This is a genomic window from Leclercia adecarboxylata, assembly GCF_035787115.1.
In the GTDB taxonomy this organism is placed as follows: Bacteria; Pseudomonadota; Gammaproteobacteria; order Enterobacterales; family Enterobacteriaceae; genus Enterobacter; species Enterobacter adecarboxylatus_E.
Genome location: NZ_JALKTL010000005.1, coordinates 229,615 through 316,729, shown reverse-complemented (window position 1 = coordinate 316,729; position 87,115 = coordinate 229,615). Strand labels below are relative to the sequence as shown.

Here is an 87,115-nt window from a genome sequence, read left to right as displayed (position 1 = left end):
GGTCCTGAAGGAACGTTGAAGACGACGACGTTGATAGGCCGGGTGTGTAAGCGCAGCGATGCGTTGAGCTAACCGGTACTAATGAACCGTGAGGCTTAACCTTACAACGCCGAAGCTGTTTCGGTGGGTTTGAGACGATTTTCAGCTGATACAGATAACAGAATTTGCCTGGCGACTGTAGCGCGGTGGTCCCACCTGACCCCATGCCGAACTCAGAAGTGAAACGCCGTAGCGCCGATGGTAGTGTGGGGTCTCCCCATGCGAGAGTAGGGAACTGCCAGGCATCAAATTACGTAATAAACCGGAACAATATCTGGTGATTACAACAAATACGGTGGAGCGGTAGTTCAGTCGGTTAGAATACCTGCCTGTCACGCAGGGGGTCGCGGGTTCGAGTCCCGTCCGTTCCGCCACTTTTTAGAAGCCCTGAGCTAACGCTCAGGGCTTTTTTCTTGCCTGTTATCTGATTATTGCTTTAATCGCAAAAATCCTCTGCTTAATACGATCTTTTTTCACATACAGCCAGTAGCGATAATCCTCTTTATTAACAGACATGATGAATAAAAGAGGAATTACATGGCTATCCCTGCATTCGGTCTGGGCACCTTCCGCCTGAAAGACGACGTTGTTATCGCATCCGTTAAAACCGCGCTGGAACTGGGTTATCGCACGATCGATACTGCTCAAATTTACGACAATGAAGCCGCTGTCGGGCAGGCTCTCACAGAGAGCGGCGTACCGCGTAACGAACTTTTTATCACCACTAAGATCTGGATTGATAACCTTAGCAAAGAGAAATTAATCCCAAGCCTGAAAGAGAGCCTGAAAAAACTGCGTACGGATTATGTCGATCTGACCTTGATCCACTGGCCATCGCCGAATGATGCAGTATCCGTTGAAGAATTCATGCTGGCATTGCTGGAAGCTAAAGCCCAGGGACTGACGCGTAAAATTGGTATTTCTAACTTTACTATCCCATTGATGGAAAAGGCGATTGCCGCAGTTGGCGCAGACAATATTGCCACCAACCAGATCGAACTTTCTCCTTATCTGCAAAACCGACAGGTAGTGGAGTGGGCGCAGCAGCACAGCATCCACATTACCTCGTATATGACGCTGGCTTACGGCAAGGCGCTGAAAGACGAAACCATTCTGCGCATTGCTACCAAGCATAATGCAACCGCAGCGCAGGTTATTCTGGCATGGGCGATGGAGGAGGGGTATGCAGTGATCCCATCTTCAACCAAACGTGAAAATCTGGCGAGCAACCTGTTAGCACTGAATCTGAAACTGGATCAGGATGATAAAAAGGCGATCGCGGCGCTCGATTGCAACGATCGTCTGGTTAGCCCGGAAGGTCTGGCGCCGAAGTGGGATTAATCTAACCCTCCCTCTGTACCCTGAACCCTCTTACAGCTCCTTCGGGAGCTGTTTTACATGCTCGCTCAGAAAATCTATAAATGCCCGAATCCGGGTACTTACCGCTCTGTCACTGTAATAGACCGCGCTGAAAGGCATCTCAACCGGCAGGCGTTTATCCGCCATCAGCTCGACTAATTCACCCCGCACAATCTCTTTATCAATCATGTAATCCGACAGGCAAGCAATACCATTTCCTTCAAGACATAACTGCTTAAGCGTTTCGCCGCTGTTTGATGATAAACCGCAGACCACTTCATGTAGCTGGCCATCATGACAGGCGACGGGCCAGGTATTTAGCGATACCGGCTCAGTGAAGCCGAGGCACAGATGCTGTTTAAGCTCATCGATTGTCTCTGGCATGCCGAAACGGGCAATATAGGCCGGAGAGGCGATAATTTTGCGATAACTGGTAAACAGAGGACGAGCCCGCAGGCTGGAATCAGTCAACGTGCCGGCGCGGATCGCGACATCTACCTTGCGCTCGATCAGGTTAATAAAGGTTTCTGAGGAGACCAGAGAGAGCGTCATTTCTGGATAACGCTCGCGGAAAGGTTTAATTAAAGGCATCAGGAAATGCAGCACAACGGGCGTGGCAGCATCAATACGCAGCAGTCCGCGTGGCGTGCTGCGCGTTTCCATGATTTCTGTTTCTGCGGCGGCCATCTCCTGCAGGATGGACTGCACGCGACGGAAATAGCGCTCGCCTTCTTCGGTCAGGCTTAGCTGCCGGGTTGTCCGGTTGAGCAGGCTGACACCCAGCTTCATCTCCAGCTTTTTAACCGATCGGCTTACGGCAGAGTTAGCCTGTCCCAGCTGTTCGGCAGCGCGGCTAAAACTGCCGCTCTCTACGACGGCGACAAATATCGCCAGTTCCTCAGAGGTTGCTTTCATTGTTGCTTTATCCGCAAAATTATATTGATACTTTGAGCATTTTTGTTATTTAAACACTGGCGCATACTCCGTGTCATCTTAATCCTGATGACACGGAGTTTTTTATGCCTCTGGCGCTACTTGCCCTGACGATCAGTGCCTTTGCAATTGGCACTACTGAATTTGTTATTGTAGGTCTGGTCCCTACGATTGCTGGCCAACTTGCCATCTCACTGCCTTCCGCGGGTTTACTGGTATCCATCTATGCCCTCGGCGTGGCTATCGGCGCCCCGGTACTGACTGCAATTACAGGCCACCTGCCGCGTAAACAGCTGTTGATGGCGTTAATGGTGCTTTTCACCGCGGGCAATATTCTTGCCTGGCAAGCGCCTGATTACACGACGCTGGTCATTGCCCGCCTGTTGACGGGGCTGGCTCATGGCGTCTTCTTCTCCATCGGCTCGACCATTGCGACGAGTCTGGTGCCAAAAGAGAAAGCGGCCTCAGCCATTGCCATCATGTTTGGCGGCTTAACCGTCGCGCTGGTGACGGGTGTACCGCTGGGCACCTTTATCGGACAACATTTTGGCTGGCGTGAAACCTTCCTTGCAGTCTCTTTGCTGGGGGTAATCGCCTTAATTAGCAGTCTGGTGCTGATCCCGTCAAATATACCAGGACGCGCTGCAGCGACGTTGCGCGATCAACTGAAGGTGCTGACCCATCCCCGCCTGCTGATGATCTATGCCATTACCGCGCTGGGCTACGGCGGTGTGTTTACCGCATTTACCTTCCTGGCGTCTATGATGCAGGACCTGGCGGGATTCTCACCGAGCGCGGTAAGCTGGATCCTGCTGGGCTATGGCGTCTCGGTGGCGATCGGTAATATCTGGGGTGGCAAACTGGCCGATAAGCATGGCGCTGTGCCGGCACTGAAAATTATTTTTGCCGCCCTGGTTGTGCTGTTGCTGGTCTTCCAGTTCACCGCCTCCATGCAGTATGCCGCGCTGGCGACCGTGCTGGTGATGGGGATCTTTGCCTTTGGTAACGTACCGGGTCTGCAGGTCTACGTGGTTCAGAAAGCCGAACTCTATACACCCAACGCAGTGGATGTCGCTTCCGGTCTCAATATCGCCGCGTTTAATGTCGGTATCGCACTGGGATCGGTTATTGGTGGGCAGACGGTAGAACATTTCGGGCTGGCGCAAACGCCCTGGATAGGGGCTGTTATCGTTCTCGTGGCGTTTCTGCTGATCGGCCTGAGCGGGCGTCTGGATAAGCCTGCACGCGTTGCCCTGGGATAACATAATGTAAGTACTTACTGACAAAACAAGAGAGTAGTTTCTCAGTAATTGCGTTGAAAGTGTGAGCTGAAAACCCTATAACATTAGAACCCGCTCCTGTTTCTGGACGGGTTCTGTCTTATAGAGGTCGTTTCACACCGTGCGAAAAAATACCTATGCCATGCGTTATGTTGCCGGACAGCCAGCGGAGCGAATTTTACCTCCGGGGTCGTTTGCGAGCATTGGCCAGGCATTACCTGCGGGTGCGCCTTTAAGCAGTGACGAAAAAATCCGGGTGCTTGTATGGAATATTTTCAAACAGCAGCGCGCGGAATGGTTATCGGTCCTGCAGAATTTTGGTAAAGATGCTCACCTGGTGCTGTTGCAGGAGGCGCAAACCACGCCTGAGCTGGTAAGGTTTGCCACCACCAACTATCTCGCAGCCGATCAGGTCCCGGCGTTTGTCTTGCCCCAGCATCCGTCAGGGGTGATGACGCTCTCCGCCGCGCATCCCGTCTATTGCTGCCCGCTGCGTGAACGTGAACCGCTTCTGCGTCTGGCGAAATCCGCCCTGGTTACCGTCTACCCGCTGCCTGATACTCGTCTGTTGATGGTAGTGAATATTCACGCGGTCAACTTCAGTCTCGGCGTGGACGTCTACAGCAAACAGTTATTGCCGATCGGCGATCAGATTGCGCATCACAGCGGCCCGGTGGTGATGGCTGGCGATTTCAATGCCTGGAGCCGCCCGCGAATGAATGCGCTATATCGCTTTGCGCGTGAGATGTCGCTTCGCGAAGTACGTTTTACCGATGATCAGCGGCGCAAGGCTTTTGGTCGCCCCCTCGATTTTGTCTTCTACCGTGGTCTGAACGTGAGCGAAGCCTCTGTGCTGGTGACTCGCGCATCCGATCACAATCCGCTACTTGTTGAATTTAGTCCCGGCAAACCTGAGAGATAGAGGTGCGTCAGGTCTGCCGTAGGGCAGGCCTGCACGGGTGCTGCCCTTTATTTTCCATCAACCGAAGGACAGTAAAATGACTACACAGTCCCATCATGACAACGTAGAAAAACAGTTTGGTTCTCAGGCTAAGGCCTATCTGACGAGTGCGGTACACGCATCCGGGCGCGATCTGCAGCGTCTGGCTGAACGTCTGGCCGATTTTCCGGAGGCCAGCGTCCTTGATTTAGGCTGCGGGGCGGGGCACGCAAGCTTCGTGGCGGCGCAGCAGGTGGCTCATGTTACGGCATACGACTTATCGAGCCAGATGCTGGACGTCGTTGCCGCTGCCGCCAGCGAGAAGGGGCTGGATAATATCACCACTCGTCAGGGTTACGCAGAATCATTACCCTTTAATGATCAATCGTTTGATATTGTTATCAGCCGCTATTCGGCGCACCACTGGCATGATGTCGGCCAGGCGTTGCGCGAGGTTAAACGGGTATTGAAGCCGGGCGGTACGGTTATCATCATGGATATTATGTCGCCGGGCCACCCGGTACGTGATATCTGGTTACAAACGGTAGAAGCGTTGCGGGACACCTCGCATGTCCGCAATTATTCCAGCGGTGAGTGGTTATCCATGTTCACCGATGCCGGTTTGATTTCACGGTCGCTGCAGACTGACAGGTTAACGCTGGAGTTTTCTTCATGGATTGCCCGTATGCGCACGCCAGAGGCGTTGAGCCAGGCGATTCGGTTATATCAGGACAGTGCCTCCGCAGAGGTTAAAGCGTACTTTGAACTGCAGGAAGAAGGCTCTTTTACCAGTGATACCATCCTGGCTGAGGCGCAAAAGGCAGGCTAAACAAAAAAGGCACCGAGGGGAATCGGTGCCTTTTTTACATCAGGTTGCTGTAATCAGGAGTCCGGTGTGGCGTTGTTTTTTACAAACAGCGTTATCCGGTCGCCAGGCTGCAGATTGTCAGTATCGCTGTTCCAGCGCATCACATCTTTGATGTTCACGCCGTGACGCTTAGCAATACTGGAAAGCGAATCGCCTTTACGTACGCGATAGGTAATGCTATCGCTATTATTGGCGAGACGCTGCGCGCTGGTACCCGCGCCAATCGTCAGGTTCTGACCCACTTTCAGGGTAGAGCCGCGCAGTTTGTTCCACTGCTGCAGATCTTTGGTGCTCACGCCAAGACGTGATGCAATGCCTGAAAGCGTATCGCCTGAACGTACCCGGTAGCTACGGCTGTTAAGCGGTGAATTATCCGCGAGCAGCGTAGACTGAACCTCAGCGATTTCACCCGCAGCCAGAGACACCCGTAACTGTTCAGCGTGTTTCTGCGGCACCAGAACGTACTTCGGCCCGCTGGAACCCACCTTCGACCCCTTTATGCCGGCGTTAAAGGCTTTCAGTTTGGTAACTGAAATACCTGTCATATCAGCAACCTGCTTCAACTCAACAGGGTTGCTGATACGTACTTTCGCCAGCGCGCGACTTTCGTCCGAGGTCGGCAGCTTCACGCCGTACTGTTTGCTGTTTTTGAAAATTTCACTCAAAGCCAGCATTTTTGGTACGTATAGCTTGGTTTCCCGTGGCAGTGGAAGCGACCAAAAGTCGGTAGGTTTACCCCGTGCTTTATTCGCTTTCATTGCCTTCAGTACACGACCCTCACCGCTGTTATACGCAGCGACAGTCAGCAACCAGTCACCGTCAAACATCTTGTTCAGACGTTGCATCATGTCGAGAGCGGCAGTCGTCGAGGCGACCACATCACGACGCGCATCGTAGTTGCGGGTCTGTTTTAAACCATAATTGCGCCCTGTGCTCGGTATGATCTGCCAAAGACCTGCGGCCTTGGCGCCAGACGTTGCGTGTGGGTCAAAAGCGCTCTCCACTATGGGTAGTAGTACCAGTTCCATGGGCATGTTACGTTTCTTAACTTGCCCTGCTATCCAGTACATATACGGCTCTGCCCGTAAAGTTACATCGTGGAGATAGCTCTTATTGCTTAAATACTTCTGTTTCTGTTCGCGAATCCGGCTGTTTTCCGGAATCCCCATCTTTAGCTCGTCGCCAATAGAGACCCACAAGTCTTGATCCTGTGCGAAAGACGTCCCATCGTCTGCCCATCGCGATTGACTTGTAAACTTCCCTGCTTCCCCTTGACCAGCTGCAGAAAGGCTCTGTGCGTGCTGTTGTACGTTGCCAGTGTTCTGTGACGTCTGGCAACCCACAAGCAGGACAGAGGCGAGTAATATCGCTTTTGCCTTCATGTGTGTGTCAATAGTTGCTTAAAAGACGAGCGATGATAACGACGAATAATTAAAAAGGCAACACGCAATTGTCAGAAGTCATCTTTCTTTGCCCTTAACCATGCAAAACATTCTTCAGGTTGTAACATATTTGTTTCTTCTTTAATTTTATTAACTAAATCAAGATCCTCTGTCCTTAAAAATAAATTAATTTTACGTTCATTTTTCAGAGTTACGGGAAGTGTTTTTTGGTTTTTTGCACGTAACTCATTCACTTTGCGGTAATAATCCTTAATCGCGACATCCTCCGGTAGAATGTGCATCGCAAACTTCATATTCGCTAAAGTGTATTCATGTGCGCAGCAAATCAAAGTCTCTTCAGGAAGGGCGTTAATTTTCTGGAAGGACTGATACATCTGGGCTGGCGTGCCTTCGAAGAGTCTTCCGCAGCCGCCAGAGAACATCGTGTCGCCGCAAAAAAGATAAGGGAAACTAAAGTACGAAATATGTCCGGAAGTGTGACCCGGTGTGGCAATAACCGAAAACTCCAACGCAAGAATGAGGATCTTTTCTCCATCTTTTACTATGCGTGTAGCACCCTTATCTTGTGTCTCAGCGGGGCCGTATACCACAAGATGCGGAAATTTTGCGCAGAGCGCCGCCACGCCGCCTACATGGTCATGGTGGTGGTGCGTCAGCATAATCGCTTCTGGCTGCCACTGGTTTTGCTCAATGGCTTTCAACACTGGCTCAGCCTCGCCAGGGTCGACAATCACGCAACGGCCTTCATCATTGGTTAAAACCCAGATGTAATTGTCCTGAAAAGCAGAAATACTGTTAAGATTCATACATTACCTCTCATAGCGTGGCGGGTGTTTTGATGAAACCGGCAAGGATACCTCAGATTGTTACCGCACCGAAACACTGGGCGGAGTTGCCCTGGGGTGAATACTATCGTGAAGCGCTTGAGCAGCAGCTTAAGCCCTGGTTTGCGAAAATGTATGGTTTTCACCTGCTTAAGATTGGCAATCTGAGCGCGGAAATCAACTCTGAAAGCTGCGCGATTTCGCATCAGGTCAATGTTTCGCTGAGCGGAGAGCCTGTCCAGGTCAAGGCTAATCCGCTGCAGCTGCCGTTTGCCGAGAAGTCGGTTGATGCATGCCTGCTGGCGCATTCGCTGCCCTGGTGTGATGATCCGCACCGTCTGCTGCGCGAAGCTGACCGGGTGTTAATTGACGATGGTTGGCTGGTGATAAGCGGTTTCAACCCTATGAGTCTGATGGGGCTCAGGAAGCTGGTGCCGGTGTTGCGTCGCACCCCGCCGTATAACAGTCGTATGTTCACCCTGATGCGTCAGCTGGACTGGCTTTCGCTGCTCAATTTTGAGGTGATGTACCAGAGCGGTTTTCAGGTGATCCCCTGGACGCGACAGGGGGGGAAGATGCTCAGTACGCATTTTCCGGCGCTGGGCTGTATGCAGTTAATTGTGGCGCGTAAGAGGACCATTCCCCTTACGCTCAACCCCATGAAGCCAGGCAAAGCGAAAACTCAGTTGCGGCCTGCCGTGGGTGCCACGCGTCAGTACCGTAAACCCTGATCAGGCTTCTGCTTTATATCCCACATCTTCATGCTGCGGATTGAGTGCGGCAGCACGCGCCAGTTCGTCGCAGCGTTCGTTTTCAGGGTGTCCGGCGTGGCCTTTCACCCATTCCCACTGGATTTTATGCTGGCTGAGCGCCGCATCCAGGCGTTGCCAGAGATCGACATTCTTCACCGGTTTTTTGTCCGCGGTTTTCCAGCCGCGTTTTTTCCAGTTATGGATCCACTGCGTGATTCCCTGGCGCACATACTGGCTGTCGGTGCTTAGCACAATATCGCAATGCTCTTTTAATGCCTCGAGAGCCACAATCGCGGCCATCAACTCCATGCGGTTGTTGGTGGTCAGGCGAAAGCCTTCATTAAAGGTTTTTTCGTGCTGGCGATACCGCAAAATGGCGCCGTAACCTCCGGGGCCCGGATTGCCGAGGCACGAGCCGTCGGTGTAAATCTCTACCTGTTTACGCATCCTGGCAGACATCCTGTAATCAAAACGGTAAGTCTGACATAAATGGCAGCCATCAGCACTGCAAAATAAAGTCCATGTGAATTAGCCTTTGAACGCCTGGTCAGGTTGTTTACAATGTCGTCGTTAAAAAGAACAGGCCGACATAATGAGTATTGCAGACACACATAACACCGACAGGATCATCGTTCTCGATACCGAAACCACGGGTATGAACCAGATCGGTGCCCATTATGAAGGGCACAAGATCATTGAGATCGGTGCGGTCGAGGTGGTTAACCGCCGTCTTACCGGCAATAACTTTCACGTTTACCTGAAGCCAGACCGGCTGGTGGACCCGGAAGCCTTTGGCGTTCACGGGATTGCAGATGAATTCCTGCTGGATAAACCCACCTTTGCCGATGTCGCAGATGAATTCATCGACTACATCAAAGGCGCCGAGCTTGTCATTCATAACGCCTCGTTCGATATCGGCTTTATGGACTATGAATTCAGCAAGCTCAACCGCGGCCTGCCGAAAACAGACGCCTTCTGCAAGGTTACCGATAGTCTGGCAATGGCCAGGAAAATGTTTCCCGGTAAGCGGAACAGCCTTGATGCATTGTGCTCGCGCTATGAAATAGATAACAGCAAACGAACGCTGCACGGTGCTCTGCTCGATGCCCAGATCCTGGCCGATGTCTATCTGATCATGACGGGCGGCCAGACCGCTCTGGCCTTTAACTCTGATAACGATGCGCAGCAGCAGTCCGGCGAGAGCGAAATTCAGCGTATTATTCGTAAGTCCAGCGCACTGCGTGTCATACTTGCCAGCGATGAAGAGTTAATGGCGCATGAATCCCGTCTGGATCTGGTTCAAAAGAAAGGCGGAAGCTGCCTCTGGCGCGGCTAAGAGCGGCTGAAACGCTGGTAAAATAACCGTTCGGATCGTTTTTGCAGCAAACGATTCAAAAGCAGAGAAAAAGCATTGACGGGATCGAGTGCAAACCGTAATATCTGCCTCGTTCCCAAGGGAACACAGCGGAGCGGTAGTTCAGTCGGTTAGAATACCTGCCTGTCACGCAGGGGGTCGCGGGTTCGAGTCCCGTCCGTTCCGCCACTATTCAGAAGGCCTGAGTCAGCAATGACTCAGGCCTTTCTCATTTATCGCCGGGTAAAATCTGCCGGGCAAGCCTTTACGCCGCCCGGCACCCCGTTAACCGATATTAAACGGATCCGCATCCTGCCAGGCAGGAAACTTCTCCCGATACTCTCTTAACGCGGTCAGCGACAGCTCGGCATCAATTCGGGTTGCGTGATGTGGCTCGGCGGTGGCAATAATTTCACCCTGCGGGCTAATCACCCGACTGTCGCCCCGGTAGTGATGTCCGTTACCGTCAGTACCGACCCGGTTACACCCCGCGACATAAGCCTGGTTCTCAATGGCCCGGGCCGTCAGTAGCGCCTGCCAGTGCAGCGAACGTGGGGCAGGCCAGTTGGCAACATACAGCGCCAGGTCATAATCGTTACGGTTACGCGACCACACCGGGAAGCGCAGGTCATAACAAACTAACGGCAAAATGCGCCAGCCGCGCCATTCAAAGACAATGCGCTCGTTACCCGCTTCATAATGCTGATGCTCGTCCGCCATGCGGAACAGATGGCGTTTATCGTAAAAGTGCACTTTACCTTCAGGCTCAACCAGCAGAAAACGGTTAACCGGCCCGCGTTCGGTCTGCAGCGCCGCGCTACCGGCGATTAACGCCTGAGTCTGCTGCGCTCTGGCCTGCATCCAGGCAACCAGTTCATCCTGCGGCAGAGACTGTTTTGCCGCTTCCATGGCGAACCCGGTGGTAAACATTTCAGGCAGGATAATAATATCGCGTCCGGCGATCCCTTCGAGCTGACGATCAAAATGGCGCAGGTTGGCCGGACCATCCATCCACACCAGCGGTTGTTGCAAAAGCGTAATCTTCAAACCAGGCACAGTTAAGACTCCTCGAATAACCACATTTTGACACTGTAGCACGACAATCACAGAAACGGGTGGCAATAAAAAACCCCGCACGAGGCGGGGTTTCTGCATGCTGAAACCGCTTATGCAGCTTCAGGTTTACGCACGATCTCGTTCAGCTTTACCGGCTGTGTCGCCAGCTCTTCGGCGTCAAAATCATCAACGTTAATACTGCGCAGACGGCTCTCTTCGGCTTTAATCAGCAGATCTGCTTCATCCTTATTGATCATGCCGCCGGCCAGCGCCTCTTTAGCCAGCTCATCCAGGCGGGTGAACGGCAGGTTTTTACCCAGCTGTTTGCAGATCTTCTGATGTATCGGATCGGCAGCCATCACATCCAGCAGCGCCTCTTCCAGCAGACCGACCGGGTTATGCGCGCTTGGGGTCAGATACTGACCGCGGCCGATACGAGAGCGGGTTGCGCTCGGGATCTGCAAAATCTTCGCAACTTTATGATCCAGCTTATCGGACGGTGCCAGATAGTGACGGCCGGTAGGGAAGATCACCACGCGCAGGGCGCCTGCCACAAGCCGGTTCGGGAAGTTCGCCAGCAGATCATCGATAGCCTGTTCCGCCTGATATAGCGCATCCTGCACGCCCCAGTGCACCAGCGGGAGATCCGCTTCATGACGGCCTTCATCGTCGTAGCGTTTCAGTACCGCCGAGGCGAGGAAGATCTGGCTCAGCACATCACCCAGACGGGCGGAGATACGTTCCCGGCGTTTCAGGCTGCCGCCCAGCACCGCCATCGACACGTCAGAGAGCAGCGCAAGGTTGGCGCTCAGACGGTTCAGATGCTGGTAGTAACGACGGGTCGCATCACCTGTTGGGGTGGCACTGGTCAGGCCGCGGGTCAGGCCCAGCCACAGGCTGCGCATTTTGTTGCTGCCGACGTGGCCGATGTGTTTAAACAGCAGCTTATCGAAGGCATTCACGTCGTTGTTCTGCGCGGCCGCCATCTCTTCCAGCACGTATGGATGGCAACGGATCGCGCCCTGACCGAAGATCATCATGCTGCGGGTCAGGATATTTGCCCCTTCAACCGTGATGGCAATCGGTGCACCCTGATAGCCACGCGCCAGGAAGTTACCTTCACCCAGCATAATGCCTTTGCCGCCTGCAATATCCATCGCATCGATGATGGACTGCTGCGCACGATGGGTACAATGGTACTTGACGATGGCGGAGAGCACGGCCGGTTTTTCGCCCAACATGATGCCGTAAGTAATTAAGGAGGCGGCAGCATCCATTACATAGGCGTTGCCTGCGATACGTGCCAGCGGCTCCTCAATTCCTTCCATCTTACCGATAGAGATCCTGAACTGACGGCGGATGTGAGCGTAAGCGCCAATCCCCATCGCCACTGATTTCAGGCCGCCCGTAGAGTTTGAAGGCAGGGTAATGCCGCGGCCAACCGACAGACATTCCACCAGCATGCGCCAGCCCTGACCGGCCATTTTCGGGCCACCGATGATGTAATCAATCGGCACAAAGATATCCTGACCGCGGGTCGGACCGTTCTGGAAAGGCACGTTCAGCGGGAAGTGACGACGACCGATCTCAACGCCAGGGGTAGTGGTTGGGATCAGCGCGCAGGTAATGCCCAGATCCTCTTCACCGCCTAACAGTTTGTCCGGGTCAGAGAGTTTAAACGCCAGGCCCAGTACGGTAGCAATTGGCGCCAGCGTGATATAGCGTTTGTTCCAGGTCAGACGCATACCCAGAACCTGCTCGCCCTGCCACTCGCCCATGCACACCACGCCGGTATCCGGAATAGCGCCTGCATCGGAACCCGCTTCCGGGCTGGTGAGTGCAAAGCAAGGAATTTCCAGACCACGCGCCAGACGCGGCAGGTAGTGATTTTTTTGCTCTTCAGTACCGTAATGTTGCAGCAGTTCACCCGGGCCTAATGAGTTAGGCACGCCGACGGTGATCGCCAGGATCCCGGAGACGCCAGACAGTTTTTGCAGCACGCGAGCCTGAGCGTAAGCAGAAAACTCCAGCCCGCCGTACTCTTTCTTGATGATCATCGCGAAGAAGCGATGCTCTTTTAGAAATGCCCACAGTTCCGGCGGCAGATCGGCCATCTCATGGGTGATCTGGAAGTCGTTCGCCATCCGGCAGGCTTCTTCAACCGGGCCGTCAATAAACGCCTGCTCTTCAGCCGTGAGACGGGGCTGCGGATAGTTATGCAGTTTTTTCCAGTCAGGATTGCCCTGGAACAGCTCGCCTTCCCACCAGGTGGTGCCTGCGTCGATCGCCTCTTTCTCGGTACGCGACATTGGCGGCATTACTTTACGGAAACCACGAAATACAGGTGCAGAAATCAACGACTTACGCATAGAGGTCACGTTGAAAGGCACCAGTATAATCGCCAGCGGAACCAGCACCCAGGCGTTCCAGATACCGCCCGCGCCAAGCGCAGCGGTCCAGGCCAGTAAGATGAGGCTGCTCAGCATTAAACTGACCCGGTGGTAGAACAACACCCCGAGCAGAACAACGGTTAAGAGAATACTTAAAATCATCATAAAGAATTGCTCCCTGTCTTGTAGGAGGTCTGACCACTTGTGATGATATGGTTGTAGTGGATGTTATTTCTTTTAGCAATGCATTCACAAAATAATTACAACCTGGTTCACATTGTTCAGGTTTTGCCCGGCACAAAAAAGCAAAACGCCCGATGATTCGCGCGGCTTTAGCTTCTCGCTTTTAGCGCTATCCGGTAAACTTGCTCTGTTATTTCATCAATACTGAAGGATTATCCTCATGTACCAGGATCTTATTCGTAACGAACTGAACGAAGCGGCGGAAACGCTGGCCAACTTTCTGAAAGATGAAGCCAATATCCACGCTATTCAGCGCGCTGCGGTTCTGCTGGCCGACAGCTTCAAAGAGGGCGGTAAAGTGCTCTCCTGCGGCAATGGCGGTTCACATTGTGATGCCATGCACTTTGCCGAAGAGTTGACCGGTCGTTATCGTGAAAACCGTCCGGGCTACCCGGCAATTGCGATCTCTGACGTCAGCCATATCTCCTGCGTGAGCAACGACTTTGGTTACGATTATGTTTTCTCCCGCTATGTCGAAGCGGTAGGGCGTGAAGGGGATGTCCTGCTTGGGATCTCTACCTCCGGCAACTCCGGCAACGTCATTAAAGCCATTGAAGCGGCACGCGAGAAGGGAATGAAAGTGATCACCCTGACCGGCAAAGATGGCGGCAAAATGGCAGGTACCGCGGATATCGAAATTCGTGTGCCTCACTTTGGTTACGCTGACCGCATTCAGGAGATTCACATCAAAGTGATCCATATCCTGATTCAGCTGATCGAAAAAGAGATGGTCAAGTAAGACTTCGCGGGGGACAACATGCCCCCCGCTGTTGTGGAGGTGATGTATGTGCGAACTGCTCGGGATGAGCGCCAATGTGCCGACCGATATCTGCTTTAGTTTCACCGGGCTGGTGCAGCGCGGTGGAGGAACCGGGCCGCATAAAGACGGCTGGGGTATCACCTTTTATGAAGGGAAAGGCTGTCGCACGTTCAAAGATCCACAACCCAGCTTTAATTCACCCATTGCCAAACTGGTGCAGGACTATCCGATCAAATCCTGCTCGGTGGTGGCGCATATTCGCCAGGCTAACCGCGGTGAAGTGGCGCTGGAAAATACCCATCCGTTTACCCGCGAGCTGTGGGGACGCAACTGGACTTACGCTCATAACGGCCAGTTGAGCGGCTATAAGTCGCTGGAGACGGGCAACTTCCGTCCGGTGGGTGAAACCGACAGCGAAAAGGCCTTTTGCTGGCTGCTGCACAAGCTGACCGAACGCTATCCGCGCACGCCGGGCAACATGATAGCGGTCTTTAAATACATTGCCTCGCTGGCGATGGAGCTGCGAGAGAAAGGCGTCTTTAATATGCTGCTGTCGGACGGGCGTTATGTGATGGCGTTTTGCTCGACGAACCTGTTCTGGATCACCCGGCGGGCGCCGTTTGGCGTAGCAAAACTGCTGGATCAGGATGTGGAAATTGATTTTCAGACCGAAACCACACCCAACGATGTGGTTACGGTTATCGCTACTCAGCCGCTGACGGGCAATGAGGCCTGGCAAAGAATCATGCCAGGCGAGTGGATCTTATTTTGTCTGGGGGAGCGCGTAATTTGACGCCAGCTGTGGCTGGACGACTTCGTGGCTCAGCGGCTTGCTGACCACGTAACGTCCATCCACCACCGAAACGGTCGGCGGCTTACGCGTCTGCTGGAAGTAGTCATAACCTGGCTTCAGCTGTTTCCAGAAATCAGCGTAGTATGAACTCTTATGACGCTGCATATTGGCATCGGTCATACGAAACGGATAGATGCTCACCTGCACGGCTGACTGGCCAAAGACCAACGCGCCGGTCACAAACTGGAAGATCTCATCAATACCGCTGTCGGTCATGGCGTAGCAGCCCACTGACACACAGGCACCGTGAATCATCAGGTACTTACCGTCATAGCCATGCGCACGGTCAAAGGCATTCGGGAAACCGATGTTGATGGCTTTATAGAAGCGGCTGTCAGGTTTGAGCTGGTTACGCTGAACGCTGTAGAACCCCTCCGGGCTTTTGAAGTCGCCCTGACGCTGTTTCGGGCCGAGGCCGCCGGAGTAGTTGCAGATTTTATAGCTGTCGAGCAGCTGATACGTCTCGCCCATCTTCACGAACAGGTCTAACGTGCGCTCTTCCTTATAGATCTGGATATAGACCGGAGAGCCCATCAACTGCTGTTTGTATTCTTTGCTAACCGGCGTCGTTGAGCTGTTGCTGCTGAGCAGCCCGGCAAACGAAACGCACGGAATGAGAAGCATCGCAATGAACAATGCGATTTTACGCATACTACATGTTCCTTGATAAAACTTAACCAACTTGCCAGGACGGCAAAAGAGACCCGAAATCAGATTTATCTGTATTAGGAGCGCTCACATTAGCACCACTGCATTTTTTCGCAAGCGTCAGCGCGTCGGTTTACAAAATAGTTTTACCTTATACCCTGGATCAATACCGCTGGCATTGAGAACTTTGCGTAATCGGTCGCATTTTAGCACCCGCCGCTGCGTTATCGCTGCCGCATGATGGGTGAAAATGGTACACTCCACCCGTCTTATGACCGAAGGTCAAGAAAGGGAGCGTTTTCAGGATCATCCGCGATCCTGCTGGTCCCATGAGCGACTTCTTGCCGCCTTTCTTCTCCTGTGCAACGACTTCTGACTCGTCCGGCCACGTGGCCGGAACGGTTTTTCATGGATATCAATTAACACTATGATTAGAATCAGAAAAGGACTTGATTTGCCGATTTCCGGCATCCCCGAGCAGCAAATTTCGACCTGCCCAATGCCCCGTCATGTTGCAATTCTGGGGGACGATTACGTAGGTATGCGTCCCACCATGCTGGTGCAAGAAGGCGACAGCGTTATCAAGGGGCAGGCGCTGTTCGAGGATAAAAAAAATCCTGGAGTCCTCTTTACCGCACCTGCCAGCGGGACGGTGTTCGCTATTAATCGTGGCGAACGCCGTGTGCTGCAATCGGTGGTGATCCGGATCGAAGGTGAGGGTGAGCGCGAGTTTACCCGCCACGATACTCCGGCGCTCTCCACGCTCACTCGTGAGGCGGTGCAATCTCAACTGCTGGAATCAGGTCTGTGGACGGCATTTCGTACCCGTCCCTTCAGCAAAACCCCGGTGCCCGACACCGTGCCGGCGGCTATTTTTGTCACCGCGATGGATACCAACCCGCTCAGCGCCGACCCGCAGCCGCTCATTCTGGCGCAGCGTCAGGCATTTGATGCCGGGCTGACCCTGCTCACGCGTCTGACGGAGGGCAAGGTGCATGTCTGCCAGGCAAATGGCGGTAAACTGGGTGGGCATCCACAGGGGCAAGTCACCTTCAATACCTTTGCCGGGCCGCATCCGGCAGGGCTTGTGGGCACGCACATCCATTTTCTGGAGGCGGTCAGCCTGACCAAACAGGTCTGGCATCTGAACTACCAGGACGTTATTGCTATCGGCAAGCTGTTCATGACAGGCCAGCTTTGCACCGAGCGGGTTATCGCGCTGGGTGGCCCGCAGATGCGCAATCCGCGCCTGGTACGCACCTGCATGGGCGCAGATATCAACGAACTGCTGGTGGATGAAACCCTGGAGGGCGAAAACCGTCATATTTCGGGCTCTGTGCTGAGTGGCAGGCATGCGGTTGGCGCGCAGGCGTATCTTGGGCGCTTTCATTTACAGGTCAGCGTGGTGAAAGAGGGGCGCGAGAAAGAGCTGTTTGGCTGGGTGATGCCAGGCAGAGAGAAGTTCTCCGTTACCCGCACAACGCTTGGTCATTTCCTGCGTAACAAGCTGTTTAACTTCTCCACGGATACCAACGGTGGCGAGCGGGCAATGGTGCCCATCGGCAACTACGAGCGGGTGATGCCGCTCGATATCCTGCCGACCATGCTGCTGCGCGATCTGCTGGCGGGCGATACTGACAGTGCTCAGGCGCTGGGCTGCCTGGAGCTGGATGAAGAAGATCTGGCGCTGTGCACCTACGTTTGCCCCGGAAAATACGAATACGGACCGGTATTGCGCGAGGTGTTAACCCGCATTGAGCAGGAAGGATAACTGATGGGCCTGAAACATCTCATTGAAAAACTGGAGCCGCATTTTACGCAAGGCGGCAAGCTGGAAAAATACTACCCGCTGTTTGAAGCGACCACGACGGTCTTCTATACGCCAGGCCAGGTTACCAAAGGCGCCGCACACGTGCGCGACGCCATTGACCTCAAGCGTATGATGATCCTCGTCTGGTTCGCCGTGTTCCCGGCGATGTTCTGGGGCATGTACAACGTTGGTCTGCAAACCATCCCGGCGCTGAACCATCTTTATGATGCGCAGCAGCTTCAACAGGTTATCGCAGGGGACTGGCATTACCGGGTGGCGCAGATGCTGGGCGTGAGCTTTGCCGCGGATGCCGGTTGGCTCAGCATGATGACGCTCGGGGCGGTCTACTTCCTGCCCATCTACCTGACGGTATTTCTGGTCGGCGGTTTTTGGGAAGTGCTGTTTGCTATCGTGCGTAAGCACGAGATCAACGAAGGTTTCTTTGTCACCTCTATTCTGTTTGCCCTGATTGTGCCGCCTACCTTACCTCTGTGGCAGGCGGCGCTGGGGATCACATTTGGCGTGGTGATGGCGAAGGAGATATTCGGCGGTACCGGACGCAACTTCCTTAACCCGGCCCTCGCCGGACGCGCATTCCTCTTCTTTGCTTATCCGGCGCAAATCTCCGGCGATCTGGTCTGGACAGCCGCAGACGGTTTTTCTGGCGCGACGCCGCTGTCCCAGTGGGCCGCTCGCGGCGGTGAAGCGCTGGTCAACAACGCCACTGGCCAACCGGTCAGCTGGTTTGATGCCTTTATCGGCACCATTCCGGGGTCGGTAGGCGAAGTCTCCACGCTGATGATCCTGATTGGCGGGGCCATCATTCTGTTTGGCCGCGTCGCCTCCTGGCGCATTGTGGCGGGCGTTATGCTCGGGATGATCCTCACCGCAACGCTGTTTAACCTGATCGGCTCTGCAACTAACCCGATGTTCGCTATGCCGTGGTACTGGCATCTGGTGCTGGGTGGTTTCGCCTTCGGCATGATGTTTATGGCTACCGATCCGGTTTCGGCGTCCTTTACCAATAAAGGCAAATGGTATTACGGGGCGCTTATTGGTGCGATGTGTGTCCTTATCCGCGTCGTGAACCCGGCCTATCCGGAAGGGATGATGCTGGCGATCCTGTTCGCCAACCTGTTTGCGCCGCTGTTCGATTACCTGGTGGTGCGTGCCAACATCAAACGGAGGAAGGCGCGTGGCTGAGATAAAAAATAATGACAGCATCGGCAAGACGCTGATGGTGGTGGTGGTGCTTTGCCTGGTCTGCTCCATTGTGGTTGCAGGATCTGCGGTGGGTCTTAAATCCCGTCAGCAAGAGCAACGCGCCCTGGATAAGCAACGTAACATTCTGGCTGTGGCGGGGCTGATGCACGGCGAAATGAGCGCCGATGATGTGGCGCAGACTTTTGCCTCACGTATCACGCCACGTCTGGTGGACCTCAATACCGGCGAACTGCTGGATAGCGATCCCTCCACTTATAACCAGGCCCAGGCGCTGAAAGATCCGCAGCGCAGCACTGAACTTGACGCCAGCCAGGATCCCGCGGGCATTAAACGTCGCAGCAATACGGCGGAAATTTATTTGGTGCGGGATGAGCAACAACGTGTTCAGGAGCTGGTTCTGCCGGTCTATGGCAACGGTCTGTGGTCAATGATGTACGCCTTCGTGGCGCTTAACACCGATGGCCGCACCGTCAAAGGCATCACTTACTACGACCAGGGCGAAACGCCGGGGCTGGGCGGTGAAGTAGAAAACCCAGCCTGGCGGGCGCAGTTTGTCGGCAAAAAAGTGCTGGATGATAACGGCCTGCCGGCGCTGAAAGTGGTGAAAGGGGGCGCGCGTGCGGGCGATGAGTACGCTGTCGATGGCCTGTCGGGCGCTACGTTGACCTCAAACGGCGTGCAGCACAGCTTTGATTTCTGGATGGGTGAGATGGGTTTTGGTCCTTTTCTTAAAAAGGTACGTGAAGGAGAGCTGAACAATGGCTGATGTGGGCGAACTGAAAGAAGTTAAACGGGTTCTTATCGGGCCGCTCATCGCCAATAACCCGATTACCCTACAGGTGCTGGGGGTCTGTTCGGCGCTGGCGGTCACGACAAAACTGGAAACCGCCGTAGTAATGACCCTGGCGGTGACGCTGGTGACGGCGTTTTCCAGCATGTTCATCTCAATGATCCGCCATCACATCCCGAACAGCGTGCGCATTATCGTGCAGATGGCAATCATCGCCTCGCTGGTGATCGTGGTGGATCAGCTGCTGCGGGCGTTTGCCTACGAAACCTCAAAACAGCTGTCGGTCTTTGTCGGCCTGATCATCACCAACTGCATCGTAATGGGACGTGCTGAAGCCTATGCAATGAAAATGCCGCCGCTGGCCAGCTTTATGGATGGTATCGGCAACGGTCTTGGCTATGGCGTGATACTGCTGACAGTCGGTTTCCTGCGTGAGCTTCTTGGCAGCGGCAAACTGTTTGGCATCCCTGTCCTGGAGACGGTACAAAACGGTGGCTGGTATCTGCCAAACGGCTTATTCCTGCTGGCACCCAGCGCGTTCTTCATTATCGGTTTGCTGATCTGGGCGGTGAGAACCTGGCGTCCTGAACAGCAGGAAAAGGAGTAACCGACAATGGCTCATTATATTAGTTTGTTTGTGCGCGCGGTGTTTGTCGAAAACATGGCGCTCGCGTTCTTCCTCGGGATGTGTACCTTCCTCGCGGTATCAAAAAAGGTATCGACCGCCTTCGGGCTGGGCGTTGCCGTCACGGTGGTTCTGGGGCTGGCTGTTCCGATCAACAATCTGGTATTCAACCTGGTGCTGCGCGACAGTGCGCTGGTTGAGGGCGTTGACCTGAGCTTCCTCAACTTTATTACCTTCATTGGGGTAATTGCGGCGCTGGTGCAGATCCTCGAGATGATCCTCGATAAATACTTCCCGTCACTGTATACGGCGCTGGGGATCTTCCTGCCGCTGATTGCGGTGAACTGCGCCATTTTCGGTGGCGTGTCGTTTATGGTGCAGCGTGATTACAACTTTACCGAGTCGGTGGTGTACGGCTTCGGCTCTGGTATTGGCTGGATGCTGGCTATCGTGGCGATGGCGGGTCTGCGCGAAAAAATGAAGTATGCCAACGTGCCGGCCGGATTGCGCGGCTTAGGGATCACCTTTATCACCACCGGTTTGATGGCGCTGGGCTTTATGTCCTTCTCCGGTGTGCAGCTGTAAGGGCAAAATCTATGGAAATTATTCTTGGCGTGGTGATGTTCACGCTGATCGTGCTGGTGCTCTCGGGGTTGATTCTGGTGGCGCGGTCAAAGCTGGTGAATTCCGGCGATGTGGTCATTGAGATTAACGATGAGGCAGATAAGCAGATCCTGACGCCTGCCGGCGACAAGCTGCTGAATACGCTCTCTGGCAATGGCATTTTTATCTCCTCTGCCTGCGGCGGCGGTGGCTCCTGCGGACAATGCCGGGTCACTGTTAAAGAGGGGGGCGGTGATATTCTGCCGACCGAACTGTCGCACATCAGCAAACGTGAGGCGAAAGAGGGCTGTCGTCTGGCTTGCCAGGTGGCGGTGCGCCAGAACATGAAGATCGAACTGCCGGAGGAGATCTTCGGCGTGAAGAAGTGGGAGTGCGAGGTTATCTCCAACGATAACAAAGCCACCTTCATCAAGGAGCTAAAGCTGCGGGTTCCCGAGGGTGAAGACGTACCCTTCCGTGCGGGTGGCTACATTCAGATCGAGTGCCCGGAGCATACTGTCGCGTATAAAGATTTTGATGTGCCTGAGAAGTACCGCGGCGACTGGGATAGATTCAACCTGTTCCGCTTTGTTTCAGAGGCAAAAGAGCCGGCCTTGCGCGCTTACTCTATGGCTAACTACCCGGAAGAGAAGGGCATCATCATGCTCAACGTGCGTATTGCCACGCCGCCGCCAGGCGTGCCGGACGCACCGCCGGGGATCATGTCTTCCTACATCTGGTCGCTGAAAGCGGGGGATAAGGTCACTATCTCCGGCCCGTTTGGGGAGTTCTTTGCCAAAGAGACCGACGCCGAAATGGTCTTTATCGGCGGAGGGGCCGGAATGGCACCAATGCGTTCGCATATTTTCGACCAGCTTAAGCGTCTCGGTAGCCAGCGTAAAATCAGCTTCTGGTACGGTGCCCGCTCGCTGCGCGAAATGTTCTACCAGGAAGAGTTCGAGCAGCTGGCGCGGGATAACCCTAATTTTAGCTTCCACATTGCGCTGTCCGATCCGCAGCCGGAAGATAACTGGACCGGCTATACTGGTTTTATTCATAACGTCCTTTATGAAAACTATCTCAAGCACCATGCCGCACCGGAGGACTGTGAGTTCTACATGTGTGGTCCGCCAATGATGAACGCTGCGGTCATTAAAATGCTGCAGGATCTGGGCGTGGAAGATGAGAACATCATGCTGGATGATTTTGGAGGCTAATGATGATGACCTTCGTGCTGACTTTTGCCGTCTTTGTGCTGGTGATATTTGGCATGTCGCTCGGTTGGCTGATTAAGCGCAAAAGCATTCAGGGCAGCTGCGGCGGTATCTCCTCGCTGGGGATGGAGAAAGTTTGCGATTGCCCTGAGCCGTGCGATGCGCGTAAAAAGCGTATGGAACGTGAGGCGCAGCGCCAGCAGAACAGGATACTCTGAAATAATCAGGCCGCAAAAAGCGGCCTGTTTTTTTACTTAAGCCACTCACGGGCCTGGGCGGGAGAGTCCACCATCACACCGTCTGCCCCAAGGGCTTTGGCTTTCTGGTAATCCCCGGCGGAATTAACACCCAGCATAATTATGTGCCCCTTCCCCTGAGAGCGGAAACAGTCCATCGCCTCTTTATCCCACGTCAGGGTTGCCGGAGAAATACCCTCGCCAAGCGTGAATTTTTCCACCACTTCTACCTTGCGGTTCAGCTCCAGCCCGTACCAGTACGCATCCATTTTCTTTGCTGGTGCCTGGCATACATGGTTAAGCGAGATATTTGCCAGCCGGGTACGCGTTTCACTGCGGGTGACAAAACGTGGGATTTCGGCTGGCAGCGCCTCCAGATAGCGATCTTCTGTTGAGTACACACGCACGCGCTTCAGGCTGTTGGTCTCTTTCAGCACGGTAAGCAGCTGTTTGCCCATCTCTGCCGGATCTGCATCGGGAGATTTAATATCAATGTAGAACTCTGTGTCAGGCCAACGTTCAAGTACTGCTTTCAGCGTCGGAATAGTGGCATCGGGGACGTTCTCTTTCCATTTTGCACCCGCATTAAATGTCGCCAGTTCTGCCTGGGTGTACTGGGACACTTTTCCCTTAGCCCCGGTTAACGCACTCAAATCGCTGGGACGATACAGCACGGGAACACCGTCGCGACTGAGCTGCACCGTTATCCAGATAGCCTGAGCATGGTTTTCCAGCGCCAGAGTAATGGCCGGCAGCGTATTTTCAGGTGCATCGGCGGTTCCGCCACGGTGAGCGATAATTTGTGGAGTCGCCCAGGCGTTAGTGGCGATCAGCAGTGAGGCAATAAACATCTTTTTCATGAATAATTTCCCATTTTAAATGCAATAACTAAATGAATTTTAAGGATTTATTGGCTTGATTTTGTACCACGATTTAATGACAAAAGTGAGACAGTAAAACTGCTGACGCATTTTTTGTACTTTGTTATACTGGATGGAATTACAGGTGTGGTGAATACGATGCGCAAAATCATCCATGTCGATATGGACTGTTTTTTTGCTGCGGTGGAGATGCGGGATAATCCGGCGCTGCGGGATATCCCCATAGCCATCGGTGGCAGCCGTGTACAACGCGGAGTGATCAGTACCGCGAATTACCCGGCGCGTAAGTTTGGCGTGCGCAGCGCCATGCCAACCGCGATGGCGTTAAAACTCTGCCCGCATCTCACCCTATTACCGGGGCGTTTCGATGCCTACAAAGAAGCCTCCAGCCATATTCGCGAAATTTTTTCCCGCTACACCTCCCTGATTGAGCCCCTGTCGCTGGACGAAGCCTATCTTGATGTTACCGACAGCCTGCACTGCCACGGCTCCGCCACGCTGATGGCTCAGGCGATCCGCCAGACGATTTTCAATGAACTGCAGCTCACCGCCTCGGCAGGTGTCGCGCCGGTAAAATTTCTCGCCAAAATCGCCTCGGATCTCAATAAGCCCAACGGCCAGTATGTGATCACTCCTGAGGAGGTGCCGGGGTTTATCAAAACGCTGCCGCTCGGCAAGATCCCGGGCGTAGGTAAAGTCTCTGCGGCAAAGCTGGAGAAGATGGGGCTGCGCACCTGCGAAGATGTGCAGAACAGCGATCTGGGCATGTTACTTAAGCGCTTTGGTAAGTTTGGCCGGGTGCTGTGGGAGCGAAGCCAGGGCATTGATGAGCGCAACGTCAACAGTGAGCGGCTGCGTAAATCGGTAGGCGTGGAACGAACCCTGGCCGAAGATATTCATGAGTGGGCAGACTGCGAAGCCATCATTGTTGAACAGCTTTATCCTGAACTGGAACGGCGGCTGGCGAAGGTTAAACCCGATCTGCTGATTGCCCGCCAGGGGGTAAAACTGAAGTTTAACGATTTTCAGCAAACTACCCAGGAGCACGTCTGGCCGCGGCTGAACAAAGATGACTTGATTGCCACCGCGAAGAAAACCTGGGAAGAGCGTCGGGCAGGGCGCGGGGTTCGGCTGGTGGGGTTACACGTCACGCTGCTGGATCCGCAGCTGGAGCGGCAGCTGGTGCTGGGACTGTAAAAAAGCCCGGTAGCGCTTAGGCTACCGGGCCTTTCATCGGGGGCTATCCGTAGCCCGGCAAACAGAGTGCCGCCGGGCATCAGGCCGCACCTTACTTAGCCGGAATCGCTTTCAGCAGTTCCGTCAGCAGGGTCCAGTAATGGCCCACGCTTTCGATATGAACCTGCTCATCCGGGGAGTGCGGACCGGTAATGGTTGGCCCGATGGAAACCATGTCCATATCCGGGTACGGTTTTTTGAACAGACCGCACTCCAGACCGGCGTGGATCACCTGAATGTTCGGAGTGCTGTTGAACAGACGCTGATAGGTTTCACGCACCAGCGCCATCACCGGTGAGCTCGCATCTGGCTGCCAGCCCGGGTAGCTGCCCTTGGCGACGGTTTTCGCGCCAGACAATTTGCCCAGAGATTCCAGCATGCTCACCACGTAGTCTTTACCGCTGTCGATCAGGGAGCGGATCAGGCAGATGATCTCTGCGCTGTCATCACCCATGGTAACTACGCCAACGTTCAGCGAGGTTTCTACCACGCCTTTCGCTACGTCTGAGTTGCGGATCACGCCGTTTGGCGTGGCGTTCAGCAGCTGAACAAAACTGTCGCGGGACGCTTCAGTCAGTGCTGCTTTATCGCTGGCGACCGCTTCCAGAACCAGGGTCAGATTCTTCTCTTTGGCGTCCAGTTCGTTTTTCAGGATATCCAGATAAGCGGAGGAGAGCTTTTTCAGCGCATCGGCTTTATCTGCGGCAACCGCCACGGTAGCGAAGGCTTCACGCGGGATAGCATTACGCAGCGTACCACCGTTGAAATCCACCAGACGCAGATCCAGTTCGGCAGCATGACCGGCAAGGAAACGGGCCAGGAGCTTGTTGGCATTGCCTAAGCCTAAGTGAATATCGCCGCCGGAGTGGCCACCTTTCAGCCCTTTCAGCGTCAGCTTAAAGGTCTGGAATCCGGCCGGGATCGCTTCGCGGGTCAGTGGCAGGGTGGAGATAAAGTCGATACCGCCCGCGCAACCCATATAGATTTCGCCTTCCTCTTCGGAGTCGGTATTGATCAGAATATCTGCCTGCAGCCAGTTTGGTTGCAGACCAAATGCGCCATCCATACCGGCTTCTTCGGTCATGGTCAGCAGCACTTCCAGCGGGCCATGTTCAACGCGTTCATCGGCCAGCACCGCCAGCGCAGAGGCCATGCCAATGCCGTTATCCGCGCCCAGAGTGGTGCCGCGGGCTTTAACCCACTCGCCGTCGATGTACGGCTGAATCGGATCTTTGGTGAAATCGTGAACGGTGTCGTTGTTCTTCTGCGGAACCATGTCCAGGTGCGCCTGCAGCACAACCGGTTTACGGTTTTCCATGCCCGCAGTGGCAGCTTTACGGATCAGAATGTTGCCAACCTGGTCGCGTTCGGCATGCAGCCCTTTTTCCTTCGCCCAGCCCATGATGTGTTCGGCAAGCTGTTCTTCGTGATAAGACGGGTGAGGAATGGAGCAGATTTTGGCAAACATATCCCACAGCGGTTGCGGCGATAGTTGAGACAGTTCAGACACAGTAAGTCTCCTTGTCGATATCCTGCAGACAATCTTGCAGGTCACGGGGTTAGCAGGTTTAGAGTTACCACAAGTCAGACTTGCGAGGTGGGTTTGAGAATACCACTTTCTCTGTCGGCTGGTAGGGGTTAGCAAGTAAAAACTCCCGCTGTAACCGCTTAGCACTGGTTTTTAGTGCTTCAGATCTCTATAATCTCGCGCAACCATTTTCCCCCTCGAACACTTTTTAAGCCGTATAAACACAGGCTGGGACAATTCACATGAGCGAAAAATACATCGTCACCTGGGACATGTTGCAGATTCATGCACGTAAACTGGCTGCACGCCTGATGCCATCCGAACAGTGGAAAGGCATTATCGCTGTCAGCCGCGGCGGCCTGGTACCAGGGGCTCTGCTGGCACGTGAGCTGGGTATTCGTCATGTCGATACCGTGTGCATCTCCAGCTACGACCACGACAACCAGCGTGAGCTGAAAGTGCTGAAGCGCGCTGAAGGCGATGGTGAAGGTTTCATCGTGATTGACGATCTGGTTGATACCGGCGGTACGGCGGTTGCCATCCGCGAAATGTATCCAAAAGCGCATTTCGTCACTATCTTCGCTAAACCGGCTGGTAAGCCGCTGGTTGACGATTATGTGATTGATATTCCCCAGGATACCTGGATCGAACAGCCATGGGATATGGGTGTGGTATTCGTCCCACCGATTTCTGGCCGCTAATCCTGCTTTTTTAACGCCCGGTGATGCCGGGCGTTATTTTTTTCGCCGTTGGCGCGTTACAATGGCCTCCTCTGACGTATCTATAGAGGCAGCGCGCAATGTCCCAGGCGAATCTCAGCGAAATTCTCTTCAAGCCCAAATTCAAGCACCAGGAAACTTCGACGCTGGTCCGTCGTTTTAACAGCGGCGTACAACCGTCGGTGCAATCGGCGCTGGATGGCAAAAATATCCCGCACTGGTATCGCATGGTTAACCGCCTGATGTGGATCTGGCGCGGCATCGATCCCCGCGAAATTCTCGATGTACAGGCGCGTATCGTCATGAGCCAGGCCGAGCGTACCGACAGCGACCTGTACGATACTGTGGTGGGCTACCGCGGCGGCAACTGGATTTACGAATGGGCAACACAGGCGATGATTTGGCAGCAAAAGGCCAGCCAGGAGGAGGATCCCCTGTTAAGCGGCCAGCACTGGCTGCACGCCTCTAACCTTTACAGCATTGCAGCTTACCCGCACCTGAAAGGCGATGAGCTGGCGGAGCAGGCCCAGGCACTGGCGAACCGCGCCTATCAGGAGGCGGCGCAGCACCTGCCTGGCCGGATGCGTGAAATCAACTTCACCGTCCCTGGCGGCCCGGCGGTGACCGGCTTTCTGCATATGCCTGCGGGGGAGGGGCCTTTCCCGACGGTGATGATGTGTGGCGGCCTCGACTCCCTGCAAACCGATTATTACAGCATGTATGAGCGCTACCTTGCACCAAAAGGGCTGGCGATGCTGACCCTCGACATGCCCTCTATTGGCTTCTCGTCCAAATGGAAACTGACCCAGGATTCCAGCCTGCTTCATCAGCATGCGCTGAAAGCGCTGGAGCAAAATCCGTGGGTGGATCATACCCGCGTGGCGGCGTTTGGCTTCCGTTTTGGTGCCAATGTCGCTGTCCGTCTGGCCTATCTGGAATCTTCACGCCTGAAAGCGGTAGCCTGTCTGGGGCCGGTTGTTCATGCCCTGCTAAGCGAACCTGCCCGCCAGAGCAATGTGCCGGAAATGTATCTTGATGTGCTGGCCAGCCGGCTTGGCATGCACGATGCCTCGGACGAGGCGCTGCGCATAGAACTCAATCGATACTCTTTGAAAACGCAGGGGCTGCTGGGCCGCCGTTGCCCCACGCCAATGCTCTCTGGCTTCTGGAAAAACGATCCGTTCAGCCCGGAAGAGGAGTCCCGATTAATCACCTCGTCATCTGTGGATGGCAAACTGCTGGAGGTGCCGTTCAGCCCGGTGTACCAGAATTTTGACAAAGCATTGCAGCAGATCACGCGTTGGATCCATCAGAGATTGTGTTAAGAGATTGCTAATTTTTTAGGGTTTGGTAAAACAGTGGCTTCACAAAAGGAGATCGCAATGACGTTACCGAGTGGACATCCGAAAAGTAGGATGATCAAGAAGTTTATGGCTCTTGGCCCCTACATCCGCGAAGAGCAGTGCGAAGAGAATCGCTTTTTTTTCGATTGCCTGGCCGTATGCGTTAACGTAAAGCCAGCGCCGGAAAAGCGCGAATTCTGGGGATGGTGGATGGAAATGGAAGCAGAGGAGTCACGCTTCACCTACAACTATCAGTTTGGCCTGTTCAATAAAGAGGGTCACTGGCAGGCGATGGCCATTAAGGATCCAGAAGTGATCCAGCGCCTTGAGCACACCTTGCGTGAATTCCATGAAAAGGCCCGTACGCTGCTGGCAACGTTTGAACTTAAACTCGAACCTGCGGATGATTTCACCAATGAACCGGTGAAACTGACGGCTTAACGCCCGGCGCGAAAAACAGACAATAAAAAACCCGGCTATACAGCGCCGGGTTTTTTTTGGACTGAATCAGAACTGGTAGGTCACACCCAGCGCAACGATATCATCGCTGCTCACACCCAGTTGATTGTCGTCATCAATCTGGTTGATTTTATAATCAACAAACGCGGACATATTTTTGTTGAAATAGTAGGTCGCACCAACGTCGATATATTTCACGATATCTTCATCACCGATACCTTCAATATCCTTGCCTTTCGACTGGACATAACCCAGGGATGGACGCAGACCAAAGTCAAATTGATATTGCGCAACGGCTTCGAAGTTTTGCGCTTTATTGGCAAAGCCACCGGAGATTGGTGTCATATTACGCGTTTCAGTGTACATGGCTGCCAGGTAAATATTGTTAGCGTCATATTTCAGACCGGTACCCCAGGCTTCGGCTTTTTCACCTTCGCCGCGCGCCAGCAGGTTCTGGGCATTGGTGCGGTCAGAGTTGGTGTAGGCGCCGCTGATCGCAAAGTCGCTGCCGCCGAAATCATAGGTCAGAGCGGTACCAAAGCCGTCGCCGTTCTGTTTTTTGGCTTCACGACCTTCGTTTTTACCCTGATATTGCAGGGTCAGATCCAGGCCATCAATGGCGCCGAAGAAGTCGGTATTACGGTAGGTTGCCAGGCCGCTTGAGCGTTTGGTCATGAAGTTGTCGGTCTGTCCGGAAGAGTCGCCGCCGAACTCAGGGAACATATCGGTCCAGGCTTCAACGTCATACAGCGCGCCGAGGTTACGACCGTAATCGATTGAGCCAAAATCCTTCAGCTTAATACCGGCAAAGGCCAGACGGGTTTTTTGTGTAGCATCGCTTTCAGTTTTATTACCGGAGAATTCGGCTTCCCAGCGGCCATAACCGGTCAGCTGATCGTTAATCTGGGTTTCACCCTTAAAGCCGAAACGCACATAAGTCTGGTCACCATCTTTGGCATCATCATCGCTGATATAACGCATCGCTTTGACTTTTCCGTAAACGTCCAGTTTATTGCCGTTTTTATTAAACACTTCGGCTGCCTGAACAGATGCGGAAGCAACAACGCCCATTACCACTAATGCCAGAGTACTCTTTTTCATTTTCAATCCTGGTTTTATTTATACGCGCTAATATTCGCTGAACAGTAAGCTCATGCTTTTGTTCCGTGAAAAAACAGGAAGGGTTTTAACGTGATGAAATGAACGTTTTATGACAATTCCAGAATAAGTTTAAAATACTGTATTTTTTTATTTCAGTAATAAAACCGTCAAATTCTGCCGCTACGCTTCCTGATCCCGCGCAACAAAGTGGATGCCTCTGCGTAATGGCGGTTGGCAACGGGCCCCAGTCCTGATAAAACGTCTGATTGATATCATTTCCTATTGTTGAACGGCAGAGAATCATGAGTGACAGCCAGACGCTGGTGGTAAAACTCGGTACCAGTGTGTTAACAGGCGGATCGCGCCGCCTTAATCGCGCCCACATTGTTGAGCTGGTGCGCCAGTGCGCCCAGCTGCATGCCGCAGGGCACCGTATTGTGATCGTTACCTCCGGGGCGATTGCCGCCGGACGTGAGCACCTGGGTTACCCCGAACTTCCGGCCACCATCGCCTCTAAGCAGCTGCTGGCTGCGGTAGGGCAAAGCCGTCTGATTCAGCTCTGGGAACAGTTGTTCTCTATCTATGGCATTCATGTCGGGCAGATGTTGCTTACCCGCGCCGATATGGAAGACCGGGAGCGTTTTCTCAACGCCCGCGACACCCTGCGTGCGCTGCTGGATAACAACATTGTGCCGGTCATTAACGAAAACGATGCGGTCGCCACCGCGGAAATTAAGGTCGGCGACAACGACAACCTTTCGGCGCTGGCCGCGATTCTGGCGGGGGCCGATAAACTGCTGCTGCTGACCGATCAGCAGGGGCTGTTCACCGCCGACCCGCGTACCAACCCACAGGCCGAACTGATCACCGACGTAAAAGGTATTGACGACGCGCTGCGCGCCATTGCGGGGGACAGCGTCTCTGGCCTCGGTACTGGCGGTATGGGCACCAAGCTGCAGGCTGCCGAGGTTGCCTGCCGCGCCGGGATCGACACTATCATCGCAGCGGGCAGCCGTCCGGGTGTCATCGGCGATGTGATGGAAGGTATTTCGGTAGGCACCCGTTTCCATGCCGAAGCCACCCCGCTGGAAAACCGCAAACGCTGGATCTTCGGCGCGCCCCCTGCCGGCCAGCTTACCGTGGATGAAGGCGCCACCGCCGCTATTCTGGAAAGAGGCAGCTCATTGCTTCCAAAAGGAATTAAAAGCGTGACAGGTAACTTCTCCCGTGGTGAAGTGATCCGTATCTGCAACCTGGAAGGGCGCGATATTGCCCACGGCGTCTGCCGCTATAACAGCGACGCGCTGCGCCGCATTGCAGGCCACCATTCACAGCAGATCGATGCCATTCTCGGCTATGAGTACGGCCCGGTTGCTGTCCATCGCGACGATATGATCACCCGTTAAGGAGCTGGATATGCTGGAACAAATGGGCGCTGCTGCCAAAGCCGCCTCGTACAAACTGGCGCTCCTTTCCAGCCGCGAGAAAAACCGCGTGCTGGAAAAAATCGCAGAGTATCTGGAAGCGCAATCCCATGAGATTTTGCTCGCGAACGAGCAGGATCTTTTAGAAGCCCGCCGCAACGGCCTGAGCGAGGCGTTGCTCGATCGTCTGGCATTAAACCCCACGCGCCTGAAAGGCATTGCCGACGACGTGCGCCAGGTATGCAGTCTGGCCGACCCGGTCGGGCAGGTGATTGACGGTGGGCTGCTGGACAGCGGCCTGCGCATCGAACGTCGCCGCGTGCCGCTGGGGGTAATCGGCGTGATCTACGAAGCGCGGCCGAACGTGACCGTTGATGTCGCCTCGCTGTGCCTGAAAACCGGCAACGCCGCCATCCTGCGCGGTGGGAAAGAGACCTGGCGCACCAACGCCGCCACGGTAAAAGTGATCCAGCAGGCGCTGGAAGAGTGCGGTCTGCCGGCTGGTGCGATTCAGGCGATTGAAAATCCCGATCGCGCCCTGGTCAACGAAATGCTGCGCATGGACAAATACATCGACATGCTGATCCCGCGCGGTGGCGCAGGTCTGCACAAGCTGTGCCGCGAGCAGTCGACGATCCCGGTGATCACCGGCGGTATCGGCGTATGCCACATCTTTGTGGATGACACCGCCGAGTTCGAACCGGCCCTTAAGGTTATCGTTAACGCCAAAATCCAGCGTCCGAGTGCCTGTAACTCGGTGGAGACGCTGCTGGTACATCAGAGCATCGCCGCCACCTTCCTGCCTGCCCTGAGCAAGCAGATGGCGGAAAGCGGCGTGGCCCTGCACGCCGATGCGAATGCGCTGACACAGCTGCAGGGCGGCCCGGCGAAGGTTGAGCCTGTGAAAGCAGAGCAGTATGACGACGAGTTCCTGTCGCTGGATCTGAACGTGAAGGTGGTTACCGATCTTGACGACGCCATCGCGCACATTCGTGAACATGGTACCCAGCATTCAGATGCGATCCTTACCCGTACGCTCAGCAATGCGAATCGCTTTATCAACGAAGTGGATTCCTCTGCAGTTTACGTCAACGCCTCTACCCGCTTTACCGACGGCGGTCAGTTTGGTCTGGGCGCGGAGGTGGCGGTCAGCACTCAGAAGCTGCACGCCCGTGGTCCGATGGGCCTGGAAGCGCTCACCACCTATAAGTGGATCGGTTTTGGCGACGACACCATTCGCGCGTAATCGCCCGCGCGGGCAGCCAACGCTGTTGCCCGCGCTATCCCTGACTATTCTGGCCTGCCCGTTCCTGTGCCGCCGCATCCAGGGCGGTGATTTGTTCCTGTAGCGCCGCCAGGCTGAGCGGCCTGCTGATTAAATAGCCCTGGGTTTCATCGCACTCCATCGTCATCAGCTTTTGCAGCTGTTCTTCGGTTTCCACCCCTTCAGCCGTAATACTCAGCGAGAACGCTTTACCCAGACCGATAATATTTTCGACGATGGTATTGGCGCTGTCGCTCTCCGGCATGCCGTCGATAAATGATTTATCCAGCTTGATGCCATCGAACGGGAAGTTACGCAGGTAGCTCAGGGAGGAGTAACCGGTGCCGAAGTCATCCATCAGCAGCTTCACGCCCAGTTTTTTTAGCGCCAGCATGATTTCGAGGCTGTTTTCCGGGTTCCACAGGGTGGCATTTTCGGTAACTTCGATCTCCAGCCGGGCCGGATCTAACTGCGACATCCGGAGCGCATCTTTAATACGGTCCACCACCTGCCAGGACTGGAACTCGACGGCAGAGATATTCACCGACACGGAGAGACCGTCCAGCGACTGCTGCGTGTCCCGACATGCGGTTTTCAGCACCCAGTCGCTAAGAGGGATAATCAGCCCCGTCTCTTCCGCCAGGGAGATAAACTGATCCGGCATGATCAGGCCAAATTCAGGATGATCCCAGCGGACCAGCGCCTCAACGGCAATAATGCGTGAAGCGTTATGATCGTAGCGCGGCTGATAGACCAGACGGAACTGCTCTTTTTTAATCCCGTCGCGCAGGCTCTCTTCCATCTCGCGACGCTGCACCATCTGTTCGGCCATTTCCGGCGTGTAAAACACCCACTTGTTGCGCCCGGTGCTTTTGGCTTTGTATAGCGCGATGTCCGAGAAGCGCAGAAGTTCGCTCGCGTCGACGGCATCATGCGGTGCGATAGCAACGCCAATGCTGGCCCCGATCACAATCTCATTCCCGTTGATCAGGAAGGGGCGCGTCAGCTCGGCAATGATGCGTTCGCACAGGGTATCAATGTACTTCCGATCGTGAATGTCGGAAATAATCAGTATAAATTCGTCCCCGCCCTGGCGCGCCACCAGATCGTAATCGCGGATACAGCCCCGCAACCGGGCTGAGACCTCGTGCAGCACGCTATCGCCGGCGCCGTGACCGAACAGATCGTTAACCGGTTTAAACTTATCAAGATCGAGGCTAAGCATCGCCAGCGGATGCAGCAGCGTAGGCTGCGCCCGCAGTTTCCCCTCCAGAAACTCGCGCATGCGCACCCGGTTGGGTAGCCCGGTGAGATCGTCGTGCCGGGAGAGATATTCCACGCGTGCCTGGGCCTCAACTTCAAGGGTGACGTCCGTGGCAGTGCCGCGATAGCCGGTTATCCCCTCCGGCGCGATAACAGGTTTGATCGCAATGTGACAGTAGCGCTGGTGGCCCATCGCCGAAAGGTAGCGGCAGTGCAGCAGGCGACGATGTCCCGTCTGGCCGGGAAGAGTGATCCACTCCGCCAGCGACTGGTTTTCTGCTTCCATCAACTCGCTGAGCGGACGACCGATCCATGCCGATATACTGTGGCCGGTGATGCCGGGAAAACGCTCAGAAAGCCAGGTAAAACGCAGCCCGGTGTCCGTCTCCCAAAGCCAGTCGGTGGTAGCCTCGGCGACGTCACGAAAGCGTCGTTCACTGGCAGCGAGCGCAAGACGGTTCTGGGCCAGCAGATAGGTATTTTCGTCATACATACGCGCCTTTTTGAGCGCGTTGCGTCCCAGCATCACGCCGGGAATACCGGTACAGAGCGCCAGCAGGATCAGCAACGGCAGGATATAGCGCAGCAACTCCCGCCCCGGATTTTCGCTTTTCCACTCGAGGGTGATCAGCTGACCATCCACGGGAAGCGTCGCTACACCGCGTCGTCCTGCCAGCTTCGGGGCGTCTTTTTGCTGTACGCGGGTCTGGGCGATGCCGTACTCCTCACCCAGCGCGGTGAGCTTACGCTCGTCCAGCAGGTCCACAAATACCAGCACCGAGGCTGCGCCGGGGATAACGGGGATAGTGGTGTCTTCACCCGCAGTGATCCGCGCCGCCGCCACCAGCGCCGGATGGCTATCCTTCATCACCACCGTACTGGATAATGGCATAGTGTCCGGCCGGTTCATTTTCTGCATCAGTTCGGGGAGGGGATCGTCCCCCAGCCAGGATTGCACTGAGCGCGTTTCCAGCGTGCCGTTTATCACGCTGTACCGGGTTTGCCCGCTGCCATCCAGCACGAACAGCCCTTCGTACTCAAAATCGCGCCAGAGGGTGGCCCCCATATTCTGACGGGTATAGGCCCAGTCGATATCCACCCTCGGATGGAGATGCTGGTAGGCTTCTCCCCACCAGGCATAATCTTTGATATGGGTCGTGAGCGTATCTATGCGGTTATGGATCGCCTTTTCCAGCAGCATGGCGCTATGATTATCGCTGTCCTCGTTGATATTGCGCACGATGGTCAGCAACGCGATGATGGCGACGATAAACAGCATCGCCAGCAGAGATACCATCAGCAGCAGGGCACGTTTGATAAAGCTGGCCGTTCTTTTCGGCTCAAGATCCGCGTCGGCTATGTCGTCGGAGACAAAAAATTTATGCATCATTCACCCACTCTCTCAGGCTTTTCTCTGTTCCGGTCTCTGTTAGTATCGACCTGTTCTGGCGGGGCTTGATTTTAAGAAGTTAAAACTGAAGATAGACGATTCTGAGAAGAAGAGGGGAGATGAGCCGATCGGGTGGGCCAACAGGAGCCAACAGTGAGAGATAACCCTTCTTTTGGTAATTTTTTTGCTCATGGTGTTGTAAAAAACGCCAACTAAAAGTCAAGGGGTTGACGAGGTGGGCACTTTTTCTTACCCTTTTACACCGCAGTACCACTCCTGAAAGCCGATATAGCTCAGCTGGTAGAGCAGCGCATTCGTAATGCGAAGGTCGTAGGTTCGACTCCTATTATCGGCACCATTTCAACTTCCCCGAACGTCTGTAATCATCCATAAACATCCTGATTTATAAAGATTTTATTGTTTTTTAGATCATTATCGTCCGTAACCATCCAGTAGAATCTGATACAGAATGTGTATAGGATTGTGTATATGTTCCTGTCCGGTCCTGGATTCCTATACACTTGCCTTTAAACGATATGCAGATTCGCCGCGCTAAGCCTGAAGATAAACACTATACGCTTGGTATGGGCAAGGCTTGTCATTGCTTATAGAACCTAATGGAAGCAAGAGCTGGCGGTTCCGCTATCGCTATGCTGGTTAACCCAAAATGATCTCGCTTGGTGTTTACCCAACGATCACCCTTGCCGATGCTTGATCCCGTCGTGATGAAGCTCGAAAACTTGTGGCAGAAGGAAAGAACCCTATCTAAGTTCGAAAATAGCAAAAGCTGGCCCTATAAACAGAGTCAGGAAACGCTTTCGAAAGGATAGCCAGAGAGTGACATCAACTTAAATCTGCTAAATGGTCGGCAGAATATGCATCAGACATCATGGAAGCGTTTAAGAAGGACATTTTTACTTATGTCGGAACAAGGCCGGTGGGAGAGATTAAACCGTTAGCGCTGCTGAACGTTCTGCGTAAAATTGAGAAACGTGGTGCGTTGGAGAAAATGCGTAAAGTGCGGCAGCGTTGCTCCGAAGTGTTTCACTACGCAATTGCAACGGGCCGGGCGGAGTACAATCCTGCTGCTGATCTCTCAAGCGCTCTCGAAGTGCATCAATCAAATCATTTCCCGTTCCTAAAAGCTGATGAGATACCTGATTTCCTGCGTGCCTTAGAGGGTTACACTGGAAGTAAGCTTGTCCAGAAAGCCACGAAATGACTAATGATCACGGGCGTGAGGACAATCGAATTACGTGTGGCCTTGTGGTCAGAATTTGATCTAGATAACGCTATTTGGGAAATTCCTGCTGAAAGGATGAGAATGCGCAGGCCGCATCTTGTGCCATTGTCTACTCAGGCGTTAGATTTACTTAACGAACTCAAGCTCATGACAGGGAGCTACCGTTATGTTTTCCCGGGGCGGAACGATCCGAACAAGCCGATGAGTGAAGCAAGTATCAATCAAGTTATTAAGCATATCGGATATGCCGGACGTGTCACTGCTCATGGTTTTAGGCATACACTTTCCACAATTTTACACGAGCAAGGATTTGAGAGTTCATGGATTGAAATGCAATTGGCACATGTTGATAAAAACAGTATACGGGGCACATATAATCACGCCCAATATTTGGAGAAAAGACGTAGCATGCTTCAATTTTATAGTAAGGAAATATTAGATGGAATTGGTTAAAAGGCGTAAGGAAAATATTCTTGGTAGGATTTTGAAAACCAAAAAAAACAGTACGATTGTTGTATTAGGTCAAAATGGAGAGGGTAAGAGTCGTTTGCTCGTTAACTTGGTGAATCAAGCTAAGTATTACAACTATGACAATGTCATTGCTGTATCGACAAGCCCATTCGATAAATTCCCGATTAGAACGGTATTTAAAGAAATTGAATATAACTACGTTGGTGTCAAGGGAGGCGGTGCAGGAAACTCAATCTTGTCACTAATAAGTTCAGCTTCGCTAGGGTTACTTGATTATCATAATAAGAATGACGGTGATATAGAAAGAATATTGGAGTTTCTAGGCGCAAGCTCAGAGGTTGAATATATATTTAAACTTAACACCACACACTCAAAAGTGTACAAACAAAGAACCCTTTTTGGTAAGTATAGTTATTTTATAAAAAATTCCGGTTCAGAAGAAAAACAACTGGAATGCACTGATGAAGAGTTTGAAGATATTGAAAGCTATCTTCATTTATTAAGTGGTTCTGCTGATAGCAATAATAACTTCAGAGTACGCCTGATTATTGGTAAGTTAGCTTATATTAGAAACCAGTATGAGCGCAGTTACGATATTAACAGAATAATTAGCCTTCTTTTGAAGTTTAATTTAATTAAATTAATTGATTTCAAGATAGAAAAGATTAATTTTGGTTGGATGTCTCTCCGGTTTGCTAGTTCAGGTGAACAATGTATACTCCTCTCATTACTAGGTATAGCTGCAAATATTTCTAATAACACATTAATATTAATCGATGAGCCGGAAATAAGTTTGCATCCAGAGTGGCAGGAGCGATATATATCGTTGCTCATGAAAATCTTTGAAAGATATCACTCATGTTTGTTTGTTATAGCAACTCATTCTCCGCAAATGGTATCGAAATTAAACCCAGTCGGTTCTTATATATACACCATTCAGAATGATGAGCTTTTAGATGCTGTTGAATATATAAAGAGATCATCTGATTTTCAACTGGCAAATCTTTTCTCTGCTCCAGGGTATAAAAATGAATATCTTACACGGGTTCTTATAAGCTTTTTGACTAGCCCTGAGGAGTTTCTGAGTGATGATAAAATGTTGGAAATAAAAAATATAATCTCGCTGAGAAAGAGTTTGGACTCAACTGACCCTGTATATAAGCTCATTACAATTGCTAGTAAAGTCATTGCGAGACTAGGATAATGCCAATGAATCCCATTAATTATGTAGGTGATGATGCTGAAACGTATCGCAGTTTTAATGCCCTGCCTGAAGAACATAAAAATGGCCACGTTTGGGATAGCGATGAAGTTTCTATAATTAATATAAAAAAGGCAATAAAAGATCACTATATAGTCAGTCAGGATTACACCTGCCCATATTGTAAACAGCGACTGGAAGTAAACCATAATGCATCTTGGGATGCCGAACATATTATACCTAAAAGCAGTCATCCAAGATTTATTTTTGAGCCACTCAATTTGTGTGTTTCATGCAAAGACTGCAATAATGAAAAAAGAGATAAGACAGTGTTGAGGAATAATCGGAGGAGAACATTTCCGGTAAATAGTGAGGACTATAAATTCGTTCATCCGCATTTTGATGATTACAATGAGCATATAAGTGTTGTGGAAATAGCAGGCTACTACTTCCCATTGACAGAAAAAGGAAGAAAGACCATTGAAAAATGTGGTCTCCTAAGGTTTGCATATAAGTACACTAGTTATGGGAATACGTCGCAGGAGAACAAAGAAACTATTCAGGCGTTGACTAGTAAGCTTATGGAGGCAGGTTCTGCTGCTGAAGAGAATATTTTATTAAGCATAATTGCGGATGCGGTGCAAGCCGGTCAGAGAATATCTAAAGATGCTTTTCTTCAGCAAATTGGGGCTTGAGAATATCAAAACATAATAATTTATTTTTAAAGTGAGTCGTTTTAATCATTGGGTGTGAATTGAGTAACACCTAATGAATAGGAAGTATTATGCTTGCTTGGTATAAGGTTTTAATTTTATTTAATGAATTAATGATGATGTTTTTGATGAGAGGCAACGATTCTGGCTATCTTGGATAGCCATAGAATAAAAATAATAACTTTTACACGCGCGCAATGCTCTCCCCGCCACGCCTGCCCGCTTGATGTGTCGCTTTTAATGCAGGTGCATTAGTGGGCTCAGGCCGCAGCAGGGCTGGCGCGGGAGAGAGTTTTGAGGGGGTTAAAGCGCATGCAAAACCATGCACCTGATGCATGCATGGCTGTTTCTGTAAAAATGACGGGGTTTTCGGGTATTATTTTCTGGGCTACCGGGCGGTCAGTTCAGCGCGTTTGTTCACGTAATTCTGATTTTGTACAGGGGTGTATTTTTCTCGGTTATCTGCCCGCGAAGCCGCGTCAGGCCTGAATCCGGCAGCCGTTAATAATTCACTGTCCTGTGCTGAATAATTAATTTTTTCGCCTCTGTCCAGCCAGACCATGAGGGCTTCACGCAGATACTCAACGGAATGCTGCATGACGCGTTGTTTTACGGCGCTGTGCTGCCCGTTATAGCCCATGAGTTCAGGTGCCAGCGCGGCGGCCAGTTCAGCACCGTGCGACACCATAAAATCATCCAGCCGGTTACGGATGCTGATGCGCTGCATATCCTCATGCGAACGGATATAGCGCCCGGCACTCTGGTTCACCTCACATTTATTCACATCAATGATATCGCGCAGCATTTGCAGTGACGGGGAGCCGCTTTCATTCTCGGCAACAAATATTTCCTGATACTCCCGCTCAGCTTCCGCCAGTTCACTTTTACGGGTAAGCCAGGTGCTTTTATTTATCTGGCAGGTTTCAAAAACCTGCGCCAGTGTCATCTCACTCATCCTGTTCTCCTCAGTGACGCACGGATAGGCGCGCGGTCTGCAATCCGGGGGGGGCTGCGGGGTTTACCTGAGCCGGTGTCTCCTCCTCTTTCTCCGCTGGCGGGCTTATCACCCTGTCGAGGGATTCCAGCGTGCGGAAGGAAGCCGAACAGAAGACATTTACGCACTGGTGAAAGCTCTGCTTAACCGTATCTGACAGATAACGGCTGGTCCGCACGTGGGCGGCATTCTGGCAGAACGGACAGCGCATCATTACAGCAGCCCCCGCGCTTTCAGGTCTTCCTCTCGCTCGCGCATTTCCTGGTGGAATTTATAGCGGGCAGTCGGGGTGGATGCCCGGGTCGTATTCATGTGTGGGAGTGTCTCAGCCGACAGGCCGGTGCGGTAAAGGACGGGTTCATCGTTCAGACGGATGTGACACGCCTGAATGGCATCTTTCAGCCATGCGGCCACCTCGTTCATGATGGCTTTTTCTGGCGCCACATAACCAATCGCCGCCGCAGCCTCACTCTCAAGTACGCCACTGTGCGCCAGCATTTTCAGCTTCATCGCGCGGACAAGCGCCCCGCAGCTTAAGGACAAAATTGCACGGGAGCTGGCCGTCATCGTGCGCCAGCTTATGCAGCAGTTCGGCGACCCGATGACCGCGCGTACCTTGCTCCAGTCACAGCAGAACTCCGACGAGGCACTCAGCATCAAGCACGATGCTGACCCGACATTTGATTTTTGCGGCTATCTGGAAACGCTGCCGCAGTCAAACGGGATGTTTATGGGCAATGCCAATATCATCCCGCGACAGCCCCGTAACTATCTCTATCACGCTTATCTGGTCTATATGGAGGCCAACGGGTATAAGCACGTTCTGAGCCTGAAGATGTTCGGGCTGGGACTACCGATGATGCTGAAAGAGTACGGGATGAATTATGAGAAGCGGCACATTAAGCAGGGGACACAGACTAACCTGACGTTCAGGGAGGACAGCAACGGCGACTGGCTGCCGAAATGCGATGAATCCGCAGCGACATAACCCACCTCAGACCGGCAATCGTCGGTCTTTTTATATCTGTCCACCGCATAAGGCGAACAATCGACCGTTCACCATTCACCGTCGGATCACATCTTAACAATATGAAATTATTATAAAAAATAGAAAGGTGAACAGAGTGAACAGTCAAACCTAACAAAACTTTTATCCCCTTATCGCCTCACCGGGCGCATTCTGCATGAGCGTAAAATCTTAAAGGTGAAGAGTTGACTGTTCACTCTTCACCACTCATCACCACTTAATATTATGATTTAAAAAAAGAAAATAGTGAGGTGAACAGTGTGAACAGTTAAATGCAAAAAAGATTTTTACTTACAGTGTTTGAGTATAGAAAATGAACGCTAGCGCCAATGTGTATAGCGATGTGTATAATTTTATTCTTAGATATTAATTTTCCTTTTAAAATCATTGACATAACGTTGTTTATTGGTTCCTGTTATCGTCCCAGAAATATCAAATAGTTACCTCGAATTTATATAAACCACATTCTCCTCTTGTGCCGTATTTGTGACATTGAGACCTATAATTTCGTCAATTTTGCTCGCGTGTTCGGTCAGATGACCGGCAGATAAATGCGCGTATCGCTGAACCATTTCCAGAGTCTCCCATCCTCCCATTTCCTTCAAAGCCAGGGGTGAAACGCCGGACTGTACCGTGTCTTTACAGGAATGATCCGCGCAAGACAATAAGTAAAGCGATTAATCAGGTTCTTGAGTGGGATTGTTCAGGCTTTGCTTTGTTCCTTGCAAAGAAGGGTGTTGTTCAGAAGGGGGCAGAATGTAATAACCATTATTAACGGCACCATTCTAATTAATATATTTTATCAAATTTTATTCACTTTGCTTATTTTAACGTTGAGAATCAAACCCTGCTGTTATAGTTTACAGAAATAAGATTTATAAAGGCAGATGAAAAATGATAATGTTAGTATAGTAGTTCACATAATTCATATTAATATCTCCGAATTCCAGCGAGATCTTTAAGGAAAGAAAATGTCTCTATCAATTGAATCAGTCGTTGACTTAATACAAAAAACATTATATTCACTGGTGATCATTGCATTAATAGTTTCTGGTGGCTGGGGGTTAATTCTTCGGCTTGTGCTCAGTCCATTAAAGATAAAAGCATCAAGCAGAGCATTCAAAAAGCTGGATGATTATCTTTTAGACTTGCAATTATTGAAACTTCATCATGGTATTAATGTTACTAACAAAAACGATGCTGAACTAGTATTACAGGCAATATCACAAGGTATCCTTTCTCGTGGCGATTTTAAGTTACTGCGATTTGCCCCTCCCATTGGCTTAAAAAAGTTAAAGTTAATTGACGCGTTGTTAGCCGGTTTTATAGGGATTGTATGCATGCTTATATTCATTGCAATAATGTCTTCATTGAAAGAAAGTAAATACAATCATGCATTTTATTCACAAGAAAATGAAAAGGTTTTAATTTCACAATCTAATATTTACGATATTCAGGCAGGTCGTTATTTATTAAAAAAAGATTGCAAGAAGATTAACCGTGATAGCAAGTCGATATTAGCCAGTGCATGTGACTATCTTATGACAGAAGATAAAGATAAAAAAGAAGAGCTTTCGTGGGCAATCGACAGGAATAATAACGCAATGATCACACTAATGGTAATGGCGGTGGTTTTAGTTCTGGTCGGTGTGTTATCTATTGTTTTAACTGCGCAATATTATCAAGTTAACAATAAATTCCATGAGTTTAAACTTGGTAACCTCACGCAATAGCATTCTATCTAACTAAATATTGTGCCAATAGATATATATTGGCACTTAATAAGAGCCAAGCATAGATTCTTACCGTAATTTTATCTTCCATATCTTGACGAACTTCATTGTAAACTCCCGTTAGCCTTCTGAAGACTGGACATTTCTTCACAGTGTCTTCACAGAAGTGGGGGCGCATAAAACTAATCATATCTATCATTATCTGGCTCCCGATTAAACCCTGTAACCCATCACCCCATGTGACCTTTCCCCGCCCTTACCGCTGCCACGTCAGCCACCACCGACAGCGCCAGCGTGTTCGCATCCCGCGCCCGGGGAAAGATCCCGATCGGCGCCTTAATCCGCGCGATATCCCCATCCTCCCAGCCCAGTTCACGCAGTTTATCCACCCGCCGCTGGTGGGTGCGCTGGCTGCCAAGGGTGCCGATATAAAACGGCGCCGCCGCCAGCGCGGCCTGTAACACCGGCAGTTCCTTGTGCTGATCGTGCCAGAGCAAAATCACCGCCGTGTCCGCGTCCATCAGCTCAACCGTGGGGGGATTGCAGTGCACCTCATACCCCGCCGCCTGCGCCACATTTGCAGTGGCCTGCGCCTCCACTGAACCGCCGTAGATCAGTAGCCGGGGGCAGGGACGATAGCCCTGCGCGAACAGGTCATCCTGCCAGCCTGTCGCGGCTGTCCAGGGAGCGGACTGCAATGACTGTGACGAGGCGTGATAACGCAGTCCCACCGGTTTACGCTGCGCCAGGCTGTTCAGCACCGCCAGCAGCGGTTGAACCGAGCGCACTTTATGGATGTTCAGCGTGATACCGCCGCCGCAGGGCAGCACGATATCGAACCACGGCGAACCCTCGCCATACTTCACCTGGCGGTCTGCGCCGCAGGCGAGGGTCTCCAGCGCCTCATATGCAGCGGCGGCCTCCACGCAGCCGCCGGAGACAAAGCCGCAATAGAGGCCATCCTCGCGAACGGCCATCTGCGCCCCCAGCGGTCTCGCGGCACCGCCGCGGATCTCCACCAGCGTCACCAGCGCTACCGCTATGCCTGCCGTGAATGCCTCCGCCGCGAAGCGCAGCACCGCCACGCTGTCGTCGGTGATAAAGGCCTGCTCGGGGATAATCTGTTCAGTCAGCGCAGCGCGTTGCAGCATCCTTTCTCCTTACACCACATCGGGTAGCGTATCGATCAGCTTATCGAGGGTGATGGGATACTCCCGCACCCGCACGCCCGTTGCGTTATACACCGCATTGGCGATGGCAGCCCCGACGCCGCACAGCCCCAGCTCGCCCACTCCTTTGGCCTTCATCGGCGAGGAGATGGGATCGGTATCGTCGAGGAAAATCACCTTCTGCTCCGGGATATCGGCATGAACCGGCACTTCATACCCCGCCATATCGTGGTTGACGAAGTATCCCAGACGGGTATCCACCGCCAGCTCTTCCATCAGCGCCGCGCCGAGCCCCATGGTCATCGCGCCAATCACCTGGCTGCGGGCGGTTTTGGGGTTCAGGATCCGGCCTGCGGCGCACACCGCCAGCATGCGGCGGACCCGGACTTCACCCGTCGCCACATCTACCGCCACTTCGATAAAGTGGCCGGCAAAGGTCGACTGCTGATACTGCTTATCCAGATCGCCAAACTCGATACTGTCTTCGGCGGTCAGCGTGCCGTTGGCTGCGGCCTCGCGGATATCCGCGCTGCGCGAACCGCTGGTTACCTTCCCGTCGCTGAACTGCGCCTGGTCGGGATCAAAACCGAGATGCGTGGCGATGGTTTCGCGTAACTTCACGCAGGCGGCATAGACCCCCGAGGTGGAGGTATTGGCGCCCCACTGGCCGCCCGAACCGGCAGAGACCGGGAAGTTCGAATCACCCAGATGCACCGTTACCTTGTCCAGCGGCACGCCCATCATCTCTGCCGCCGTCTGGGCTATGATGGTATAGCTCCCGGTGCCGATGTCCGTCATGTCGGTTTCCACCGTCACGTTGCCGTCCGCGTCCAGATGCACCCGGGCGCCGGATTTTTCTAACAGATTATTGCGAAAGCCGGCCGCCATACCGATGCCCACCAGCCAGCGTCCGTCGCGAACCTGACCGGGCGTCGCGTTGCGCTGCTTCCAGCCAAACTCTTCGGCCCCGGTGCGCAGGCACTCGATAAGCTGACGACGGGAGAAGGGGCGACCCGGATCGGCCGGATCGACCTGGGTGTCATTGAGGATACGAAATTCAATGGGATCGACACCGGCTTTTTCCGCCATCTCATCAATGGCGATCTCAAGCGCCATCAGGCCCGGTGCCTCGCCGGGGGCGCGCATGGCGTTACCCTCGGGCAGATCCAGTTTTGCCAGCCGCAGGCCGGTGTGACGATTTTCACCCGCGTAGAGCAGTTCGGTCTGCTGCACCGCGGTCTCCGGCGTGCCGCCGGGCAGATTGCCGGACCAGCTGTCATGGGCAATAGCGGTAATTTTTCCCGCCTTGTCGGTCCCGATGCGGATATGCTGAATGGTCGCCGGACGGTGGGTGGTGTTGTTAGGGATAGTCGGTCGCGGCAGCATCACCTTTACCGGGCGCTTCAGGGCGCGGGCCGCCAGCGCAGCCAGCAGGGCATCGCTTCGCAGGAACAGCTTGCCGCCAAAGCCGCCGCCGATATAAGGGGAGATGACGCGCACGTTCTCCTCGGGGATTTTCAGCGTCGCCGCCAGGTCGGTGCGACACCAGCCGACCATCTGATTGGAGGTCCACAAGGTCACCTTATCGCCATCCCAGGCGGCCATAGAGGCATGAGGCTCCATCGCCATATGGCTCTGGTCAGGGGTAGTGTAGGTGACGTCCAGCTTCACGTCGGCGGCGGTAAAGGCGGCGTTAAAATCCCCGACGTTTTTATCAGGCGTCTTCTCTGGCGGCTGGTTAACGGCGGGTTTTTCATCTGCCAGCGACCAGGCGCCCTTTTCACGTCGGTACTGAACCTCCACCAGCGAGGCCGCCGCCCGGGCCTGCTCAAAGGTCTCGGCTACCACCAGCGCAACGGCCTGATGGTAGTGCTCTATCTTCGGGCCGCCCAGCAGCGTGGCCGCGTTTCTCTCGCCTTTACCAAGCGCGCCGGCGCTACTGGCCGTAATCACCGTCAACACGCCCGGCGCGTTTTTCGCAGCCTGGGTGTCAATGGCGGCAATATCACCTTTGGCGATGGCCGAACCGACCACATAGCCATAGGCCGCATTGGGCGCGGTGTCATGCCATTCATAGGCATAGTGCGCTTTGCCGGTGGTTTTTAATGGGCCGTCGATACGGTCGTGGGGCTGTCCGACCACCTTCAGCCGATCGATTGGGTTTTCCCCTGCCGGTTTCTCAAATTTCATACCTGAGCCCTCGCTTCTGTCAGCACGGAGGCAAGCGTTCGCTTCGCCAGGGTGAGTTTGAACCTGTTTTCAGGCGTCGGGTGAGCGTCGGCAAACAACGCGTCATAGACCGCCTGCGCGCCCTGCGAGAGTTGCGCATCGGCCTGCGCCACCCGCCAGGGTTTATGGGCAACACCACCCAGCGCGACGCGACCCGTGCCGTCTGGCTGCACAATCGCGGCCACCGAAACCAGCGCAAAAGCGTAAGAAGCGCGATCGCGGACTTTACGGTAAATGTGCTGTCCGCCCACGGGCGGCGGCAGGCTAACGGCCGTAATCAGCTCCCCTGGCGTCAGCACGGTCTCAATATGGGGCGTTTTCCCCGGCGCTCGATAGAAGTCGGCGAGGGGAATATTGCGCGTTTTTCCGTCCGCGGCGATGGTCTCTACCACCGCATCCAGCAGCCGCATCGCGACGGGCATATCGCCCGGATGGGTGGCGATACAAGCTTCGCTCCCGCCTACGACCGCATGCTGGCGACTAAAACCTTCCAGCGCCGCGCAGCCGCTGCCGGGAAGGCGCTTATTGCAGGGTTGGTTAGTGTCGTAGAAATAGGGGCATCGCGTGCGCTGCAGCAGATTGCCCGCCGTGGTGGCCTGGTTGCGCAACTGACCAGACGCCCCGGCCAGCAGGGCTCTGGAGAGGACGCCATAGTCACGACGCACGCGTTCATCGGCGGCCAGATCGGTATTACGTACCAGGGCGCCGATGCGCAGACCGCCCTCGTCGGTGGCTTCAATCTTATCCAGTCCCAGGCCGTTCACGTCGATCAGATGGGTAGGTGTCTCGATTTCCAGCTTCATCAGATCCAGCAGATTGGTGCCGCCGGCGATAAATTTCGCGCCAGGCGTGCGTTGGGCGCTGGCGGCAGCCTCGGTAGGAGTTTGTACCCGTTCATAGGTGAAGGCTTTCATGATTTCTGCCCTCCGGCGACGTCCTCAATGGCGGCGAGAATATTGGCGTACGCGCCGCAGCGGCAGATGTTGCCGCTCATGCGCTCGCGGATCTCTTGCGCGTTCATTTCGGGAGGGGAGACCAGATCGAGGGTGACATGGCTGGGAATACCGGCCTCAATCTCTTTCAGCACCGCCACCGAGGAGCAGATTTGCCCCGGCGTGCAGTAGCCGCACTGATAGCCATCGTGCCTGACAAACGCGGCCTGCATGGGGTGCAGATTGTCAGGCGTGCCCAGCCCCTCGATGGTGGTGATCTCGGCGTTCTGCTGCATCACAGCCAGGGTGAGGCAGGCGTTGATCCTGCGCCCGTCAACGATGACGGTACAGGCCCCGCACTGCCCGTGGTCACAGCCTTTTTTGGTGCCGGTCAGGTGCAGGTTCTCGCGCAACGCATCCAGCAGCGTGGTGCGGGTATCCACCTCCAGCTGCTGTTCCTCGCCGTTAACGCGAAACGTCACCGGCATCATCTCCGGCGCGGGCGTCACGGCGGGCTCGCCCTCCGCCAGCGCAGAACAGGGATACACCGCTGCGGTCGCCGCCGCTGCGGCACTTGCTTTTAACAGATCCCGACGGGAGAGGCTGAAATCGTGTTGCTCGTTCTTCCCGATCTCACCATCTTCAGGATATTCGCCTTGGTTGCTCATGCCAGGCCTCCGGTATGCAAAGGGAAAATAACAGTCAAAGAGGGCGCGACGTTGTCGTCTGTTTTTTAAACGTTAAGCATAGACGGCGATGTTGGTGGGATTATTCTTAAAACGTGAATGCAGTTATGAAGCGGCTTAATAGATGCTTATGTGAACCGATTTTTCCTGTTCCAGTCTGGCGCTATACCCTTACAATCTGTAAAGCTACCCGGCCACTTTCAAAATTTTTTTTAATTTCAAAACTGCTTTTTAATTTGATTTACGGAGCGTAATATCCACACCAGTTAAGTTGATTAGGATGATTCTCAAGGATGAGCCGTTCAAATACACTCTTTATCGACGGACACAAAGCCCGGGTAACCTACGATCCGGTGATTGATATGTTCCGTGGCGTGTTTGTGAATACCCGAAGCGAAGCCCGCTTTATGGCGAGCGATGTCAAAGCGTTAAAAGTTGCCGCCCGGGATGCGCTGGATAGCTATCTCAACGCCTGTAGCATTACCGGCGTAACACCATTCCAGCAGCGCATTCCGCTCCCCCTGGTGGCGCTACAGCGGCTTAAAGCCATATTGCATTGATTCTGCTTTTATCGCGGCCTGCCTGTTTTTCAGACAGACAGGCATAGCCATTACGGCTGCGTTGGCCAGTTATCCAGCACGCGCTGACGCACCTCTTGCGGATAGCCCTGCTCAAAGGACGCATGCAGATGGCGGGTGGACTGCAGCGTATCAAACACCACTTTCGCCCCACGGCCCGCCACATACTCCTCTTCCTCGTAGCACTGCGGCAGACGGATCACCCGCTGATCGTCAAATACCACGCGGCGGCCCACCGGGTGAACGCGGGTTGAGAGCACCCACACCACTTCGCGCAAATTGGTCGGGTCAAAATCATCATCCACCACGTAGACCTTCGGAATGAACACCATTGCGTCGGTTTTGAATAATACCTCGCCGATGCGTCGGGAAAAGTCTTCGCTGGAGACCCCCGGCAGCCGCTCGCGCCAGTTCTGCGGTACCACCACCAGCAGCCAGTGGACGGTGGAGTCCTCGGGGATCCAGGCGGTGGTAATCGGCAGCTCCGCTTCACGCAGGTACGTCAGGGCATCGGCGGCCAGTCCCATCGCCCACAGGGTGTGCGACTCGTCGGTCGGGCGACCCGTGATCGACATCGGCCAGATGGGGTCGTCCCGGTGGGTAATGGTCTCGACGTGGAAGGTTGGCTGGGCAGACGATCCTTCGCCGAGATAGCCGCCGTACTCGCCGTAAGGCCCTTCCTGGCAATCGCGATTGATGGAGACGTGCCCCTCAATGACAATTTCTGCCGTGGCGGGTACGTCCAGATCGATACTGACCGCTTTCACCACCGGCACCGGTTCGCCCGCCAGAGTACCAATGTAGTCCGCTTCGTCGGCGTGGGCCGGGATCGGAATGCCGGATACGCAGGAGATCGCCGGTGCCGGGCCCTGCACCAGCGCGTAAGGCATCGGCTGGCCGAGTTTGACCCATTCGGTCCAGATCTGGCCGATATGCTGGCTCGGCACAATCAGCCCCACCATCCGCTTGCCGTCCACCTTCATCACGCGGGCGATAGACCAGTTCACCCATTTGCCGTCCGGTGTCTTCACGATCAGCGTGCCCCAGGTGTTGGCGTAGCGACCGCCGTCCTTATCGTGGGCAAAGGGGATCGGAAAACGATCGAGATTTGCCTCGTCGCCGCGCAGGATGTTCTGATGGCACAGGGCGTCAGCAGAGGCCACCCGCACCGGAGGAATGCCCGGCTTTTGGCGTGCCGCCGACAGTGCTTCGACGATCTGTGGCCCGGTGGACTCAGGAGCCAGACCGAGCGACATCGCTACCCGGGCGTAGGGCATCTCCCGGCGGGAAGAGAGGCTGGCCGGAGCGCCAAATAAGCGGAAACCGGGCGCCACGCCTGCCACCGTGTGGAACAGCGGGGCAGGGGACTGGATCTCATAGCTGCGGCGGGTGATGGCGCTCGGCTCAAAATCACCGTCCACTTCGCGGGTTACATGCATGATGTCGCCCATGGCGTCGAGGGCATCAATATAACTGCGTAAATCACCGTAATAGTGCATCAGGCTCTCCTTAAGCCGTGGGGGCGGAGTGAGGTTCACCCCAGCGTTTCGTTAAAGCGTTATCCAGGCCAAACTGATCCAGAATGCGCGACACAAAGTGGTTGATGATGTCGTCCGTGCTGGCGGGGTTGTTGTAAAAGGCGGGCATCGGCGGCAGCATCATGGCGCCTGCGCGTGTCAGGGTGAGCATGTTTTCCAGGTGAATGGCGTTGAGCGGCGATTCCCGCGGCACCAGCACCAGCTTGCGCTGCTCTTTCAGCGTCACGTCGGCAGCGCGGGCAATCAGGCCATCGCCGTAGCCGCTGCGGATGGCGGCGAGGGTTTTCATACTGCACGGCACCACGATCATGCCGTCGACGCGAAAAGAGCCGCTGGAGATCGCCGCCGCCTGATCGTGCTCGCTGTAACTCTTCGAGGCGAGCGCGATAACCTCCTGTACACTGTAAGGCGTTTCCAGTTGAATGGTGGCGCGCGCCCATTTTGAAATGACCAGATGCGTTTCGACGTCCCGATCTTTCAGCGCAGCCAGTAAGCGAACACCAATTGCAGCGCCGGTAGCGCCAGTCATGCCGACAACAAGCTTCATGCGGGTTCTCTGTAGTAATACTTCCAGGTATAGTTCGAGTTCAAACTGTTTGTGCTCGAACTATATGTTTGTCGTTTTCAGGAGTCAAGAGAGTCGATGGCAGAAAATCGCGACTTAATCCCAGCCGCGCCCCTGTGGCCGCACGGCGATTGTTCACTAATGCACCTGATGCGCCGGGCAGGGCAGCACTCAACCACCTGCTGGTCGCAGTGCGTCGATACCGGGCTATCTGCCGTGCAGTACGCCATACTGGTGGTACTGGCGGAAGAAACCACCTGCGACCAGCAAACGCTGGGCAACCGCGCCGGGTTTGATAAAGCCACCGGCACCTATGTGATCGATCGCATGACCAAAAGCGGGCTGTTGAAGGTGCAGACCGATCCCGCCAACCGCCGCCGCAAGCTGGTTGCCATGACGGCTGAGGGCGAGGCGATGCTGGCGCAGATGATTGAACAGGCGAAAAGCGCCGAGAAGATGATTACCGCCGGTCTGAACGCCCAGGACATCGCCGACCTGAAACGTCTGCTGAGCAAGCTGGGGGGATTGCAGGAGCCTGATGACTATGCCTCCAACGACATTACCTGACAGCCAGATCGCGCCGAAGCCCGATCTGACGATCGGCTTTTTGCTGATGAAGCACTTTACGCTGGCCTCGGTGGCGGGGCTGGTGGAATCGCTGCGCTTTGCGGCGGATGAATCCTTCTCCAGCCGACAGATCTTCTGCCGCTGGGAGTGGATGACCTGCGATAACCAGCCGGTCATCGCCAGCTGCGGTCTGCCGGTATCGCCCACGGCAACGCTCGATTTTGCCCGTGACTGGGACTACTTCGTGGTGGCGGGTGGCCTGCTGGAGGAGACCCGTCAGTCGCCCGAATGGCTGCTGCAGGCTCTGCGGGATCTGCATGCCCGCAATATTCCCATCATCACCCTGTGCAGCGGAGCCTTTGTCGCCGGTAACGCCGGGCTGCTTGACGGGCGTCACTGCGCCATTCATTTCACTACCCGCGACGAGTTCCGGCTGCGTTTTCCGAAAGCCATTCCGGTGATCGATAAAACCTACATCAAAGACGGCGGCATTATCTCCTGCCCGGGCGGCACGGCCATTGACCTGGCGGCCGATCTTATTCGTCAGCACTGCGGGCTGGTGCGCTCCCAGAAGGTGCTGAAATACCTGCTGGTGGACGAGACCCCGGCACCGTCCGGCAAAGCGAAGCATAAAGCCTCGCTCAGGGAGCCCGATGGCTACGAGAATCCGCTGGTCAGCAAGGTGATTGAGTTCATGAAGCATCACCTCGATTCGCCGGTTCCACTGGCAGAGGTGGCGGCGTTTGCCGGGGTGACCTTCCGCCAGCTTAATCTGATTTTTACCCAGTGTACCGGTTACTCGGCGGCGGTGTACTGGCGGCGGATGCGCCTTGAGCAGGCGCGTAAGCTGATGGCCGACTCCAGCAACAGCATCAACGCCATTGCCACCGCCACCGGCTTTGCGGACGCCTCGCACCTGATCGCCTGGTTTCGTAAACAGTACGGTGAAACGCCCAGCTCATTCAGAAAGCGGCGGCGGGAAGTGGAAAAACTGGTGAAAGAGTAAAATTGCGCGGCGGCGCTGCGCTTGCACAGACCTACGGTTATGTAGGCCGGGTAAGCGCAGCGCCAACCGGCACAGCGGGCCGCTACAGCAGATGACGTTTCGCCATATGATTTGGCATATCAACTTTACGCTGCGGTGTATCGTCCAGCGAGGCCGCATCGGCCAGGCTGCGGGCGTTGGTCTCCGGTGCCAGCCACCAGGAGACGGCTAAGCCCACAAAGGTGATCGCCGCGGCGATGTACATGGTGGTGCCAATCCCCAGGCTCTGCAGCGAGGCGGGCACCAGCCAGGTCCCGACCGCGGCGCCAATGCGCGACAGCGACGTACCCACCCCCACCGCACCGGCGCGGATCTCCGTCGGGAAGATCTCGTTCGGGTAGACCAGCTGCAACACCTGAGCCCCGCCGATAAACAGCGCGTAGGCACCAAACATCAGCAGAATGACCATTGACGGACCGTCACGCAGCAGGCCCAGCAGCAGCAACGCCAGCCCCGACCAGAGGAAACTTTGCAGCAGCAGCTTGCGTCGCCCCAGGGTGTTCACCAGGCGGGTGGCGATAACACAGCCGATGACGAACAGCAGGGTAATGGCGACGGAGCCGTAAGAGGCCCATTTGCCGCTCAGATGCAGGGCATCCAGCACTTTCGGCGCAAAGGCATACACCGCAAAGACCGGGATCACCGAACAGGTCCAGAAGATGGTCACAAACGCCATGCGCTTGCCATAACCCGAGTGCAGCAGGTTGGAGAAGGAGAGGTTTTTGCTTTCCGCCTGCTCCGGCAGGTTGTCCAGGCCAAAGTCAGGGCCATACACCTTGCGAATAATCGCTTCGGCTTCGGCGTGACGGCCTTTGCTGATGAGCCAGCGCGGGGATTCCGGGGTGCCCATACGCACCAGGAACAGCAGCGCACCAATTACCGCGGTGCTCGCCAGCGTCAGACGCCACGCATCCGGGCCGCCAAAGTGCAGCAGCGCTTCACCGATCATATAGGCCGCAGCGGCACCGGCAAACCACAGGATGGTGAGGGTCGCCAGGCACGGCCCGCGGTTTTTCTTGGGCAGAAATTCCACCAGGAAGGCGGTCGCCACCGGGTACTCAATACCTACCGCCACGCCGTTTAAAAAGCGCAGGGCAAACAGCATCTCGCCGCTCTGCACCCAGTACTGCGCCACGGAGCAGACAATAAACAGCGTCGGGCCGACAAAATAGAGCAGCCGTCTGCCCAGCCGATCGGTGAGGGCACCGCCGATGAAGCCGCCAAAGAAGATGCCGATCAGCGCGGAGGCGGCAATCAGCCCCTCCCAGAAGGCGGAGAGCCCCAGCGCCGGGGAGACCTTCATCATGGCGATGCCGATAATGCTCAGCACATAGCCATCCACGAAGGAGCCGCCGCCGGAGCGCACGGTCAGCAGGCGATGAAAGCGGTTGAGTGGTACATCTTCAACAGAAACGGTATTTGACATGGTAACTCCTGTCTTTCCCCGATATCGTTGAACTAACGGGTTACCGCCAGGAATAAACAGTAATAGCGATGAATGTTTATTCAGGCCGAGCGAAGCCGCTCCCCTTTAATCAATCGATTACGGAATAAATATAGGTCTAAGAAGGTTCAAGCGTTAAATAAGAGCGTGCGTTATTTCGCGTAATTCATGGCAAATACTCCTCCGCTGCAGGATGGTCGGATAAGATGTTATTTATATTTATTATGTTGTTACTGTGTTTGTTATTTTTAAGACGCTTCGTCAGATAATCGTTTTACGGCAACCGTGCGTGTTGACCACCAGCAGATAAGCGATCCGAGGCTGACCATCGCCGTGCCCTGCCAGAAGGCGAGGGTCAGGTGCGAGTTCAGCATAAACGCCGCCAGCACCGCAGAGATGATGGGTATAAAATACGACGCCGCCGCCAGCACCGTAACGTTGCCGTGCAGGATCCCGACGTTCCAGGCGGCATAGCCAAAGCCCATTGCCATTGCCGCCAGCAGCAGACTGATCCACGCGTGCCACGACAGGATAAATTCCGGTTGCGGCGAGATGAGATATTTCACCCACAGCGTCAGTGCCGTTAATATAAAGAACAAGGTGATACCGTTATTTCCCTGAGCGATGCGCTGGGTAACCACGCAATATATTGCCCAGATGACTGCACCGCTGAATGCCAGACCGTAACTTAACGGATTATCCATCACGTTATTTTTCATATCCTCCAGCGAAAAACCACCGTCGCCGCCCAGCACCCGGCCAATTCCGACGATGGCTAAAATCACGCCGGGAATAATTAACGGGCTGGTTTTCTGCCGGTTAATCACCACCGCCAGTAAAATGGTCATACTCGGCCAGAGATAATTGACCATCCCAACCTCAATGGCCTGCCGCCCGTTGTGGGTAAAGCCCAGCGACAGCGACAGACACAGCTCATAGCAGACGAACAACACGCTGCCAATAAGGAGATAGCTCATCGGGAATTTCTGGATCTTCGGAAAGCCGAGGGTAAACAGCAGCAGCACCGCGCTACAGGTATAGATCAACGCCGCGCCCCCCACCGGGCCAAACCCTTCACTCACGTTTTTGATCAGGCCAACAATCGCGCTCCAGAGCAGGATGGCAATCAGGCCGATGAGTGTCGCTTTCTTATGGGGCATACCCGCTACCTCTGTTTACATTCTGGTCACAACCAGGCGTTCTGGCGTACCGCTTTGTTAAATTCTGGTTAACTACAGCCTTAAAACTATGCCCACCAACGAGCGCTGTAAATACGTCCCGGAGGGTGAGAATACGGGAATGTGATCGCTATCTGAAATCATGTAGAAAATTACTACGAAAAAATAAACTGTATATTTTATTGATATATATGAATTATTTTTTGCTTCCTGGTAAAAATCTCCTGCTATTTCGTATTTATGTTGTATTTTTTATGTATACAAAAAATATTCATTCATTGACCTTTTTCTTCACCCTGTGCAATTTTTTAACAAACGCAGTCCATCACGGTTGCGTAGCAGACTGTCACAGTCGTGAATTCCCCTGGAGGTTATCGTGTTGACATTTGAAGGTATCTACACCCCGGCAATTACCCCTTACGCAGCCGATGGCAGCATTGATTTCACGCGCTTTTCAGAGGTGCTGGAGTCGCTGATCGACGCCCGCGTTCACGGCATCATCATCGGTGGCTCTACCGGTGAGTACTATGCGCAGAGCCCCCAGGAGCGTAAGGCGCTGGTGGAGCACGCGCGCCAGGTCATTGGCACCCGCCTGCCGCTGATCGTCGGCACCGGCGCAACGCGCACCGAAGACGCGGTGGACTACGCCAGACATGCGCGTGAGACCAAAGCCGATGCGATCCTGGTGACCTCCCCGCCGTACGCTCTGCCAACCGAACTGGAAAACGCCCATCACGCCCTGACCGTCGATAAGGCCGCGCAGCTGCCGATCATGCTCTACAACTACCCGGGCCGCATGGGCATCACCATGGGCGAAACCTATTTCCGCGAAGTGAGCCGCTCGTCCAACGTGGTCGCTATCAAGGAGAGCTCTGGTGATTTCAATAACCTGCACCTGCTGGCCTGTAAGTTCCCTAACATCGCGCTCTCCTGCGGCTGGGACGATCAGGCGCTGGAGTTCTTCGCCTGGGGCGCGCAAAGCTGGGTTTGCGCCGGTTCAAACTTCATTCCGCGTGAACATGTGGCGCTGTACGAAGCCTGCGTGGTAGAGAAAGATTTCGCCAAAGGTCGCAAGATCATGGCGGCGATGATGCCGCTGATGAACTTCCTCGACGGCGGCAAGTTTGTGCAGTCCATCCGCTACGGCTGCGAGCTCAACGGCCTGACTTCCGGCACGGTGCGCGCGCCGCTGCAGGATCTGAATGAAGAAGAGAAAGCGCAGCTGAAGGCAGTGATTGCGGATGTGAAACGCAATGTCGCTGCGGCGCAATAAGGAGGCGATATGAGTCAGCTGCAAACGCTGGAGGCGGTAACGGCCATGGCCCGGGTACTTCCCCTGGCAGAAAACGCCTTTATCAACGGACGCTTCGTAGCCGCACGCTCAGGCAACACCCTTGCCACCACCAATCCGGCCACCGGAGAGACCATTGCCCACATCGCCGCCTGTGACGTTACCGACGTCAATGCGGCGGTGGAAGGGGCGCGCAGCGCGTTCGACGCCGGAAGCTGGAGCAAGCGCTCCCCGGGCGAACGCAAAGCGGTGCTGCTCAAACTGGCGGCGCTGATGGAGCTGGAGAGTGCCTCCCTGGCGGTGCTGGAGAGCCTCGACAGCGGCAAACCGGTCAGCGAATGTGAAGCGGTAGACGTGCCTGAAACCATTCACGTGCTGAAGTGGCACGCGGAAGCCATCGATAAACTCTATGATCACACCGCCCCCGTCGGCAACGGCGCGATGGCGCTGGTGGTGCGCGAACCCATCGGCGTGGTGGGCTGCGTGCTGCCGTGGAACTTCCCGCTGCTGATGCTCGCCTGGAAGATTGGCCCGGCGCTGGCGGCTGGCTGCTCGGTAGTGGTAAAACCGGCCGAGCAAACCTCACTGACCGCCCTGCGGGTAGCGGAGCTGGCGTTTGAAGCGGGCATACCGGCAGGCGTTCTCAATATCGTGACCGGCACCGGTAAAGCCGTCGGGGAGCCGATTGGCCTGCACCCGGATATCGACATGGTGAGCTTTACCGGCTCTACCGCTACCGGACGGCGTTTCCTGCACTATGCGGCAGAATCTAACCTGAAAAAGGTGGTGCTGGAGTGTGGCGGTAAAAACCCTGCGCTGGTCTTTGACGACGCCGGGGATCTGGCCGCCGTCGCCGGACATGTGCTTAACGGCGCATTCTGGAACATGGGCGAGAACTGCTCCGCCACCTCGCGCCTGCTGGTGCAGGAGGGCGTCAAAGAGGCGCTTCTGCAAGAGATAGCTCTGCAGATCGGCGACTGGCGCATGGGCAACCCGCTCGATCCGAATAACCGCCTCGGGGCGATGGTTTCACCGGAGCACTTCAGCAAGGTGAGCGGCTATCTCGATACCGCCCGTCAGGAAGGATTGCGGATTGTGCACGGCGGCGAGACCGAGCAGGGGGCGTATGTTCAGCCAACCATTATCGACGGCGTCACGCCAGAGAGCGCGTTGTTCCGGGAGGAGATTTTCGGCCCGGTGCTGTGCGTTACCCCCTTCAAAACCGAAGCGGAAGCCATCGCCCTGGCGAACGATACGCCGTACGGCCTGGCCGCATCGGTCTATACCGGCAGGCTGAATCGCGCGATCCGCGTCTCGCGCGCCATCCGCGCAGGCACGGTGACGGTGAACTGCTTTGGTGAAGGCGATGCCACTACGCCGTTTGGCGGCTACAAGCAGTCGGGGTTTGGCGGGCGCGATAAATCGGTCTTCGCCCTCGACCAGTACACAGAACTGAAGACCATCTGGATTGATGTCTCTGAAGACGACGCCTGATTTTCGCAGTTGTGCGCTGTTTGCCGGGAGAAAAACAGCGCCCTGTACGCGGTGAGAATTTTTTAATTATTTTTGCTGTATACGGCCTTTTTCGCTAGCTTAACCAGCATAACATTAAAGACCCACCGCAGTTTCAGGAGGCGACAATGAGAACCGGAAAAGTAGCGCTATATGAGGATCTTAAGCGACATATTTTGACCATGGAGCTCGATCCGGATGAGCTGCTGGATGAAGCCGCGCTGACCGCGCAGTACGGTCTCTCCCGTACGCCGGTGCGTGAAGTGTTCCAGCGCCTGGCGGGGGAAGGGTATCTCGAAATTGTGGAAAAACGCGGCGTCCGGGTGATCCCGATGAGCCACTCGACGCTGCGCAATTTTTTCCTGGTGGCGCCGATGATCTACGCCGCCACCGGACGTCTTGCGGTTCAGCATTTTAAACCGGCGCAGCTAAAAGCGCTGAAAGAGACTCAGAAGCGTTTCCGTAAGGCGGTGCAGACCCGGGATGCCGAAGCGCTGGCGCTGGAGAACAACCGTTTTCATGAGATCATGGGCGAGATGGCGGCCAACCCCTATCTGCAGCCGAGCCTGGGGCGCCTGCTGATCGACCATTGCCGGATCGGACACACTTTTTTCCGGCCGCAAAACCAGGATATGGAGCGCCGTCTGCAGCTGGCCGCCGATCATCATGATGCTTTTATCGCTGCCATTGAAGCGCGGGATGAGCAGGCGGTTGTGGATCTGGTCTTTGAGCACTGGGAACTGTCGCGGGAAAACATGGAGATCTTCATCGCGCCACAGGGGCTGAGAGCCGATAACTTCGCGCCATTCCCTGAGGGCGACAACCGCTAATCCTCTTTTCGTAATGCCTGCTGGCGCCCGCTGGCAGGCCTGTTTCTCCTATTCTTTTTTCCCTTCTGACGCCCCGTTGCGCCGGGCTTTTTACGTCTTTTTTATCATTCTCGTAACTATTTTTATACTTCATGTATACATGGGATATACATCACATATTCATTTACCCATGATGGCTAACATTGATCCCATGTTCGTTGCCGGATCCTGCGGTGACGTAGCGAGAACATAATCAGAGCTTACCGGAGTAACCAACGTGCAAAAGATCACCTCTCTGCCTGCTGACGACGCCCTGCCGGGTTGGTATCACACCAGTCAACCGCGTACCCCGCGTCCTGCCCATACCGGACAAAAGCACGCCCGCTGGGCCATTGTCGGCGCCGGGTTAACCGGGCTCGCAGCGGCCCGCCAGCTGGCGCTGAACTTCCCGGATGATGAAGTGGTGCTGATTGACGCGCAGGATGTGGGTTACGGCTCCTCCGGGCGCAACGCCGGGTTCGCCATTGATGTGCCGCACGATATCGGGGCGAAGGACTATATCGGTGATGTCACCACCGCCAGGCTGATCCTGCAGCTCAATACCCTTGGGCAGAACTACCTGCGTGAGATCGTCAAAGCGCACGGCATCGAATGCCAGATGACCGATTCGGGCAAATACCAGGCCGCGGTGGGGGAGAAGGGGATTGCCATTCTTGAGGCCTATCGCAGCGGGCTGGAGAAAATTGGCCGCCACGCCGAGATGATCCCGGGCAAAGATCTGCCGGACCATATCGGCACCTCCTACTACCAGCAGGCGCTCTATATTCCGGGCACCATTCTGCTTCAGCCATCGGCGCTGGTAAAAGGGCTGGCGGACAGCCTGCCGTCCAACGTCACCCTGTATGAAAATACGCCGGTCACCGCCATCGACTATGGCGAAAAAGTAACGCTGGCGCACGCGCAGGGCAGTATTACTGCCGATACGCTGATCCTCGCCAATAACGCCTTTGCAGTGCACTTTGGTTTCCTGCGCGGTCGTCTGCTGCCGACCTTCCTCTACGGCAGCCTGACCCGTCCGCTGACGGCAGAAGAGCAGGCGCAGCTGGGTGGCAAGCCGGTATGGGGCGTTATTCCAGCGCATCCGTTTGGTAGCACCGTGCGCCGCACCATGGATAACCGCATCCTGATGCGCAACAGCTTTAGCTTCCATCCTGACGGTCGTCCGCGGGAAAAACAGCTCAGGCAGAATATTGCCACCCACCGTAAATCGTTCGAGCGGCGCTTTCCGATGCTGAGCAACGTCGATTTCGAATACTCCTGGAGCGGGGCCATCTGCCTGTCGGATAACCACGAGGGCTTTTTTGGCAAGCTGGCGCCGAACGTCTATGGCGCGCTGTGCTGTAACGGCCTGGGGATCACCCGCGGCACTGCCACCGGCAAACTGCTGGCCGATATGATCGCCGGGGAGCGCAATGAGCTGATCGATTTCCTGACGGCATCGCCGGGCCCGAACCGCACCCCGCCGGAGCCGTTCCTGTCGATTGGCGTAAATTCGGTGCTGAAATGGGGCCAGTTCCGCGCGGGACTGGAGGTGTAAGGGGGTGAAGCCCGGCCAGCAATGTTGTGCTGGCCGGGCTTCACACTATTTAGCTTTCTTATGCTCGCTGATGGCCTGTGCTGCACAAATCAGCGCCAGATGGCTTAACCCCTGCGGCATATTGCCGACCCACTCGCCGGTGCGGGTATCGAACATCTCGTTGAAGGTTTCAACGTTGCCGCGATGGCACAGCGTTTTGAGAATTTCATCCATGCTCTCTTCAGCAAGCGCCGGTTCGTTCATTGAGGCCCAGGCCTCTGCCAGCCAGAAGGCGCAGGCGATAAAGGTGCTCTCCTCCTGTTCAACTCCGCTGTAGCGGTAGATCATTGCGCTGTTATGCCCCAGCTCCCGATGGATGGCGTGATAGGTCAGTTTCATGCGCTTTGGATTCACTTCCATACCGTAGCGCGACACCAGAGTAAGCGACGCATCCAGCAGTCCGCCGTCCCCGACGTAAAAGCAGTATGACTGATGAGTCTCAGACCAGCAGTGATCTTCAATCCAGTCGCGGATCCTGTCCCGCTCGCGCGCCCAGCGCGCCTTCCATGTCGGTTCGATATGGTTGCCCTCCGCCAGCACCACGGCGCAGTCCAGCGCCAGCCAGCAGGACATTTTTGAGTGGGTGTAATGCCGCTCTTCCGGCAGCTCCCAGATCCCGGAGTCCTTCATGCGCCAGCGGTCGGCGCACTGGTTGGCAAGGTGCCCCAGGAAACGCGACGTGCCCGTATCCAGGATATGGCCCGCCTCGACAAAGAGTTTTGCCACGCCAAGCATATCGCCATACATGCTCAGCTGACGCTGGTTGCGGGCGTTATTACCCAGCCGTACCGGCTGCGAATCCCGGTAGCCCTGGAGTTCGGCATACTTCTCTTCCGGCACCAGCTCACCGTCAAGGGTGTAGCAGGCCCGCATCTCCGGGCCGTGTTTAATGATGGTTTTCGACAGCCAGGAGAAGGCCGCCTTACACTCTTCAAGGGTGCCGAGATAGGTAAAGGCTTTGATGATCAGGCAGGCATCGCGCACCCAGGCAAAGCGATAATCATAGTTTTTGCTGCCACCTGGCCCCTCCGGCAGGGAGGTGGTGGCGGCCGCAGCCAGCGCGCCGGTGGGGGAGTACCAGAGAAACTTCAGCGCCAGCGCGGAGCGGATAACGTGATCTTTATAGAGACCGTCGTATTTCAGCCCGTTCACCCAGTCCTGCCAGGCGGTGTGGCTGGTCTCAATGCGATTATCAATCGACTGGATATCCGGCACCGCCAGCGGTTCGCCCTTCGTCACCAGCAGCGCGACGACCTCCCGGCTCCCTTTCTTCAGAACGATCTCCGCCTCGATCTCTTCGTCATCGGCGCGGGTAATGACCACGTTTTCGCTGGTGTGCAGCATCGCCATCAGGTCGCCGATATGATAGACGCTGCCCTTGAAGGTGTCGGAGCGCCAGGGCGAACGCGTTTCGATCATCGTTCCAAAACGCAGCTGGAGCCTGAACGTTACGGTGCCGCGTATGCCTTCCAGACGACGCGCCAGCTCGCTCCAGGGCAGGCGGCCCGCCAGAGTGCTGTTAATGGACTCGGTTAACAGCACCGTGCCTTCCTTCGTCTCATAGCGGGTTTCCAGGATGTTGCTGTCCTCGCGATAGGCGCGGGAGACGGTGTAATCATTCGTCGGCGTCAGGCTGAAAAAACCGCCAATGTTGGGGTCAAGCAACCTGTCAAAGAGGGCCGGGGAATCGAGATTAGGTGTGCTCCACCAGTCGATCGAGCCATCCGGGGCAATGAGCGCCACGGAGCGTCCTTCACCGATCGCAGCATAGTCCCCGAGGCCAACGAACCCGTTATCCCGTTGGGGCATGTCGTATATCGCATTTTTCAAATGAGTGATCCCTTTTCTTTGCTGAATATTAAGCCTGGCATAATGTGACGCTTATCGCGCTTTCAGCGGCATATCACTGGAGAAAATCCTGGCACGATCGGCTCCCTCTCCATTCAGGGAGAGGGCTGGGGTGAGGGGGAATATGCGACTGAGATGGTGGTTCCGTTCACCATACTTTTCTTGCTCCTCTGTAAACCACGTCACCCGTGAAGGTGTAAAGGGGGCGAGCGCCGCCCCCTTTACAATCCCGGCTCCCGGCAAGAAAATCGCCGCTTCGCGGATGGTTCGCCCCCTCCCTGGGGCTCACCCCTTCGGGGCCAGCGCAAGCGCTGTCCAAAATTGCTCCCGGCAATTTTGTCCTCAGCTTATTCCCTCCGGCTATCGGGTCGGGCGTGATCCTGGAGCCATCCAGGTCACGCCCTCTCGGCGCGTCCATGCGCCTCGCTCCCGCCTGAGGTCAACGCTTCGGCGATTTTCAGCCGGACCAGGGTGCTGCTGTGAGTTGCTTATCTTATTGTGATTAATTTATCGCTTTAGAGATAAGGCGGTTCTGGGGGCTGGTATGAAAGTACAGGTGCTTTTTTCTTACTCTCCGCACACACTCATTTAACAAAGCCAATCTGTCGAAATTACATATATCAATGGCGGTTCAATAGAACGCGTAAGTTTCCCGCTATGCCCGCTGGTCGGATATGTTGGACAGAGGGGCGGTCATAACATCCCGGACTGTTCCTCCCAAACCTAAGAAAATTATGAAAAAGTTAATGATGATAGCGTTTGTCGCCGCTGCCCTGTCCGGCTGCGCCCAACAAACTTTCAAGATCAACAATGGCATCGCTGAAAAGCCTGCTCAGGAGACGAGACAGTCCTTCTTTGTGAATGGTATTGGCCAGTCTAAAACCATTGATGCGGCGCAGGTCTGCGGCGGCGCGGATAAAGTGATTCGTACCGAAGTGCAGGAATCCGGCACGGATGTGTTATTACGTGTTGTGACGCTGGGTATTTATACGCCTCGCGAAGCGCGGGTTTATTGCGCTAAATAATATTCAGGCAGGCATGAAAGTGTGCCTGCCATTATTTATTACCGTCCGGAATTCGTTTATTTACGCGTAAACTGCTGCTCTGTTATCGTGCTGCCCCACTGATCGCCCTGCCACTCATTCGATAATGTAAAACCGAACGATTCATACAAGCGGCGCGCCGCCGTCAGCTTATTAAAAGTCCACAGCTGAACCGCAGCGAACTGCCTTTCATCGCAAAAGGCCATCGCCTGGGCAACCAGCTTTCTGCCCACGCCACCGCCGCGACACCCATCATCGAGGATAAACCAGCGTAAATGCGCCTCGTTGTTTCCCAAATCTTCGCCATCAATAGCGACAGAGCCGACAATGCGTCCGTTCTGCATAGCCAGCCAGATTTGGTTGCTCGCGTTGTCCAGACGGCCTGAAAATTCCGCTAAGCCAGCGGCGACCTTCGCCTCAAAAAAACTGCCGAAATTATGCTCTCTGGCATAATAGCTGCCGTGCATTTCCGTTATGCGACCAATCATTCCCGGATGATAGCCAGAAACGATGTGAACCCCGTTCTTCTCATTCAGATCGACATCATCACGGCAGGCTTTCAGGGCTCTGGCATAGACGCTCAGCCCCTGTGAGACGACGCGCTGCTGGCTGGCATCCATTTTTTGCAGAGCAGAGATAACGCGTTCGTTACCGTAGGCATTAATCTTACGCACCGTTTCCCGGCCTTGTGCGCTCAGGTGAAGCTGCTTGGATCTGGCATCTTCCTTGGAAGAACGCTCTTCCAGCTCTCCGGCCTTGATAAGTTTAGCTAGCATGCGGCTGACGCTGGATTTCTCCAGCCCCAGGATATGCACCAGTTGGGCGGCAGTCAGCGAGCCCCGGGCTTCCATCTCCAGCAGGGTGTGCACCACCGAAGGGGAGTAATCCGTTGCCGCCAGGGTGTGGTTCATAAAGCCGAGTTCACGCACCATCAGACGCGACGAGATACGTATTTGTTCAACAATCGACGAATCAGTCATTATTACGTTAGCCTGTGAAATATAGTTGTACTATACAACCATCTTTCACGCATTACTGTCAATCAGGAACCGAACCGCCAGGCGACAAGCATCAACACCACGACGTTGAGAACCACGCTAACCATAAAATACGTTTTGAAAGGCTGCTTCTGGGTTTTATGGCGAAACAGCTGCTGACCGAAGATCGCCCCCGGCCATCCCCCGACAAACCCGCAGACCAGCAGCGTGAATTCCGGCACCCTGCGCCAGGCTTTGCGGGCCGCCATTTTGTCGGCGCCGTAGATCATAAACGTCAGCGCGCTGGCGAGCAGAAACCACATCGCAAGAGGGTGAGGCAACAAAGCGCTGCCCACGGCGGCCAGAATCAGAAGAAAATAGCAGAGAAAATTGAGGTTCATGGGAGGCAATATCAGTCATTGTTAAAACGGCTTATCCTGCGGAAACGTTATGATGCCACAGCCCGGAGACGAAAGACGTACCCGCCTGTGACGGGTGCTTCTTTAAGCTATATCAGATATTCGCCCCCGGCGGCTGATCCCCCGCCTCCAGCATCCCAAAACTGACAATCCTTGAGCGCCCCAGCTCTTTCGCCCGGTACAGCGCCACGTCGGCGGCGCGCAGCAGGTTATCGCCCTGAGCGTGCTGCGGATAGCTGGCAATGCCGATCGACACGTCCACCGGGCCAATCTCCGACAATTCGTACCTCAGCGTCAGGTTATGCACGGCGGCATGGATGTCGCTGGCACAGTCATAGGCCGCCTCTTCTCCCGCGCCCGGCAGCAGGGCCAGAAACTCCTCGCCACCATAGCGGAACGCCATGCCTTTATCGCTGACCGCGCGCTGGACAATCGCCGCCACGCTTTTAATCACCAGATCGCCCGCGTCGTGACCCAGTCTGTCGTTAATGGCTTTAAAGTGATCGATGTCGATCATCAGGCAGCTTACCGGGTTGCCGCTGTGCAGCGCCTGGTTGATCTGGGTGCGCAGGGCATCTTCCAGATGATGGCGGTTGCGCAGCCCGGTCAGCGGATCGAACAGCGCTTTTTCCAGCAGGGCATCGCGCAGGCGCTGGTTAGCCAGCGCCAGACCGAGCGCTTCGGCCATCAGCTCCAGGTAGGCGCGGGATGGCGCCATCTCCGGGGTCAGGTGCTGGAAAGAGAGCAAACCGATGGCTTCGCCCTGGGCAATCAGCGGCACGCAAAGGGCGTGATGGGCGCAGCTGTCCGGCAGGTGATAGCAGGCGATATCCGGCTCGCCGTTGACCGGCGGATGGCTCTGGCCACGACGTAGCGCCCAGCACCGATCGGGATGAAACGGATCGGGCTCGCCCTGCGGGTCGAGCCACTCGGCGGCACAGCGCATCTGCCACGGATCCTGTTCGAGAAGATAAAGCCGCCCGGCGATCCCCGGCGCAATGCTGGGGGCGAACAGCCGCGCCACGTTGAGTACGTCCTCGACGGACTCGCAGCCCTGAAGGCGCTGCGTCATGCGCGCCAGCAGCTCGCGGATCGCCCAGTCGGCATCCCGCTGCCTCTCCAGCTGCTGTCGCACCAGGCCGTTCTCACGAAAGATACGGATCGCCTGGGCCATATCGCCAATCTCATCGATCTGACGGTAGTCCGGGGCTTCAACCGCGTAATCCTGCGACGCTAGCCGGTTGACCACATCGCTCAGACGCACCACCGGGCGCAGCACCCGGCGTTTGAGGATAAAACCCAGTACAAACAAAAACATCAGCGCGGTCAGGCCGACCATCACCTCGGAGAGGGTGCGCAGCGTGTGGGATTTTGCCGTGGCATCCTCAATCGCCACGTCGGTGCGTCGGTCCAGCATCTGGCGAAAATGGTCGATCTGATTTTGCACCTGCTCCAGTTCGCTCTCGTAACGCTCGCCATAAAGCTGTTCGATGGCCTGTGCCTGCTGCCCGCCACTGGCGCTGGCGATGGCGCGCTGCTGTTCATCCTGCAGGGCATCGGCCACGGTTAATCCTTCGTGCAGCAGGGCCAGCTCTCCATCACTGGCGCCTACGTCTTTCAGTTTCTGCAGGCGATGCTCGACCCGGGCCATCGATGCCGCTTTCTGACGATACTCATCTGCCACCGACGGCGCCTGTTTAACGACATACAGGCGTGCCAGATCGGAAAGTGCCCAGGCGTCCACCTCCACCTCTTCGGTTAGCTTGTCGAAGACGTAGCGCTGTTCTACTGCCTGTCGTTCCACCTTTTCGGCACTGGAGGCCATTAACATGGCTACCCCTGAAGCGATGGTCAGACACACTGTGGCGCCGTATGCCCAGTTAGTGATTGTGGCGATGCGCACAGCTCATTCCTTTTACATTGCGATATATTTCGTTGGCAGAGAATATATCTAATTCATAAATCGGGCGAATTTTTACCTTCTTCAATAATCGCATCGTCAATCTCTTCGGCATTGCCGGGGTGATCGCGGCCCGAGAGCAGATTCCAGCAGGCGATAAACAGCGCGGCGATTAAAGGACCAATCACAAAGCCGTTGATGCCGTAAATCTCCATCCCGCCGAGGGTGGTGATGAGGATGAGATAGTCGGGCATTTTGGTGTCTTTACCCACCAGCAGCGGACGCAGCAGGTTATCCACCAGCCCGACCACCAGTACAAAGAAGCCGACGATAAACAGCCCCTGCCACAGTTGATGGGTGGCGAAGAGGAAAATGGCCGCGGGAACCCAGATGATGGCCGATCCCACCGCCGGGATAAGCGACAGGAACGCCATCAGCGCGCCCCATAAAATGCTGCCCTTGATCCCAACCACCCAGAAGGCAATCCCGCCCAGCAGCCCCTGCAGCGCGGCGACTACCGCGGTACCTTTTACCGTTGCTCTGGCGACGCCCGCAAACTTGGAAAACAGATGATGCTTAACAAAATTCGACAGGGGCAGGCTGTCGAGGATCTGGCGCACCAGCCAGGGACCATCTTTCAGCAGGAAGAACAGCAGATAGACCATCACGCCAAAGCTGATAGCGAAGCCAAAGGTGCCTTTACCGATAAGGAAGGCGCTTCCGGCCAGATATTGTCCGCCTCTTAACGCTGCTTCAGAAAGCTTCTGCTGGATCTGCGCGGCGGTATCGAGATCGTGCTCGATCATCAGCGTGCGCAGCCAGTGGGGCAGATGAGAGAAGAGGCTCGCCACCACCTCGGAAAACTGGGTGTCGTTTTGCTGCAGGCGCGTATAAACGATATTGAGTTCGAAAGCCAATGAGGAAAAGATCACCATCAGCGGAATAAAGACGATCAGGCAGATCAGCAGCACGCTCAGCAGCGCCGCCAGCCCGTTGCGATCCCCCAGTTTGATACGCAGCGCGTTTTTAACCGGGTAAAAAATCACCGCCAGGATAGCGGCCCACAGGATCGCCGAGAAGTAGGGCGCCAGCACATCAAAAAACGCCCATGAGACCATCAGCAGTATCAGTATGAAGAAACCTTTGGTCAGTCCGTTAAATCGCATTAGCTCATCCTTTTTTAATGAAACACTACGACTATAGAGTGTTTTGCGTGATTTAACATATTGCGGTCTTTTGCCCGGTGGCGCTACGCTTGCACGAGCCTGTAAGTTCAGATGGCCCTGGCAGGCCGGTAAAGCATCGTCGCCACTCTGTCGTACTGATGAGCCACATTCATAACCACATCCCGTTTAACCTGGATTATTCATGATATCAATTCATGTAAGCTTACCGCCCAGTTAACCTGAAGCGATTGTTATGCCAAAAGCCAAAACCACCGGTCTGCCGTTTGTGCTCATCCTGAGCGCCCTGATGGCGTTCACCTCGTTATCAACCGACATCTATCTTCCTGCCATGCCGATGATGGCGGCAGAGCTGCACGGCAATGTCGAGCTCACCATCACCGGTTTCCTCATCGGTTTTGCCATTGCGCAGCTGATCTGGGGGCCGATCAGCGACCATTTCGGGCGCCGCGTTCCGCTGTTTATCGGCATGGTGCTGTTTATCATCGGTTCCGCAGGCTGCGCGCTGGCGACCGATATCAGTCATATTGTCTTCTGGCGCGTTTTTCAGGCACTGGGCGCCTGCACCGGGCCGATGCTGGCGCGGGCGATGATCCGCGATCTGTTTAGCCGCACCCGCGCCGCGCAGATGCTCTCGACACTGGTGATCGTCATGGCAATCGCCCCCATTGCCGGTCCCCTTATCGGTGGGCAGCTGATTAAGATCAGCACCTGGCACAGCATCTTCTGGTTGCTGGTGGTGATTGGCGCCCTGATGTTGCTGTCGCTCTGCTGGTTACCTGAAACACTGGCCCCGGAGAAGCGCGTCAAAGCCTCGGTAGCCGGTGCGTTCAGGAACTATGCCGCGCTGCTGCGCAACCGGAAGTTCATGCAGTTCACCCTCAGCCTGACCTGTTATTACGTGGCGGCGTATGCTTTTATCACCGGCTCACCGTTCGTCTACATTCGCTACTTTGGTGTCGATCCGGCGCACTACGGCTGGCTGTTTGCGCTCAATATCGTCGGGGTAATGGGCATGAGCGTGGTGAACCGCAGGCTGGTCAATCACCACGCGCTGGAGACGCTGCTCAAATATGCTTCCTGTGTGGCAGCGCTTGCGGCAGTCACGATGGCTGCCTGCGTCGGGCTTAACGTCGGCGGCATAGGGGCTATCGTGGCGCTGATCTTCATCTTCTTCTCAATGAACGGCATTATCGCCGCCACCTCAACCGCCGCTGCGCTGGATGCGGTGCCGGGCCATGCCGGAGCCGCCTCGGCGCTGATTGGCTCGCTGCAGTACGGCAGCGGGATCATCTCCTCCCTGTTGCTGGCCACCATGAGCGACGGCACGCCCTGGACGATGACGTGGATCATCGCGCTCTTTACCCTTGCCAGTATGTTTCTGGCGCTGCGTACTCCCTCTAAAGTTTAGTGGGGCAAAACAGATCCCACTTTCGCCTGACCGACGGAGCCTGTGAAGCCATACATGCTGTAAGTGACAGCTTGCAGGAGGTGGCAGATGGCCTGGCGACCCTTTCTTTACGTTATTTACACGGTAAACCCCCGGCTGAGCGCCCGTCGCGCTCAGCTGCGTCTGGTGCATGGCTAGCAATTTGTTAACAATCGCGGTATAAGAACACCTTCTTTTTGGATGTTTAGATGTCCATACGTATAGAAGGTGATATGCAAACACAACAAAATGGGCAGCTTCAGCGCACCATGAAGACGCGCCACCTGATCATGCTGTCCCTCGGCGGCGTGATCGGCACTGGGCTGTTTTTTAATACGGGATACATCATTTCAACCACCGGGGCGGCGGGCACGCTGCTGGCCTATCTGATCGGCGCGCTGGTGGTCTGGCTGGTAATGCAGTGCCTCGGCGAGCTCTCCGTGGCGATGCCCGAAACCGGCGCCTTTCATGTCTATGCCGCTCGCTATCTTGGCCCGGCGACCGGCTACACCGTGGCGTGGCTCTACTGGCTCACCTGGACCGTGGCCCTGGGATCTAGCTTCACCGCGGCGGGCTTCTGTATGCAGTACTGGTTTCCGCAGGTGCCGGTCTGGATATGGTGCGTGATCTTCTGCGCGGTGATATTTGCCCTTAACGTCATCTCGACCCGCTTCTTCGCCGAAGGGGAGTTCTGGTTCTCGCTGGTGAAAGTGATCACCATCATCGCCTTCATTGTACTGGGCGGGGCGGCGATCTTCGGCTTTATCCCGATGCAGGACGGTTCCCCCGCGCCGGGGCTTAGCAACATTACCGCCGAAGGCTGGTTCCCCCACGGCGGCCTGCCGATCCTGATGACCATGGTGGCGGTAAACTTTGCCTTCTCCGGCACCGAGCTTATCGGCATTGCGGCAGGTGAAACTGAAAACCCGCATAAGGTCATTCCGGTTGCCATTCGCACCACCATTGCGCGCCTGATTATCTTTTTTATCGGCACCGTGTTCGTGCTGGCGGCGCTGATCCCGATGCAGCAGGCAGGCGTAGAGAAAAGCCCGTTCGTGCTGGTGTTTGAGAAGGTGGGTATTCCCTATGCCGCGGATATCGTCAACTTTGTCATCCTGACGGCGATCCTCTCGGCGGCCAACTCCGGGCTGTACGCCTCCGGGCGAATGCTGTGGTCGCTGTCGAATGAAAAAACCCTGCCGCGCTGCTTTGCCAGCGTGAATAAAAACGGCGTGCCGCTGACGGCGCTGTCGGTGTCGATGCTCGGCGGCGTGCTGGCACTCTTCTCAAGCGTGGTGGCCCCGGACACGGTGTTTGTCGCCCTGTCGGCCATTTCTGGTTTTGCGGTGGTGGCGGTGTGGATCAGCATCTGCGCCTCCCACTTTGTCTTCCGTCGCCGTCACCTGCAGTCGGGTAAGCCCCTGAGCGATTTACAGTATCGCGCCCCCTGGTATCCGCTGGTGCCGGTGCTGGGCTTTATCCTCTGCCTGGTCGCCTGTATCGGCCTGGCCTTTGACCCGAGCCAGCGTATTGCCCTTTACTCCGGTCTGCCGTTTGTGGCGCTGTGCTATGGTGCGTACTACCTTACCCAAAATCTGAAAACCCAGGAGCCTGAACATGTCGCAGAATAATCCGCTTACCGCCCTCCTTGAAACCCGGCCGTTTGTGGTGCTGGACGGGGCGATGGCAACGGAACTGGAAGCGCGCGGCTGCAACCTGGCCGACAGCCTGTGGTCGGCGAAGGTATTGATGGAAAACCCGGAATTGATCCGCGACGTGCATCTCGACTACTTCCGCGCCGGCGCGCAGGTGGCGATCACCGCCAGCTATCAGGCCACGCCTGACGGGTTTGCCGCTCGCGGGCTGGACGAGGCGCAGTCCCGCGCGTTGATTAGCAAAAGCGTCGAGCTGGCGCGTAAGGCCCGGGAGGCATATCTGGCGGAAAACCCGCAGGCCGGCGCGCTGCTGGTCGCCGGTTCGGTCGGGCCCTACGGCGCGTACCTGGCGGACGGCTCGGAATACCGCGGTGACTACGTGCGCAGCGCGGAAGCATTTAGCGCCTTTCATCGCCCGCGGGTGGAGGCATTGCTGGATGCCGGGGCGGATCTGCTGGCCTGCGAAACCCTGCCGTCCTTCGCTGAAATTAAAGCCCTGACGGCGCTGCTGGCCGAATACCCCCGTGCCCGGGCGTGGTTCTCGTTTACGCTTCGCGACAGCGAGCACCTGAGCGACGGCACCCCGCTGCGCGAGGTGGTATCGGTGCTGGCGAACTATCCGCAGGTTGTCGCCCTGGGCATTAACTGTATCGCGCTGGAGAACACCACCGCCGCGCTGCAGCACCTGAACAGCCTGACCGCGCTGCCGCTGGTGGTCTACCCGAACTCGGGGGAGCATTACGATGCGGTCAGCAAAACCTGGCATCATCACGGTGAGGCGTGCGAAACGCTGGCGGGCTATCTGCCGCAGTGGTTAGCCGCAGGCGCAAAGCTGATTGGCGGGTGCTGTCGGACGACGCCGAAGGATATTGCTGAAGTTACGCGGTTACGTTAAGAGATTACAGACCGCACAGACCCTTCCCTCTCCCCTTTGGGGAGAGGGTCAGCCAGGGGGAGGCGGCGAGCCCCCTGGCACGTTCACGGGTGACGCAGCTGACAGAGAAGCACAGGACATGAAGTGAACGGAACCACCACCGGAGCTGCATGCTCCCCCTCACCCCAGCCCTCTCCCTGAATGGAGAGGGGGCCGTCCGTGCCACTCTTTTTTTGTGGGGCCTCCTCAACCCACAGGCACAGCTTATGCCGCATCAGCCAACACAAACATCCCGTACGGATGGATCTCCAGGAAATACGCCTCGCCAATATCCGGCTGCAGCCGGGTCGCGTTCACCTGCAGCAAAATCTCCTGGCCGTGCCATTCCACAATCACCTCGTACTGCGGCCCCATATAGGCGACGTGGCGGATGACGCAGCGCTGGCTGGGCTCGCCGTGCTGGCTTAAGGTGATCGCCTCCGGGCGCACGCCGACGGTGCCGCTGCCCAGAGCGGCAAAGTGGAGCGGGCGGGGCAGGCGATAGCCGTGGATCGCCACGTAATCCTGGGTGAAGCTGGCCGGGAACAGGTTGGCATCGCCCATAAAGCTCGCCATAAAGCGTGACGCGGGCTGGCGATAGAGATCCTGCGGCGAGCCAATCTGCATAATGTTGCCCTTGTTCATCACCAGCACCGTATCCGACACCGCAAAGGCCTCGCTCTGATCGTGGGTCACGTACAGAGAAGTAATGTTGAACTGCTTTTGCAGCTCGCGGATCTTATCCCGCATGCTGCGCCGGAGGTTGGCATCGAGGTTACTTAACGGCTCATCGAACAGCAGCACTTTGGGCTTGAGGATCAGCGCCCGGGCCAGCGCCACGCGCTGCTGCTGGCCGCCGGAGATCTGGTCCACGTAGCGGTCCTCAAAGCCGTCCAGATCCACCATCGCCAGCGCCTCTTTGACGCGGGTTTTGATCTCCGCGCGCGACACGCCGAGCATTTTCAGGCCATAGCCGACGTTCTCGCCCAGCGACATGTGCGGGAAGAGAGCATAAGACTGGAACACCATGCAGATATCACGCTGCTGAATGGATCTATGGGTTACGTCCTCGCCGTCGATCAGGATCTGGCCGTCGGTAGGCTTCTCCAGCCCGGCCACCAGACGCAGCACCGTGGTTTTACCGCAGCCGGAAGGGCCAAGCAGCGTCACCATCTGCCCCTGGGGGATCGCCAGGTTGATGTTTTCAATCACCGTGTTCGCGCCAAAGCGCTTGGTCACGTTACGCAGTTCAACGAAATGTTTCTGAGTCATAGTGTTACGCCTGGTTTTTGGCTTTTGAGCGGGAGATACGTGCCTCACCGATCAGCCAGTCAAAGAGGAAAATGATCGCCAGCATGACCACAATCAGGATCGAGCCGTAGGCGATCGCCACGCCGTATTCGCCGTCTTCCACGCGGTTCAGGATATAGGCCGTTGCGACACGGGTATCCGGCGTGACGAGGAACACAATGGCGCTGACGGTGGTAATGGCGCGCACAAAGCTGTAGATCAGCGCCGACAGAATCGCCGGGCGCAGCAGCGGCAGCAGAATGTGCGTAATGGTTCGTAGCGAACCGGCGCGCAGGCTCAGCGAGGCTTCGTCCAGCGATTTGTCGATCTGGCCCAGACCCGCGATCCCGGCGCGAATACCCACCGGCACGTTACGCATCACCATGGAGATAATCACTATCGCCGCGGTGCCGGTGAGGTACACCGGGGCGCTGTTAAAGGCCAGAATATAGGAGACGCCCGCCACGGTGCCCGGTACCGCAAAGCAGAGCATGGTGGTGAACTCGATGGTCTTTTTGCCCTTAAACTGCTGGCGCACCACCACCCAGGCGATCAGCAACCCGAAGGCGGCGGTGATCGGTGCGGCAATCCCGGCGTACAGCAGGGTATCCAGCAGCGAAGGCCACGCACCGTCGCTCATCCCCTGGCCGAACAGCTTGATAAAGTTATCCAGCGTCAGGGTGTAATCCACCCCCCAGTTAACGGTAAAGCTGCCGTAGAAAATGCTGCCGTAGAGCAGGGCGTTAAAGGCGATCCACACCGCCAGCAGGGCGATCACGCTCCACACCAGGGTGACCGGTAAGGGCTGCACGTCGCCGCGATAGGACTTGCCGGAGACGGTGACGTAGGAGCGCTTGCCGATCCACATGTACTGAATGCAGAACACCAGCAGCGAGAAGAGCAGCAGGAAGGCGCCGAGGGTGCTGGCCGCCTGGTAGTCGAGCTGCGAGCCGGTGATGTAGAAGTAGATCTGCGTCGCCAGCACGTCGAAGTTGCCCCCCAGCACCAGCGGGTTACTGAAGTCCGCCAGCGACTGGACGATGACGATCAAAAAGGCGTTCGCCAGCGCCGGTTTCAGCAGCGGCACAAAGACGCCGTTAAAGGTCTGCCAGCGGCTGGCGCGCAGGGTGTAAGACGCCTCCTCCAGCGACGGGTGAATGGTCTTGATGGCACCGTCGAGGATCATAAAGGCCATCGGCGTGAAGGCCAGCACCTGCGCCAGCCAGATGCCGGTGAAGCCATACAGCCAGTTGGTGTTGGTCAGCCCAAACCAGTCGACCATCAGCTCGGTGACGTAGCCGGAGCGCCCCATCATCAGCGTCACGCCCAGGCCCACCACGAACGGCGGGGTGACGATGGGCAGGATCGAGAAGATGCGCCCGATAATGGCGCTGCGTTTCGCGATACGCGTGGTGTAGATCGCCAGTACCAGCCCGAAGAAGGTGCAGCCGATGCCCACCGCAATGGAAAGCAGCACCGAGTTGACGATCACCTGGATGATGTGCGCCTGGGAGAGCACATTCATAAAGGCCAGCGGTGCAAACTCCCCGGCGTCGTTAGTGAACATCGGAATAAAAATGGCGATGCTCGGCCAGACGATAAAGATGCCGATCAGCGCGACGATGGTAATCAACGAGCCGATGACAAAGCGGTCGCCGCCCAGCCACTCCAGGCGGGTCAGGGCGAGGGTCATGATCGCCCCCAGCGTGACAAACAGCACAATGGTGGCGTAGCCTAAGCCGCGCCCTTCAAGGGTGGCGCTGATGACCACAAAGGCCATGCACAGCAGCGCCCAACCGGCATCAAGGTAATGACGGCTGCGCTGCTCGCGACGAGCTTCGCTGAACGGGCGCACCAGCAGCAGGGTGGGGAGCAGATACCACAGCCAGCTGATGTTAAAGTGCGACCAGCTGTAGGCGTCGAGGATCTCGTCGCGGGTGGACTCCAGCAGGCCGTAATCCAGGCTCCAGCTCGGCAGCAGGGCAAAGGCCAGCCAGCCAACGAAAACCCAAAGGAAGACCGCATCCCGTTTTTTCACGGGATGAAGAGCGAGTGTCTGTGACATAGATATTCCGGTGTTGTAGGCCGGGTAAGGCGTTTACGCCGTCACCCGGCAAAGGAGCAGTAGCGGGCTTATTTACCCATCTTCACGTCGCTGACCCACTTGTTGATCAGCGCTTTACGCACGTCCGTTGAACCATATTTGTCCATGTCGTAGCTGATCAGCTTCAGGTCATCCAGCTTCAGCGAGTTCGGGGAGGTTTCTGCGGTGGTGTTGGTCAGGATCTGATAGGACTTGCCCTGCTTCCACGCCAGCTCCTGCGCCTCTTTCGACAGCACCCAGTCTACGAACAGCTTCGCGTTCTCTTCGTTACGCGCGCCCTTCAGGATGCTGACGCCGCCAATCTCATACCCGGTGCCTTCGCAGGGGGAGATCAGCTCCAGCGGGGCGCCCTGCTCTTTTTCCAGCGAGTAGTCGTGCAGGAAGCCGATGCCGATGGCCGTTTCACCGCGGGCGGCGTTACGCGCCGGGGCGATGCCGGACTTGGTGTACTGAGAGACGTTGCCGTTCAGCTGTTTCAGGTAGTCGAAGGCCTGGTCTTCCCCCCACAGCTGGACGAAGGTCGCCAGCGCGGTGTAGGCGGTGCCGGAGCTTTGCGGATCGGCAATCTGGATCTCGCCCTTGTATTCCGGTTTGGTCAGATCTTTCCAGCACTGCGGCACCGGCAGGTTCTTCTCTTTCAGGCGCTGGGTGTTGACGCCAAAGCCCAGAATGCCCACGTAGACCGCGGAGGAGAGGTTGCCTTTAACCTTGGCCGGATCGCGGAATTTCTCCATGATCTGCTCCAGGTTCTTCGATTTATACGGCTGCAGCAGCCCCATTTCACCGGCCTGGGATTGCGGATCCAGGGTACCGCCGTACCAGACGTCCGCCTGCGGGTTTTTCTTCTCGGCATCGACTTTCGCCAGCGTACTGCCGGAGCCGTTGCGGATAAACGAGGTTTTGACGTCGTACTTGTCGCCAAAGGCTTTGGTTTCGGCCTCGCACATTTCGTTGGTGGCGCTACAGTAAACCACCAGGCGGCCTTTGGCCTGTGCGGCACCGGTTAAGGTGGCCAGCGCGATCCCGGAAGCAATGAGGGTAGAGAGAAGCGTTGTTTTCATTATTCAGCCCTTTTTAAGACGTTATGTGACTGCGAGAAGCGGTGATGCCCGCCATCAGCAGGGGCATCAGTAATAAACCCATCAGCACGGCGGCAATAGAGAGCAAACTGAACATCCCCGACCAGCCGTAGCCTTCGATAACCTGCGACAGCGGCCATCCGGCAAGCGCCGCTCCCAGATAAGCGAACACGCCAAGAAAACCGGTAATCGAGCCTGCTGCCTGTTTATGTCCGCACTCCACGGCGGCAAGGCCGATGAGCATCTGCGGACCAAAAATAAAAAATCCCACCGTAAAAAAGCACATTGCCAGCAGGGCATAGTGGTGAACCGGCGCCAGCCACAGGGCGGCGACCGACACCATCAGCCCCAGCGTGAACAGCAAAATCATCGGCGCCCGCTGGCCGCTGAACAGCAGATCCGATCCCCAGCCAGCGAACAGCGCCCCGAGCAGGCCGCCCACCTCAAACAGCATCACCGTGGCGTTGGCGCTCAGCAGGTTCACGCCGTGACTCTCGGCCAGCCAGATGTTGCCCCAGTCGTTGAGGGCAATGCGGATCAGATAGACCAGCACATACGACGCCCCGAGCAGCCAGATCATCGGGTTTTGCAGCATGGTGGTGCGTAACATCTGCCACAGCCCCATCGGCGGGCTTTGCTGCTCCTGGCGCAGTTCCAGCGGATCGTTGCGCCACTCCCCGACCGTCGGCAGACCCTCTTCCTGCGGTGTGCCCCGCAGTTGTGTGGTCAGCCACAGGCCGAGCACGATACTGATGATCCCCGGTGTCAGCATCGCCGCCTGCCAGCCCCAGCGATGGGCGGCAAAGGCGCAGATCAGCGGAATAATGGCGCCGCCGATGTTGATGGAGGTGTTCCAGCATCCCCACCAGAAGCCGCGCTCGTTGCGCGAATACCAGTGGGTGAGCAACCTGGCGCAGGGCGGCCATCCCCATCCCTGAAAGAAGCCGTTCAGCGTCCAGATAAACAGCAGCAGGGGCAGGGAGTCGCCAAAGGCGAACAACACATTCAGCACCCCGGTGGCCATCAGGCCGATACCCATAAACGCCCGCTGGCCCTTGCTGTCGTGCCACAGTCCGGCGGCAAATTTCGACAGGCCGTAGCTGAGGTAAAACAGCGATCCGATGAGGCCGATATCGCTTTTACTCAGCCCCAGATCCAGCTGCAAGGCGGGCAGCACGTAGTTGAGGCTTTTGCGCGTCAGGTAAAACGTGGCGTAGCCGATCGCCATGCAGAGCAGCAGTCGCGGACGAAGCTGGCGATAGCGTTGAGTAACCTGTTCTGCTGACGGTGCGGACATGGCGTTCTCCATTTGCAATGACTGTATGAAAGCGCGACGAAAAAGGGATGAGAGAAAGTCTGGCGTGACTAAGACTTTTTCCTGGTTAGCGGTGTGTTTGTTGCAAAACTGTGGGCAGGTTAACAATTACGCGCGTGCCGCCCTGCGACTCCAGGGTGAACTCCCCGCCCAGGGCATGCACCCGCTCGCGCATCCCCTGGATGCCAAAGCCGGGAAGCTGTCGGGGGCTGATGCCGCTGCCGTTATCTCTCACTTCCAGGCGCAGCTGGCTGCCCTGCTCACAGAGCAGAACGCTGACCTCGCTGGCGTTGGCGTGTTTGCTGACGTTATTCAGCAACTCCTGGAGTAAGCGATAGAGGGTGAACACCAGGGTTTCGCTCTGCGGCGGGGCGGTGAGCCGGTAGTCAAACCGACACTGAATGCCGCGCTCGGCAAAGGCGAACTCGTTCACCAGGTGGTGCAGCGCCTCGCGTAAGGAGAGTTCATCCAGCACCGGGGGGCGAAGCTGGCGCAGCAGCTGGCGGGTGGAGTGGTGGATGCGCCGCGCCAGCTCGTTGATCTGCCCGGCCGCCTCCAGCGCCTGCGGGGTATCCCCCGCCCGCTTCACCAGCTGGGACTGGATCTGAATGGCGGTGATGTTCTGGCCAATTTCGTCGTGCAGCTCCCGGGCCAGATGCTTACGGGTGTCCTCTTCGGTATGGATCAGCTTTTCCGCCAGTGCGCGCCGGGCCTGCAGCTCGGCCTCCAGTCGACGGCGATAGTGGTCGAGGTTGGTGGCCAGATGCTGCTGGCGGCTGATGGCGATCCCAAGCCCAATCCCCAGCAGCGACTGGGTGGCAAGGAAAATCTCCAGCTCCAGCAGATCGCTGAACCCTACGCCGACCTGACGGGCAATGGTGATCATCATGCTGCCCAGCAGCCCGGAGAGCACGCCCCCCTGCCAGCCGAACTTCCAGGCCATCACCACGTTCGGCAGAAACACCACGATCAGCAGCAGCCGCTCCAGGGTTGGGGTGAGCACCATCTGGGTGCCGATGCCGATGATAAAAAACAGGCTGCACCAGATAATCAGCGAGGTGCGCAGCGGGGGATTGCTGGTATCGAGCCCGAGCAGGTGGTAGCGATGCTGCTGGCGTAAAAACTCAAATATCAGGTAGACGAACGGGGTGAGCAGTACTCCGCCAGTAAAAGAGGCCAGCGCCAGCAGGGTGGCCGGGCTGTCGAGAAACGGCGCCAGAGTCAGAGTCTGAAGCAGGGCGTTGAGGGTCACCGCCGCGATCAGCAGCGACAGGCGCTGCCAGTAAAGGGGATAGCGGTGCCAGTAGTGCTGCGCCAGCCACGCGCAGACGGTGCCCACCAGCGGAACCGCCAGCATCAGGGGGCGGGTGAGCAGCTGTTCGCTGTACAGCCAGAGCATTGCCGCCAGCGTGGGCAGGATCAACGCCGGCCAGAAGCGGCGTGAGAGCAAAATCAGCAGCGCCAGATAGACGCCCTGGGGTAAAAACAGCGCCGCCTGCTGCCCGTTCCGGGTGAGGTAAACGCTCAGCGTCCACAGCATCAGCCAGCCGGTGCCCCAGGCCAGCATAATGAACAGCGAGAGAATGACGTGTCGCAGGGTGCGCCGCATCAGTGGCCGGGCAGCAGCTGGTGATCGAGGGCAAAATGCACCAGCTCAATGGTGCTGCTGCACTGCAGTTTTCCCAGCACGTTGGCGCGATGGACGTGAACGGTTTTGTGGCTGAGCTCGAGCTGGAAGGCAATCTCCTTCACGCTTTTGCCGTGCACCAGCAGCTCGAACACCTCTTTCTCGCGCGGGGTCAGTTCGGCCAGCGCCCGGGATACCGGTTCGCCGCCGCGCAGGGCTTTGACCGCATCGGCGCACAGATAATGGCCGCCCATGCCCACCGAGCGCACCGCCTGCACCAGCTCTTCCGGGCCGCAGCGTTTGGTGAGATAACCGCTGGCCCCGGCGTCCAGCGCGCTTTGCACAAAGGCGGGGGTGTCGTAGATGCTGAGGATAATGGCGCGAAACCCCGGGCGCTGCTGGCGCAGGCGTTTGAGCAGGCTCAGGCCGTTCTCGTCGGGCATGGCGACGTCGAGCACCGCCACGTCGATGGCCTCGCGGCTGAGCACGGGCCAGGCCTCCGCGGCGCTGCTGTACTGGCCTTCGACCAGCAGATCCTCTTCCAGATTTAACAGCTGGGCGAACCCGGAGCGTACCACTACGTGGTCGTCCACCAGTACCACTTTGATCATCTTGCATACCTTTGCTGAATAGTTTGCTTATGATGCCTGTCCGCGTCGGACTGGCAATGACATGCCTGTGGTTATGTAACGGATGTAACAAAATTGCAATAAAGGTTTGGGTAGTAACGTAGGCCGGGTAAGGCGTAGCCGCCACCCGGCAGTGAACATGTGGCAACGGTGGGGGTTACGTTCACTTTACGTTGAGTGCTGCTCTGTGTGCCGCATCACCCGTGAACGTGTCAGTGCAGGAATGTAGGCTGGGTAAGGCGTAGCCGCCACCCGGCGGTGAACATGTGGCAACGGTGGGGTTCCGTTCACTTTACGTTGAGTGCTGCTCGGTGTGCCGCGTCACCCGTGAACGTGTCAGGGGGGCTCGCCGCCGCCCCCCTGACCACCCCGGCTCCCGGCAAAGAAAATCGCCGCGTTGCGGTCCCCTCAGCTAATGACTTGCGGCTGTCGGGTCGGGGACGATCCTACATCCCTGTAGGTCGCCCCCTCTCGGCGCATCCCTGCGCCTCGACCCTGCCTTCAGTCAACGCCTCGGCGATTTTCAGCCGGACCAGGGTGCCGCTGTGAGTATGTTAATGACTCAAGCATTTTCATCGCTTTTCATGGGTTAATTTAAGGGGATTGTTCCCTCGTCTGTTCTGAGCCAGCGCGGCATTTTTAGCGTATCGGCATAGAAGCTGACCAGCTCATAAAGCAGATCCTTGATGACTCTTTCGGCTTCAGCTGGGAATGCCCCGCTCATCAGATGCTGAGTCAGTTCCTGGCAGTAACGGCCAAGTTGATCGGGTTCAGGGTCAAAGACGGGCAGACGTGTCGGTAAATCGTCTACGGTCAGGCTCGCTTTTAAGTTGTCCGGCACGGGCTCCAGCAGCGTGGGTTGCAACAGCGCCAGACAGGCGGAGAGTCGTCCATAAAGGGCGAGTTTTTCAGCGGGAAGATCGCAGTCTACCAGCGCATCCATAAAGCGCTCGCAGTTGTCCGCCAGTTCGGTAAAGGCCGTGCTGTGATTGAAGGGCAGGGTAAGTAATGCGTGAGTGTGGTTTAGGGTCGTAGCCATAAAGGCAGCCTCCGATGAATGGTTTAATTCACCGCTACCAGAGAGGTCAATCTCATGGGTGGCGGACTAAGCAGAGTTGACCTTACCGGCTTCATCGGATACCGGCGCACCTTGCGATGCCCCTGCTCAGCCCACCATTGAGGTGTAGCAGAGCGTACGACGCATCATTATACGTCGCCGATGAAGAAAGCAGGAGGTCAATCCCGACGCCTGATTTTGCAGGCGCGTAAAAAAGATACTGCTATATCCATTTTCTGTGAAGGGCTATTCCCGGAAGCAGCCTCGCAAAACAAGAAATTACCGCAATGAAAATGCTAATGCTGTTGCAGATATCCCAGCGGTGCCTGGTCCGGCTGAAAATCGCCGGGAGCAATTTTGGACAGCGCTTGCGCTGGCCCCGAAGGGGTGAGCCCCAGGGATGGGGCGAACAACCCGCGAAGCGACGATTTTCTTGCCGGTAGCCCGGGTCGCCAGGGTGGTGGCGATTGAGCCACCCTGGCACGTTCACCGGTTCGGGTATACCAGAGCAGCACGGACCGTGAAGTGAACGGAACAACCTCTACCGTTACATATTTCTTTGCCTACACGAGTCAAATAGCCCTCACCCCAATCCCTAAAATCCAACTATCTATTGCCGCTTTTTTTCTAAAAACGATTCGGCATTAACGATGCTTTTTAATTCCTTTATCAAAATCCCGCCGCCAGAAATACTCCCTCCATAACAACTACGGGAGCAGACACCATGGCAATTTCATCGCGGTTTACCTTACTCGGCGCCCTTGCACTGTGGGCATTTCAGGCGCAGGCGGTGGACGTCACCGTCGCGTATCAAACCTCCGCTGAGCCCGCCAAAGTGGCGCAGGCGGATAACACCTTCGAGAAAGCGAGCGGCGCCAACGTGGAGTGGCGTAAGTTCGACAGCGGGGCCAGCATCGTGCGGGCGCTGGCCTCCGGCGACGTGCAGATTGGCAACCTCGGCTCCAGCCCGCTGGCGGTGGCCGCCAGCCAGCAGGTGCCGATTGAAGTTTTTCTGCTGGCTTCGCAGCTCGGTAATTCCGAAGCGCTGGTGGTGAAGAAAAACATCACCAAACCCGCCGATCTGATCGGCAAACGCATCGCGGTGCCGTTCATCTCCACTACCCATTACAGCCTGCTCGCCGCCCTCAAACACTGGGGAATCAAACCGGGGCAGGTGGAGATTATCAACCTGCAACCGCCTGCAATCATCGCCGCCTGGCAGCGAGGGGATATTGACGGGGCCTATGTCTGGTCGCCTGCGGTAAACGAGCTGCAAAAGGACGGCAGCGTGCTGACCGACTCGGCGCAGGTCGGGCAGTGGGGCTCGCCAACCCTTGATGTCTGGGTGGTGCGTAAAGACTTTGCCGAAAAGCATCCTGAGGTGGTGAAAGCCTTCGCCAAAAGCGCTATCGATGCCCAGCAGCCCTACATTGCCAATCCGGATGAATGGCTGAAACAGCCCGCCAACCTGGAGAAACTGGCCCGTCTGAGCGGTGTGCCACAGGCCGACGTGCCGGGGCTGCTGAAAGGCAATACCTACCTGACGCCCGCCCAGCAGTTACAGCAGCTGTCAGGGCCGGTGAATAAAGCGATTGCCGATACCGCAGGTTTCCTGAAAGAGCAGGGCAAAGTGCCCGCGGTAGCGGCGGATTACAGCCAGTACGTGACCGATCGCTTTGTGAAGTAAGGAGAGCCGGATGCTGAATATTACAAATCTGTCTGCCGATTACGCCGGCAAACCTGCGCTGGAGGATATCAACCTGACGCTGGACAGCGGCGAGCTGCTGGTGGTGATCGGCCCGTCCGGCTGCGGTAAGACCACGCTGCTGAATCTGATCGCCGGGTTTGTACCTTATCAGCACGGCACCCTCCAGCTGGAAGGAAAAAAGATAGAGGGGCCCGGTGCCGGGCGCGGCGTGGTCTTCCAGAACGAAGGATTGCTGCCGTGGCGTAACGTGCAGGACAACGTCGCCTTTGGCCTGCAGCTGGCGGGTATGGCGCGGGAAGCGCGGCTGGCGATTGCCCGGGACATGCTGAAAAAAGTCGGGCTGGAGGGGGCGGAAAAACGCTTTATCTGGCAGCTCTCGGGCGGACAACGCCAGCGCGTCGGCATTGCCCGGGCGCTGGCAGCGAACCCGCAGCTATTGCTGCTGGATGAACCCTTCGGGGCACTGGATGCCTTTACCCGCGAACAGATGCAAACCCTGCTGCTGCGCCTGTGGCATGAGAGCGGCAAACAGGTGCTGCTCATCACCCACGATATAGAAGAAGCGGTGTTTATGGCCACCGGGCTGGTGCTGCTGTCGCCTGGGCCGGGGCGGGTGCTGGAGCGTCTGCCGCTCAACTTTTCTCGCCGCTTTGTGGCGGGGGAGCCGGTGCGCAGCATCAAGTCCGACCCCGATTTTATCGCCCGGCGCGAATACGTGCTGAGCCGCGTGTTTGAACAGCGGGAGGCCTTCTCATGAGCATTGTGGTGAATGACAAAACGACGCGCAAACGGTTGACCCTGCGCTGGCCCTTTTCCCGCCAGTTGACGCTCAGCGTCAGCACCCTGCTGGTACTGCTGGTGCTGTGGTGGACCGTGGCGGCGGCGCAGTGGATAAGCCCGCTGTTTCTGCCGCCGCCGGGCCAGGTGCTGGTGAAGTTGTTCACCATCGCCGGTGTAGAAGGCTTTATGGATGCCACGCTGTGGCAACATCTGGCGGCCAGCCTGGGACGCATACTGGTGGCTCTGCTGGCGGCGGTGATTGTCGGGATCCCGGTGGGCATTGCTATGGGGTTAAGCCCGACGGTGCGCGGCATTCTCGATCCCTTGATTGAGCTCTATCGTCCGGTGCCGCCGCTGGCGTATCTGCCGCTGATGGTGATCTGGTTTGGTATCGGCGAGACCTCGAAGATCCTGCTGATCTATCTGGCGATTTTCGCCCCGGTGGCGATGTCGGCGGTGGCGGGGGTCAAAAGCGCCCAACAGGTGCGGATCCGCGCGGCGCGGTCGCTGGGGGCCAGCCGCGTCCAGGTGCTGTGGTTTGTGATTTTGCCCGGCGCGCTGCCGGATATTCTTACCGGGCTGCGGATTGGGCTCGGGGTCGGCTGGTCAACGCTGGTGGCGGCAGAACTGATCGCCGCCACGCGCGGGTTAGGGTTTATGGTCCAGTCGGCGGGGGAATTCCTGGCGACGGACGTGGTACTGGCGGGGATCGCGGTGATCGCCGCGATCGCTTTCGGATTAGAACTGGGGCTGCGTGCGCTACAGCGCCGCCTGACGCCCTGGCATGGAGAGATACAATGAGTGAACGTCTGACCATTACCCCGCTGGGGCCGTACATTGGCGCGCAAATTTCCGGTCTGGATGTGACCCGCCCCTTAAGCGATAACCAGTTTGAGCAGCTCTACCATGCGGTGTTGCGCCATCAGGTGGTGTTCCTGCGCGAGCAGGCGGTGACGCCTCAGCAGCAGCGGGCGCTGGCGCTGCGGTTTGGCGATCTGCATATCCACCCGGTCTATCCGCATGCCGAGGGCGTGGAGGAGATCATCGTGCTGGATACCCATAACGATAATCCACCGGATAATGACAACTGGCACACCGATGTCACCTTTATCGAGACCCCGCCCGCCGGGGCGATCCTCGCGGCAAAACTGCTGCCCGAGAGCGGAGGGGATACACTGTGGGCCAGCGGGATGGCGGCGTTCGAGGCGTTATCCGCCCCCTTCCAGACGCTGCTGAGCGGCCTGCGGGCGGAGCACGATTTTAAAAAATCCTTCCAGGAATATAAGTACCGTAAAACCGAAGAGGAGCATCAGCGCTGGCAGGAGGCGGTAGCGAAACACCCGCCGCTGCTGCACCCGGTGGTGCGCACCCATCCGGTGAGCGGCAGGCAGGCGCTGTTCGTCAACGAAGGCTTCACCACGAGAATTGTTGATCTGAGCGAGAAAGAGAGCGAGGCGCTGCTGGGGTTCCTGTTTGCCCATATCACTAAGCCGGAGTTCCAGGTGCGCTGGCGCTGGCAGGAGAACGATCTGGCGATCTGGGATAACCGGGTAACGCAGCATTACGCCAATGCCGATTATTTACCCCAGCGGCGGATAATGCATCGGGCAACCATATTGGGGGATAAACCTTTTTTCCGTGCGGGCTGATCCCCTCACCCCGGCCCTCTCCCCAAAGGGGCGAGGGAGAAAGGCTGTACGTGCTCATCTTCACACACGGCACCTGACAGTCCCCTCTCCCTTTCAGGGAGAGGGTTAGGGGGAGGGTGTTAAATGCGCCTCGATATAGCGCTGATAGCGGTTGGCTTTCAGATAACACAAATCCACCAGCACCAGCCCGTCCACGCAGTTGTTGAACGCCGGGTCGCTGCCAAAATCGATAAACTGCACGCCACCGGGCTCACACAGCTCGGAATACTGCTTGTAGAGCGGCGGGATGCCGCATCCGAGATTGCCGAGCAGGGATTTCAGCCGGGTGAGGTCTTCCACGTAATCTTCCCCGCCAAACTGCGCCAGCACGTCGGGCAATGAGGCGGGATAAGGGCGGCGGGAGGTCGCCAGCGGATGGGTGGCCGGGAACCACAGCCGGTAAAAGGCCACCAGCAGATCCCGCGCGGCAGGCGGTAGGCCCCCGGAGATAGAGACCGGCCCGAACAGATAGCGATAGTGCGGGTAGCGCGCCAGATAGGCGCCAATCCCTGACCACAGGTAGTCCAGCCCGCGGCGTCCCCAGTAGCGTGGCTGAATAAAACTGCGCCCCAGTTCAATGCCATGTTCAAGGATATCCTGCATTCTGTCGTCGTAGTGGAACAGACTGTGGCTGTAGAGCGCGTCGCGTCCCTTTAAGGCGCCCGGCATAAAGCGGTAGGCACCGACAATCTCCAGATCCTCGTCGTCCCATAAAATCAGGTGCAGATAGTCATCGTCATAGCGATCGGTATCGCGCCGTCTGCCGCTGCCTTCACCCACGGCGCGAAAGGCGATCTCGCGCAGGCGGCCCAGCTCGCGCAGGATCGGCGCCTCTTCCTGGCCGTTGCGCTGCCACAACAAGATGCTTTTACCATCGGCGGTGGTACCCAGACACTCCGCCTGCGCCAGGGCGCGCTTCAGGGTGGCCCGGTCTTCCGGGCGGGCAATGGCGGACTCGGTTTTGAATACCCCTGTCAGTCCCTTACCAAGGCGCAGCACGTGCTGGCGGCACTGCTCAGCTATCTCCCGGGGGGAGAGCGTGGGGCTGTACCAGTGGCTCCAGCCGATCTGCTGACCGATTTTCACCGGCAGGCGGCTGTGGCGACGGCGAAACATCTGCTGCATCAGCAGCAGCATCGATACCTGCGGGGAGAGCAGGGTGCTGGCATAAAACAGCAGGCTGTTGCGGGCGTGGATATGCACCGGCAGCAGCGGCGCGCGGAATTTGCCTGCCAGCTTGATAAAGCCGGGGTGCCACTTTTTATCGCGGATCCCGGTGCGCGTCGGGCGGGACACTTCCCCTGCCGGGAAGAAGATCAGCACCCCGGCGTTTTGCAGATGCTGCTCCATCAGGGTGAAGGACGATTTCCCCGTCCGTCCGCCCATGTTGTCCACCGGGATGAACAGCGAGCTGAGCGGCTCAAGATGGCTCAGCATTCGGTTGGTCACTACTTTCACATCGCGGCGCACGCGGGAGACGGCATACAGCAGCGCCAGCCCGTCCAGCGTCCCGGTGGGGTGGTTAGCCATCACAATCAGCGGGCCGTGCGCGGGGATCTGTTCGAGGTCGTGAGCCGGGATGGTACAGAGGATATCAAGGTGGTCCAGAACCTGTTCCACCATATCGAGCCCTTTCAGGTGTCGGTGGTCAGCGGCGAACTGCTGAAACTCCTCTTCGTGCAGGAGCTTCTTTAACAGGCTTTTTTGCCAGGGTGCAGGTTTCGCCTGCGGCCAAAGGTCATCGAGAACGCTGTCGAGACTAAACATGGTGGCTCCTCCTCCTGTCTTGTGCAGACAGTAGAAGCGCCAGATGTCGGTTGTATTGCAGAGGAGTGAAGTTTTGTCGCGGGGCGTAAGGCCCGGTAAGCGTAGCGCCACCGGGCAATACGGATTAACGCAGAATTTTCTTCTCGGCCAGATCCAGCGCGAAGTAGCTGAAGATCAGATCCGCGCCCGCGCGCTTGATCGCCCCCAGGCTTTCGAGGATCACTTTCTCCTCGTCGATCGCGCCCGCCTGGGCGGCGAATTTGATCATCGCGTACTCACCGCTGACCTGATACGCGCCCAGCGGCAGTTCGGAGCGCTCACGAATGTCGCGCAGGATATCCAGATACGCGCCAGCCGGTTTGACCATCAGGCAGTCTGCGCCCTGGGCTTCGTCGAGCAGGGATTCACGGATCGCTTCACGGCGGTTAAGCGGGTTCATCTGATAGGTTTTGCGATCGCCCTTCAGCGCGGTGCCGGCCGCTTCACGGAACGGACCGTAGAAGGAGGAGGCGAACTTGGTGGAGTAGGACATGATGGCCGTGTCGGTGAAACCGGCGGCGTCCAGCGCCTGACGAATGGCCTGTACCTGGCCGTCCATTGCTGCGGATGGCGCGATAAAATCAGCGCCTGCTGCGGCGGCAACCACCGCCTGTTTGCCCAGATTAAGCAGGGTGGCGTCGTTATCCACGCCATGATCGCACAGCACGCCGCAGTGGCCGTGGGAGGTGTATTCGCAGAAACAGGTGTCGGACATGACGATCATCTCCGGCACTGTCTGTTTGGCGATCCGCGACATGCGCGCCACCAGACCGTCCTCTTTCCAGGCATCGCTGCCGGTGGCATCGGTATGGTGGGAGATGCCGAAGGTCATGATCGAACGAATGCCTGCGTTGGCGATGCGTTCAATTTCACGTGCCAGATACTTCTCTGGAATGCGCATCACGCCCGGCATGGCGTCGATGGCTTTGTAGTCGTCGATCTCTTCTTCAACAAAAATCGGCAACACCAGATCGTTTAAGGACAGGGTTGTCTCTTCAAATAATGCGCGCAACGCCGGGGTTTTGCGCAGGCGACGGGGACGAGCAATTAAATCGGTCATGATATGCCTGATGAGTGTGAATCAAGGAGGGATAGTGTACCCGAAACCCCCGCGGACTGTTTTACTAAAGTTGTCGTTTAGCCTGCACAGGTTACGGGAAACGCGTCGGTTATTATTTTCACTTTTCCGTTTATGGCCTGAAATAAATTCACTGTTTTAACATTAATTATTTTTCTTATCCGCAATCATATCTCTCACTCTTAACGTTGAGGACTTGCTTAATAATATTAT

At 55.9% G+C, this 87,115-nt stretch carries 74 protein-coding genes, 3 tRNA genes, 2 rRNA genes and 4 pseudogenes; 46 read left to right on the top strand and 37 right to left on the bottom strand.

Annotated features, from left to right (window positions below; translation table 11 throughout):
- From MXM41_RS17305 to dkgB, 4 genes are all read left to right on the top strand, one after another.
- Positions 1 to 103 (top strand): 23S ribosomal RNA (locus MXM41_RS17305); the annotation flags it as partial.
- Positions 104 to 167: 64 nt separating this feature from the next.
- Positions 168 to 283 (top strand): 5S ribosomal RNA (gene rrf / locus MXM41_RS17300).
- Positions 284 to 336: 53 nt separating this feature from the next.
- Positions 337 to 413: transfer RNA gene (locus MXM41_RS17295), tRNA-Asp, on the top strand.
- Positions 414 to 576: 163 nt separating this feature from the next.
- Positions 577 to 1,380, top strand: a complete 804-nt coding sequence (gene dkgB, locus MXM41_RS17290; protein ID WP_325933300.1) for a 2,5-didehydrogluconate reductase DkgB — start codon at positions 577 to 579, stop codon at positions 1,378 to 1,380.
- Position 1,381: 1 nt separating this feature from the next.
- Here the strand turns inward: dkgB and yafC are convergent.
- Positions 1,382 to 2,313, bottom strand: a pseudogene (yafC, locus tag MXM41_RS17285) (DNA-binding transcriptional regulator YafC).
- 104 nt (positions 2,314 to 2,417) lie between these two features.
- Between yafC and MXM41_RS17280 the strand changes: the two are divergent.
- The 3 genes from MXM41_RS17280 (at position 2,418) to MXM41_RS17270 (ending at position 5,380) form a co-directional block, all read left to right on the top strand.
- Positions 2,418 to 3,593, top strand: coding sequence for an MFS transporter (locus tag MXM41_RS17280; protein ID WP_325933298.1), 1,176 nt, complete (start codon positions 2,418 to 2,420; stop codon positions 3,591 to 3,593).
- Positions 3,594 to 3,732: 139 nt separating this feature from the next.
- Complete coding sequence (locus MXM41_RS17275) at positions 3,733 to 4,533, top strand: endonuclease/exonuclease/phosphatase family protein (RefSeq protein WP_039032074.1); 801 nt, start codon at positions 3,733 to 3,735, stop codon at positions 4,531 to 4,533.
- Between the two features lie 76 nt (positions 4,534 to 4,609).
- Positions 4,610 to 5,380, top strand: coding sequence for a class I SAM-dependent methyltransferase (locus MXM41_RS17270; protein ID WP_325933295.1), 771 nt, complete (start codon positions 4,610 to 4,612; stop codon positions 5,378 to 5,380).
- A gap of 53 nt (positions 5,381 to 5,433) precedes the next feature.
- Here the strand turns inward: MXM41_RS17270 and mltD are convergent, their stop codons facing one another.
- Together mltD and gloB are read right to left on the bottom strand one after the other, a co-directional pair.
- A complete protein-coding gene (gene mltD, locus MXM41_RS17265; protein WP_325933294.1) occupies positions 5,434 to 6,801 on the bottom strand; it encodes a murein transglycosylase D in 1,368 nt (455 codons plus the stop codon).
- Positions 6,802 to 6,872: 71 nt separating this feature from the next.
- Positions 6,873 to 7,628: a hydroxyacylglutathione hydrolase gene (gene gloB / locus MXM41_RS17260; protein WP_325933292.1), complete on the bottom strand. Its 756-nt coding sequence runs from the start codon at positions 7,626 to 7,628 to the stop codon at positions 6,873 to 6,875.
- A gap of 32 nt (positions 7,629 to 7,660) precedes the next feature.
- Here gloB and MXM41_RS17255 point away from each other — a divergent pair, with 32 nt between their 5' ends.
- Positions 7,661 to 8,377, top strand: a complete 717-nt coding sequence (locus tag MXM41_RS17255; RefSeq protein WP_325933290.1) for a class I SAM-dependent methyltransferase — start codon at positions 7,661 to 7,663, stop codon at positions 8,375 to 8,377.
- Here the strand turns inward: MXM41_RS17255 and rnhA are convergent, their stop codons facing one another.
- On the bottom strand, positions 8,378 to 8,845 hold the full coding sequence (gene rnhA / locus MXM41_RS17250; RefSeq protein ID WP_325933289.1) for a ribonuclease HI: 468 nt from the start codon (positions 8,843 to 8,845) through the stop codon (positions 8,378 to 8,380). It abuts the gene before it with no gap.
- Positions 8,846 to 8,990: 145 nt separating this feature from the next.
- On the opposite strand from rnhA, the gene dnaQ reads away from it, so the two are divergent.
- Positions 8,991 to 9,734, top strand: coding sequence for a DNA polymerase III subunit epsilon (dnaQ, locus tag MXM41_RS17245; protein WP_325933288.1), 744 nt, complete (start codon positions 8,991 to 8,993; stop codon positions 9,732 to 9,734).
- A 130-nt stretch (positions 9,735 to 9,864) separates the two neighbouring features.
- Positions 9,865 to 9,941, top strand: a tRNA-Asp gene (locus MXM41_RS17240).
- Between the two features lie 96 nt (positions 9,942 to 10,037).
- On the opposite strand, the gene MXM41_RS17235 is transcribed toward MXM41_RS17240, so the two are convergent.
- Together MXM41_RS17235 and fadE are read right to left on the bottom strand one after the other, a co-directional pair.
- Positions 10,038 to 10,808, bottom strand: a complete 771-nt coding sequence (locus MXM41_RS17235; protein WP_325933287.1) for an amidohydrolase — start codon at positions 10,806 to 10,808, stop codon at positions 10,038 to 10,040.
- Between the two features lie 110 nt (positions 10,809 to 10,918).
- Positions 10,919 to 13,363: an acyl-CoA dehydrogenase FadE gene (gene fadE, locus MXM41_RS17230; RefSeq protein WP_325933286.1), complete on the bottom strand. Its 2,445-nt coding sequence runs from the start codon at positions 13,361 to 13,363 to the stop codon at positions 10,919 to 10,921.
- Between the two features lie 238 nt (positions 13,364 to 13,601).
- On the opposite strand from fadE, the gene lpcA reads away from it, so the two are divergent.
- Positions 13,602 to 14,180 carry a D-sedoheptulose 7-phosphate isomerase gene (gene lpcA / locus MXM41_RS17225; RefSeq protein ID WP_325933285.1) on the top strand — a complete coding sequence of 193 codons (579 nt, stop codon included), beginning with the start codon at positions 13,602 to 13,604 and terminating at the stop codon, positions 14,178 to 14,180.
- A gap of 46 nt (positions 14,181 to 14,226) precedes the next feature.
- Positions 14,227 to 14,994, top strand: a complete 768-nt coding sequence (locus tag MXM41_RS17220; protein ID WP_325933283.1) for a class II glutamine amidotransferase — start codon at positions 14,227 to 14,229, stop codon at positions 14,992 to 14,994.
- On the opposite strand, the gene dpaA is transcribed toward MXM41_RS17220, so the two are convergent.
- On the bottom strand, positions 14,965 to 15,705 hold the full coding sequence (gene dpaA, locus MXM41_RS17215) for a peptidoglycan meso-diaminopimelic acid protein amidase (protein ID WP_325933282.1): 741 nt from the start codon (positions 15,703 to 15,705) through the stop codon (positions 14,965 to 14,967). The genes MXM41_RS17220 and dpaA overlap by 30 nt on opposite strands.
- A gap of 424 nt (positions 15,706 to 16,129) precedes the next feature.
- Here dpaA and MXM41_RS17210 point away from each other — a divergent pair, with 424 nt between their 5' ends.
- The 7 genes from MXM41_RS17210 to nqrM are packed head-to-tail and all read left to right on the top strand — an operon-like array spanning position 16,130 to position 22,186.
- Positions 16,130 to 17,473 carry a Na(+)-translocating NADH-quinone reductase subunit A gene (locus MXM41_RS17210; RefSeq protein ID WP_325933280.1) on the top strand — a complete coding sequence of 448 codons (1,344 nt, stop codon included), beginning with the start codon at positions 16,130 to 16,132 and terminating at the stop codon, positions 17,471 to 17,473.
- Between the two features lie 3 nt (positions 17,474 to 17,476).
- Positions 17,477 to 18,715: an NADH:ubiquinone reductase (Na(+)-transporting) subunit B gene (locus MXM41_RS17205; protein ID WP_325933278.1), complete on the top strand. Its 1,239-nt coding sequence runs from the start codon at positions 17,477 to 17,479 to the stop codon at positions 18,713 to 18,715.
- The gene (locus MXM41_RS17200) at positions 18,708 to 19,502 is read left to right on the top strand and encodes a Na(+)-translocating NADH-quinone reductase subunit C (RefSeq protein WP_325933277.1); all 795 of its coding nucleotides are present in this window, start codon (positions 18,708 to 18,710) and stop codon (positions 19,500 to 19,502) included. Before MXM41_RS17205 ends, MXM41_RS17200 begins: the two co-directional genes overlap by 8 nt.
- Positions 19,495 to 20,133, top strand: a complete 639-nt coding sequence (locus MXM41_RS17195; RefSeq protein ID WP_325933275.1) for an NADH:ubiquinone reductase (Na(+)-transporting) subunit D — start codon at positions 19,495 to 19,497, stop codon at positions 20,131 to 20,133. Before MXM41_RS17200 ends, MXM41_RS17195 begins: the two co-directional genes overlap by 8 nt.
- A 6-nt stretch (positions 20,134 to 20,139) precedes the next feature.
- Positions 20,140 to 20,736: an NADH:ubiquinone reductase (Na(+)-transporting) subunit E gene (gene nqrE, locus MXM41_RS17190; protein ID WP_039032088.1), complete on the top strand. Its 597-nt coding sequence runs from the start codon at positions 20,140 to 20,142 to the stop codon at positions 20,734 to 20,736.
- An 11-nt stretch (positions 20,737 to 20,747) separates the two neighbouring features.
- Entirely contained in the window at positions 20,748 to 21,971 is a 1,224-nt protein-coding gene (gene nqrF / locus MXM41_RS17185; RefSeq protein WP_325933274.1) for an NADH:ubiquinone reductase (Na(+)-transporting) subunit F, read from the top strand.
- Positions 21,971 to 22,186, top strand: coding sequence for a (Na+)-NQR maturation NqrM (gene nqrM, locus MXM41_RS17180; protein WP_325933273.1), 216 nt, complete (start codon positions 21,971 to 21,973; stop codon positions 22,184 to 22,186). The genes nqrF and nqrM overlap by 1 nt, the downstream gene beginning before the upstream one ends.
- 32 nt (positions 22,187 to 22,218) lie before the next feature.
- On the opposite strand, the gene MXM41_RS17175 is transcribed toward nqrM, so the two are convergent.
- Complete coding sequence (locus tag MXM41_RS17175) at positions 22,219 to 23,064, bottom strand: glycerophosphodiester phosphodiesterase family protein (RefSeq protein ID WP_325933272.1); 846 nt, start codon at positions 23,062 to 23,064, stop codon at positions 22,219 to 22,221.
- A 159-nt stretch (positions 23,065 to 23,223) separates the two neighbouring features.
- On the opposite strand from MXM41_RS17175, the gene dinB reads away from it, so the two are divergent.
- Positions 23,224 to 24,282, top strand: coding sequence for a DNA polymerase IV (gene dinB / locus MXM41_RS17170; RefSeq protein ID WP_325933271.1), 1,059 nt, complete (start codon positions 23,224 to 23,226; stop codon positions 24,280 to 24,282).
- A 91-nt stretch (positions 24,283 to 24,373) separates the two neighbouring features.
- Here the strand turns inward: dinB and pepD are convergent, their stop codons facing one another.
- A complete protein-coding gene (gene pepD, locus MXM41_RS17165) occupies positions 24,374 to 25,831 on the bottom strand; it encodes a cytosol nonspecific dipeptidase (RefSeq protein ID WP_325933269.1) in 1,458 nt (485 codons plus the stop codon).
- A 260-nt stretch (positions 25,832 to 26,091) separates the two neighbouring features.
- On the opposite strand from pepD, the gene gpt reads away from it, so the two are divergent.
- The 3 genes from gpt to crl all read left to right on the top strand — a co-directional run bounded on the left by gpt (position 26,092) and on the right by crl (position 28,352).
- Entirely contained in the window at positions 26,092 to 26,550 is a 459-nt protein-coding gene (gpt, locus tag MXM41_RS17160) for a xanthine phosphoribosyltransferase (protein ID WP_032616685.1), read from the top strand.
- Between the two features lie 98 nt (positions 26,551 to 26,648).
- Positions 26,649 to 27,893, top strand: coding sequence for an esterase FrsA (frsA, locus tag MXM41_RS17155; RefSeq protein WP_325933268.1), 1,245 nt, complete (start codon positions 26,649 to 26,651; stop codon positions 27,891 to 27,893).
- Between the two features lie 57 nt (positions 27,894 to 27,950).
- Complete coding sequence (crl, locus tag MXM41_RS17150; protein WP_103823954.1) at positions 27,951 to 28,352, top strand: sigma factor-binding protein Crl; 402 nt, start codon at positions 27,951 to 27,953, stop codon at positions 28,350 to 28,352.
- 66 nt (positions 28,353 to 28,418) lie between these two features.
- On the opposite strand, the gene phoE is transcribed toward crl, so the two are convergent.
- Entirely contained in the window at positions 28,419 to 29,471 is a 1,053-nt protein-coding gene (phoE, locus tag MXM41_RS17145) for a phosphoporin PhoE (protein ID WP_325933266.1), read from the bottom strand.
- Positions 29,472 to 29,773: 302 nt separating this feature from the next.
- On the opposite strand from phoE, the gene proB reads away from it, so the two are divergent.
- Together proB and proA are read left to right on the top strand one after the other, a co-directional pair.
- Positions 29,774 to 30,877 carry a glutamate 5-kinase gene (proB, locus tag MXM41_RS17140; protein WP_325933265.1) on the top strand — a complete coding sequence of 368 codons (1,104 nt, stop codon included), beginning with the start codon at positions 29,774 to 29,776 and terminating at the stop codon, positions 30,875 to 30,877.
- A gap of 10 nt (positions 30,878 to 30,887) precedes the next feature.
- A complete protein-coding gene (gene proA, locus MXM41_RS17135; RefSeq protein ID WP_325933264.1) occupies positions 30,888 to 32,141 on the top strand; it encodes a glutamate-5-semialdehyde dehydrogenase in 1,254 nt (417 codons plus the stop codon).
- A gap of 34 nt (positions 32,142 to 32,175) precedes the next feature.
- Here proA and MXM41_RS17130 read toward each other — a convergent pair whose 3' ends face one another.
- Positions 32,176 to 34,812: an EAL domain-containing protein gene (locus tag MXM41_RS17130; RefSeq protein ID WP_325933263.1), complete on the bottom strand. Its 2,637-nt coding sequence runs from the start codon at positions 34,810 to 34,812 to the stop codon at positions 32,176 to 32,178.
- 282 nt (positions 34,813 to 35,094) lie between these two features.
- On the opposite strand from MXM41_RS17130, the gene MXM41_RS17125 reads away from it, so the two are divergent.
- The 4 genes and pseudogenes from MXM41_RS17125 to MXM41_RS17110 all read left to right on the top strand — a co-directional run bounded on the left by MXM41_RS17125 (position 35,095) and on the right by MXM41_RS17110 (position 38,422).
- Positions 35,095 to 35,170 (top strand) — tRNA-Thr (locus tag MXM41_RS17125).
- A 163-nt stretch (positions 35,171 to 35,333) separates the two neighbouring features.
- A pseudogene (locus MXM41_RS17120) lies at positions 35,334 to 36,508 on the top strand (tyrosine-type recombinase/integrase).
- On the top strand, positions 36,495 to 37,730 hold the full coding sequence (locus tag MXM41_RS17115; RefSeq protein ID WP_325933262.1) for an AAA family ATPase: 1,236 nt from the start codon (positions 36,495 to 36,497) through the stop codon (positions 37,728 to 37,730). Before MXM41_RS17120 ends, MXM41_RS17115 begins: the two are co-directional and overlap by 14 nt.
- A gap of 5 nt (positions 37,731 to 37,735) precedes the next feature.
- The gene (locus MXM41_RS17110; RefSeq protein ID WP_325933261.1) at positions 37,736 to 38,422 is read left to right on the top strand and encodes an HNH endonuclease; all 687 of its coding nucleotides are present in this window, start codon (positions 37,736 to 37,738) and stop codon (positions 38,420 to 38,422) included.
- A 406-nt stretch (positions 38,423 to 38,828) separates the two neighbouring features.
- Here the strand turns inward: MXM41_RS17110 and MXM41_RS17105 are convergent, their stop codons facing one another.
- The 3 genes from MXM41_RS17105 to MXM41_RS17095 are packed head-to-tail and all read right to left on the bottom strand — an operon-like array spanning position 38,829 to position 40,001.
- Entirely contained in the window at positions 38,829 to 39,395 is a 567-nt protein-coding gene (locus tag MXM41_RS17105; RefSeq protein ID WP_325933260.1) for a phage polarity suppression protein, read from the bottom strand.
- A 10-nt stretch (positions 39,396 to 39,405) separates the two neighbouring features.
- On the bottom strand, positions 39,406 to 39,648 hold the full coding sequence (locus MXM41_RS17100; RefSeq protein WP_325933258.1) for an ogr/Delta-like zinc finger family protein: 243 nt from the start codon (positions 39,646 to 39,648) through the stop codon (positions 39,406 to 39,408).
- Positions 39,648 to 40,001 carry a hypothetical protein gene (locus MXM41_RS17095; RefSeq protein ID WP_325933256.1) on the bottom strand — a complete coding sequence of 118 codons (354 nt, stop codon included), beginning with the start codon at positions 39,999 to 40,001 and terminating at the stop codon, positions 39,648 to 39,650. The genes MXM41_RS17100 and MXM41_RS17095 overlap by 1 nt, the downstream gene beginning before the upstream one ends.
- Between MXM41_RS17095 and MXM41_RS17090 the strand changes: the two are divergent.
- Positions 39,961 to 40,422, top strand: a pseudogene (locus MXM41_RS17090) (winged helix-turn-helix domain-containing protein); the annotation flags it as partial. The gene MXM41_RS17095 and the pseudogene MXM41_RS17090 overlap by 41 nt on opposite strands.
- Before the next feature lie 479 nt (positions 40,423 to 40,901).
- On the opposite strand, the pseudogene MXM41_RS17085 reads toward MXM41_RS17090, so the two are convergent.
- Positions 40,902 to 41,093, bottom strand: a pseudogene (locus MXM41_RS17085) (integrase); the annotation flags it as partial.
- 339 nt (positions 41,094 to 41,432) lie between these two features.
- On the opposite strand from MXM41_RS17085, the gene MXM41_RS17080 reads away from it, so the two are divergent.
- The gene (locus tag MXM41_RS17080) at positions 41,433 to 42,194 is read left to right on the top strand and encodes a hypothetical protein (RefSeq protein ID WP_325933253.1); all 762 of its coding nucleotides are present in this window, start codon (positions 41,433 to 41,435) and stop codon (positions 42,192 to 42,194) included.
- Between the two features lie 230 nt (positions 42,195 to 42,424).
- Here the strand turns inward: MXM41_RS17080 and MXM41_RS17075 are convergent, their stop codons facing one another.
- Genes MXM41_RS17075 through paoA form a run of 4 tightly spaced genes read right to left on the bottom strand, consistent with a single transcriptional unit; the run spans position 42,425 to position 47,192 of the window.
- On the bottom strand, positions 42,425 to 43,345 hold the full coding sequence (locus tag MXM41_RS17075; protein WP_325933252.1) for an XdhC family protein: 921 nt from the start codon (positions 43,343 to 43,345) through the stop codon (positions 42,425 to 42,427).
- 9 nt (positions 43,346 to 43,354) lie between these two features.
- A complete protein-coding gene (gene paoC, locus MXM41_RS17070) occupies positions 43,355 to 45,553 on the bottom strand; it encodes an aldehyde oxidoreductase molybdenum-binding subunit PaoC (RefSeq protein ID WP_325933251.1) in 2,199 nt (732 codons plus the stop codon).
- The gene (locus MXM41_RS17065) at positions 45,550 to 46,506 is read right to left on the bottom strand and encodes a xanthine dehydrogenase family protein subunit M (protein WP_325933250.1); all 957 of its coding nucleotides are present in this window, start codon (positions 46,504 to 46,506) and stop codon (positions 45,550 to 45,552) included. Before MXM41_RS17065 ends, paoC begins: the two co-directional genes overlap by 4 nt.
- On the bottom strand, positions 46,503 to 47,192 hold the full coding sequence (gene paoA / locus MXM41_RS17060) for an aldehyde dehydrogenase iron-sulfur subunit PaoA (protein WP_325933248.1): 690 nt from the start codon (positions 47,190 to 47,192) through the stop codon (positions 46,503 to 46,505). Before paoA ends, MXM41_RS17065 begins: the two co-directional genes overlap by 4 nt.
- 311 nt (positions 47,193 to 47,503) lie before the next feature.
- Between paoA and MXM41_RS17055 the strand changes: the two genes are divergently transcribed.
- The gene (locus tag MXM41_RS17055) at positions 47,504 to 47,770 is read left to right on the top strand and encodes a type II toxin-antitoxin system HicB family antitoxin (protein WP_325933247.1); all 267 of its coding nucleotides are present in this window, start codon (positions 47,504 to 47,506) and stop codon (positions 47,768 to 47,770) included.
- Positions 47,771 to 47,820: 50 nt separating this feature from the next.
- Here the strand turns inward: MXM41_RS17055 and MXM41_RS17050 are convergent, their stop codons facing one another.
- Positions 47,821 to 49,287: a UbiD family decarboxylase gene (locus tag MXM41_RS17050; RefSeq protein WP_325933246.1), complete on the bottom strand. Its 1,467-nt coding sequence runs from the start codon at positions 49,285 to 49,287 to the stop codon at positions 47,821 to 47,823.
- Positions 49,288 to 49,297: 10 nt separating this feature from the next.
- Positions 49,298 to 49,873, bottom strand: coding sequence for a UbiX family flavin prenyltransferase (locus tag MXM41_RS17045; protein ID WP_325933245.1), 576 nt, complete (start codon positions 49,871 to 49,873; stop codon positions 49,298 to 49,300).
- A 96-nt stretch (positions 49,874 to 49,969) separates the two neighbouring features.
- Between MXM41_RS17045 and MXM41_RS17040 the strand changes: the two genes are divergently transcribed.
- Both MXM41_RS17040 and MXM41_RS17035 read left to right on the top strand, forming a co-directional pair.
- Positions 49,970 to 50,458 carry a MarR family winged helix-turn-helix transcriptional regulator gene (locus MXM41_RS17040; RefSeq protein WP_325933243.1) on the top strand — a complete coding sequence of 163 codons (489 nt, stop codon included), beginning with the start codon at positions 49,970 to 49,972 and terminating at the stop codon, positions 50,456 to 50,458.
- Positions 50,430 to 51,464, top strand: coding sequence for a GlxA family transcriptional regulator (locus MXM41_RS17035; RefSeq protein ID WP_325933242.1), 1,035 nt, complete (start codon positions 50,430 to 50,432; stop codon positions 51,462 to 51,464). The genes MXM41_RS17040 and MXM41_RS17035 overlap by 29 nt, the downstream gene beginning before the upstream one ends.
- Before the next feature lie 82 nt (positions 51,465 to 51,546).
- Here MXM41_RS17035 and MXM41_RS17030 read toward each other — a convergent pair whose 3' ends face one another.
- Both MXM41_RS17030 and yddG read right to left on the bottom strand, forming a co-directional pair.
- Positions 51,547 to 52,929, bottom strand: a complete 1,383-nt coding sequence (locus MXM41_RS17030) for an MFS transporter (protein WP_325933241.1) — start codon at positions 52,927 to 52,929, stop codon at positions 51,547 to 51,549.
- Positions 52,930 to 53,195: 266 nt separating this feature from the next.
- Positions 53,196 to 54,107 (bottom strand): aromatic amino acid DMT transporter YddG, encoded by a 912-nt coding sequence (gene yddG / locus MXM41_RS17025; protein ID WP_325933240.1) that lies wholly within the window; start codon positions 54,105 to 54,107, stop codon positions 53,196 to 53,198.
- Positions 54,108 to 54,501: 394 nt separating this feature from the next.
- Here yddG and MXM41_RS17020 point away from each other — a divergent pair, with 394 nt between their 5' ends.
- The 4 genes from MXM41_RS17020 (at position 54,502) to MXM41_RS17005 (ending at position 59,334) form a co-directional block, all read left to right on the top strand.
- Positions 54,502 to 55,398: a dihydrodipicolinate synthase family protein gene (locus tag MXM41_RS17020; RefSeq protein ID WP_325933239.1), complete on the top strand. Its 897-nt coding sequence runs from the start codon at positions 54,502 to 54,504 to the stop codon at positions 55,396 to 55,398.
- Between the two features lie 9 nt (positions 55,399 to 55,407).
- Positions 55,408 to 56,910, top strand: coding sequence for an aldehyde dehydrogenase (locus tag MXM41_RS17015; RefSeq protein ID WP_325933238.1), 1,503 nt, complete (start codon positions 55,408 to 55,410; stop codon positions 56,908 to 56,910).
- A 146-nt stretch (positions 56,911 to 57,056) separates the two neighbouring features.
- Positions 57,057 to 57,758: a GntR family transcriptional regulator gene (locus MXM41_RS17010; RefSeq protein WP_325933237.1), complete on the top strand. Its 702-nt coding sequence runs from the start codon at positions 57,057 to 57,059 to the stop codon at positions 57,756 to 57,758.
- A gap of 256 nt (positions 57,759 to 58,014) precedes the next feature.
- Complete coding sequence (locus MXM41_RS17005) at positions 58,015 to 59,334, top strand: FAD-binding oxidoreductase (RefSeq protein WP_325933236.1); 1,320 nt, start codon at positions 58,015 to 58,017, stop codon at positions 59,332 to 59,334.
- A 45-nt stretch (positions 59,335 to 59,379) separates the two neighbouring features.
- On the opposite strand, the gene MXM41_RS17000 is transcribed toward MXM41_RS17005, so the two are convergent.
- A complete protein-coding gene (locus MXM41_RS17000; RefSeq protein WP_325933235.1) occupies positions 59,380 to 61,203 on the bottom strand; it encodes a glycoside hydrolase family 15 protein in 1,824 nt (607 codons plus the stop codon).
- A 752-nt stretch (positions 61,204 to 61,955) separates the two neighbouring features.
- Between MXM41_RS17000 and MXM41_RS16995 the strand changes: the two genes are divergently transcribed.
- On the top strand, positions 61,956 to 62,246 hold the full coding sequence (locus MXM41_RS16995) for a Bor family protein (protein ID WP_325933234.1): 291 nt from the start codon (positions 61,956 to 61,958) through the stop codon (positions 62,244 to 62,246).
- Between the two features lie 56 nt (positions 62,247 to 62,302).
- On the opposite strand, the gene MXM41_RS16990 is transcribed toward MXM41_RS16995, so the two are convergent.
- From MXM41_RS16990 to MXM41_RS16975, 4 genes are all read right to left on the bottom strand, one after another.
- Positions 62,303 to 63,244, bottom strand: a complete 942-nt coding sequence (locus MXM41_RS16990) for a bifunctional helix-turn-helix transcriptional regulator/GNAT family N-acetyltransferase (protein ID WP_325933233.1) — start codon at positions 63,242 to 63,244, stop codon at positions 62,303 to 62,305.
- Between the two features lie 62 nt (positions 63,245 to 63,306).
- Positions 63,307 to 63,642, bottom strand: coding sequence for a DUF1294 domain-containing protein (locus MXM41_RS16985; RefSeq protein WP_325933232.1), 336 nt, complete (start codon positions 63,640 to 63,642; stop codon positions 63,307 to 63,309).
- Between the two features lie 112 nt (positions 63,643 to 63,754).
- Complete coding sequence (locus tag MXM41_RS16980) at positions 63,755 to 65,563, bottom strand: diguanylate cyclase (protein ID WP_325933231.1); 1,809 nt, start codon at positions 65,561 to 65,563, stop codon at positions 63,755 to 63,757.
- 53 nt (positions 65,564 to 65,616) lie between these two features.
- On the bottom strand, positions 65,617 to 66,726 hold the full coding sequence (locus MXM41_RS16975; protein WP_325933230.1) for an AI-2E family transporter: 1,110 nt from the start codon (positions 66,724 to 66,726) through the stop codon (positions 65,617 to 65,619).
- A 253-nt stretch (positions 66,727 to 66,979) separates the two neighbouring features.
- Between MXM41_RS16975 and MXM41_RS16970 the strand changes: the two genes are divergently transcribed.
- The 3 genes from MXM41_RS16970 (at position 66,980) to mmuM (ending at position 70,723) form a co-directional block, all read left to right on the top strand.
- Positions 66,980 to 68,155 carry a multidrug effflux MFS transporter gene (locus MXM41_RS16970; protein ID WP_325933229.1) on the top strand — a complete coding sequence of 392 codons (1,176 nt, stop codon included), beginning with the start codon at positions 66,980 to 66,982 and terminating at the stop codon, positions 68,153 to 68,155.
- Between the two features lie 251 nt (positions 68,156 to 68,406).
- Positions 68,407 to 69,804, top strand: coding sequence for an S-methylmethionine permease (gene mmuP, locus MXM41_RS16965; RefSeq protein WP_325933228.1), 1,398 nt, complete (start codon positions 68,407 to 68,409; stop codon positions 69,802 to 69,804).
- The gene (gene mmuM, locus MXM41_RS16960; RefSeq protein ID WP_325933227.1) at positions 69,791 to 70,723 is read left to right on the top strand and encodes a homocysteine S-methyltransferase; all 933 of its coding nucleotides are present in this window, start codon (positions 69,791 to 69,793) and stop codon (positions 70,721 to 70,723) included. Before mmuP ends, mmuM begins: the two co-directional genes overlap by 14 nt.
- 243 nt (positions 70,724 to 70,966) lie before the next feature.
- Here the strand turns inward: mmuM and fbpC are convergent, their stop codons facing one another.
- From fbpC to MXM41_RS16925, 7 genes are all read right to left on the bottom strand, one after another.
- Positions 70,967 to 72,013 carry a ferric ABC transporter ATP-binding protein gene (fbpC, locus tag MXM41_RS16955; protein ID WP_325933225.1) on the bottom strand — a complete coding sequence of 349 codons (1,047 nt, stop codon included), beginning with the start codon at positions 72,011 to 72,013 and terminating at the stop codon, positions 70,967 to 70,969.
- Between the two features lie 4 nt (positions 72,014 to 72,017).
- Positions 72,018 to 74,096 carry an iron ABC transporter permease gene (locus MXM41_RS16950; RefSeq protein WP_325933224.1) on the bottom strand — a complete coding sequence of 693 codons (2,079 nt, stop codon included), beginning with the start codon at positions 74,094 to 74,096 and terminating at the stop codon, positions 72,018 to 72,020.
- Between the two features lie 68 nt (positions 74,097 to 74,164).
- On the bottom strand, positions 74,165 to 75,196 hold the full coding sequence (locus MXM41_RS16945; protein WP_032616757.1) for an ABC transporter substrate-binding protein: 1,032 nt from the start codon (positions 75,194 to 75,196) through the stop codon (positions 74,165 to 74,167).
- 13 nt (positions 75,197 to 75,209) lie between these two features.
- A complete protein-coding gene (uhpC, locus tag MXM41_RS16940) occupies positions 75,210 to 76,511 on the bottom strand; it encodes an MFS transporter family glucose-6-phosphate receptor UhpC (RefSeq protein ID WP_325933223.1) in 1,302 nt (433 codons plus the stop codon).
- 85 nt (positions 76,512 to 76,596) lie between these two features.
- Complete coding sequence (locus tag MXM41_RS16935) at positions 76,597 to 78,138, bottom strand: MASE1 domain-containing sensor histidine kinase (protein ID WP_325933222.1); 1,542 nt, start codon at positions 78,136 to 78,138, stop codon at positions 76,597 to 76,599.
- A complete protein-coding gene (locus tag MXM41_RS16930; RefSeq protein ID WP_325933221.1) occupies positions 78,138 to 78,767 on the bottom strand; it encodes a response regulator transcription factor in 630 nt (209 codons plus the stop codon). Before MXM41_RS16930 ends, MXM41_RS16935 begins: the two co-directional genes overlap by 1 nt.
- Positions 78,768 to 79,374: 607 nt before the next feature.
- Positions 79,375 to 79,824 carry a hypothetical protein gene (locus MXM41_RS16925; RefSeq protein ID WP_325933220.1) on the bottom strand — a complete coding sequence of 150 codons (450 nt, stop codon included), beginning with the start codon at positions 79,822 to 79,824 and terminating at the stop codon, positions 79,375 to 79,377.
- A 742-nt stretch (positions 79,825 to 80,566) separates the two neighbouring features.
- Between MXM41_RS16925 and tauA the strand changes: the two genes are divergently transcribed.
- Genes tauA through tauD form a run of 4 tightly spaced genes read left to right on the top strand, consistent with a single transcriptional unit; the run spans position 80,567 to position 83,979 of the window.
- Positions 80,567 to 81,529 (top strand): taurine ABC transporter substrate-binding protein, encoded by a 963-nt coding sequence (gene tauA, locus MXM41_RS16920; RefSeq protein ID WP_325933219.1) that lies wholly within the window; start codon positions 80,567 to 80,569, stop codon positions 81,527 to 81,529.
- 10 nt (positions 81,530 to 81,539) lie between these two features.
- Entirely contained in the window at positions 81,540 to 82,307 is a 768-nt protein-coding gene (gene tauB / locus MXM41_RS16915; protein ID WP_325933218.1) for a taurine ABC transporter ATP-binding subunit, read from the top strand.
- Entirely contained in the window at positions 82,304 to 83,131 is an 828-nt protein-coding gene (gene tauC, locus MXM41_RS16910; protein ID WP_325933217.1) for a taurine ABC transporter permease TauC, read from the top strand. The genes tauB and tauC overlap by 4 nt, the downstream gene beginning before the upstream one ends.
- Positions 83,128 to 83,979: a taurine dioxygenase gene (gene tauD, locus MXM41_RS16905; protein ID WP_325933215.1), complete on the top strand. Its 852-nt coding sequence runs from the start codon at positions 83,128 to 83,130 to the stop codon at positions 83,977 to 83,979. The genes tauC and tauD overlap by 4 nt, the downstream gene beginning before the upstream one ends.
- A gap of 105 nt (positions 83,980 to 84,084) precedes the next feature.
- On the opposite strand, the gene MXM41_RS16900 is transcribed toward tauD, so the two are convergent.
- Positions 84,085 to 85,785 carry a lysophospholipid acyltransferase family protein gene (locus MXM41_RS16900; protein WP_325933214.1) on the bottom strand — a complete coding sequence of 567 codons (1,701 nt, stop codon included), beginning with the start codon at positions 85,783 to 85,785 and terminating at the stop codon, positions 84,085 to 84,087.
- 124 nt (positions 85,786 to 85,909) lie between these two features.
- On the bottom strand, positions 85,910 to 86,884 hold the full coding sequence (gene hemB / locus MXM41_RS16895; RefSeq protein WP_325933213.1) for a porphobilinogen synthase: 975 nt from the start codon (positions 86,882 to 86,884) through the stop codon (positions 85,910 to 85,912).
- Between the last annotated feature and the right edge of the window lie 231 nt (positions 86,885 to 87,115).

Coding starts and splice junctions, on each gene's coding strand:
- dpaA (WP_325933282.1), bottom strand. CDS start 15,705: ATGCGTAAAATCGCATTGTTCATTGCGATGCTTCTCATTCCGTGCGTT.
- MXM41_RS17105 (WP_325933260.1), bottom strand. CDS start 39,395: ATGAGTGAGATGACACTGGCGCAGGTTTTTGAAACCTGCCAGATAAAT.
- nqrM (WP_325933273.1), top strand. CDS start 21,971: ATGATGATGACCTTCGTGCTGACTTTTGCCGTCTTTGTGCTGGTGATA.
- MXM41_RS17050 (WP_325933246.1), bottom strand. CDS start 49,287: ATGCACTATTACGGTGATTTACGCAGTTATATTGATGCCCTCGACGCC.
- MXM41_RS16995 (WP_325933234.1), top strand. CDS start 61,956: ATGAAAAAGTTAATGATGATAGCGTTTGTCGCCGCTGCCCTGTCCGGC.
- MXM41_RS17210 (WP_325933280.1), top strand. CDS start 16,130: ATGATTAGAATCAGAAAAGGACTTGATTTGCCGATTTCCGGCATCCCC.
- nqrF (WP_325933274.1), top strand. CDS start 20,748: ATGGAAATTATTCTTGGCGTGGTGATGTTCACGCTGATCGTGCTGGTG.
- dkgB (WP_325933300.1), top strand. CDS start 577: ATGGCTATCCCTGCATTCGGTCTGGGCACCTTCCGCCTGAAAGACGAC.
- MXM41_RS17130 (WP_325933263.1), bottom strand. CDS start 34,812: ATGATGCATAAATTTTTTGTCTCCGACGACATAGCCGACGCGGATCTT.
- MXM41_RS17055 (WP_325933247.1), top strand. CDS start 47,504: ATGAGCCGTTCAAATACACTCTTTATCGACGGACACAAAGCCCGGGTA.
- MXM41_RS17220 (WP_325933283.1), top strand. CDS start 14,227: ATGTGCGAACTGCTCGGGATGAGCGCCAATGTGCCGACCGATATCTGC.
- MXM41_RS17205 (WP_325933278.1), top strand. CDS start 17,477: ATGGGCCTGAAACATCTCATTGAAAAACTGGAGCCGCATTTTACGCAA.
- MXM41_RS16990 (WP_325933233.1), bottom strand. CDS start 63,244: ATGACTGATTCGTCGATTGTTGAACAAATACGTATCTCGTCGCGTCTG.
- mmuM (WP_325933227.1), top strand. CDS start 69,791: ATGTCGCAGAATAATCCGCTTACCGCCCTCCTTGAAACCCGGCCGTTT.
- MXM41_RS17100 (WP_325933258.1), bottom strand. CDS start 39,648: ATGATGCGCTGTCCGTTCTGCCAGAATGCCGCCCACGTGCGGACCAGC.
- mltD (WP_325933294.1), bottom strand. CDS start 6,801: ATGAAGGCAAAAGCGATATTACTCGCCTCTGTCCTGCTTGTGGGTTGC.
- MXM41_RS17110 (WP_325933261.1), top strand. CDS start 37,736: ATGAATCCCATTAATTATGTAGGTGATGATGCTGAAACGTATCGCAGT.
- MXM41_RS17030 (WP_325933241.1), bottom strand. CDS start 52,929: ATGTCAAATACCGTTTCTGTTGAAGATGTACCACTCAACCGCTTTCAT.
- uhpC (WP_325933223.1), bottom strand. CDS start 76,511: ATGTCCGCACCGTCAGCAGAACAGGTTACTCAACGCTATCGCCAGCTT.
- MXM41_RS17010 (WP_325933237.1), top strand. CDS start 57,057: ATGAGAACCGGAAAAGTAGCGCTATATGAGGATCTTAAGCGACATATT.
- MXM41_RS16900 (WP_325933214.1), bottom strand. CDS start 85,785: ATGTTTAGTCTCGACAGCGTTCTCGATGACCTTTGGCCGCAGGCGAAA.
- fadE (WP_325933286.1), bottom strand. CDS start 13,363: ATGATGATTTTAAGTATTCTCTTAACCGTTGTTCTGCTCGGGGTGTTG.
- MXM41_RS17075 (WP_325933252.1), bottom strand. CDS start 43,345: ATGCTGCAACGCGCTGCGCTGACTGAACAGATTATCCCCGAGCAGGCC.
- proB (WP_325933265.1), top strand. CDS start 29,774: ATGAGTGACAGCCAGACGCTGGTGGTAAAACTCGGTACCAGTGTGTTA.
- phoE (WP_325933266.1), bottom strand. CDS start 29,471: ATGAAAAAGAGTACTCTGGCATTAGTGGTAATGGGCGTTGTTGCTTCC.
- tauB (WP_325933218.1), top strand. CDS start 81,540: ATGCTGAATATTACAAATCTGTCTGCCGATTACGCCGGCAAACCTGCG.
- frsA (WP_325933268.1), top strand. CDS start 26,649: ATGTCCCAGGCGAATCTCAGCGAAATTCTCTTCAAGCCCAAATTCAAG.
- MXM41_RS17035 (WP_325933242.1), top strand. CDS start 50,430: ATGACTATGCCTCCAACGACATTACCTGACAGCCAGATCGCGCCGAAG.
- tauD (WP_325933215.1), top strand. CDS start 83,128: ATGAGTGAACGTCTGACCATTACCCCGCTGGGGCCGTACATTGGCGCG.
- gpt (WP_032616685.1), top strand. CDS start 26,092: ATGAGCGAAAAATACATCGTCACCTGGGACATGTTGCAGATTCATGCA.
- MXM41_RS16985 (WP_325933232.1), bottom strand. CDS start 63,642: ATGAACCTCAATTTTCTCTGCTATTTTCTTCTGATTCTGGCCGCCGTG.
- tauA (WP_325933219.1), top strand. CDS start 80,567: ATGGCAATTTCATCGCGGTTTACCTTACTCGGCGCCCTTGCACTGTGG.
- tauC (WP_325933217.1), top strand. CDS start 82,304: ATGAGCATTGTGGTGAATGACAAAACGACGCGCAAACGGTTGACCCTG.
- crl (WP_103823954.1), top strand. CDS start 27,951: ATGACGTTACCGAGTGGACATCCGAAAAGTAGGATGATCAAGAAGTTT.
- hemB (WP_325933213.1), bottom strand. CDS start 86,884: ATGACCGATTTAATTGCTCGTCCCCGTCGCCTGCGCAAAACCCCGGCG.
- mmuP (WP_325933228.1), top strand. CDS start 68,407: ATGCAAACACAACAAAATGGGCAGCTTCAGCGCACCATGAAGACGCGC.
- MXM41_RS17280 (WP_325933298.1), top strand. CDS start 2,418: ATGCCTCTGGCGCTACTTGCCCTGACGATCAGTGCCTTTGCAATTGGC.
- gloB (WP_325933292.1), bottom strand. CDS start 7,628: ATGAATCTTAACAGTATTTCTGCTTTTCAGGACAATTACATCTGGGTT.
- MXM41_RS16975 (WP_325933230.1), bottom strand. CDS start 66,726: ATGCGATTTAACGGACTGACCAAAGGTTTCTTCATACTGATACTGCTG.
- MXM41_RS16970 (WP_325933229.1), top strand. CDS start 66,980: ATGCCAAAAGCCAAAACCACCGGTCTGCCGTTTGTGCTCATCCTGAGC.
- MXM41_RS17115 (WP_325933262.1), top strand. CDS start 36,495: ATGGAATTGGTTAAAAGGCGTAAGGAAAATATTCTTGGTAGGATTTTG.
- MXM41_RS17015 (WP_325933238.1), top strand. CDS start 55,408: ATGAGTCAGCTGCAAACGCTGGAGGCGGTAACGGCCATGGCCCGGGTA.
- MXM41_RS17080 (WP_325933253.1), top strand. CDS start 41,433: ATGTCTCTATCAATTGAATCAGTCGTTGACTTAATACAAAAAACATTA.
- dnaQ (WP_325933288.1), top strand. CDS start 8,991: ATGAGTATTGCAGACACACATAACACCGACAGGATCATCGTTCTCGAT.
- paoC (WP_325933251.1), bottom strand. CDS start 45,553: ATGAAATTTGAGAAACCGGCAGGGGAAAACCCAATCGATCGGCTGAAG.
- rnhA (WP_325933289.1), bottom strand. CDS start 8,845: ATGCGTAAACAGGTAGAGATTTACACCGACGGCTCGTGCCTCGGCAAT.
- MXM41_RS16935 (WP_325933222.1), bottom strand. CDS start 78,138: ATGCGGCGCACCCTGCGACACGTCATTCTCTCGCTGTTCATTATGCTG.
- MXM41_RS17195 (WP_325933275.1), top strand. CDS start 19,495: ATGGCTGATGTGGGCGAACTGAAAGAAGTTAAACGGGTTCTTATCGGG.
- lpcA (WP_325933285.1), top strand. CDS start 13,602: ATGTACCAGGATCTTATTCGTAACGAACTGAACGAAGCGGCGGAAACG.
- MXM41_RS16930 (WP_325933221.1), bottom strand. CDS start 78,767: ATGATCAAAGTGGTACTGGTGGACGACCACGTAGTGGTACGCTCCGGG.
- dinB (WP_325933271.1), top strand. CDS start 23,224: ATGCGCAAAATCATCCATGTCGATATGGACTGTTTTTTTGCTGCGGTG.
- MXM41_RS16925 (WP_325933220.1), bottom strand. CDS start 79,824: ATGGCTACGACCCTAAACCACACTCACGCATTACTTACCCTGCCCTTC.
- MXM41_RS16950 (WP_325933224.1), bottom strand. CDS start 74,096: ATGTCACAGACACTCGCTCTTCATCCCGTGAAAAAACGGGATGCGGTC.
- MXM41_RS17065 (WP_325933250.1), bottom strand. CDS start 46,506: ATGAAAGCCTTCACCTATGAACGGGTACAAACTCCTACCGAGGCTGCC.
- proA (WP_325933264.1), top strand. CDS start 30,888: ATGCTGGAACAAATGGGCGCTGCTGCCAAAGCCGCCTCGTACAAACTG.
- MXM41_RS17045 (WP_325933245.1), bottom strand. CDS start 49,873: ATGAAGCTTGTTGTCGGCATGACTGGCGCTACCGGCGCTGCAATTGGT.
- yddG (WP_325933240.1), bottom strand. CDS start 54,107: ATGCCCCATAAGAAAGCGACACTCATCGGCCTGATTGCCATCCTGCTC.
- paoA (WP_325933248.1), bottom strand. CDS start 47,192: ATGAGCAACCAAGGCGAATATCCTGAAGATGGTGAGATCGGGAAGAAC.
- MXM41_RS17095 (WP_325933256.1), bottom strand. CDS start 40,001: ATGACGGCCAGCTCCCGTGCAATTTTGTCCTTAAGCTGCGGGGCGCTT.
- MXM41_RS17255 (WP_325933290.1), top strand. CDS start 7,661: ATGAAACCGGCAAGGATACCTCAGATTGTTACCGCACCGAAACACTGG.
- fbpC (WP_325933225.1), bottom strand. CDS start 72,013: ATGACTCAGAAACATTTCGTTGAACTGCGTAACGTGACCAAGCGCTTT.
- MXM41_RS17175 (WP_325933272.1), bottom strand. CDS start 23,064: ATGAAAAAGATGTTTATTGCCTCACTGCTGATCGCCACTAACGCCTGG.
- nqrE (WP_039032088.1), top strand. CDS start 20,140: ATGGCTCATTATATTAGTTTGTTTGTGCGCGCGGTGTTTGTCGAAAAC.
- MXM41_RS17040 (WP_325933243.1), top strand. CDS start 49,970: ATGGCAGAAAATCGCGACTTAATCCCAGCCGCGCCCCTGTGGCCGCAC.
- MXM41_RS16945 (WP_032616757.1), bottom strand. CDS start 75,196: ATGAAAACAACGCTTCTCTCTACCCTCATTGCTTCCGGGATCGCGCTG.
- MXM41_RS17270 (WP_325933295.1), top strand. CDS start 4,610: ATGACTACACAGTCCCATCATGACAACGTAGAAAAACAGTTTGGTTCT.